Origin of the sequence: Tropicimonas sp. IMCC6043 (assembly GCF_004146235.1) — a bacterium.
In the GTDB taxonomy this organism is placed as follows: domain Bacteria; phylum Pseudomonadota; class Alphaproteobacteria; order Rhodobacterales; family Rhodobacteraceae; genus Tropicimonas.
In genome coordinates this window covers 1-113838 of sequence record NZ_SELO01000007.1, presented here as the reverse complement: position 1 = coordinate 113838, position 113838 = coordinate 1, and the positions used below count along the sequence as shown (strand labels likewise).

Annotated in this window: 105 protein-coding genes, 1 tRNA gene and 1 pseudogene (1 of these 107 only partly in view); 52 read left to right on the top strand and 55 right to left on the bottom strand. The window is 65.8% G+C overall.

From position 1 onward, the window contains the following. A protein-coding gene (locus EU800_RS09720) for a hypothetical protein (RefSeq protein WP_129631121.1) crosses the window boundary here: on the bottom strand, positions 1–438 show its 5' portion. It extends 177 nt beyond the left edge of the window; 438 of the gene's 615 nt are visible here — the first part of the coding sequence; the start codon lies at positions 436–438; the stop codon falls past the left edge of the window. Between the two features lie 344 nt (positions 439–782). Here EU800_RS09720 and gltX point away from each other — a divergent pair, with 344 nt between their 5' ends. Both gltX and gltA read left to right on the top strand, forming a co-directional pair. After that, positions 783–2201, top strand: coding sequence for a glutamate--tRNA ligase (gltX, locus tag EU800_RS09715; protein ID WP_129631116.1), 1419 nt, complete (start codon positions 783–785; stop codon positions 2199–2201). Between the two features lie 78 nt (positions 2202–2279). After that, positions 2280–3572, top strand: coding sequence for a citrate synthase (gltA, locus tag EU800_RS09710; RefSeq protein ID WP_371685610.1), 1293 nt, complete (start codon positions 2280–2282; stop codon positions 3570–3572). A 68-nt stretch (positions 3573–3640) separates the two neighbouring features. Here gltA and EU800_RS26760 read toward each other — a convergent pair whose 3' ends face one another. The 5 genes from EU800_RS26760 to EU800_RS09690 are packed head-to-tail and all read right to left on the bottom strand — an operon-like array spanning position 3641 to position 5667. Beyond that, on the bottom strand, positions 3641–3811 hold the full coding sequence (locus EU800_RS26760) for a hypothetical protein (protein ID WP_165354609.1): 171 nt from the start codon (positions 3809–3811) through the stop codon (positions 3641–3643). Then, the gene (locus tag EU800_RS09705) at positions 3812–4237 is read right to left on the bottom strand and encodes a hypothetical protein (protein WP_129631092.1); all 426 of its coding nucleotides are present in this window, start codon (positions 4235–4237) and stop codon (positions 3812–3814) included. A 14-nt stretch (positions 4238–4251) separates the two neighbouring features. Continuing rightward, entirely contained in the window at positions 4252–4446 is a 195-nt protein-coding gene (locus tag EU800_RS09700; RefSeq protein ID WP_129631089.1) for a hypothetical protein, read from the bottom strand. Next, entirely contained in the window at positions 4433–5065 is a 633-nt protein-coding gene (locus EU800_RS09695; protein ID WP_129631084.1) for a holin family protein, read from the bottom strand. The genes EU800_RS09700 and EU800_RS09695 overlap by 14 nt, the downstream gene beginning before the upstream one ends. Further along, positions 5056–5667 (bottom strand): holin-associated N-acetylmuramidase, encoded by a 612-nt coding sequence (locus tag EU800_RS09690; protein WP_129631081.1) that lies wholly within the window; start codon positions 5665–5667, stop codon positions 5056–5058. Before EU800_RS09690 ends, EU800_RS09695 begins: the two co-directional genes overlap by 10 nt. Before the next feature lie 105 nt (positions 5668–5772). Here EU800_RS09690 and EU800_RS09685 point away from each other — a divergent pair, with 105 nt between their 5' ends. Together EU800_RS09685 and EU800_RS09680 are read left to right on the top strand one after the other, a co-directional pair. Continuing rightward, a complete protein-coding gene (locus EU800_RS09685) occupies positions 5773–6117 on the top strand; it encodes a CidA/LrgA family protein (protein ID WP_129631078.1) in 345 nt (114 codons plus the stop codon). Beyond that, complete coding sequence (locus EU800_RS09680; protein WP_129631075.1) at positions 6114–6830, top strand: LrgB family protein; 717 nt, start codon at positions 6114–6116, stop codon at positions 6828–6830. The genes EU800_RS09685 and EU800_RS09680 overlap by 4 nt, the downstream gene beginning before the upstream one ends. A gap of 52 nt (positions 6831–6882) precedes the next feature. Here the strand turns inward: EU800_RS09680 and ccmE are convergent, their stop codons facing one another. The 4 genes from ccmE to EU800_RS09660 are packed head-to-tail and all read right to left on the bottom strand — an operon-like array spanning position 6883 to position 10177. After that, positions 6883–7335 (bottom strand): cytochrome c maturation protein CcmE, encoded by a 453-nt coding sequence (gene ccmE / locus EU800_RS09675; RefSeq protein WP_129631300.1) that lies wholly within the window; start codon positions 7333–7335, stop codon positions 6883–6885. A gap of 37 nt (positions 7336–7372) precedes the next feature. After that, a complete protein-coding gene (argC, locus tag EU800_RS09670; protein WP_129631072.1) occupies positions 7373–8401 on the bottom strand; it encodes an N-acetyl-gamma-glutamyl-phosphate reductase in 1029 nt (342 codons plus the stop codon). Positions 8402–8459: 58 nt separating this feature from the next. Beyond that, positions 8460–9272: a glutamate racemase gene (gene murI / locus EU800_RS09665; protein ID WP_129631069.1), complete on the bottom strand. Its 813-nt coding sequence runs from the start codon at positions 9270–9272 to the stop codon at positions 8460–8462. Then, positions 9272–10177, bottom strand: a complete 906-nt coding sequence (locus tag EU800_RS09660; protein WP_129631066.1) for a lysophospholipid acyltransferase family protein — start codon at positions 10175–10177, stop codon at positions 9272–9274. Before EU800_RS09660 ends, murI begins: the two co-directional genes overlap by 1 nt. 245 nt (positions 10178–10422) lie before the next feature. Between EU800_RS09660 and EU800_RS09655 the strand changes: the two genes are divergently transcribed. Then, complete coding sequence (locus tag EU800_RS09655) at positions 10423–11325, top strand: LysR family transcriptional regulator (protein ID WP_129631063.1); 903 nt, start codon at positions 10423–10425, stop codon at positions 11323–11325. 264 nt (positions 11326–11589) lie between these two features. After that, positions 11590–12390: a lytic transglycosylase domain-containing protein gene (locus EU800_RS09650; protein ID WP_129631060.1), complete on the top strand. Its 801-nt coding sequence runs from the start codon at positions 11590–11592 to the stop codon at positions 12388–12390. Positions 12391–12409: 19 nt separating this feature from the next. Here EU800_RS09650 and EU800_RS09645 read toward each other — a convergent pair whose 3' ends face one another. Continuing rightward, positions 12410–13234, bottom strand: coding sequence for a cyclopropane-fatty-acyl-phospholipid synthase family protein (locus tag EU800_RS09645; protein WP_129631057.1), 825 nt, complete (start codon positions 13232–13234; stop codon positions 12410–12412). Positions 13235–13474: 240 nt separating this feature from the next. Here EU800_RS09645 and purL point away from each other — a divergent pair, with 240 nt between their 5' ends. The 8 genes from purL (at position 13475) to EU800_RS09605 (ending at position 21296) form a co-directional block, all read left to right on the top strand. Continuing rightward, positions 13475–15634: a phosphoribosylformylglycinamidine synthase subunit PurL gene (gene purL, locus EU800_RS09640; RefSeq protein ID WP_129631052.1), complete on the top strand. Its 2160-nt coding sequence runs from the start codon at positions 13475–13477 to the stop codon at positions 15632–15634. After that, the gene (locus EU800_RS09635; protein WP_129631049.1) at positions 15634–16113 is read left to right on the top strand and encodes a GNAT family N-acetyltransferase; all 480 of its coding nucleotides are present in this window, start codon (positions 15634–15636) and stop codon (positions 16111–16113) included. The genes purL and EU800_RS09635 overlap by 1 nt, the downstream gene beginning before the upstream one ends. 98 nt (positions 16114–16211) lie before the next feature. Then, complete coding sequence (locus tag EU800_RS09630; RefSeq protein WP_129631046.1) at positions 16212–17045, top strand: thymidylate synthase; 834 nt, start codon at positions 16212–16214, stop codon at positions 17043–17045. Then, positions 17045–17521, top strand: a complete 477-nt coding sequence (locus tag EU800_RS09625; RefSeq protein ID WP_129631043.1) for a dihydrofolate reductase — start codon at positions 17045–17047, stop codon at positions 17519–17521. Before EU800_RS09630 ends, EU800_RS09625 begins: the two co-directional genes overlap by 1 nt. Positions 17522–17649: 128 nt before the next feature. Beyond that, a complete protein-coding gene (locus tag EU800_RS09620) occupies positions 17650–18651 on the top strand; it encodes a hypothetical protein (RefSeq protein WP_129631040.1) in 1002 nt (333 codons plus the stop codon). 10 nt (positions 18652–18661) lie between these two features. After that, positions 18662–20059, top strand: coding sequence for a surface lipoprotein assembly modifier (locus tag EU800_RS09615; protein WP_129631037.1), 1398 nt, complete (start codon positions 18662–18664; stop codon positions 20057–20059). Positions 20060–20140: 81 nt separating this feature from the next. Further along, positions 20141–20569 (top strand): VOC family protein, encoded by a 429-nt coding sequence (locus EU800_RS09610; protein ID WP_129631034.1) that lies wholly within the window; start codon positions 20141–20143, stop codon positions 20567–20569. Further along, complete coding sequence (locus EU800_RS09605; protein WP_242500456.1) at positions 20556–21296, top strand: DUF1194 domain-containing protein; 741 nt, start codon at positions 20556–20558, stop codon at positions 21294–21296. The genes EU800_RS09610 and EU800_RS09605 overlap by 14 nt, the downstream gene beginning before the upstream one ends. Before the next feature lie 144 nt (positions 21297–21440). Here the strand turns inward: EU800_RS09605 and EU800_RS09600 are convergent, their stop codons facing one another. The 8 genes from EU800_RS09600 to EU800_RS09565 all read right to left on the bottom strand — a co-directional run bounded on the left by EU800_RS09600 (position 21441) and on the right by EU800_RS09565 (position 31550). Continuing rightward, the gene (locus EU800_RS09600) at positions 21441–21938 is read right to left on the bottom strand and encodes a MarR family winged helix-turn-helix transcriptional regulator (RefSeq protein WP_129631031.1); all 498 of its coding nucleotides are present in this window, start codon (positions 21936–21938) and stop codon (positions 21441–21443) included. A gap of 109 nt (positions 21939–22047) precedes the next feature. Then, positions 22048–23100: an ABC transporter ATP-binding protein gene (locus EU800_RS09595; protein WP_129631028.1), complete on the bottom strand. Its 1053-nt coding sequence runs from the start codon at positions 23098–23100 to the stop codon at positions 22048–22050. Beyond that, the gene (locus tag EU800_RS09590; protein ID WP_207209878.1) at positions 23100–24353 is read right to left on the bottom strand and encodes a hypothetical protein; all 1254 of its coding nucleotides are present in this window, start codon (positions 24351–24353) and stop codon (positions 23100–23102) included. Before EU800_RS09590 ends, EU800_RS09595 begins: the two co-directional genes overlap by 1 nt. Before the next feature lie 4 nt (positions 24354–24357). After that, positions 24358–25572, bottom strand: coding sequence for a carbohydrate ABC transporter permease (locus EU800_RS09585; RefSeq protein WP_129631025.1), 1215 nt, complete (start codon positions 25570–25572; stop codon positions 24358–24360). A 1-nt stretch (position 25573) separates the two neighbouring features. Next, a complete protein-coding gene (locus EU800_RS09580; protein ID WP_129631020.1) occupies positions 25574–26821 on the bottom strand; it encodes a carbohydrate ABC transporter permease in 1248 nt (415 codons plus the stop codon). Between the two features lie 82 nt (positions 26822–26903). Beyond that, positions 26904–28250: an ABC transporter substrate-binding protein gene (locus EU800_RS09575; protein ID WP_129631017.1), complete on the bottom strand. Its 1347-nt coding sequence runs from the start codon at positions 28248–28250 to the stop codon at positions 26904–26906. A gap of 160 nt (positions 28251–28410) precedes the next feature. After that, the gene (locus EU800_RS09570) at positions 28411–29052 is read right to left on the bottom strand and encodes a response regulator transcription factor (protein WP_129631014.1); all 642 of its coding nucleotides are present in this window, start codon (positions 29050–29052) and stop codon (positions 28411–28413) included. Positions 29053–29240: 188 nt separating this feature from the next. Further along, positions 29241–31550 carry a cache domain-containing protein gene (locus EU800_RS09565; RefSeq protein ID WP_129631011.1) on the bottom strand — a complete coding sequence of 770 codons (2310 nt, stop codon included), beginning with the start codon at positions 31548–31550 and terminating at the stop codon, positions 29241–29243. Positions 31551–32017: 467 nt separating this feature from the next. On the opposite strand from EU800_RS09565, the gene EU800_RS09560 reads away from it, so the two are divergent. Beyond that, positions 32018–32755, top strand: coding sequence for a dienelactone hydrolase family protein (locus tag EU800_RS09560; RefSeq protein ID WP_129631008.1), 738 nt, complete (start codon positions 32018–32020; stop codon positions 32753–32755). 139 nt (positions 32756–32894) lie between these two features. On the opposite strand, the gene EU800_RS09555 is transcribed toward EU800_RS09560, so the two are convergent. Next, entirely contained in the window at positions 32895–35393 is a 2499-nt protein-coding gene (locus tag EU800_RS09555; protein WP_129631005.1) for an arylsulfatase, read from the bottom strand. Positions 35394–35561: 168 nt separating this feature from the next. On the opposite strand from EU800_RS09555, the gene EU800_RS09550 reads away from it, so the two are divergent. Next, positions 35562–36602: an AraC family transcriptional regulator gene (locus EU800_RS09550; RefSeq protein ID WP_129631002.1), complete on the top strand. Its 1041-nt coding sequence runs from the start codon at positions 35562–35564 to the stop codon at positions 36600–36602. A gap of 265 nt (positions 36603–36867) precedes the next feature. Here EU800_RS09550 and fliP read toward each other — a convergent pair whose 3' ends face one another. The 4 genes from fliP to fliF are packed head-to-tail and all read right to left on the bottom strand — an operon-like array spanning position 36868 to position 40119. Further along, positions 36868–37608 carry a flagellar type III secretion system pore protein FliP gene (gene fliP / locus EU800_RS09545; protein ID WP_371685609.1) on the bottom strand — a complete coding sequence of 247 codons (741 nt, stop codon included), beginning with the start codon at positions 37606–37608 and terminating at the stop codon, positions 36868–36870. A gap of 6 nt (positions 37609–37614) precedes the next feature. After that, positions 37615–37896: a FliM/FliN family flagellar motor switch protein gene (locus EU800_RS09540; RefSeq protein ID WP_129630999.1), complete on the bottom strand. Its 282-nt coding sequence runs from the start codon at positions 37894–37896 to the stop codon at positions 37615–37617. After that, positions 37889–38491, bottom strand: coding sequence for an ABC transporter ATP-binding protein (locus EU800_RS09535; RefSeq protein WP_129630996.1), 603 nt, complete (start codon positions 38489–38491; stop codon positions 37889–37891). Before EU800_RS09535 ends, EU800_RS09540 begins: the two co-directional genes overlap by 8 nt. Then, positions 38488–40119: a flagellar basal-body MS-ring/collar protein FliF gene (fliF, locus tag EU800_RS09530; protein ID WP_129630993.1), complete on the bottom strand. Its 1632-nt coding sequence runs from the start codon at positions 40117–40119 to the stop codon at positions 38488–38490. The genes EU800_RS09535 and fliF overlap by 4 nt, the downstream gene beginning before the upstream one ends. A 274-nt stretch (positions 40120–40393) precedes the next feature. Here fliF and EU800_RS09525 point away from each other — a divergent pair, with 274 nt between their 5' ends. Next, complete coding sequence (locus EU800_RS09525; RefSeq protein ID WP_129630990.1) at positions 40394–41026, top strand: queuosine precursor transporter; 633 nt, start codon at positions 40394–40396, stop codon at positions 41024–41026. Between the two features lie 400 nt (positions 41027–41426). Then, positions 41427–41849: an alternative ribosome rescue aminoacyl-tRNA hydrolase ArfB gene (gene arfB, locus EU800_RS09520; protein WP_129630987.1), complete on the top strand. Its 423-nt coding sequence runs from the start codon at positions 41427–41429 to the stop codon at positions 41847–41849. A 24-nt stretch (positions 41850–41873) separates the two neighbouring features. On the opposite strand, the gene pncB is transcribed toward arfB, so the two are convergent. Both pncB and pncA read right to left on the bottom strand, forming a co-directional pair. Beyond that, positions 41874–43166 (bottom strand): nicotinate phosphoribosyltransferase, encoded by a 1293-nt coding sequence (pncB, locus tag EU800_RS09515; RefSeq protein WP_129630984.1) that lies wholly within the window; start codon positions 43164–43166, stop codon positions 41874–41876. A 210-nt stretch (positions 43167–43376) separates the two neighbouring features. Continuing rightward, entirely contained in the window at positions 43377–43979 is a 603-nt protein-coding gene (pncA, locus tag EU800_RS09510; RefSeq protein ID WP_129630981.1) for a bifunctional nicotinamidase/pyrazinamidase, read from the bottom strand. A 217-nt stretch (positions 43980–44196) separates the two neighbouring features. On the opposite strand from pncA, the gene EU800_RS09505 reads away from it, so the two are divergent. Next, positions 44197–44727, top strand: coding sequence for a papain-like cysteine protease family protein (locus EU800_RS09505; RefSeq protein ID WP_129630978.1), 531 nt, complete (start codon positions 44197–44199; stop codon positions 44725–44727). A gap of 167 nt (positions 44728–44894) precedes the next feature. Here the strand turns inward: EU800_RS09505 and EU800_RS09500 are convergent, their stop codons facing one another. Further along, positions 44895–45680, bottom strand: a complete 786-nt coding sequence (locus EU800_RS09500; RefSeq protein ID WP_165354607.1) for a class I SAM-dependent methyltransferase — start codon at positions 45678–45680, stop codon at positions 44895–44897. A gap of 305 nt (positions 45681–45985) precedes the next feature. Between EU800_RS09500 and EU800_RS09495 the strand changes: the two genes are divergently transcribed. Continuing rightward, a complete protein-coding gene (locus EU800_RS09495; RefSeq protein ID WP_129630972.1) occupies positions 45986–46891 on the top strand; it encodes a rhodanese-related sulfurtransferase in 906 nt (301 codons plus the stop codon). A 131-nt stretch (positions 46892–47022) separates the two neighbouring features. Here EU800_RS09495 and EU800_RS09490 read toward each other — a convergent pair whose 3' ends face one another. The 6 genes from EU800_RS09490 to EU800_RS09465 form a co-directional block, all read right to left on the bottom strand. After that, a complete protein-coding gene (locus EU800_RS09490) occupies positions 47023–48399 on the bottom strand; it encodes a polysaccharide biosynthesis/export family protein (protein WP_207209877.1) in 1377 nt (458 codons plus the stop codon). A gap of 27 nt (positions 48400–48426) precedes the next feature. Beyond that, positions 48427–49029: a YjbF family lipoprotein gene (locus EU800_RS09485; protein WP_129630969.1), complete on the bottom strand. Its 603-nt coding sequence runs from the start codon at positions 49027–49029 to the stop codon at positions 48427–48429. Continuing rightward, the gene (locus EU800_RS09480) at positions 49026–51239 is read right to left on the bottom strand and encodes a YjbH domain-containing protein (protein ID WP_129630966.1); all 2214 of its coding nucleotides are present in this window, start codon (positions 51237–51239) and stop codon (positions 49026–49028) included. The genes EU800_RS09485 and EU800_RS09480 overlap by 4 nt, the downstream gene beginning before the upstream one ends. A gap of 119 nt (positions 51240–51358) precedes the next feature. Next, the gene (locus EU800_RS09475) at positions 51359–53518 is read right to left on the bottom strand and encodes a Wzz/FepE/Etk N-terminal domain-containing protein (protein ID WP_165354606.1); all 2160 of its coding nucleotides are present in this window, start codon (positions 53516–53518) and stop codon (positions 51359–51361) included. Positions 53519–53766: 248 nt separating this feature from the next. Then, positions 53767–54456 (bottom strand): sugar transferase, encoded by a 690-nt coding sequence (locus tag EU800_RS09470; protein ID WP_165354605.1) that lies wholly within the window; start codon positions 54454–54456, stop codon positions 53767–53769. A 322-nt stretch (positions 54457–54778) separates the two neighbouring features. Further along, positions 54779–55507 carry a metallophosphoesterase gene (locus EU800_RS09465; protein WP_129630957.1) on the bottom strand — a complete coding sequence of 243 codons (729 nt, stop codon included), beginning with the start codon at positions 55505–55507 and terminating at the stop codon, positions 54779–54781. A 122-nt stretch (positions 55508–55629) separates the two neighbouring features. On the opposite strand from EU800_RS09465, the gene EU800_RS09460 reads away from it, so the two are divergent. From EU800_RS09460 to EU800_RS09420, 9 genes are all read left to right on the top strand, one after another. Beyond that, the gene (locus EU800_RS09460) at positions 55630–56733 is read left to right on the top strand and encodes a nucleotidyltransferase family protein (protein ID WP_165354604.1); all 1104 of its coding nucleotides are present in this window, start codon (positions 55630–55632) and stop codon (positions 56731–56733) included. Beyond that, positions 56730–58403 (top strand): ABC transporter ATP-binding protein, encoded by a 1674-nt coding sequence (locus EU800_RS09455; protein ID WP_129630951.1) that lies wholly within the window; start codon positions 56730–56732, stop codon positions 58401–58403. The genes EU800_RS09460 and EU800_RS09455 overlap by 4 nt, the downstream gene beginning before the upstream one ends. A 131-nt stretch (positions 58404–58534) precedes the next feature. Beyond that, complete coding sequence (locus EU800_RS09450) at positions 58535–58792, top strand: hypothetical protein (RefSeq protein WP_129630948.1); 258 nt, start codon at positions 58535–58537, stop codon at positions 58790–58792. A 121-nt stretch (positions 58793–58913) separates the two neighbouring features. After that, positions 58914–59171: a hypothetical protein gene (locus EU800_RS09445; protein WP_129630945.1), complete on the top strand. Its 258-nt coding sequence runs from the start codon at positions 58914–58916 to the stop codon at positions 59169–59171. Between the two features lies 1 nt (position 59172). Beyond that, positions 59173–60810 (top strand): hypothetical protein, encoded by a 1638-nt coding sequence (locus EU800_RS09440; protein WP_129630941.1) that lies wholly within the window; start codon positions 59173–59175, stop codon positions 60808–60810. A gap of 149 nt (positions 60811–60959) precedes the next feature. Then, a complete protein-coding gene (locus EU800_RS09435; protein WP_129630938.1) occupies positions 60960–62249 on the top strand; it encodes a malonyl-CoA decarboxylase domain-containing protein in 1290 nt (429 codons plus the stop codon). 74 nt (positions 62250–62323) lie between these two features. Then, positions 62324–63268, top strand: coding sequence for a PilZ domain-containing protein (locus EU800_RS09430; RefSeq protein ID WP_129630935.1), 945 nt, complete (start codon positions 62324–62326; stop codon positions 63266–63268). 183 nt (positions 63269–63451) lie between these two features. Further along, positions 63452–64054 carry a LysE/ArgO family amino acid transporter gene (locus tag EU800_RS09425; protein WP_129630933.1) on the top strand — a complete coding sequence of 201 codons (603 nt, stop codon included), beginning with the start codon at positions 63452–63454 and terminating at the stop codon, positions 64052–64054. Between the two features lie 46 nt (positions 64055–64100). Next, positions 64101–64991 carry a DMT family transporter gene (locus EU800_RS09420; RefSeq protein ID WP_129630931.1) on the top strand — a complete coding sequence of 297 codons (891 nt, stop codon included), beginning with the start codon at positions 64101–64103 and terminating at the stop codon, positions 64989–64991. A gap of 48 nt (positions 64992–65039) precedes the next feature. Here the strand turns inward: EU800_RS09420 and EU800_RS09415 are convergent, their stop codons facing one another. Then, the gene (locus EU800_RS09415; protein WP_129630929.1) at positions 65040–65903 is read right to left on the bottom strand and encodes an N-formylglutamate amidohydrolase; all 864 of its coding nucleotides are present in this window, start codon (positions 65901–65903) and stop codon (positions 65040–65042) included. Positions 65904–66056: 153 nt separating this feature from the next. Between EU800_RS09415 and EU800_RS09410 the strand changes: the two genes are divergently transcribed. Both EU800_RS09410 and ykgO read left to right on the top strand, forming a co-directional pair. Continuing rightward, positions 66057–66131, top strand: a tRNA-Val gene (locus tag EU800_RS09410). Between the two features lie 79 nt (positions 66132–66210). After that, positions 66211–66336: a type B 50S ribosomal protein L36 gene (gene ykgO, locus EU800_RS09405; protein WP_089233906.1), complete on the top strand. Its 126-nt coding sequence runs from the start codon at positions 66211–66213 to the stop codon at positions 66334–66336. A 106-nt stretch (positions 66337–66442) separates the two neighbouring features. Here the strand turns inward: ykgO and cysK are convergent, their stop codons facing one another. Next, positions 66443–67516 (bottom strand): cysteine synthase A, encoded by a 1074-nt coding sequence (gene cysK, locus EU800_RS09400; protein ID WP_371685608.1) that lies wholly within the window; start codon positions 67514–67516, stop codon positions 66443–66445. A gap of 158 nt (positions 67517–67674) precedes the next feature. Between cysK and dacB the strand changes: the two genes are divergently transcribed. Continuing rightward, a complete protein-coding gene (dacB, locus tag EU800_RS09395) occupies positions 67675–69177 on the top strand; it encodes a D-alanyl-D-alanine carboxypeptidase/D-alanyl-D-alanine-endopeptidase (RefSeq protein ID WP_129630925.1) in 1503 nt (500 codons plus the stop codon). Positions 69178–69302: 125 nt separating this feature from the next. On the opposite strand, the gene EU800_RS09390 is transcribed toward dacB, so the two are convergent. Further along, a complete protein-coding gene (locus tag EU800_RS09390; protein ID WP_129630923.1) occupies positions 69303–69725 on the bottom strand; it encodes a tellurite resistance TerB family protein in 423 nt (140 codons plus the stop codon). A 143-nt stretch (positions 69726–69868) separates the two neighbouring features. Between EU800_RS09390 and EU800_RS09385 the strand changes: the two genes are divergently transcribed. After that, positions 69869–71452, top strand: coding sequence for a lysine--tRNA ligase (locus tag EU800_RS09385; RefSeq protein ID WP_129630921.1), 1584 nt, complete (start codon positions 69869–69871; stop codon positions 71450–71452). Positions 71453–71571: 119 nt separating this feature from the next. Then, positions 71572–71982 (top strand): DUF4864 domain-containing protein, encoded by a 411-nt coding sequence (locus EU800_RS09380; RefSeq protein ID WP_129630919.1) that lies wholly within the window; start codon positions 71572–71574, stop codon positions 71980–71982. A gap of 4 nt (positions 71983–71986) precedes the next feature. Here EU800_RS09380 and EU800_RS09375 read toward each other — a convergent pair whose 3' ends face one another. Then, a complete protein-coding gene (locus EU800_RS09375) occupies positions 71987–72187 on the bottom strand; it encodes a SlyX family protein (RefSeq protein WP_129630917.1) in 201 nt (66 codons plus the stop codon). 104 nt (positions 72188–72291) lie between these two features. Between EU800_RS09375 and hisS the strand changes: the two genes are divergently transcribed. From hisS to hisG, 3 genes are read left to right on the top strand one after another with little or no spacing between them, the layout of a single operon-like run. Beyond that, complete coding sequence (hisS, locus tag EU800_RS09370; protein WP_129630915.1) at positions 72292–73803, top strand: histidine--tRNA ligase; 1512 nt, start codon at positions 72292–72294, stop codon at positions 73801–73803. 5 nt (positions 73804–73808) lie between these two features. Next, positions 73809–74918, top strand: coding sequence for an ATP phosphoribosyltransferase regulatory subunit (locus EU800_RS09365; protein ID WP_129630913.1), 1110 nt, complete (start codon positions 73809–73811; stop codon positions 74916–74918). Beyond that, positions 74918–75616, top strand: a complete 699-nt coding sequence (gene hisG, locus EU800_RS09360) for an ATP phosphoribosyltransferase (protein WP_129630911.1) — start codon at positions 74918–74920, stop codon at positions 75614–75616. Before EU800_RS09365 ends, hisG begins: the two co-directional genes overlap by 1 nt. 114 nt (positions 75617–75730) lie before the next feature. On the opposite strand, the gene EU800_RS09355 is transcribed toward hisG, so the two are convergent. Beyond that, positions 75731–76078: a hypothetical protein gene (locus EU800_RS09355; RefSeq protein WP_129630909.1), complete on the bottom strand. Its 348-nt coding sequence runs from the start codon at positions 76076–76078 to the stop codon at positions 75731–75733. A gap of 62 nt (positions 76079–76140) precedes the next feature. Further along, positions 76141–76584: a DUF1489 family protein gene (locus EU800_RS09350; protein ID WP_129630907.1), complete on the bottom strand. Its 444-nt coding sequence runs from the start codon at positions 76582–76584 to the stop codon at positions 76141–76143. Between the two features lie 102 nt (positions 76585–76686). On the opposite strand from EU800_RS09350, the gene EU800_RS09345 reads away from it, so the two are divergent. Further along, positions 76687–78951: an adenosylcobalamin-dependent ribonucleoside-diphosphate reductase gene (locus EU800_RS09345; RefSeq protein ID WP_129630905.1), complete on the top strand. Its 2265-nt coding sequence runs from the start codon at positions 76687–76689 to the stop codon at positions 78949–78951. Between the two features lie 231 nt (positions 78952–79182). Then, positions 79183–79473, top strand: coding sequence for a cytochrome c (locus EU800_RS09340; RefSeq protein WP_129630903.1), 291 nt, complete (start codon positions 79183–79185; stop codon positions 79471–79473). A 52-nt stretch (positions 79474–79525) separates the two neighbouring features. Here EU800_RS09340 and EU800_RS09335 read toward each other — a convergent pair whose 3' ends face one another. The 4 genes from EU800_RS09335 to EU800_RS09320 all read right to left on the bottom strand — a co-directional run bounded on the left by EU800_RS09335 (position 79526) and on the right by EU800_RS09320 (position 84720). Continuing rightward, positions 79526–81163 (bottom strand): hypothetical protein, encoded by a 1638-nt coding sequence (locus EU800_RS09335; RefSeq protein ID WP_129630901.1) that lies wholly within the window; start codon positions 81161–81163, stop codon positions 79526–79528. A gap of 151 nt (positions 81164–81314) precedes the next feature. Continuing rightward, on the bottom strand, positions 81315–82847 hold the full coding sequence (locus tag EU800_RS09330; RefSeq protein ID WP_129630899.1) for an alkaline phosphatase PhoX: 1533 nt from the start codon (positions 82845–82847) through the stop codon (positions 81315–81317). A 385-nt stretch (positions 82848–83232) separates the two neighbouring features. Continuing rightward, a complete protein-coding gene (locus tag EU800_RS09325; RefSeq protein ID WP_129630897.1) occupies positions 83233–83463 on the bottom strand; it encodes a hypothetical protein in 231 nt (76 codons plus the stop codon). Between the two features lie 24 nt (positions 83464–83487). Continuing rightward, the gene (locus EU800_RS09320) at positions 83488–84720 is read right to left on the bottom strand and encodes a DEAD/DEAH box helicase (protein ID WP_129630895.1); all 1233 of its coding nucleotides are present in this window, start codon (positions 84718–84720) and stop codon (positions 83488–83490) included. Positions 84721–85110: 390 nt separating this feature from the next. Between EU800_RS09320 and EU800_RS09315 the strand changes: the two genes are divergently transcribed. The 5 genes from EU800_RS09315 (at position 85111) to EU800_RS09295 (ending at position 93692) form a co-directional block, all read left to right on the top strand. Beyond that, on the top strand, positions 85111–86403 hold the full coding sequence (locus EU800_RS09315; RefSeq protein WP_129630893.1) for an O-acetylhomoserine aminocarboxypropyltransferase/cysteine synthase family protein: 1293 nt from the start codon (positions 85111–85113) through the stop codon (positions 86401–86403). A gap of 86 nt (positions 86404–86489) precedes the next feature. After that, positions 86490–87146 (top strand): ABC transporter ATP-binding protein, encoded by a 657-nt coding sequence (locus EU800_RS09310; protein WP_129630891.1) that lies wholly within the window; start codon positions 86490–86492, stop codon positions 87144–87146. Further along, on the top strand, positions 87143–89542 hold the full coding sequence (locus EU800_RS09305; protein ID WP_129630889.1) for an FtsX-like permease family protein: 2400 nt from the start codon (positions 87143–87145) through the stop codon (positions 89540–89542). The genes EU800_RS09310 and EU800_RS09305 overlap by 4 nt, the downstream gene beginning before the upstream one ends. Next, positions 89532–90584 (top strand): lipocalin-like domain-containing protein, encoded by a 1053-nt coding sequence (locus EU800_RS09300; RefSeq protein ID WP_129630887.1) that lies wholly within the window; start codon positions 89532–89534, stop codon positions 90582–90584. The genes EU800_RS09305 and EU800_RS09300 overlap by 11 nt, the downstream gene beginning before the upstream one ends. Positions 90585–90734: 150 nt before the next feature. Then, positions 90735–93692: a valine--tRNA ligase gene (locus EU800_RS09295; RefSeq protein ID WP_129630885.1), complete on the top strand. Its 2958-nt coding sequence runs from the start codon at positions 90735–90737 to the stop codon at positions 93690–93692. 99 nt (positions 93693–93791) lie between these two features. Here EU800_RS09295 and EU800_RS09290 read toward each other — a convergent pair whose 3' ends face one another. Next, positions 93792–95120 (bottom strand): caspase family protein, encoded by a 1329-nt coding sequence (locus EU800_RS09290; RefSeq protein WP_129630882.1) that lies wholly within the window; start codon positions 95118–95120, stop codon positions 93792–93794. A 150-nt stretch (positions 95121–95270) separates the two neighbouring features. Between EU800_RS09290 and ndk the strand changes: the two genes are divergently transcribed. Beyond that, a complete protein-coding gene (ndk, locus tag EU800_RS09285) occupies positions 95271–95693 on the top strand; it encodes a nucleoside-diphosphate kinase (protein WP_129630880.1) in 423 nt (140 codons plus the stop codon). 135 nt (positions 95694–95828) lie between these two features. On the opposite strand, the gene EU800_RS09280 is transcribed toward ndk, so the two are convergent. The 3 genes from EU800_RS09280 to gyrA all read right to left on the bottom strand — a co-directional run bounded on the left by EU800_RS09280 (position 95829) and on the right by gyrA (position 100403). After that, a complete protein-coding gene (locus EU800_RS09280) occupies positions 95829–96263 on the bottom strand; it encodes an EamA family transporter (RefSeq protein WP_207209881.1) in 435 nt (144 codons plus the stop codon). A gap of 40 nt (positions 96264–96303) precedes the next feature. Beyond that, complete coding sequence (locus EU800_RS09275) at positions 96304–97566, bottom strand: methyltransferase domain-containing protein (RefSeq protein ID WP_129630878.1); 1263 nt, start codon at positions 97564–97566, stop codon at positions 96304–96306. Between the two features lie 83 nt (positions 97567–97649). Next, positions 97650–100403, bottom strand: a complete 2754-nt coding sequence (gene gyrA / locus EU800_RS09270) for a DNA gyrase subunit A (protein WP_129630876.1) — start codon at positions 100401–100403, stop codon at positions 97650–97652. Positions 100404–100596: 193 nt separating this feature from the next. Here gyrA and EU800_RS09265 point away from each other — a divergent pair, with 193 nt between their 5' ends. After that, positions 100597–100863, top strand: a complete 267-nt coding sequence (locus EU800_RS09265; protein WP_129630874.1) for an usg protein — start codon at positions 100597–100599, stop codon at positions 100861–100863. A 45-nt stretch (positions 100864–100908) separates the two neighbouring features. Here the strand turns inward: EU800_RS09265 and EU800_RS09260 are convergent, their stop codons facing one another. Then, on the bottom strand, positions 100909–101184 hold the full coding sequence (locus tag EU800_RS09260; RefSeq protein ID WP_129630865.1) for a succinate dehydrogenase assembly factor 2: 276 nt from the start codon (positions 101182–101184) through the stop codon (positions 100909–100911). Beyond that, on the bottom strand, positions 101181–101582 hold the full coding sequence (locus tag EU800_RS09255; protein ID WP_129630863.1) for a helix-turn-helix domain-containing protein: 402 nt from the start codon (positions 101580–101582) through the stop codon (positions 101181–101183). The genes EU800_RS09260 and EU800_RS09255 overlap by 4 nt, the downstream gene beginning before the upstream one ends. 100 nt (positions 101583–101682) lie before the next feature. On the opposite strand from EU800_RS09255, the gene EU800_RS09250 reads away from it, so the two are divergent. Continuing rightward, positions 101683–102885 (top strand): pyridoxal phosphate-dependent aminotransferase, encoded by a 1203-nt coding sequence (locus tag EU800_RS09250; protein WP_129630861.1) that lies wholly within the window; start codon positions 101683–101685, stop codon positions 102883–102885. Positions 102886–103110: 225 nt separating this feature from the next. On the opposite strand, the gene EU800_RS09245 is transcribed toward EU800_RS09250, so the two are convergent. Continuing rightward, a complete protein-coding gene (locus tag EU800_RS09245) occupies positions 103111–103446 on the bottom strand; it encodes a hypothetical protein (protein WP_129630859.1) in 336 nt (111 codons plus the stop codon). A gap of 139 nt (positions 103447–103585) precedes the next feature. On the opposite strand from EU800_RS09245, the gene truA reads away from it, so the two are divergent. Then, positions 103586–104353 (top strand): tRNA pseudouridine(38-40) synthase TruA, encoded by a 768-nt coding sequence (gene truA / locus EU800_RS09240; protein WP_129630857.1) that lies wholly within the window; start codon positions 103586–103588, stop codon positions 104351–104353. Here the strand turns inward: truA and EU800_RS09235 are convergent. From EU800_RS09235 to EU800_RS09225, 3 genes are all read right to left on the bottom strand, one after another. Then, positions 104329–105063, bottom strand: coding sequence for a phosphatidylcholine/phosphatidylserine synthase (locus EU800_RS09235; protein WP_129630855.1), 735 nt, complete (start codon positions 105061–105063; stop codon positions 104329–104331). The genes truA and EU800_RS09235 overlap by 25 nt on opposite strands. Before the next feature lie 112 nt (positions 105064–105175). Then, positions 105176–106105, bottom strand: a complete 930-nt coding sequence (locus tag EU800_RS09230; protein WP_129630853.1) for a tyrosine recombinase XerC — start codon at positions 106103–106105, stop codon at positions 105176–105178. Continuing rightward, on the bottom strand, positions 106093–106806 hold the full coding sequence (locus EU800_RS09225; RefSeq protein ID WP_129630851.1) for a DUF484 family protein: 714 nt from the start codon (positions 106804–106806) through the stop codon (positions 106093–106095). The genes EU800_RS09230 and EU800_RS09225 overlap by 13 nt, the downstream gene beginning before the upstream one ends. Positions 106807–107022: 216 nt before the next feature. Here EU800_RS09225 and EU800_RS09220 point away from each other — a divergent pair, with 216 nt between their 5' ends. Continuing rightward, on the top strand, positions 107023–109221 hold the full coding sequence (locus EU800_RS09220) for a primosomal protein N' (RefSeq protein WP_129630849.1): 2199 nt from the start codon (positions 107023–107025) through the stop codon (positions 109219–109221). A gap of 261 nt (positions 109222–109482) precedes the next feature. Beyond that, entirely contained in the window at positions 109483–110373 is an 891-nt protein-coding gene (locus EU800_RS09215) for a DUF2189 domain-containing protein (protein ID WP_129630847.1), read from the top strand. 150 nt (positions 110374–110523) lie between these two features. Here the strand turns inward: EU800_RS09215 and gap are convergent, their stop codons facing one another. Next, positions 110524–111525 (bottom strand): type I glyceraldehyde-3-phosphate dehydrogenase, encoded by a 1002-nt coding sequence (gap, locus tag EU800_RS09210; protein WP_129630845.1) that lies wholly within the window; start codon positions 111523–111525, stop codon positions 110524–110526. A gap of 638 nt (positions 111526–112163) precedes the next feature. Between gap and EU800_RS09205 the strand changes: the two genes are divergently transcribed. Beyond that, entirely contained in the window at positions 112164–112487 is a 324-nt protein-coding gene (locus EU800_RS09205; protein WP_129630843.1) for a hypothetical protein, read from the top strand. Between the two features lie 130 nt (positions 112488–112617). Here EU800_RS09205 and EU800_RS09200 read toward each other — a convergent pair whose 3' ends face one another. Further along, positions 112618–113100, bottom strand: coding sequence for a low molecular weight protein-tyrosine-phosphatase (locus EU800_RS09200; protein ID WP_129630841.1), 483 nt, complete (start codon positions 113098–113100; stop codon positions 112618–112620). A gap of 149 nt (positions 113101–113249) precedes the next feature. Between EU800_RS09200 and EU800_RS09195 the strand changes: the two are divergent. After that, positions 113250–113708 (top strand): annotated as a pseudogene (locus tag EU800_RS09195) (Sir2 family NAD-dependent protein deacetylase); the annotation flags it as partial. Positions 113709–113838: the final 130 nt, after the last annotated feature.

Genomic DNA, 113838 nt, shown 5'->3' with positions numbered 1-113838 from the left:
GATGTCCCCGATATTGTTCTCTCCGCCGAGGTTGAATCTCTGCGCCGCGCGCTTCGACTTCGGGATATAGGCGGCGAGGAACATGTACTGGGCGATATAGGCCGCCATTTCAGACGCTGTCTGGTCCATCAGCTTCATGCCGCGCATGTCGCAGATCGCATGAGTGCATTCATGGACAATGGCAGCCTTGTATTCGATGAACTTGAGCGTCTTGAAACCGAAATAGAGCGTGTCTTCCTGCGGGTTGTATCCCGCGGTCGAGGTCTCATTCCTGTCGAACTCGGCATTCACGTTGCCGCGCAGGATCTCGATCGCGAGCCGGGCGTAGTCGTGCGGTTGGAACCGGTAGACCGACACGCTGAAGTTCAGGAGCTGAATGCGAGGGTCCTTCAGGACCTCGAGGACCATGTTGGTGGTCCGGTTGTAGCCGTCGAGCATATCGGGGGCCTCCTTTGGATGGCTGCGAAGGGAAAGAGTTGGACTGCAACCGGTTCTAGAGCGACGGCGTTTCGGCTCGATGTCAGGTCAGGTGGACATGCGTTTCAATTGTTGCCGGCAGATGCGCCGGTATCGACTTGTCTTTCGGCACCGCGTGGCGTCACTCACCAATCGCACTTCCAATTTTCCGCAACGCGCCTCGTCCCTTCCCCGACGCTTCCCTTCCCGAATCCGCTGTCCTATACCTGCCCGGAAACGAATATGTCCGGGCGACGGGCCAGGCCCGGCGCGGCGTTCCGCGCCCCACCGTCCGCGCCTTGAACAGAATCGAAAGGCTTGCCCGCATGGCCGACAGCACCGACGTCGTCACCCGCATCGCCCCCTCGCCCACTGGCTTCATGCATATCGGCACGGCGCGCACGGCGCTGTTCAACTGGCTCTATGCGCGCGGCCGTGGCGGCAGATTCCTCTTGCGCATCGAGGACACGGACCGCGCGCGCTCGACGCCGGAGGCGACCGAGGCGATCCTGCGCGGCATGCGCTGGCTCGGGCTCGACTGGGACGGCGACGCGGTGAGCCAGTTCGCCCGTGTAGACCGCCATGCCGAGGTGGCGCAGGAGCTTCTGGCGCGGGGCGCGGCCTACAGGTGCTTTTCCACACAGGAGGAGATCGCAGCCTTCCGGGATGCCGCGAAGGCCGAGGGGAAATCCACGCTCTTCCGCTCGCCCTGGCGCGATGCAGACCCCTCGACACACCCCGACGCGCCCTATGTCATCCGGATCAAGGCCCCTCGGGAGGGCGAGACCGTGATCGATGACCAGGTGCAGGGTCCCGTGACCTTCCGCAATACCGAGCTCGACGACATGATCCTGCTGCGCTCGGACGGCACCCCGACCTACATGCATGCCGTCGTGGTGGACGACCACGACATGGGCGTCACCCATGTCATCCGCGGCGACGATCACCTTGCCAACGCCGCCCGGCAGTCGCTCATCTACGCGGCCATGGGATGGGATCTGCCGATCTACGCTCACATCCCGCTCATCCTCGGCCCGGACGGAAAGAAGCTCTCGAAGCGGCATGGCGCGACCGGCGTCGAGGAATACCAGAAGATGGGCTATCCGGCCGCCGGCATGCGCAACTATCTCGCCCGCCTCGGCTGGAGCCATGGCGACGACGAATTCTTCACGGACGCCCAGGCGCTCGACTGGTTCGACTTCGACGGAATCAACAAATCGGCCGCACGGTTCGACTTCAAGAAGCTGGAGAATCTCTGCGGCCAGCACATTGCAGCCGCAGAAAACGACGCTCTTCTGGCCGAAATTCTTTCCTATCTCGACGTTACGGGCGCCGAAAAACTTGCCCCGGAAAAGCAGGATGGATTGCTCCGCGCGATGGACTGCCTCAAGGAGCGCGCGAAGACATTCCCGGAACTTATTGACAAAGCGTATTTTGTTCTGGGTGACCGACCATTCGAGCCGGACGAGAAGGCCGCAAAGGCGCTCGATCCGGTATCCCGCGGTATACTGATTGAATTGACGCCGCACCTGCAAAATGCTAGCTGGTCGCGCGATGGGCTGGAGGCGGCCGTCGCCGAATTTGCCGAGACGACGGGACTCAAGCTCGGCAAGATCGCACAGCCCCTGCGCGCGGCTCTCGCCGGGCGGACGGTTTCTCCGAGCGTCTTCGACATGATGCTCGTGATCGGCCGGGAGGAGAGCCTGGGCCGGATTGAAGATGCCGCGGGGCGGACGGAGACCTGATCCGCCGGCCCGCGAAAGCCGAAGTCGACCCCGGCCGGGCCGCTCCCGGCGAGGGCAATAGTCCAGAAAGGGATGTCCATGACCGACAGAAAAGCGACGCTCACCTTCGACGACAAGACGCTCGAACTGCCAATTTACTCGCCGACCGCGGGCCCGGACGTCATCGACATCCGCAAGCTCTATGCCCAGGGCAATGTCTTTACCCATGACCCGGGCTTCACCTCCACCTCCTCCTGCGAATCGACGATCACCTTCATTGACGGCGACGAGGGCGTCCTGCTGCATCGCGGCTACCCGATCGACCAGCTTGCGGCGCAGTCGCATTACCTGGAGGTCTGCTACCTTCTGCTCTACGGCGAGCTGCCGACCAAGGCGCAGATGGATGATTTCGAGAGCCGGGTGACGCATCACACGATGCTGCACGACCAGATGACCTATTTCTATCGCGGCTTCCGCCGCGACGCGCACCCGATGGCGATCATCGTCGGCGTGATGGGCGCGATGTCGGCCTTCTACCACGACTCCACCGACATCAACGATCCCTGGCAGCGCGAGGTCGCCTCTATCCGCATGATCGCCAAGATGCCGACGATCTGCGCCTGGGCTTTCAACTATTCCTCGGGAAAACCCTTCGTCTATCCGAAGAACGATCTCGACTATGCGTCGAACTTCCTGCGCATGTGCTTCGCGGTGCCCGCCGAGGAATACCAGGTCGACCCGGTCCTCGCCAAGGCGATGGACCGTATCTTCACGCTGCATGCCGACCACGAGCAGAACGCCTCGACCTCGACTGTCCGCCTCGCCTCCTCGTCGGGGGCGAACCCCTTCGCCTGCATCGCGGCCGGCGCGGCCTGCCTCTGGGGCCCGGCACATGGTGGCGCAAACCAGGCCTGCCTCGAGATGCTGCGCGAGATCGGCACGGTCGACCGCATCCCTGAGTTCATCGCTCGGGCCAAGGACAAGGACGACCCGTTCCGCCTGATGGGCTTCGGCCACCGCGTCTACAAGAACATCGACCCGCGGGCGAAGGTGCTCAAGGAATCGGCCGACGAGGTGCTGGACCTGCTCGGTGTCCACGATAACCCGACGCTCCAGGTTGCCAAGGAACTGGAGAAGCAGGCGCTGAACGATCCCTATTTCGCCGAGAAGAAGCTGTTCCCGAATGTCGACTTCTATTCGGGCATCATCCTCGAGGCGATGGGCTTCCCGACCTCGATGTTCACGCCGATCTTCGCGCTTTCGCGCACGGTTGGCTGGATCTCGCAATGGGGCGAACAGCTCTCGGATCCGGCCCACAAGATCGGCCGTCCGCGTCAGCTCTACACAGGCGCGGCGTATCGCGACTATGTGCCTTTGAGCGAGCGCGGCTGAGGAACGACTGGACGACGGAAAAGGCCGGGGACACCCCGGCCTTTTTCGTTCCGCATCGGCCATCGCCGTCAGCGCCCCAACATCTCCTTGATCGCGGAGTCAAGCCGGTCCGCCGCCTCGCGGTTGCGTTCAAGCGAATGAACAAAGCGCCGCCCCAGCAGGATCCGATGCAGATACCGCCCGCCCGCCCTCATCAGGCGCCGGACGCCGAAACCGTCACGCGACTTCGCCACGGCCATTCACCCCGCAAAGGCCAGGAACAGAGCGGACAGCGCCAGCGCCCCGGCGACCGGCACCAGAAAGGCGCCACGGCGATAGCCGAAAGACGTCTCCAGCACCTCGAAATGCAGCACCGCGCCAGTCGTCAGCAATCCGATTATGAGCAGCAGAAGCTCGTTCTCATCCATCCGGATCGGACTCCCCAGCTGCAGCTTGAGCCACCACCATCCCATGACCATGGCCGAGCCGGCCCAGGAGAAGGCCATCCCCAGCGAAAGCGGCGAGAGCCGCATCCCCCAGAGCCAGAAGAAGATCGCCGAGATCATCAGCGCCATGACCGTCAGCGCGCCGTAGAGAAGCTCCGCTGTGCCTGCATATCCCATCAGCATGAAGCACAGATGTGTCGTCGCAAGGATGATGGCATAGATCGAAAGGGCCAGTCTCAAATCTCCCACTCCCCTCATCTCGGATTCTCGCGCGGAAGGCGTTCCCGGATCAGCGTGGTGATCTCCACGATGATTTCGGTGTTTCGATTCAGAATGTTCCGCGTCGCATCGTCCTTCTGATGGTCCCGGAACAGCAGGTAGAAGACGAGGACCACCCAGGGACCGTGTTCGGTGGCCAGGGAGATCCAGAAATCGTCAGGAATGGGCATGTTTCCACTCCGCAAGCGCGGCATTGTCGGCAAACTCACTCCCGGTCGGGCCCGGTCCTGCGAAATCCGCCGGCGCCTCGGCGGCCTCGGAGATCGGAGCCGCTCGACGAACGGACGCATCGGCAATCCGCGAAGCGGTTCCGGCCGATCCTGCATCCAGCGCCCGCAGCGCGGCGATCCCCTCGGTCACCTCACTTGCGCGGGCAAGCGTCGCGGCGACGGAGCGCTGGAACTCCTGCCCTTTCGTCTGATGCCGCGCGCCGAAATAGAAGCCCACGATCGCACCGAGCAGCCACCAGAGCGGCTCCGGCACGAGCGCGATGCTCTGCATCCGCGAAGCGAACCAGATCGGGTCGACCATCGCCGAGACGAAGAGCCCCAGCGTTCCAATCGCCATTGCCGGCCGCGGGATGCGGTTGAGGCCGTCGACAACGCGGTCAAACACCGTTCCTCGTTCCGCCGCGAATTCGGAGGCGAACTGCACAAGCGCCGCCTGCACCTGCTCAGCGTCGCGCGTCGCGCCCTTCTCGGCATTCTCGCGAAAAACTTCCACTGTCTCCGTCACGACGTTTCGACCGCCGCCGAGGATCGTTGCCAGCGTCTGCCCGATCATCCCCATGATTCCACCCGTGCCCTGTGTTGCCCGTCGCTGAGATGAAAGCGCGGCGAGATGAACTCCTCGGCGCGCCGGATCCAGCCGCCCTTGCCGCCATCGCGCCGGGTCGCGTATTTGCGGCTGGCGGGGCGTCGATCGGCCAAGGCGTAATAGTAGTTGCGCCGCGCGATGCCGTAGGCATCGGCCAGGTAGTCCGGGGCCTTGCGTTCGACGCGCCTTGTGGCCCCGAGAGTCTGCGGCCCGATAACCCCGTCGACCGACACCTCCTCGTCGAACTGACAGAGCAGCCGCTGCAGGATCTTGACCGCGTTTGAGCCCGCATTGACATACGTGTCGAAAACTCCGGCATGCAGACAGTCCGGAAGCTCGGCAAAGCGCGGGCGATGGAAGTAATGCTCGAGGAAGATCTTCTCGGCCGTGCGGCGATCCAGCTTGCGCACATCGGCTTCCGTCACCCGCCCGTCCCCGTCCAGATCGAGCCCCAGTCGGCGCAGCGTCCCGATCGTGACGCCGTATTTCGTGGCGCCTCCGGGATCGTCCGGGTCGTTCACATATCCGCCCTCCCGGGCGACGATCTCGCGTGCGATTGCCTCAATGTCTTTCATCGACCCTGATCTCCGGCCAAATTGATGTGTCGGAGCCTCGCCCAAAGGGTTTAAGAAGTGTGGACCACGGCGCGCGCCCGAGGCTCTGCCGGAAAGGAACTCGAAATGCCGGGATATCTCACCCTGATCTTCGTCTGCCAGTTGCTAGGCGAACTCGTCGCCGGCGCGCTCGCTCTACCGGTACCCGGACCGGTCCTCGGCATGGTCGCTCTTTTCGCCTTCCTGGCGGTCCGCGGCGACGTTCCGGCCGGCCTCGACGCCAGCGCCGGCACGCTGCTCCGCTCGATGTCGCTGCTCTTTGTACCGGCAGGCGCCGGCGTCATGCTGCATTTTCAATTGCTTGGCAGTGCAATCCTGCCGCTTGGCCTCGCGCTCCTGGCAAGCACTGTGCTGACCATCCTTGTCACCGGCTTGATGATGCGCGCACTGTCGCGGGACCCCGCCGAATGACGAATCTTCAACAGACCTGGGTCTATCTCAGCGCCAGCCCGCTCTTTCACCTCACGCTCACGCTGGTGGCCTTCCAGGGGGCGAGCTGGCTTTTCGAACGCGGTGGACGCAGCCCGATACTCAACCCTGTGTTGATCGCCGTGATCGTCATCACGGCAATCCTATCGCTGACCGGCACGGACTACGCGACCTATTTCGAAGGCGCGCAATTCGTGCATTTCCTGCTCGGCCCCGCCACCGTCTCGCTTGCCGTGCCGCTCTACCGACAGTGGCACCGCGTCCGTGCCTCGGCCCTCGCGCTGACCGCGAGCCTGTTGACGGGGTCGCTTACCGCTATCCTTACAGCGGTCGCGGTAGCCTGGGCGGCCGGTGGCACGGAACAGATCCTCGCGTCCATCGCGCCCAAATCGGTCACCGCACCCGTCGCGATGGCGATCTCGGAAGAACTCGGCGGCCTGCCGTCGCTGACCGCTGTACTCGTCATCGTCACCGGGATCCTCGGTGCGATGTTCGGACCGATGCTACTTGACCTCGCCGGCGTGAAGTCTTGGTCCGCCCGCGGCCTCGCCATCGGCACCGCGAGTCACGGCATCGGCACGGCGCGGGCGCTTCAGGTCAATGAGACCGCCGGCGCCTTCGCCGGCCTCGCCATGGGGCTCAACGCCCTGGCCACGGCACTTCTCCTGCCGATCCTTTGGGGCCTTCTGTTTTGAAAAACCTATCCGGAGAACCCCTTACGAGGCATTCCTCACGTTCCGCCCCGGGTCAGCTGCCGCTCGCGGCCGGGTCCTGATAGACGCCCTGCTCCTTCAGCGCGTCGACTACCTCCTTGGGCATGTAGGTCTCGTCATGCCGCGCCAGGATATCGGTCGCCACGAAGGTGCCGTCGATCAGCCTGCCGGTGCCGATCATCCCCTGCCCCTCGTCGAAGAGATCCGGCAGCACGCCCGTGTAGGACACCGGCACCGAAGCGCCGCCATCGGTCACGCTGAAGGTGATAGTCTCGCCCTGCCCGCGCGTCAGCGTACCCTCCTCGACCAGCCCGCCGATGCGGAACACCTCGCGCTCTGACGGCGGCTCGGCAACGACGTCCGAGGGCGCGCGGAAATAGTTGATCCCGTCGCGGAACCCGTAGCCGATAAGCGCCGCAGCGCCTGCCAGCGCCGCGAAGGCCACGAGGATGATCTGCACCCTGCGCTTCTTCTTCAGGCCTTTCATGCCAGCCATAATCTCTCCCCTCCCCTCGGGATCGTCGTCACGGATAGACCGGAGACAGCATCAACCCCTCGGTTTCCGCATGCCCCAGCATCAAGTTCGCATTCTGCAACGCCTGTCCCGACGACCCCTTCGTCAGGTTGTCCAGCGCCGCATAGATCGTCGCCCGCCCCGGCTTCCGCTCGGCCACGACGCCGATATGGACGAAATTCGTCGCCCGCACCTGCTTGGCGGCTGGCACTTCGCCAATGGGCAGAACACAGATAAACGGCTCGTCGGCATAGGCCGCTGCCAGCGCCGCGTGGATCGCCTCCGGCTCGCCGCGCACGTAACTCGCCGCGAGAATGCCGCGGCCTGCCGGCACCAGCGTCGGCGTGAACTGCACCTCCACTGGACGGCCAGCGGCGCGGGAGAATTCCTGGTCGAACTCACCCAGATGCCGATGCTTGCCGCCCATGCTGTAGGGAAACCAGTTCTCGCCCAACTCCGCCAACAGCAGATGCTCCTTGAGCGCGCGGCCCGCGCCGCTGACGCCCACCTTCATGTCGATGATGATCTCGTCGAGGTCGATCACCCCCGCCCTGATCGCCGGGATCAGCGAAAACTGACCGGCGGCGGCATTGCACCCGGTCCCGGCCACCAGCCGTGCGTCGCGGATCTCGTCCCGGTAGAACTCGGTAAGACCATAGACCGCCTGTTTCTGAAGCTCCGGGGCCGAATGCGGCTTGCCGTACCATTTTTCATAGGCTTCCAGATCACGCAGACGAAAATCCGCGCTCAAGTCTACGACCCGAACAGCTTCGGGAAGCTGTGAAATCACCGCCTGGCTCGTCGCATGCGGCAATGCGCAGAAACAGATGTCGATGTTCGAAAAGTTCAACTCCTCGATCCGCTGCAGCGCTGGCAGATCGACCTGCCGCAGATGCGGATAGACCTCCGCCATCGCCATCCCGGCCTTTCGGTCGGCCGAAAGGGCCGCGATCTCCAGCCCCGGATGGGTGGCGATCAGGCGGATGAGTTCGGCGCCGGTATAGCCGGACGCCCCGAGGATGGCGGCTTTGTGGGTCATTGCGGGACCTGAAGATTGCAAGCGTTCAAGAGATAGGAAGGATCGGGGCGGGCCGCAATCACGCGGCCTCGAATTCGATCTTCCGTCGAAGGAATTGCGTGGCGCGGTTGGACACCCTGCGCGGATCGCCCGTGGTCAGGAACTTCGAATGCTGGCCGGACCCGATCAGCTTGGGATGGCGATCGAGATAGTCGGCAAGGCTCTCTGCCACGAGGTTGGCCTGCGAGAAGACCTTGACCTCCGGACCGAGCGCGTCGGCGAAGATCTCCTCCATCAATGGATAGTGTGTGCAGCCGAGGATCGCTGCCTCCGGGTGCGGCATCTTGCGCTTCAGCGCATCGACATGGGAGCGCACGAGCGCTTCGGCGAGGATAAGGTCGCCCTCCTCGATCGAATCGACAACGCCACCACAAGCCTGTGCCTCGACATCGACTCCGATCGCCCGGAAGGCGAGTTCGCGCTGGAAAGCCCGGCTGGAGACCGTCGCAGGGGTCGCGAAAAGCGCCACATGCTGCACGGCCACCTCGCGTGGCGGGGAATTGTCGCCCCAGTGCCGCTCGGTCAGCGCCTCGATCAGTGGCACGAAGACTCCCAGCACCCGCTTGTCGGTCGGCACCCAGGTCTCCTGCATCCGCCGCAGCGCCGCAGCCGAGGCCGTGTTGCAGGCGAGGATCACGAGATCGCACCCCTCCTCCCACATCCGCTCGACCGCGGAAGTGGTCAGTTGGTAGACATCCTCGGCATCGCGTACGCCATAGGGCGCATGCGCATTGTCACCGAAATACACGAAGGGCACGTCCGGAAGCCGCCGGCTCACGGCATCCAACACCGTCAGGCCACCTAGCCCGCTATCGAAGACTCCTACCGCCATCAGTATACCCGAAGCCCTTTCTCGCGCTTGTTTGTCCGGTGCTTCTCCTCGAACTCGAAACCGTAGTCCAGCGACTTCAAAGGCTTGGGAGAAAGCGAATAAGTCTCCTTGCGCAGGAAATCCATCATCGCTCGGGAATCATGGGCGTGTTCCTCGAGCCGGGCCTGCGACAGAGGCTCGCCGATCGCGACGCGGACAGGCTCGTCCACCCGCTTGCGAAACTCCTGGATGAGCAGCGCCACGCGCAACGTCGAATGCAGGTGGCTGGCGAACTGGAAGAGCCGGCTGTTGTGGCCCTCGAAATAGATCGGGACCACCGCGGCATTCGATTTCGCCACCATCTTCGCTGTGAAGCTGCGCCAGCCCGGGTCCATGGGACGGGTAAACATCTTCGCCGAGGTCGAGACCGTGCCGCCCGGGAAGACACCGATCGCGCCGCCCGCGTCGAGATAGGCCAGCGCCGCCTTCCGCGTCGCCAGATTCTCCTGCATCGCCGCCTTGGTTTCCGCGAAGGAGATCGGCAGGATGATCCTGTTGAGATCCTCCGCCTTGCGGAAGACCTGATGCGCCAGGATCCGGAAATCGCCCCGCATCATGGACAGGATGTACCCCATCATTAAACCGTCGAGAATGCCGTAGGGATGATTGGCGATCAGGATCAGCGGCCCTTCCTTGGGGATATTGTCCAGGCTCCCTCCGATCACGTCGAGCGTCAGCCCGTAGCGCGCCACCATCACGCCCCAGAAATCCTGCCCCCGGGCCACCTCGTGCTCGTAGCCTTCCGCACGCCGGATCAGGCCGATCCGCCCGGTCGCGTTCTCGAGCATGCGCACCACGGCCTTACCGCTGCGCGAACGCACGGAATTGGCGTAGCTGATGTCGCGGGCGACATGCCTGTGAGGCATGGACTCGATCTCCTTCCTGCAGGGCCGCATATCGCGGAACGCCCCGACCTGTCACCCTATACGACGCGGATGCGACGATTGGGAGGGGCCATGGCGCGCCTGCGGCAGCCCTGCGCCGGGCGTGCCGAATCGCGACACTCCGTTCCGAAATGGTTTTTTATCGCAACGGGGATTTGATCTCCCTGCAAGCCATGTCAAAAGGCCCCGCGAGGCAACTTGCACGAACAACAGGCCGGGTCGTTCATATGGATTGGGACAAGCTGAGAATTTTCCACGCTGTGGCCTCCGCCGGGAGCCTCACGCATGCCGGGGATTCCCTCCATCTCTCGCAATCCGCCGTGTCGCGGCAGATCCGGGCGCTCGAGGAGAGCCTGAACACGACGCTGTTTCACCGCCATGCCCGCGGCCTGATCCTGACCGAGCAGGGCGAGTTGCTGTTCGAGGCAACCTCCGGCATGAGCAAGCGGCTCGAAGCAGCCTCGGCGCGGATTCGCGATTCCGAGGAAGAGGTCTTCGGCGAGCTCAGGGTCACAACGGCCCACGGATTCGGGTCGCTCTGGCTGGCGCCAAGGCTTGAGCATCTCTACGCGAAGTATCCCGACCTCAATATCGACCTGATGCTCGAGGAACGCGTGCTCGACCTGCCGATGCGCGAGGCGGATGTCGCGATCCGCATGAAGGAGCCGTCCCAGGCCGATCTTATCCGCAAGCGGCTGATGACCGTCCGCATGCGCCTCTACGCCTCCCCGGCCTATATCGCGCAGCACGGCACGCCGGCCACACCGGACGACATGCAGCACCACCGGCTCATCTGCCAGGGCGCCAGCTCCACCCAGGTCGCCGCTGGCGCGGCCATGGTGCAATGGCTGCTCGGCCATGGCGTGACCTCGCGGCTCAACGTCAACAACTATTTTGGCGTGCTGCAGTGCGTCATAAACAATCTCGGCATCGGCGTCCTGCCGAATTACATCGTCGAGACCGCGCCGGACCTGATCCGCGTACTCCCGGAAGTCGAGAGCGCGGAAGTGCCTGTTTTCCTTGCCTATCCTGAGGAGCTGCGCCAATCCAAGCGCATCGCCGCCTTCCGCGATTTCGTCGTCGAGGAGATCCAGGCCGCGCGGCGGCGCAGCGATGAAGAGGGCGCCTGAGCCTTCCAAATTCGTTGCTCATGCAACACAGGCATGACCGCTATTCGCAGTTGCGGCGAAAATCGTCTTGATAAGAACGCCTCCAATTTCTACATCCTGACTATCGACGGACGGTTTTGTTCGTCTTTACCTCCCTGTTGGACTTGGGCCGAGACTTGTTCTCGGCCTTTTTTTGTGCGCTCAGGTCTGGATCGGGTGGAAAAGCGGCATTTGGAAAACCTCCGGCTTGGAATATGCTTCCCCTGATTTGACCGGAGGATTCCTATGCTTGTTCGCACTCTCGCTGTATCCGCACTGATCGCTCTCGCCGCTGTCGGCCCGGGCCGCGCCGCCAGTTGCGGTAACAACGCCTCCGGGTTCGAGGCCTGGAAACAGAGTTTCGCCCAGGAAGCCGCGAAGGCCGGCGTCGGCGCGCGCGGTCTGTCGGCACTCGCCCAGACGAGCTATTCTCAGGCCACGATCAACGCCGATCGCGGCCAGAAGAGCTTCAAATACAGCTACGAGAAGTTCTGCCAGGTGCGCGGCTGCAACGTCATCGTTGCCCAGGGGCGCCAACGCAAGGCTCAGAGCGCGGGCTTCTATGCCTCGCTCGAACAGGCCTATGGCGTGCCCGCCGGGGTGATTATCGCAATCCACGGCATGGAAACCGGCTTCGGCCGGTTCATGGGCGATTCCAACGTGCTCAACGCCACGACCACGCTGACCTATGATTGCCGCAGGCCGCAGTTCTTTGCGCCGCACCTGATCGGCGCGCTGAAGATGATCGACCGAGGGATGATGTCGCCCAACGCCATCGGCGCCAAGCACGGCGAACTCGGCCACACCCAGTTCCTGCCCGGCAACGCCTATGTCTATGGCCGCGACGGCAATGGCGATGGCCGGGTCGACCTCAACAACCAGGCCGACGCGCTCGCCTCCACAGCGTTCTACCTGCGCAAGAAGGGCTGGCGTCCGGGCGAGAGCTACCAGCCCGGCACGCATAATTTCAACGTGCTGAAGGAATGGAACGCCGCCTCGGTCTACCAGCAATCCCTCGCCGTGATGGGCGCCCAGATCGACGGGTGATCCGGGCGCCGCTCAGGTCTCAACGGGCGCGCGCAACCAGAGCATAGGGCCGCTCGCCACCCTCCCAGGGCGCGCCGGTCACTGCATCGCGCGCCGGGCCGCTCTCGAAACCGCAGGCTTCCAGTTCGGCCGCCAGACGGGCGGGCGCGAGATATTGCAGCCAGGCGAAGACCTCGCGCTGCCGCTCCGGCTCGACGATGAGGTAGCGATCGAGCGCCGCCAGCGCCTCGGGGTAGAGGAAGGTCGCGCGAAGCCCGACATAATCACCGGCGGCCCAGAAACCGTCGCCGAGCCTGCGACCGATCTCCGCCCCCTCCTCCCGCGCGTCGAAGCCCGCGGGCGGGAAAGCGTCGAGAACGAACCGACCGCCCGGCGGGAGCGTCTCGCGAACCCGCCCGAAGAGGCGATGCCGCGCCGCCTCCGGCATGGCGCAGACATCGCCATAGATCAGCGTCACGACATCAGCCTCCGGAAGCGGATCGTGAAGGTAGTCGCCTTCGACGAAGCGCCCCTCCGGACAGGCCACTTCCCGCGCATGGGCGAGCGAGGGCGCGGAGAGATCGAGCCCGGTCACCCGCGTGCCGGCGGCGTGAAACCGCCGCGCATAGAGGCCGGGGCCGCAGCCGAGATCGGTCAGGCGCGTGCCTGCAAGGCCGATCTCGGCGTCGATCCAGCGGCACATGGCATCGATCTCGGCATGCCGGCGGGAGGCGATGCCGTGCTCCGGCGCCAGGTGCAGTTTCAGCATTTGCTGCGCGACATGCGGATCTGCCCAGAGCGCGGCGGTATCGAAACCGGCAAAGAGCGCCGGGCGGGCGGTGAAATCGTTCAGGATGTCGAACATGGGAATGGTCCTTGTGGCCGGTAAAAGCCGGCCGTCTTACAAATCATGACCGGGCGAAGCGGCGCCTCACCTGCGGAACCGGGATGTCCCGGCATATGTGGCCTCGGTTTTTGTAAGTGCCCTGTGCCTACCATCCCTGCTGCGCTGCGGGGAATGCGACCGGTTGGCCTTGCCGAAGGCTCGGCTCTTCCCCTTTGTCGCCCCAGGGCCTAAAAGCGCAGCCGACATGAGGGGACAGCCATGCAAGAGCCAGCCATCACGCCGGAGATCATCGAAGCCCACGGCCTCAAGCCCGAGGAATATGCCGAGATCCTGCGGATCCTGAACCGCGACCCGAATTTCACCGAACTCGGCATCTTCTCGGCGATGTGGAACGAGCATTGTTCCTACAAATCCTCCAAGAAATGGCTCCGCACGCTGCCGACAACCGGACCGCAGGTCATCTGTGGCCCCGGCGAGAATGCCGGGATCGTCGATATCGGCGACGGTCAGGCGATCGTCTTCAAGATGGAGAGCCACAACCACCCCTCCTATATCGAGCCCTACCAGGGCGCGGCGACCGGCGTTGGCGGGATCCTGCGCGACGTCTTCACAATGGGCGCCCGCCCCATCGCGGCGATGAACTCCCTTTCCTTCGGCGTCCCGGAACACCCCAAGACCAAGTCGGTGGTCTCCGGCGTGGTGGCCGGCGTCGGCGGCTACGGCAACTGCTTCGGCGTGCCGACCATCGGCGGCGAGGTCCGCTTCCACCCGGCCTATAACGGCAACTGCCTCGTCAACGCCTTCGCCGCCGGCCTCGCCCAGACCGATTCCATCTTCTACTCGGCTGCCTCCGGCGTCGGCATGCCGGTGGTCTATCTCGGCGCCAAGACCGGACGCGACGGGGTCGGCGGCGCAACCATGGCCTCGGCCGAATTCGACGAGACCATCGAGGAGAAGCGCCCGACCGTGCAGGTCGGCGACCCCTTCACCGAAAAGCGGCTGATGGAGGCCTGCCTCGAACTGATGGCCACCGGTGCCGTGATCTCGATCCAGGACATGGGAGCGGCGGGCCTCACCTGCTCCGCGGTCGAGATGGGCGACAAGGGGGACCTCGGGATCCGACTCGACCTCGACCGCGTGCCACAGCGCGAAGAGGCCATGACGGCCTATGAAATGATGCTCTCGGAGAGCCAGGAGCGCATGCTCATGGTGCTGCGACCAGAGAAGGAGGCCGAGGCCAAGGCCGTCTTCGAGAAATGGGAGCTCGATTTTGCCATCGTCGGCGAAACGATCCCCGAGGACCGCTTCCTCATCGAACACAAGGGGGCCGTGGTCGCCGACCTGCCACTCGCCACGCTCGCGGGCTCTGCGCCGGAATATGACCGCCCCTGGGTCGAGACCCCGCCCGCGCCGGAGATGGATCCGGTTCCCGAAGTGGACGCGATCGACGCGTTGAAGGCTTTGATCGGCTCGCCGAACTATGCCTGCAAGTCTTGGGTCTACGAACAGTACGACCAGTCGGTCATGGGAGATACGGTGCGCAGGCCGGGCGCCGGGGCCGGTATCGTGCGCGTCCACGGCACCCGCAAGGCCGTGGCCTTCACCTCCGACGTGACCCCGCGCTACGTGCGCGCAAACCCGCATCAGGGCGGCCGGCAGGCTGTGGCCGAGGCCTTCCGCAACCTCTGCGCGGTGGGCGCAACGCCACTGGCGGCGACCGACAACCTCAACTTCGGCAACCCCGAGAAACCCGAAATCATGGGCCAGTTCGTCGGCGCCATTCAGGGCATCGGCGAGGCCTGCGCCGCTCTGGACATGCCGATCGTCTCCGGCAACGTCTCGCTCTACAACGAGACGGACGGCGAGCCGATCCTGCCGACGCCGACGATCGGCGCGATCGGCCTGATCGAGGACCTGGACCACATGATCGGTCGCGACGCCCGCGAAGGTCATGTCCTCCTGCTCCTCGGCGAGACCAAAGGCCATCTTGGCCAGTCCGCCCTGCTCGCCGAGGTCTTCAACCGCGAAGACGGCGACGCGCCAGCTGTCGATCTTGTCGCCGAGCGGCGTCATGGCGAGTTCATCCACGACAACCGGGACTGGATCGACGGCTGCACCGACCTTTCCGATGGCGGCCTCGCCCTCGCGGCCTTCGAAATGGCCGAGAGCGCCGGCGTCGGCGTGATCCTCGATCCGGCCGACACGGCAACGCTCTTTGGCGAGGACCAGGGCCGCTACCTCATCACCTGCTCCTATGACAAGGCCGAGGCACTGATGGTCGCAGCCGGACAGGCCGGAGTGCCTCTTCGCACCGTCGGCCGCTTCGCCGGCGAGATGGTCCGGTTCGGCTCGTCGGAAGCCCCGCTTGCCGAGCTTACGGCGCTCTATCGCGGCGCTTTCGCAGCGTCGGTTGGTTGATGCTCCGCCCGGCAACAGAAGAGGATTTCGGTTTTATCCGCTCCGTTGCAGGGACTCCCGCTAATGCCCGCTTCATTGATGACGTGGATGAGGCCTGCCTTTCCGGCTATCTCGCCGATCCCGACTACGCGCTCGTGATCTGGGAACTGGGCAAGAAAGCTGAAGGGTTCGCGCTTTTCTGCGAACGCGGCAACCCTGCGAACCGGCTGGAACTGCGGCGCCTTGCGCTTGCGCATCCCGGAGACGGCAATGGGCTTCGTTTTGTCGAGGCGCTGCGGGACTACGGGTTTTCCGTGCTGGGTACCGATTGCCTCTGGCTCGATGTCGTCTCCGACAATCCCCGCGCCCGGCATCTTTATGAAAAGGCGGGTTTTTCTCATGAAGGGCGTTTGCGCGCCAGGTGGCGCCGCCCGGCGGGCGACGTCGCAGATCTCGATGTGCTCTCGATGCTGCGCTCCGAGTGGCACCCGCGCGCATGAAGTTTTGAAACCACCCCTATGGCAGGCTATAGCGAAAGAAACCTGGTGCATGGCCGGATTCGGCCTGCCACGCCCAGAGAAATGTAAGCGGAGGCCCCATGCAGCAGTATCACGACGCCCTGCGCACCATCCTCGAACACGGCCACGAGTCCACCGACCGGACGGGCACCGGAACGATCTCGCATTTCGGCATGCAATGCCGCTACCGGCTCTCCGACGGTTTCCCGCTCGTCACCACCAAGAAGCTGCACCTGCGATCGATCATCCATGAACTGCTGTGGTTCCTCGCCGGTGACACCAATATCGGCTACCTCAAGGAGAACGGCGTCTCGATCTGGGACGAATGGGCGGACGAGAACGGCGATCTCGGCCCGGTCTATGGCCACCAATGGCGTCATTTCCCCAAACTCGAGCCCGCCGGCGAGAGCCGCGACGGCCGCCCGCTCTTCTTTGCCGGCGAGGTCGACCAGATCGCCGAGCTGGTGGAGTCGATCCGCCGGACCCCGGATTCCCGCCGCCTCATCGTCTCCGCCTGGAACCCCGCCGACGTGCCCGACATGGCGCTTCCCCCGTGCCACACGCTCTGGCAGGTACGCATCCTTGCGGGCCGGCTCCATCTCCAGCTCTACCAGCGCTCGGCCGACATGTTCCTCGGCGTGCCCTTCAACATCGCCTCCTACTCCCTGCTCCTCGTCATGCTCGCCCATGTCACGGGCTACGCGCCGGGCGATTTCGTCCATACGATCGGCGATGCCCATATCTATTCCAACCACATGGAACAGGTGAAAACCCAGCTCGCGCGCAGCCCGAAACCGCTGCCCCAGCTTCGCCTGACCCGCGACGTGCCCTCGCTCTTCGATTTCCGTTACGAGGATTTCGAGATCACCGGCTACGACCCCGATCCGGCAATCCGCGCGCCGGTGGCCGTCTGATGCTGACATTGATCGTCGCCCGGGCGCGCGACGGCGCCATCGGCAAGGCGGGCACGATTCCCTGGCATGCCCCCGAGGACCTCGCCTTCTTCAAGCGCGAAACCCTCGGCGGGGCGCTTGTCATGGGAAGGCGGACCTGGCAGAGCCTACCGGTGCGGCCCCTGAAACACCGGCTGAACCTCGTGGTCTCGTCCCATCCGAAGATCGCCGAGCATGTCGTCACATCGCCCGAGGCCGCCGTCGCGCGCGCCTTCGCGGAAGGGTACCGGCGGGTCTACGGCATCGGCGGCGAAGCGATCTACCGCCGTCTCCTGCCACAGGCGGACCGGCTGCTGATCACCGAAGTCGCACTCGAGATCGACGGCGCGGACGCCTTTTTCCCCGAATTCGATCCCGCCGGCTGGCGCAGCCTCGCCACCGTGCCCCTCAGACTCGAGGCTCCGCGCTGCATCCTCCACGAACTGATCCGCCGCTGATTTCCCCGCGCGTCCGAGCATATGAGTCACAGCGCCGGGACGAGTTCGCCCGAGCGAACCTTGAATGTTGACAAAGAATCTTGCGTTTGCGCACGATTGGGCAAAACAACTCGAGGCAGAGCAGTTCAATGACCAAGAATCTGGCGCTACTCCTGGCGCTGTTCGGCATGCTTGCGGCATGCGGCGACGGCGATGGCACGAATCCGGTCAACCGACCGGGCGAGGAAGAAACGGACGGAGGGGGATCCGAAGAGGAAGAGACCGTTCTTCCCGGAACAAAGAACCCCACCTCAGACGGCAGCATCACCCGATACGAGGAACAGGACGACACCTCGGGCAACGGTTATGCGCAGAGCGTGTCCTACGACTCCTCCACCGACACGTTCTATGTCGATAACCTCGGTTTCGATGCGGCAAACGTCTACAAGCGCGACGATCAGGTGGCCTCGCTTGGGTCCTACCGGGTCTATGAGGCTTCCGACACCTTCTACGACTCGATGACCGGCAAGCCGATCTCGCAGCTTACGCCCTACAAGGCGATCCACGGCGTCTCCCGCACCGGCCAGACCCAGTTCGCCATCGTCCGCACCGGTGCCTATATCGATTACGGCTTCGGCGGCTTCCTCTATGCCCGGAACGGCTCCGTCACCCTGCCGACAGCGGGTCAGGCGACTTATGCGGGCGATTATGCCGGCTTGCGTGACTTCAAGGCACGCGGCGATCTCGAATACGTAACCGGCGACATGACCGTCGACATCGATTTCGAGGACTTCAACGACGGCGACGCCGTCAAGGGTAGGGTCTTCAACCGCCGGGTCTATGCCATGGACGGGACGGACATCACCGACCAGATCGTCGGGGCAATCGAAGGGGCCACTGCCCTGCCCTCGCTTGTATTCGAGATCGGCCCCGGTGTTACGACCGAGGCGGGCGAAATCTCCGGTGGAGTCACCTCGACCTACTACAATGACAAAGGTGCCTTGGAGCAATACGAGGGCGGAAACTACTATGCCATCGTCTCCGGCAAGAATGCCGAAGAGATTGTCGGTGTCATCGTCGTGGAATCCGAAGATCCGCGCTTCGAAGGCGTCACGGCCCGTGAAACCGGCGGCTTCATCCTTTATCGCTAGGCAGCCGGGAATGGTGCGCCGCCACCTGCTCAAACTCGCTCTGGGCGCCTCCCTGTTTCTGGGAGGCGCCCATTCCACTTGGGCCGAAAGCGTCACGCTCACGCCAGAGGAGATGCGCAACGCCGCGGCGCTCTCGCTCGACACTGCCAACCCGGCGCAGGCGCTCGCGCTGGCCGAGGCACTACTCGCCCGGGACCCCGAGGACATCGAGGCGCTCGTGCTCAAATCCCGCGCTCAGCGGGATCTTGGGGGCTATGACGCCGCGCTCGAAACCGCGAAGAAGGCCAATAGCCTCGCCGAGCGCGACGAGGAAACCTATGCCGCCGCCCTCGCCCGGGCCCAGGCCCTGTCGTCTCTCGGCGCGCGTACCCGTGCGCAATACTGGCTGCGCGTGGCGAGCCAGAACGCACCGAACGACGCCGCTCGCGACCGGGCCATCCGCGATTTCAAATATGTGCGCAGCCGCAACCCCTGGAACACCCAGTTGAGCTTCTCGGTCGCGCCCACGTCGAATGTCAATGACGGCTCGGTGCATGACAAGATCAGCTATGGCGGGCTCCAGGGGATCGTGCTCAGCGGATCCGCGCAGGCGCTCTCCGGCGTCTCCTGGTCCGGCGGCGTGACGACGCGCTACCGGTTCTCTGAAAGCGAAACCCATCAGACCGACATCGGCCTGCACCTTTTCGGTCAGACTTACACCCTTTCCGACGAGGCCAAGGAAATCGCGCCGGACGCAAAGGGCAGCGATTTCGCCTACAGCTCCGTCGCCGTCGGCCTGCGCCACCTCTGGCGGCCCGAAAGCTGGACCACGCCGCTCGAGGTCTCGCTTCTCTACGGTCGCGGATGGTATGGCGGCCAAGACTATTCGCGCTATACGCGCTCCGCGATCGCGCGTCCCTTCGTGCTCGGCGAGGACACGCAGCTCCGCTTCAGCGCCGGCGGCGAGCATTTCTATCGCATTACAGACGGCGCGACCCAACGGTCGCTCCACGCCGGTGCGACCCTGCTGCATGAGTTCGACAATGGCGCCGACCTGAGATTCTCGCTCGGGGTGAAGGACAGCAACTCCGAGACCGGCTCGCTCGACTACACCCGAGTGCTCGGCAATATCGGCTACACCCTGCCGCAGAAGATCGCGATGGCGCGGACAACGCTGGAACTCGGCCTCGAGAAGCAGACTTACGACAACTTCCCGACCCTCGATACCCGCGGCTTCTTTATCGTCTACACCGAAAAGGAGCGGGTCGACCTGAGCGGCTCGGTCGGCGTCCGCTTCGTCTTCGACGACGTGGACTATTACGGCTTCTCGCCCACGATGGCCGTCCTCTATTCCGAAACCCGCTCTACCGACGACCGCTACGACACGGTCGATGCCGGCGTGAACTTCGGTTTCCAGTCAAATTTCTGAGCCGCTGCGTGCGAAACAGGCGTTTCCCACCAGCGCGTTCGACGTTAGCCTGCGGCCAGACAATTGCGGGAGCTTGACCGAATGAAAGTAAAATATCTCCACACTATGGTCCGGGTGAAGGATCTCGACGCTTCGATCGCCTTCTACAAACTGCTCGGGCTCGAGGAAGTGCGCCGCCGCGACAGTGAAGGCGGCCGCTTCACGCTGGTCTTCATGGCGCCACCCGGCCAGCCGGAATGCCCGGTCGAGCTGACCTATAACTGGGACGGCGACGATGGCCTGCCATCGGACAGCCGCCATTTCGGGCACCTCGCCTACGCGGTCGAGGACATCTACGCGATGTGCCAGAAACTGATGGACAACGGCGTCACCATCAACCGGCCGCCGCGCGACGGGAACATGGCCTTCGTGCGCTCGCCGGACAACATTTCGGTCGAGCTTCTGCAGGACGGCGAGGCACTTCCGCCGGCCGAGCCCTGGGCGAGCATGGAGAACATTGGCCACTGGTAGGGTCATAAGGGGGCTGTCGCGGGCCGGCGCCCTCGCCTGGCTCCTCGCCGCAGCGCCGGTGTGGGCCGAGACGCCCTGCCGGCTGTCGCTGCAACTGGCGCTCGACGTCTCGGGCTCGGTCGATACCCGCGAATACCGGTTGCAACTCGACGGGCTCGCCGCGGCCCTCGAGGATCCCGAGGTGCGGACTGCGCTACTGGCGATGCCGGCGGCTCCGGTCGCGCTCAGCGTCTACGAGTGGAGCGGCCGCGATGCGCAACGGCTGCTTGGCGACTGGCAATTCATTCTTTCGGACGCGCACATCGCGGCGCTGGCCGGACGGCTGCGCGGAACCCAGCGGCAGGAGATGCCGGTCAGCACCGGCCTTGGCGCGGCGATGCTCTTCGCCGCGGCCCGCCACGCCACCGCCCCGCCCTGCGCGCGCCGAGTGCTCGACGTCTCGGGCGATGGAAAGAACAACGACGGCCCCCGCCCGCAGGATGTCGGCAGCGAGGCGCTTGGCAGCACGATCGTGAACGCTCTTGTGATCGCGACGCATCGCCCTGCTGCGCCGCAGTCGCAGAAGCGGGAAACTGACGAGCTCACTGGCTATTTCCGCGCCTATGTGCTGCGCGGCCCTGAGGCCTTCCTCGAGGTCGCTGATGGCTACGAGGATTACGCCACCGCGATGAAACGGAAGCTGCTGAAAGAACTGCAGGTCATCGTGCTGAGTGAGAACGCGCTGTAACGACAGTCCCAGTTCGCTGACCGCGCCATTTCCGGTTCAAGGTGCGTCCCAGAGGCTGAGAGGCGGCGCTGAATTTCATCGCTTCGCAGGCACGGTATTTCGACCCGCAGCTACGAATCCCGCGACGCCCCGGCCAATTTGCGCTCAGTAGATGTAGCGGATCTGGTCGGCCCAATAGCGCTCCATCCGGCGGAGCGCCGTGGTGATGTCCTCCAACCCCGCGAGCGTGATGATCTCGCGCTCGACCAACCCCTCGGCATGCCGCTCGAAGAGCTCGGCAACGATCCTGCGGATCTCCCGGCCCCGCTCCGTCAGACGCACCCGAACCGCGCGCCGGTCGATTTCGCAGCGTTGGTGATGCATGTATCCCGTCTCGACCAGCTTCTTGAGATTGTAGGACACGTTCGACCCCTGGTAATAGCCGCGCGATTTCAGCTCGCCCGCGGTCACTTCGTTTTCGCCGATATTGAACAGGAGAAGCGCCTGCACAGCGTTTATATCCAGGATTCCGATGCGCTCGAACTCGTCCTTGATCACGTCCAGAAGAAGTCGGTGAAGCCGCTCCACGAGAGCCAGGGTGTCGAGGTATCCCGCCATGAACCCGTGACCACGTCCGGGCGCGACACTGCTGTGAATGCTCATCCTGGCCTCCGTCTGCCTCCTGGGTCAGCGCAGTAGTAGGCCATAAAGTCCAAACAACCGGTAAAGCCGGCTGTGTTTCTTTTCCCCGGACCTTTCGGGGCGTCGTTCGTTACTGCGTGACCGCCAGACCGTCGGCCGAGAAGAAGAGCTGCCACTTCGGATCGAAGACAAGCCCCACGCGCTCGCCGGGCTGATGCCCGATCTCGGAGGAGACCCGCACTGTCACTTGTCCGAGCGGGCCGGCATCGATGATGAGATAGGTATCCGCGCCGAGATACTCGACCACGTCCACCACCCCGTCGCAGGCCCCCTCGCCCGCTGCACCGATGGCGATGTGCTCGGGCCGGACGCCGATATGCGCCGCCGGCGCGCCGAGCGCATACTCGCCGCCGCGCCCGCCCTCGAGATGGAATCGGCCGTCCGAGGTCGTGCAGGGCAGCACGTTCATTTTCGGCGAGCCGATGAACTGCGCGACAAAGAGGTTGCCGGGCTTCTCGTAGAGCTCCTTGGGCGAACCGATCTGGGCGATCTTCCCGGCCTCCAGCACCACGATCCGGTCGGCAAGCGTCATGGCCTCGACCTGATCGTGGGTCACGTAGATCATCGTCGTCGACAGCGTCTGGTGCAGCTTGGCAATCTCGTAGCGCATCTCGACCCGTAGCGCCGCGTCGAGATTGGAGAGCGGCTCGTCGAAGAGGAAGGCCGTCGGGTCACGCACGATCGAGCGGCCGATGGCCACGCGCTGGCGCTGGCCGCCCGAGAGGTCCTTCGGCCGCCGCTCGAGGAAGGGCCCGAGTTTCAGCACCCTTGCCGCCTCGTTCACCTTGGCTTCGATCTCGGCCTTCGGCGCGCCGGCGGTCTTGAGCGAGAAACCCATGTTCTCGGCCACGGACATATGCGGATAGAGTGCATAGGACTGGAACACCATCGTCAGGCCGCGCTTCGCCGGCGGGTGGTCGGTCACGTCCCCGCCATCGATCAGGATCTTGCCGCGCGACGTCTCCTCCAACCCGCCGATCATCCGCAGCAAGGTGGATTTTCCGCAGCCCGAGGGACCGACGAAGATGACGAATTCGCCGTCGCCGATTTCCAGGTCCACACCCTTGATGACCTGCACATCGCCAAACCATTTCTCGACCGCGTTCAACGTGATCGCACCCATCAGATCCCTCCCTCGGCCTGCGGCGAAGCCCAGGCCCGCCAGATTGCCGCTGTCCAGGTGAAATGCCCGCCGCCGGCCGCTGTGCCGTCGGTCGGGCTGAAATATTCGTGGAAACCGGCGCCCTCGATCAGCGCCCGCGTGTCGCGGCGAACCCGGTCCGCCAGCGCCCCGTGGCCGGCCTCGGCGAGCCCGATGCCGACCAGCGCGTTGACCACCGCCCAGACCGGGCCGCGCCAGTAGCGCAGCGGGTCGAATTCCGGGTGATCGGGGTCGAGCGAAGGCACCGTATACCGGACACGTCCGCAGATCCGCTCGAAATGCGCGCGCATCCTGTCGTTGTCGATCCCAGCATACCAGCACAGGAAGCCCGCATTGCCGAGCGCACCGACAAAGTCACCGCTGCGCAGGTCGCGCGAGTCGTAGTAACCGTCTGGATTCCAGTGGTTTCCCGCACCGGCCTGGAGCTTGGCGATCCAGCCGTCGATCTCCTCGGTCGGGCGGCCGAGCACGTCGGCCAGCGCCCTGAGGTCGCGACAGGCGCGCAGCAGGATGAAGGTCATGCCGACATCGGCGACGCGGAACGGACCGCGCTCGCGGATCGCCGCTTCATCCCAGCCAGACTCGCGGCCGAAATAGACCATGGCGAGGTAGCGGTCGTATTCGGCCTTGGTCGGGCGCTGCTCGGCCGCGACCTGTTCCAAGTCGCGCCGCTTGTATTCGGCGACGCCAGTGGTATCGACCGCCGCCATCGCCGCGTCCCAGTCAACCGCATTGTCGCGCCCGGTCTCCCAGGGGTGGGTGATGGCGACCATCCCGTCCTCGACCCGTTCGGTCATGAACCAGCGGTGCCAGCGCAACAACGGCTCGAAGAGGCGGTCGGCATGGGGATGCCCCTGCCCGGGATCCGCCTGGTAGACCGCCCGCACCATGGTGGCGGCGACGGGGGGCTGGGTGATGCCGGACGTGGGCGGCTCGCGGCCGGTGCCCCAGACGTCGGGACCGGGGAAGTAGCCCAGCGCCGCTTCGTGGAAGATCATATGCGGCACCATGCCGTTCTCCCACTGGGCGGCGAAGAGCGTCTCGAGTTCGACCCAGGCGCGCGGGATGTCAAAGCGCGAAAACCCCCAGGCGGCGAAGGCGCTGTCCCAGTTCCACTGGAACGGATAGAGGATGTCGGTGGGGACGGTGTAGCGGCCCCTGTCGTTGTCGCGCAGGACCTGTTCGGCGGCGCGGTCAAGCTCTTCCAGCGGCATGGCGTTACCCCTTCACCGAGCCGGCTGTCAGGCCGCGCGTCATGAACTTCTCCAGCCCGAGGAACAGCACCATGATCGGCACGGTGGCGATCACCGCGCCGGCCATCAGGTGCTGGCGCGGCACTTCGGAGGAGTTGAGCATCGCCACGCCGCGGGTCAGCGTGAACTTGGACGGATCGTCCAGCAACATGAAGGCCAGCAGGAACTCGTTCCAGGCGATCATGAAGACATAGAGAGACACCGAGGCGAGCGCCGGGAGCGACAGCGGCATGGTGATCTTCCAGATCACCTGCAGGCGCGAGAGCCCGTCCATCAGGCCTGCCTCCTCGACTTCTGCCGGAAGACCGCGGAAATAGCCCTGGAGCATGTAGAGCGCGACCGGGATGGTGGTGACCGGATAGATCAGGACGAGGCCGAAGAGCGTGTTCCGGAGGCCGGTCATCGAATAGACGATGTAGATCGGCAGGACGACGACGATCATCGGCACCATGTAGATCAGCAGGATCGAGCGCGAGAAGGCCGCGCGGCCCCTGAAGCGCAGTCGCGCCACCGCATAGGCTCCGGGGACCGAGAAGAGCAGCGTGATGAACACGGTGAGCACCGAGACGAAGAACGATGTCCAGAGATAGGTGCCGAAGTGGAAATCGCGGAAAAGCTCCGCGTAGCTGCGGAAGAGGCCCCAGCCCTGGGAAAGATCGATGGTGAAATCGAGCGGGTTGCCGAGCAGCGCCTGCTGGGATTTCAGCGAGGTCATCACCATCACGTAGAAGGGAATGATGACAATCGCGGTGAAGAAGACATAACCGAAGCCTGTGAGAAAACCGATCACCACTTCCTCGAATTCGTGCCGAGTCATCTCGCCCGCCGGATGACCGCCGAGCATGGAGGCAAGCGGCAATCCGACGCCGATGCCGAGCAGGAGCGATGCGATCAGGATGGACAGGATCGACACGCCCTCGCCAACCAGGACGGCGCCGGCTCCGATCAGCGTCAGCACGAAGGACGCGACGGCCGCTGCAGCGGCGAGGAGCCAGCGATTCGGCAGGCGCAGGGCGCCGTAGCCGATGCCCGCCCCGATCAGCACCGAGCCCGCGAGACCGGGCCGGAAGGCCGCGCCGGTGGCAAAGGACATCGCGACGGCAACCGTCGTGGCGATGACCAGGAGCCAGAGCAGGCCGATTACCGGCGCGATCACGGCGCCCTTGCGGATGGTATGCATGTCAGAGCCCCTCCTCGCGGCTGATGAAGCGGAAGAAGAAGACGGAGAAGACCAACAGGCAGAGGAACACCACCACCGCCACCGCCGCACCGGCGCCGATATTGGCAACCGCGAAGGCCTGTTCGTAGACATTGACGGTGAGCGTCCGCGTGCCGGCATTGCCACCTGTCAGCAGGAAGATGTCGTCGAACTTGTTGAAGGTCCAGATGAAGCGTAACAGGAACAGGATCGACAGGATCCCCAGCAGCATCGGCAGGCTGAGATACCAGAACTTCTGGAACGGGCTTGCGCCGTCCATGTCGGCCGCCTCGTACATGTCGCCATCGATCGCCTGAAGCCGGGCGAGGATGAAGAGGAAACTGAGCGGGAAATAGCGCCAGATCTCGAAGACGATCACCATGATCAGCGCCAGCGGCCGCTGGCCGAAGAAGTTGATCCCGCCCTCGGTCACGCCCATGCGCTGCAAGAGCTCGTTGATCGAACCCGAGGTCGGATCGAACAGAGTGACCCAGGTAAAGGCCACGGCGATGACCGGGGCGACATAGGGAAAGAGATAGAGCCCGCGCAGGACACCCTGGCCTCGGAAATCCTGGTTCAGCAGCATTGCCGCGAAGAGCCCGACGACCAGGGCGCCTATGGTGCCGAAGATCGTGTAGGTCAGCGTGACGCCAAAGACGAACCAGAACTCGGAGCCGTCGAAGATCCGGGCGAAATTCTCCATCGTGAAGGTGGCGTTGGTGAGCACGTTCGTAGCGGTGCCGGTCACCACCGGTTCGCTCTCCTCCGGGTCGCCTCCCCAATCGAAAAACGCCTGACCAAATTCGACATCGATGCGGAAGCGGTCATTGTATTTCGGGTCGATATCGCCGAAATCGCAGAAGAACTCGGTGCCGGTCAGTGAACAGGCCTCGGGCAGATCGCCGGTGACGGTGACGCCCGGCGGCCAGATATCGCTGAGCGTGACGCCGCGGATCTCCTCCTCCTGGCTGGAATTGCGCAACCGGTATTCGATCGTCGCGGCGTCGCCCGGCGCCTCGGGGGAGCCGCGCAGCTGCTCGCGCACCACCGGTATCGGCGGGCGCAGGTCTGCAAGGCCGATGGGTTTGAACGAGATCCAGAAGATCGCCATCAGCGGCAGGAGGATCACCATCGCGACGCTGAAAAGCGTGGGAGCCAGGAGGGACCAGGCCAGACGCGCCTCGCGCCTGGCGAGAGGACCCGTCCCCTTGGGCGGTACTGCGGTTGCCATTGTCATCTCCGCTGTTCGCCGGCATGCGGCGCCGGCCGGTGCGGCAGGAAAGGGCCCCGGTTGGGCGCCGGGGCCTCGGAGATCACTGGATCTTGGCCAGTTCGTCGTTCATCGCGGCGACGGTGGCAGCGGCATCCGCCCGCCCGTCGATATAGTCCCGCACGAGCCGGTTGATGGCCTGGCTGTTGATCATCTTGGACGCAAGCGCAAGCTGGCCTTCCTTCACGCCCCACCGCTGGGCCGCGTCGAGCCCGGAGACGATCTCGTCGATCATTTCGGGCGCATAGAGATCGGAGAGCGGCGCCTTACGGTCGACGCCGACGTCGAGCTTCGACCACGCATCGGCGAACTTGCTCGGATCGTCAGCGGTGCCCTTGCGCACCGGGAACTTGCCCTCGGGCGCGATGGCCAGCGTGTCCATATATCCCTCGTCCATCGAGAACTTGACGAACTCGACGGCCGAGTCGGTATCCGCATCCGCGGTGATCCCGAAGAGGTTGGTCGACGACCATGCGGCGCCGTCGGGATTGGACGGACCGGCGAAATTGGTGACGATCCCGGTCAGCGAGGCGAGTTCGCCCGAGGTCGGGTCATCGTTGATCGTCGGCGGCGCGTCGTCGCGCAGACCGGCCAGCTCGTCGAGGATGAAGGGCGACCAGATGATCATCGCCGCCTTGCCGTCGAAATAGAGCTCGCGGGACTGCTTCCAGTAGAGCTCGCCGGCCGGCGAGGCCTCGGCGATGGCCTTGTAGAAGTCGAGAACCTCTGTGGTCTTGGCCTCGTCAAGCGGCGCGAATCCGTTCTCGTCCACAGGCGAGACACCATTGGCGAGGAAGACATGCTCCAGCACCTGGCTCATGAAAGCCTCGTCCACCTTGGTGGCGGCGACGAAGCCATACATCTCCGGCGGGTTGTGCAGCGCCTCTACGGCGGCGAGCACGTTGGCATAGGTGTTCGGCGGCTCGAGTCCGGCCTCGTCGAACTTGTCCTTGCGGTAGACGATCATCTGGGTCCAGCCATCAGAAGGCACGCTGGCCCAGCCATCCTCCGTCCTGGCCATGTCGAGCGTGCCCGACGCGAAGGTGCCCGGATCGAGCGCCTCGATCACCTCGGTCGCCGCATAGGGGTCCAGGATCCCCGCCTCGACCCATGGCAGCGCATAGGAGAGCGGATGATAGATCACGTCGGGCAGGTCTCCGGCGGCAAAGGCAGCCGTGGCGCGCGTCCCGAGATCGGACTCGGTGACCGGGATTACCTCAACCTCGATGCCGGTCTCTTCCATGAAGGTCTTGGCCATCGCCTCCTGCCGCGCGAGGCGTTCGGGCTGTTCCTCAGTGGTCCAGAAACGAATCGAATCGGCATTTGCAGCAAGACCCGACAGCAGAAGCGCGAGTGCGGTTCCGGCAAGCAATCCGGGGTGACGAGACATATCTTCCCTCCCAATCGTGTCGTTTTTTGACGTCTACTGGTCGTTAGCAAACGCCTTCAAATCGTTTTGGGCAACAGGAAATCCTCGATCTGCCCGGTATTTCGGCAGTTCCGCGGGGTCAATCGCAATGTCGGAAATCAGCACTGGCGCAGCGTCAGTGTCAGGGGGAGGCCATCCCGCCACTGGCCCTGAGACGGGTCACGAGGTCGACCAGTTCGACCACCGACCGGACCTCGAGCTTCTCCAGGATGCGAGCACGGTGATGGTCGACTGTGCGCGGGCTGATGCCGAGGAAATTGCCGATCTCCTTGCTGGAGACCTCCGCCGGGTTGGCGAGCATCCGCGCGACGATCTCCTCCTCGCGCGCGGTCAGCCGATCGAATCGTGCCTTGATCCCGCGCCGCAACTCTCGCGCGGCACGCCTGGTTTCGGCGAGCTCCAGGGCGGTCTCGATCCGCTCCACGAGAACCGACTGACGGAACGGCTTCTCGAGGAAATCCACGGCACCGCCCCGCATCGCCTGCACCGATTCCGGCACCCCGCCATGGCCGGTGATGAAGACCAGCGCGAGCGGGCTGTCCTGCGCGTTGAGCAGCGCCTGTAAATCCAGGCCGGTCATTTCCGGCATGCCGTGATCGAGGACGAGGCAGGCCGCCTGCTCGCCGTCATAGGCGGCAAGGAAGGCTTCCGCCGAATCGTAGGCGATCACCTCGAAGCCGCGCTGACCAAGCGCCCGGGTCAGCGATGTGCGTATGTCCTGGTCATCGTCGACGACGAAGACCACCGGCATGCTATCAGTCATACAGGCCCACTCGTTCCACCCTCCCGACCGGCGCAACGGTATACTGTCTAAAAGGGCAGCACCATCGCAAGCTGCTGATTTCCCATAATTTCGTTTTGGGGGTGCCACCAATGTCATCGTCAAACCTAAAGATCGCATGAATTTTCGTCAAATTGGCCTATTTTGGCCGGCGCGAGACGTGCCTGGGATCATGCCCCAGAGGCGGTCAGCGTGAAGTGAAAACAGGCGCCGTGCGGCTCGACCGGCTCGTGCCAGAGCCGGCCGCCATTGGCCTCGACGATCGACTGGCAGATGGACAGCCCCAGCCCCATGCCGCCCGGCTTGGTGGTCTCGTATTGCGAGAAAAGTGTGATTCCGGGATCGACCCCCGGTCCTGTATCAATCACCGAGACGAGGACCGTGCCGTCCTCCCGACGCGCCCGGACCATCACCCGCCGCTCGGCGCGTATGGCCTCTCCCACAGATTCGATCGCGTTGCGCAGCAGGTTGACCAGCACCTGGGCGACCTGGATCCGGTTGGCGACAACCATCGGCAGGTCATCAAGTTCGCTGTCGATGCTGGCCCCGACAGCCCGCGCCTCGGCGGTGACCAGCCGTTTGGTCTGTTCGACCAGTTCCGCAAGGTCGAACTCGCTGCGTCCGCCGTCGTCGCGGCGGATGAAACTGCGCAGCGCCTTGATGATCTCGCCGGCCCGCAGCGACTGCGCAGCGATCTCGTCGAGGATCTCCCGCACCTCCGTGCTCTCGCCGGCCATCTGGTCGAGCGCATAGAGCGCGCTGTCGGCATTCTGGGCAATGGCCGTCAGTGGCTGGTTCAGTTCATGCGCGAGCCCCGCGGCCATCTGGCCCATCGTGTTGTCACGCGACAGGTTCGAGAGGTCCTTGCTCAGCTCGGCGATCTGCTCCTCTGTCTTCTTGGCCTGGGTGATGTCGTCGAGGGTCAGCACCACATGCAGCGGTTTGCCCTTCTGGTTGAAGATCATGATCGCGTTGACCGATGTCCAGATCACCTCGCCGCTGCTGCGCCGGCACCGCATCTCGTGGTTGATCTCGCGCGGAATGTCGCCATGCGTGCCGTCGAAAAGCATGGCCGGAGCGGCGTCGGGATGGGCGAGGTCCGAAAAGGTCATGCTTTTCAGCGCTTCTTCCGAATAGCCGGTGATCGAGCAGAACTTGTCGTTTACCCGCAGGAAACGCCCGCTGTCGGCGTCGATCTGCGCCATGCCGCGCGATGAGAGCGCGAAGGTCCGGCCGTACTCCAGTTCAGTGTCGCGCCGCGCCGCGATTTGCTGCATCAGCGTCTCGTTGGCGTTTTCCAGCTCCTGGTAGGTCTTGGGCAGCGGTTCGGACGGGTCAAGCTCGCCCTGCGAGATCAGCGCGGAGCGCACGGCGAAGGCGCGCACGGGCTTGTAGATGTAATTCGCCAGCACCAGGCCGAAGATCCCGGTGACTGCCGCCACCAACGCGGCGATCCAGATGTTCGTGCGCCGGTTCTGCTTGATCACCTGCGTGAAATCGCTCTCCGGAGCATAGGCGGCGATGGTCCAGGGCAGCTTGGCGCTTATCGGCGGCATGACCACCGAGACATAGGTCTCTCCCTCATAGGCGAACTGCCAGAGCGTCTCCTCCTCGACCGGCATCACCTGCATCTCCGAAAACTGCCGGAAGGCCGCCCGGGCGATCGGGTCCGGGAAATTCTGGATGTCGACGAACCGCAGCGTGCCGTCCTGATCCTTTGTCTTCAGAAGCGACTTGTCGGGATGAGCGATGACGTCGCCGTTCTCGTGGATAATGAGCGCCTTGCCGGTGCTGCCAATCCGGAGGCGCGCGAGAAAGTCCGAGATGTCGCTAATCTCGATATCGACGCCGACGATGCCACGCACGCCTCCGGCCCCATCCCTGACCGGTGAGGCAAGTGTGATACCGGGCTGCTGCGAGGAGAAGAAGATGTAGGGATCGGTCCAGATCGTCGTCATCTGGTCGCGGGCGCGGATATACCAGGGGCGGGTCCGTGGGTCGTAGACGTCTTCGGGGTCCATCCGGCGCTCGACCACCGAGAAGTCGTTGTTTCGCCAGATCAGCTCGGTGGTCCGCTGGTCGCCGTCGATCCGGATGATCTTGGTACGGAACGGGCCCGGCCCGTCCGACCGCATAACGTAGACGAAGCCGCCATCCTCGCTGCCGTGGAACACGCCGGCGAATTGCGGCGCGAGCTGGAGCTGCTGGAACAGGAGCTGTTCGAGCAGTTCAGGAACGTCGCTGGCGATGACCCTGTCCTGCGCCAGTCGGGCCGACAGCTCCGCGGCGCCGCGAGCGGGGCCGAGAAAGCCGCGGGAATGCTCGATCGTGTTGGTGCCGACATCGCTCAGCAGGTCACGCGCATGGTCCAGGAGGGCGCGCTCCGAAGTAACGTAAGAGGAGAAAACCACCGCCAGCACGGCAAGGAACTGCAACCCGGCAAGGCCGATCGCAAGCAATGCCCCGAGGGAATTCCGCATGCCGTCTCCTTTCGCCGCCGGGCAATTGCCGCCACGCCAACCCTCCCTGCATTCCATAATCGGCCGATCCGGGCAACTGCTCCGCGCAGGCGCCGGCATAGGCAATACTACGCAGGCAAACACACCAATTTCGCACCCTACACGGCTATGCGATGCTGATCTTGTCCTGGGGGGCGTGGCGAAGTCCCGACGTCGCGTTTCTGGACCATACGTGTTTCGAAAAGGCTTTTTCGTGGCGTGAGTGAGTGGAGCGCTAATACAGTAAATTTTTAAAAGGTATCGGCACCGGAGATCCCCCTCCGGTGCCGTTTTCTATTTGCGCTGCGGAATCGCTGGTAACACCTGCCCTTGCGTCCCCTGCAGAGCACTCTCAGCGCTTGCCGTATGGGAACTTCGGTCTACCATTCCAACGCAAGTTGGCTTGGCCTTGCGCCGACCGACAGGTTGAACAATCAACAGGAGACATCATGCGCCTTGCAACATCTCTTCTCGCCGCCGCAGTCGCCGCATCCACAGCGCATGCGGAAGACGTTCCCTACACGATCGACGGCGAGGCCTTCACCGGATACTGGGCCGAGGCCGCGTCCCCGAAAGGCCTGGTCCTGATCATCCATGACTGGGACGGCATGACCGACTACGAGCGCCAGCGCGCCGACATGCTGGCGGAGATGGGTTACAATGCCTTCGCCCTCGACATGTTCGGCAACGCGACGCCGACCGAAACGATGGACCACCGCATCGCCGCGACCGGCGCCCTTTACAAGGACCGGGACCGCATGCGGGCGTTAATCGCGGCCGGCGTCGAACAGGCACACGCGCTGTCCGACGTCGACGCCATGGTGGTCGCGGGCTATTGCTTCGGCGGTGCGGTGGCGCTGGAGATGGCACGGAGCGACATGGCGGAAACCGCCACGGGATTCGCAACCTTCCACGGCGGCCTGACGACGCCGGAGGGTCAGACATGGACCGGCGACGAGCCGCCGCTCCTCGTCCTGCACGGCGGCGCCGACACGGCCGTCAAGATGGAGGATGTCGCCGCGCTCGTCGGCGAACTGGAGACCGCCGGCAATTCCTATGAACTGGAAATCTATTCCGGTGCCCCGCATGCCTTCACGGTCTTCGGCTCCAACAGCTACCGCGAGGCCGCAGACATTGCGAGCTGGGACGCCTTCTCGACCTTCCTCGGCGCGCGTCTTGACGGATAAACGACAGCCGGCCGGTCCGCGCCTCCGATGGGCGCCTCCTCCGGACAAAAATGCGAGGCACTCACCGAGCGCCTCGCGTCTTGAGGTTTGAACGGCAGGATCGTTCCGCGCCCCCGGAGGGCGCGGAAGACGCTGTGCCTCAGTCGCTGGCTTTCAGCATGGCTTCTTCGAGCTTCTTCTTGTCGGCCTCCGTGAGCTGTGGCCGGTCGACCTTGATGGTCAGCTTGTCGAGCTTCGCCGTCAGCGGGAACGGCGGTTTGTAATCGGCGTCGTTGACGCCGGTCAGCGTGTCGGACCCGATATCGAAGCTCTCGTCCCATTGCAGGATGATCGGGATGGTCTTGTCCATCTTCTTGGTATCGACGACCGTGCCGTCCACCTTCAGCGTGCCCGTGCCCGACCGGCCGAGACCGCTCATGTTGTTGTAGGCGAGCGTGCCGAGACCGAGCCCGTCATAGGCGAAATCGAACTCCAGCGTGTGCTTGCCGGGCGCGAGCGCTTCCTTGCCTTCCCACTTGATCCGCTCCAGGTCGACAAGGTTCCACAGGAACACCGGCTTGCCCTCGAGCAGGTAGAAGCCGTAGCCGGCGAAGCGCCCGCCGGAGGTCAGGATCATGCCCTCTGCGCCGCCCGCCGGGACGTCGATTTCGGCCGTGATCGTGTATGACGTGTCGAGGATGCCCGGCGAGTCGCCCTGTGGCAGACCGACCATCGGCCGGACATACACGAACTCGTCGCGGCCCGCGGTGATGTTCGGCCGCGGCGCGATCACACGTTGGCCGACCGAGGCGTCGAGCGGGAAGACCTGATACTTTGTGGCCTCCATCACGAAGCGCTCGCGCAGCTTCTGAACCATTTCCGGATGATCCGCCGAGACATCCGTGGTCTGGGTCGGGTCGTCCTTCAGGTTGTAGAGCTGGAACACCTGGTTGTTCAGCGGATCGAGGTTTGGCGCGCTGAACGCTTCCCAGGGCGCGCGGTTGACCTTGGTGCTGAGGAACCAGTCATCGTGCCAGAGCGCCCACTGACCCATCATCTCGAAATACTGGGTGTCGCGCGGCGCGGGCTTGTCAGCGTTCTCCTTGTCAAAGAGATAGGCGAAGCTCTTGCCGTCCATCGGCGCCTGGGTGATGCCGTCGACGCTTTGCGGCGCCGGGATGCCGGAGACGTCCAGGATCGTCGGCACGAGGTCGATCACGTGCAGGAACTGGTCGCGCTTGCCACCCTTGTCGGTGATCTTCTTCGGCCAGGTCACGACCATGTTCTGCCGGATGCCGCCGAGCTGCGACGCGTTCTGCTTGAACCACGGGAACGGCGTATCGAAGGCCCAGGACCATCCGGCCGACATATGGTTGTAGGTTTCCTCGGTGCCCCAGACATCGTACCATTTCATCTGATCTTTGACCGGGATCATGTTGATCCCGTTGAAATAGGCTACCTCGTTCGGGGTGCCGAGGAGACCGCCCTCGGCGCTCGTGCCGTTGTCGCCGTTGATATAGATGATCAGGGTGTCGTCATATTCGCCGATATCCTTGAGGAACTGAACGACCCGGCCGACCTCGTGATCGGAATAGGCCGAGTAGGCCGCAAAGACCTCCACCTGCCGGATAAACAGCTTCTTGGGGTCGTCGTCGAGATCGTCCCACGCCTTGATGTAGTCGGTCGGCCAGGGCGTGATCTTGGTGTCCTCGGGGAACAGCCCCAGTTTCTTCTGGTTGGCAAAGATCGTTTCCTGCAGCTTGTTCCAGCCGTCGTCGAACAGATGCATATCGTGGATCTTGTCCACCCACTCCTTCGTCGGATGGTGCGGCGCATGCGTCGCGCCCGGCGCATATTGGATGAAGAAGGGCTTGGACGGATCGATCTGGTGCATCCGGCTGATCCAGTCGATGGCGTCGTCGGCCATCGCCGTCACAAGGTTCCACTCGGGCTTGCCGTCGAAGGGATATATCTGCGTCGTGTTGCGGAACAGGTTCGGCTGCCACTGGTTTGCGTCGCCGCCGACAAACCCGTAGAAATACTCGAAGCCCATGCCGGTGGGCCACTGGTCGAATGGCCCGGCCTGGCTGGCGTCGAAGGCCGGCACGTTATGATCCTTGCCGAACCAGGCGGTGTTGTAGCCGTTGTCGAGCAGGATCCGCCCGACGGTCGCCTTGTCCTCGGAGATGATGCTGTTGTAGCCCGGATAGCCGGTGGATTGCTCCGAGATGACGCCAAAGCCCACATTGTGGTGGTTGCGGCCGGTGATCATCGCCGCCCGCGTGGGCGAGCAGAGCGACGTCGAATGCATCGAGGTGAAGCTGATCCCTTCCTCGGCCAGAGCGTCCATCGTGGGCCAGGGAATGACGCCGCCGAAAGTGCTGGGGATGCCCCAGCCGGAATCGTCGATGAGGATCAAAAGGACGTTCGGAGCATCTTCGGGCGGCACCACGCGCGGCGGCCACCATGTCTGCGAATTGACAGCGTCCGTGGCGATCTCGCCGCCGAACGGAAGGGGCGGTGGCGGCAATTGCTTGCCGTCGAGCGTGATGGTCGCATCGGGCGCGCCAGTCGGCGACTGCGCAAGGCCCGGACCTGTCGCCTGAAGGACGAACAGGCAGCCAGCGCCGATTGCCGCAAACACGGATTTTGGCATCATCGTGACATTTCTCCATGAATTCATAAACTTACCGGCGCAACACAAGAAAATGCAAGGCTGGTCGATCTCTCGACTGCTCGCATCCGGCCCAAGCTTGTCTTGCCACAGCCTCCCTTCCTGACAAAGAAGATCTTCGATCGACGGCCCCACGATTTGACTTGCGGGGCCATGGCATGGGATGCTCGCCACGTATTCACAATGTCCTATGCCCTTCCTCTCATACGTGCGGCCGTAATCGCTCCGATTCGTCGATGGTTGTCGGAAGACGGCCGGGACCCGGGGCCGTTTCTGGCGCAAGCTGACCTTGCCTGGGTGCCGGACAACGACCCGTTCATGCTTATTCCGCTTCGGAATGCTGTTCGCCTTCTGGTCGCGATCGCGCGGTCTGAAGGGCCGGACGTCCCCTTTCGGATCGTCGGTCGTCACAGCGCCAGCGAGCTGGGACTGGTCAGCGCGGCGGCCCTGCGCGGCCCGACCCTGCGCGAAGGGCTCCTGCGGGTTCCGCGGGTGATGCCGCAGCACAGCACGCACGAGCTGTTCCGGGTGACCGAAGACGAGGCCGGGCTCTGGATCAGCGACGGCTGGGCGATCAAGTTCGGCGAGGAGGAGTCCCTTCACCTCACCCAGCAATACGTTACCGCCCTGGTCGGCGCGGTCTGCAGCGCGGCCGGCGGGGCCGGGCCTGCCCTGTCCCATGTCGCCATTCGGCCGCATCCCGAGGCCGGGCTGACGCATCTGAACCACTGGCTCGGCGACCGCGTCAGTGCGAGCGTCGACCGGACTCTGTTGATCCACGTGGACACCGCCTTCGCCGCAAGGGTCTTTCCGGCATCGATCCGCACAGCGGCAGCGGCGCAAGGTACGGTGTCCTGGCCGCAGCTGGACGGGGACAGGTCGCTCACAGACGACATCGCCGTTCTGGTGGCGAGCATCCTGCCGCACCGGCGGCCCACGCTCGACCAAATCGCAGCAGCGGTCGGGACGAGTTCGCGGAGCCTGAAGCGGCAGCTTCAGGCCGAAGGAAGCAGCTTTTCCGGCATCCTTGAGCGCACCCGTGCCGAAATCAGCCTGCAGAAGCTCAGCAGCGCCAATCCACCGACGTTGAAAGACCTCGCAACGGAGCTTGGATATTCGGACCAGGCAACGCTCACCCGGGCCGTTCGGCGCTGGACCGGACAGACGCCGAGCGGTCTAAAGGCTCGGCCCTGAGCTGTCGCAACTGGTACAGGAAATTGTCTGCCGCTTAAGCATCGACCGACGGGGTCTTCTTGCCAATGCGGGAGTCGCGAAGCGGATCCACTTTTTTTTCAGCCCAATTGCCAAGGGCACCGCTATCGGCCGAAACGGAATGGAGACCGTCTAGCAGAAAACGAGAATGGCGAGCCCCACCTCGGGGATTGTCCAGAGCCGGGGCGCGCTCAGGGGCATCGATACATGTGCCCCGGGAAAAGAGGCGCGCCGTGGCATTCCCCAATCAGAAGTAGCCGGCCACGAGAGACTGCGCGATCAGGGTCCAGCCATTGGCGATCGCGAAGAACGCGAGCTTGAACGGCAGCGACACCAGGGCCGGCGGGACCATCATCATTCCCATCGACATCAGGATCGCCGCGACGACGAGGTCGATGATGAGGAAGGGCAGGAAGATCAGGAAACCGACCTGAAAGGCATTCGTCATCTCGCTAAGAAGGAAGGCCGGCACGAGGATGGATTTGGGAGGGGCGGCCAGATCGACTGCTGCACCCGCGGTCGACACCCGCAGATCAGCCATCGCCTCAAGCGTGTCGGGATCCACGCGCGCCATCATGAACACCTGGAAGGGCTCGAAGACCCGGGCAAGGGCCTCGCTGGCCCCGAGGTCTTCGTGCAGGAAAGGCTGCACCCCGTTGGTCCAGGCTTCGAGAAAGACCGGGTCCATCACGTAGTAGGTCAGCACCAGCGCCACCGAAATGATCAGCATGTTCGGCGGTGACTGCTGCAGGCCGATCGCCTGCCGGAGGATCGAGAATACCGTCACGATGAACGGGAAGCAGGTCGCCATGATCAGCAGCCCCGGCGCAAACCCGAGAAGCGCGACGATCACGAACAGCTCGATGCTCAGACCGGTCAGGGACACGTCGTCGCCCAGAGCGACCGAGAGATCCTGTGCCTGGGCAGCCTCGCCGAGCCCGGCAAGCAGAAGCGCCAGCAACACGATCCGCCACAACATCGGCGCCATTGCGGGCTATCTCGTCCCGTCGTCGGCGGGACCGGCGATCTCGGTGAGGCGCACGGCGAGCTGGCCGGCCTGGTCTCCTTCCTGCTCGATCAGGTCGCCACGCGCGATGAGCTTGTCGCCCACATAAAGCTCCACGGGATCCTCGACCTTCCGGTCGAGGATCAGGACCGCGTTGCGCTCCAGCTTGAGCAGATCCGCGATCTTCGGTCGCGCACGCCCGACCGACACGGTGACCTCGACCGGGACCATGGAAAACGGATGTCCACCCTCGTTCCGCGCATCACCCATGGCGTGCCTCCAGATTTTCAGGAGTTTCGAAGAATTCATCTACGGCCTCCGAAAGGCCCTGAAGAACGGCTTCGAGGTCGATTTTCTGTTCGGAGTGGCCGAGCCGCAGGAATGCCTGCCCCTCCCCGAGCGTCGGCTCCGCGACCACCTCGAGCGGCGGCGCGATCATTCCCTCGAGGAGGGTACGGACGCGAGCAGTATTGGCTGGACTGACCACGACTTCGAACGCGATGTCGGCCGCCGTGGCGCTGGCCTCGAGAGCCCTTTCCACGATCATCTGGCCGAGCGAATGCTCCATCGTCCTGGGCAGGATGCTCGAAACCATGCCTTTCAGAATACCTTCCATCTCGCCGAGAACGGCGTTTCGGGCCTCGTGGTAGGTAAAGGACATCTCCTGGAGGTGCCCTGCCAGTTCCACCGATATCCGGTTCTGATCTTCGGCATGTGCCCTTGCCGCATCGTCCCAGCCGTCCTTGTATCCGGCGTCGAAGGCCTGAAGCCGCTCATCCTCTGTCAACGCCTCGACGGGCTGGGCGGCCGGTGATGAAACCGGGTCTGCCGTGTCGAAGCTGTCCAAGTCCCAAAGTCGGCTCATTTCACGCTTTCCTTGTCGTCTTCCATCCAGCTTTTCAGGACCTCGACCGTTTCCTGCTGTCGATCCCGAATCAATTGCCGCAGCCGGTCGACCGGATCGTTGCTTTCCATGGGCTGCATCGGCAGGCCGCCGGCCATGTTCCCGCCGAAGCCGCCGATATCCGGCAGACCATTCTCATCGTCGCCGCTGTCGATCTCACCGGTCAGTGCCGCATCGGGCGCATCCGCAGCCCCCTCGACTGCACTGGCTTTGGAGATCTTGGGCGGTTGCGCAAGCTCGAGCATTTGCGGCGCGCTCCTGTTGGTCATGATCGGCCTGACGACGAACAGACCGAGGATAAGCGCCACGACCGCCAGAACGGCGATCTGCGCCAGCGACAGGAGATCAAGGCCATCCAGCATACCGCCCGCCGGGCCGCTTCCACTCGGCGAAACCGGCTGGAATTCCAGCGAGCGGATCGTGACCCGGTCGCCCCTTGCCTCGTCGAAACCGACCGCCGCCTCGATCAGCGAGCGGAGGTCTGCGAGTTCTTCCTCGGAGCGCGGCGCGACCGTCGCCCCGCCGGCATCGCCGGTTTGCGGGACCGCATTCACAAGGACCGCGACAGTGATCCGCTTGACTGCCCCTGGCACGCGCAGGATCTCACGTTGAGTCTCGGAAACCTCGAAATTGACGCGCTCGAGGGTTTCGCTGTCCTGTTCCGCCTGCTGGCCGCCGCCAGAGCCGGCGTCACCGTCGGGGAGGTTGCTCGCGACGGTGACACCACCGCCACGCGCATCCCTCGACGAGGAACTGCGCTCCTCCGTCTCGGTGCTTATGGCGACGCGCCCCTCGGGATCGAACCGCGTCTCGACGATCGACTCTCGCTCGGTGACCGCTTCCAGGCTCACCTCGACGATCGCGTTGCCGGGGCCAACGCGTGCCTCCAGAAGCCGTTCGACGTTGTGCTTGAGCGCCGCCTCCCGCTTGGCGGACTCGACGGACGGCGTCTCCTCGCCACCGAGGACCACCCCGCTCTCGCCATCGATCACCGAGACATTCTCGGGCCTCAGGCCAGGTACGGCGGAAGCGACGAGGTAGCGCAGAGCGCGCCCGTTGGCCTCCGACAGCGGCACCCCGGCCGGTGTGACCACCACCGAGGCCGTCGCGCCGGCATCGCGGCGAAACCCGCTCGCGGGCGGAGTCGAAATATGCACCCTCGCGGCGCGGACCTGCGGGCTCGATTGGATGGTCCGGGCAAGTTCCCCTTCCTTGGCGCGCCAGTAGGCCGCGTCGAACATCTGGGCGGTTGTTCCGAAGCCGGTCAGCGTATCGAGCAGTTCGTAGCCGGCCGCGCCGTTGGCCGGCAAACCCTGGCTGGCGAGGACCATGCGAAGCGCGTCCCGCCGCGACGCGTCGACATAAATCGACGTGCCCCGAACCTCGTAGGCGACCCCTTCCTGTTCGAGCGCAGCAACGACCTCGCCGGCCGCACGGGTCTCGAGCCCGGCATAGAGCAGGTCCATCCGCGTCGACGTGACGATCTGGGACAGGGCGAGCACCGTGGCGAACATCGCCAGAGTGGCGGCGATCACGATCGCCTTGCGGCGCGTGTTCAGCCCTGCCCAGACACCCAGTACGTTCTGCACGCGAGATCCTCCTTGCGCCGGCCTCTTCTGAGCCACGCCGCATGTTTGAGAGATCCTGTTTAAGATCCGCCTAATGCCGATGCCCGATCCGCTTGAAACATAGTCCAAATCCTTCGCTTGCAGTTCCAGCGGCCCTTCAGGGCTTGCCGCAGGGGCACCGCGGGGATTGTTATTCGCTCCGGACTTCGCTACGCAGTCGGCTTCCCGGAAAGCGGGACATGCAGCCCCCGGCCACCTGACCGGCCGACCTGATACCGATCAAGGACAACAGACCATGTCGCGACCCTATCTCCCCGGCATCCTCGCCATGGCCGTTATCGTGGTGGCCTCCAACATCCTTGTGCAGCATCTGCTCGGCCAATGGCTGACCTGGGGCGCGCTCACCTACCCGTTCGCCTTCCTCGTCACGGACCTGATGAACCGTCTCTACGGTCCGGGTCCGGCCCGTCGCGTGGTTTTGACCGGCTTCCTCGTCGGCATCCTCTGCTCGCTGATCGGCAGCCAGATCCAGGGCGAGTTCGGGCCGCTGGTGACGCTGCGAGTCGCCATCGGGTCGGGCACGGCCTTCCTGGCAGCCCAGTTGATGGATATCGCGGTCTTCGACCGGCTGCGGCAAGGACGTTGGTGGCGGGCGCCGCTCATGTCGACGTTGATCGGCTCGTCGCTCGACACGCTGATCTTCTTCTCCATCGCCTTCTCCGCAACCTTCAACGGATTGGAATCCGGAAATATTCCGGCCTGGGCGCAGGACAGCCTGCCGCTCCTCGGCATTGGTCCGCAAGCCCCGCTCTGGGCCTCCCTGGCGCTGGCTGACTGGATGGTAAAGCTGGGACTGGCGCTCATTGCACTGATCCCCTTCCGCATCATCGTCACGCGGCTTTCCGCCCAGCCCGCGAAAATTCATTGACAGGCAACACTTCTGTGTCACGCTGAGCTCAACCGAAATCAGCGAAAGGAGGTGATCCAGTGTCGAGAGTCATGCTGGAGAGAGGTGTCAGGAGTATCAGGGCGGCTCGCCTCTAGGCAGCCCAAAGGGCTTTGCCACCTGACGGACTTATGGGTCCACGAGACCTCACCTCCACGATAGCTCGGAGGGCCGTTCCCAGGAAGGGGACGGCCCTTTTCGTTTGCAGGACCGCTCCGGGCATCGTCTGGCCCAGAGAGGAGGCCGGCGCAGCACGCATTCGCCGCCGCATCCTTCCGAATCGCGATCGGGGCGGCCGTCGCGGCTTCGATCCCCTCGCGACACGGTCGGGGCTGGTTCCGCCGTCGGGATTTCGGTAGCAAGACCCCGAAGGTGGCCGAAGATGATACGGATCGACGACAATACAAGCATCGAGGAATGGGAGCTCACCGAGCAGTTCACCCGGGCATCGGGCCCCGGCGGGCAGAATGTGAACAAGGTCTCGACCGCCGTCGAGCTGCGGTTCGAGGCGGCGCGCAGCCCGAACCTCCCTGCTCCGGTGAAGGCCCGCCTGAAACGCCTGGCCGGGCGGCGCTGGACCGCTGAGGGCGCGATCCTGTTGCGCGTGGAGGAAACCCGGAGCCAGGCCCGAAACCGGGAGATCGCGCGTGAACGGCTTGCCGAGCTGATCCGAAGGGCCCTCGTTGCGCCACGACGCCGCGTCGCCACCCGACCGACGCTGGCCTCGAAACGCCGGCGGCTGGACGCCAAAACCCATCGCGGCGCGGTCAAATCGCTCCGCGGCCGCGTGACCGACGAGGAGTGACGAGCTCCCGCGCGGACGCGGCCGTTATACCATCACGTCGATCGGCGTCTTCTCTCCGACGGAGAAGACCCGCTTGTAGCGCTCGATCTCCGCGGCCGGCCCCATCGACTTGTTGGGATTGTCCGAGAGCTTGACGGTCGGTCGGCCACCGGCAGACACCGCTTTGCAGACCAGCGAGAAGGGACGCAGCGCATCGTTCGGCACCAGACCGCGGAAGTCGTTGGTCAGAAGCGTTCCCCAACCGAAACTGGCCCGGACACGCCCGTGGAAGCGGTCGTGCAATGCGAGGATGTCATCGACATCGAGCCCATCGGAGAAGATCACCAGTTTCTTGGTCGGATCCTCGCCGCGCGCCTTCCACCAGGCGATCGCCGCCTCGGCGCCGGCGACAGGGTCGCCGCTGTCGATCCGGATCCCGGTCCAGCCGGCAAGCCAGTCGGGCGCGCGGGCAAGGAACTCGTCGGTCCCATAGGTGTCCGGCAGGATGATGCGCAGGTTGCCTTCGTGCTCTTCCTGCCAATCCTCGAGAACGCGGTAGGGCGCGCGGGCGAGTTCCGCGTCATTCTCCGCCAGAGCGGCGTAGACCATCGGCAACTCGTGCGCATTAGTCCCGATCGCCTCGACCTCCCGGCGCATGGCGATCAGGCAGTTCGACGTGCCGATGAAGCTCTCTCCCAGCCCCTCTATGAGGGCCTGATTGCACCAGTCCTGCCAGAGGAAGGAGTGCCGCCGCCGCGTCCCGAAATCGGCGATTCGCAATTCGGGCACCTCGCGCAGCCGTTCGACCTTCTCCCAGAGCTTGGTCGTCGCCCGCGCATAGAGGACCTGAAGCTCGAACTTCTCCATCCGGTTGAGGACGGCGCGGCCGCGCAATTCCATCAGGATGGTGAGCGCGGGGATTTCCCAGAGCATCACCTCCGGCCATTTGCCCTCGAAGGTCAGTTCATACTGCCCGTCGCGCTTCTCCAGGTTGTAGTCGGGCAGGCGCATCTGCTCGAACCACTCCATGAAATCGGGTCGGAACATCTGGCGCTTGCCGTAAAAGGTGTTTCCGCGCAGCCATGTGCTCTCGCCGCGCGTCAGCGACAACGAGCGGACATAGTCGAGATGCTCGCGCAATTCGCCCTCGTCGATCTGTTCGGCGAGGCGGATCTGTTTCGTCCGGTTGATCAGCGAAAAGGTAACGTTGGCGTCCGGCTTGTTGCGGAACACCGATTGGCACATCAGCAGCTTGTAGAAGTCCGTGTCGATCATCGACCGAACGATCGGGTCGATCTTCCACTTGTGATTCCAAACGCGCGTGGCGATGTCCACCATCTGCCGACCCTTCCTTCTGCAGCGGCGCGCAGGCTAGCGGGGCTGGTTCCGGAAGAAAAGGGCAGGCGCTCATCCGGTGTGCAGATCCGTCGTCGGGGCTTCGAACCACATGTGTGCGGTGCCGGTCGGATCATTTCGTGGCTGGTTCGATCTCAACGGGCAGGGTCGCTTTTGGCCCTACGGAATCTCGACGAGCCCCCTGCCCCTCGATCAGACGCCGGTCAGGGTGACACCGGCTTCGCGCATCGCGTCCAGCGCCGCGGCGAGCGAGCCATCGAGGTCGATCGCCCGGCAGGCGGCGAGGTCGACAGTCACCTCGAACCCCAGCCGCCCGGCGTCGACGGCAGAGAAATGGACGCAGAAGTCGGTGGCGAGTCCGACCATGGTGAGTGCCGTGACGCCGCGCGTGCGCAGGTAGCCCTCGAGCCCGGTTGGCGTCGTCCGGTCGTTCTCGAAGAAGGCCGAGTAGCTGTCGATGGCGCGGCGGAACCCCTTGCGGAGAATGAGGTCTGCGGGGTCGGTCTCGAGGCCAGTGTGGAAATTCGCGCCGGGGCTGCCTTGCACGCAGTGGTCGGGCCAGAGGACCTGCGGCCCGTAGGGCATCTCGACCATCCCGAAGGGCGCTTTTCCGGGGTGTTCGGAGGCGAAGGAGGAATGGCCAGCGGGATGCCAGTCCTGAGTGAAGACACGCACCGTGTAATCGGGCAGCAGGGTGTTGATGACGGGCACGACCTCGTCGCCGCCGGGCACGGCGAGCGCCCCGCCGGGGCAGAAATCGTTCTGGACGTCGATGACGATCAGGGCTTTGGACATGGGCCACCTCCTGCGTTATGGCTAGGCAAGCCGGCGGGCGGGGTCAATGGAGCCATCGAAGGCGCGGGATCGGCCGAAAGTCCCTGGAGCGCGCCCCCGGACACTGGACGCAGGAAATCGAATCAACATTTCCATGAAAACCGGCGGCATCTGCGGTAGAATTCCCTAACGTCATCGCACCCCGGGCGAACGTGGTGCGAAGCTGGGGAGACCTGCAATGAGCGACTATTCCCGATGCCCGAACCCGAAATTGCGCGGCGAGCCGCAATCCATCGACAGCATGTGCTGGTTCGCCGGCTACACGATGCTGTTCCGATGGCGCGGCATGGAGGAGAAGAAGATCCGAGAGCATGTCTGGAACACGCTCGACGGTGCCGGGATCGACATGCAGGATGCCCGGAGTACCGGCCTCAAGCTCAAGGACAACAAGAAGGCGGGCATGGCGCTCGGCCTGAAGGTCCGGGGCTACGGACAGCCGGTGACCGTCCACAACCTCCGGGAACTCGTCCGCCACAGCCCGGTCTGGGCGACCGGACGGTGGTTTGAGAACACCAACCACGTCTATGTCATCGTCGGCGTTTCGGATGACTGGGTGGAATACTACGACCCCTGGTACGAGTACAACCCGAACGAGGCCATGGAAATTCGGAAATCCTCCACCGAATGGATCCTGAGCGGCGACAGCAAGACGAGAAACGGGCTGGCGCACACCTTCCAGTGGTTTCCGCTGCAATATTTCGGCCGCTAGGGCGTGAACCCAGAGGAGGCCCTGCTGGCTCTTGACCATCGGAGAAACATGATCGCGGAAGATCGGTTCGATCTTGCCGTCATGAACGTCCAGCCAGGAGTGCCTGAGCGTCATCATGCACTGCCGTCACGGTGCTGATCCAGGCCCGTGGCCTTCGATTCCAGCGGTCAGGCGCGCGCGACCACCACGTTCGCGACATGCGGAAATTCGATCCCCACGCCGTCGAAGCATTCGCCCAGCCCCGCGAGAAAATCGTCGAAACAGGCGTCCACCGCTTCCCGCGGCATCCCGGCAATCTTGTCTCCGGTATGCATTCCGCCCATTGCGCCGGCCGCGTATACCCGGCCATCGGGATGGCTGAGCGTTAGAGATACCCTGTCGACCTCGACATCTTCGAAGCCGGCGTCTTCGAACAGCGCGCGGATCTCCTCCGTGTCGGACAGGCTACAGATGGCCCGCACCGCGGCCCCGGCCGCCTCGTCCACGTGCCGTTCCAGCGCATCGGCCTGGGACCGGAGCAAGGGGTTCTCTTCCAACCCGGTCGTGACACAGAACGCCACGGATGCGCCACCGACGAGTACGCGCCGCAACTCTTTCAAAGCCTGCGCGCGATCCGGAAAGAATTGCAGCGCCTGCTGACAATAGGCCGTGTCGAACTGATCATCCGGAAACGGAAGTTTCGCGGCATCCGCCTCGATCCAATTCACCTCGACACTCGCGGCGCGGGTCTTCGCGCGCGCCACGTCGAGCATGCCGGCGGCCATGTCGACACCCGTCATGGCTGTGGGAGAGACGCCGGTCGCCAGGACCTCCCGCGTGGCAGCACCCGTCCCGCAGGCGAGGTCGAGAAACCGCATCCCGTCCCGCGGCGGCACTCTGCGGATGAGTTCCCTGGCCCAGGGTTGGAAGATTACCGGAACGAGGACGGAATCGTAGGTCTCTGCGAAATCCATGTTGGAGTTCCTTCTGTTCGGGCGTTCCACGACGTTGAAGATACCACAGGTCACGCGCCGACAGGACGTGCTCGTGATTTCGCGGTACATGCCGACGGGTTTCCCGCGGTATCGCGAAGGGCAGGAACGCGGGAAGGTCCGGTTCCTGCACCTTGCATGCTCCGGTGAGGCAGGGCCGGAGCAGTTGACGCGCGCCCCGGTGAAGCTGATCCACCATGCGGGAAAGACCAAGCGGCCCTGACCATGACGATTGAGGATTGTCGAACGCTTGCCCTGCCCCGTCCGGGCGGCGTAGGAAACGCGTCATGCTGACCGTCGCCGCGCTCTATCATTTCACCCGCTTCGAGGACCCCGACGCCTTGCGCCCACCATTGCGCGCGCTCTGCGACGCCGAGGGCGTGAAAGGCTCGCTGCTCCTCGCGCGCGAGGGGATCAACGGCACGATTGCAGGACCGGTGGCGGGGATCGCCCGGGTCATCGGCCATCTCCGGGCGCTTCCGGGATGCGCCGGGTTGCAATGGAAGGAGAGCACGGCCGAGAAAATGCCCTTCGGGCGGATGAAGGTGCGGCTCAAGCGCGAGATCGTCACGATGGGCCGGCCCGAGGTGGACCCGACCGCCGCCGTGGGGCGCTATGTCGAACCGGCCGAGTGGAACGCGCTAATCTCCGCGCCGGATGTAGCGGTCATCGACACGCGCAACGATTACGAGGTCGCCATCGGCACTTTCGAGGGCGCAGTCGATCCCGGCATCGGCAGTTTCCGCGACTTCCCGGCCTGGTGGGAGGCCAATCGCGACCGGTTCCACAACAAGCGCGTCGCTATGTTCTGCACTGGCGGCATCCGCTGCGAGAAATCCACGAACTACCTGCTGGGGCTTGGAGAGGCCGAGGTCTTCCATCTCAAGGGCGGAATCCTGAAATACCTCGAAGAGATGCCGGAGGCGGAGTCGCTCTGGCGTGGCGAATGCTTTGTTTTCGACCAGCGCGTGGCGCTCACACACGGCCTTGAACAGGGCAGCCACACGCTGTGCCACGCCTGCCGTCGGCCGGTTTCACCGGATGACAGGGCTGCGGCCGAATACGAGGAGGGCGTGTCCTGCCCGCACTGTATCGGAGAATTCTCGGAGGACGACCGTGCGCGGTTCCGCGAGCGTCAGAAGCAAGTGGAGCTCGCCACGACACGCGGCCTGCGCCATCTCGGCGCGAACTGAGTCGGTCCGCCGAAGCACGTTGCATCGGGACGCCTGACCCGGCCGCGGTTCGAACGCAACCTGCCCTTTGACGGAGGTTGTGGCCCGTTCATCGAGCATAGCCGGCAGTGCGGCGTCCCGGCGGTCGTGCCCTACCGCGCCAGCGCGTTGATCGTCGAGTTCAGCAGGCCCGGCGTGATCTGCGAGATCGTCCGGTTCCAGCGCGTGACCGGCTGTTCGGAGACAAAGATCACGTCATCGGGGCGCAGTTCGAACCGCGCCGCAAGGAGTAAGGACGCCGCGTTGAGGGCGTCGAGCTTCCAGGCGGTGATCGAGGCGAAGTCCCGCGGATCGGTCGCGCCGCGCAGCACGTAGATCTCGCGGATATTGCCGGTGATAGTCGGAATGCCGCCCTCGGCATAGACCGCGTCTGCCAGCGTCGCGCGCTGATCGAAGGGCAGCGGGAAGCGCCGTTGCTTGGTGACCTCGCCTGCCAGGTAGACATAGTCGCGGTCGACCGCGTCGAGGTCGATCCGGTCGAGGAAGTTGTCCCGCTGCTCCTCGAGCTCGGCCCGCCGCAGTACGATCTCCGTCTCGAGCTCGGCGACCGCGTCGCGGCGCACGGCGCGGCGGGTCTCCGTGAGCTGAATCTGCTCGCGGAAATAGGCCTGCGCGCGCTCGAGGTCATAATCGGTATCGACAAAGACGCTGTCGCCGTCGTTCAGGCGGATGCGTTGCAGGCTACGCCTCGAATAGAGTTCGCTGAGCGGGATCTGGTAGAGTTCCCCGTCGCGGTAGATACGCACCGTCGTGTAGGGGTAGTCCTGCTCGGCAACCGTCGGACCACCGACCTGCGACAGTGCCTCGTCGAGATAGATCGGGCGCAGGTCCACCGGCAGGACGGCCGGGGTGCGAACGGCGCCGCCGATCGAGACGCGCTGCGAGTTGAACCCCGAGACCTCGAGACTGAAGGCCGGCTCGATCTGGTTCTCGACCAGCGCCTGAAAGACCATCTCGTTGGCCTCGTCCACCGTCTCGCCGGCAAGCATGATACGGCCGACATCGGGGATCGAGATCGCGCCGTCGTCCTGAACCACGTATTCCTGGCGCCGGTTCTGGGCTGCCAGCAGGCCGGACAACTCCTCGACGGAACTGCCGCCGGCAGGCGTCGCCAGCACCAGCACGTCGCCGATGCCGATGCGATAGGGCCGGACGGGTTGCTCGGGCGGCACGCGCATGGTCAGCGCGGCCGGCCGCTCCTGGCGGTCGACAGCCGGGTCGGGCAAGGCGCCTGCGCTGCGCAATCCGCCGCCGCTGCCGGCGCTCTGCGAGAACACTGCCGGAAGCGTGTCCGGCCGGTAGGGCGAGCGGTTTGCGGCAATCACCGTCTCGGCGGTGATCGGCACCACGCGGACCTTTGCGCCGCTGGCAATGCCCTCGGTCACCTGCGGGCTGTTGTAGATCACATCGCATGCCGAAAGGCTCAGCAACAGGCCCAGGGCGAGCGAAAGCAGGTTGCGTGTTTTCATCGACGGACCCCTCCCGGATCGGCTGCCCTAGGGCAGAAAGTGGTTCAGGCGCAGATATCCGATCTTCGGACCAATCCATTGCCGGGATTGCACCATTCTGCCCGATCCGTCCAGCCAATAGGAATTGGTGAAGGATTGAGTGGCATTGCCGCAGGACTCGTCGGTCCGCGCAGTGGCAAGGCTCCGGTCGCCCATTTGAATCTTGTCGCGCGCGGCTGCGGAGATCTCGCAGCGGTAGCCGCGGATGATGACGTCCTCGTTTCCGTCGACATAGCGATGCACGCGCTCGGAGAGCGCCGGCCGGCGGAGCGACCGCCAGTCCGTCGGCACTGCCGCCTCCACCGAAAAGAGATCGGGAGAAAGCGCCTGCGTGCCGTTGAGGACGCCCTCTCGCAGCGTGATCGTGGTGCCGCCGGCGTTTCGCCAGATCTCGTAGGCCCCGCGACGTGAGACCAGCGCGAGCGGTTCGCGCGCGCCCCTTGTCTCGAACGTCGCGATCATCCGAGGCTCCTCCACGGCCGCGATCCCGCCGGTCGCCGCGGGCTCGGGACCGGCGATCGGAACCAGATCGCCGCAGCCGGCGAGGGCCGGCAGCAGCGCGAGGCACAGAAGGCGAAAGGTCGCTCTCATCGCCAATACCCCGCCCAACGCTGTCGCAGTTCGGGATCCTGGAAATCCTTGACGATCTCGTAGAGCCGGTTGCGGACGTCGAGCCGCGCGCCGCCGTCGCCCTGCACCGGGCGGAAGGCCGCGGCATAGCCGTCGCGGGAGGGGATGCCGGCGACCCAGGCGAAGGGAATCTCGAAGAAGATCCCCTTGTCGTAGGAGCCCTCGCCGAAATCCTCGTAGCTGACATCGGTCCGCGTGGCGAAGGCGCCGAACCGAACGCCATTGGCGAACTCTCGGCTGAGATAGAGGCTGGCGCCATAGTCGCCGGCGAGATAGCGGCCGACATCGACCTGGGCGGCATAGCCCTCGCCGAAATCGTAATAGGCGCCAACGTGGCCGGTGACGACGTCGTAGTCGCGGAAGCCGAAGCCGCCGTCGAAATCCCGCTGGCGGGCGTAGTTGAGCTCGGCGCCAAAGGCCAGCGGGCCCTCGGTCGGTTTCCACAGGAGCTCGGTCGAGACGCCGCCATACATCCGCTCGAGATATCCGACGGTCGCCCGGCCATAGAGGTTCGGCCCGGGGCGGAAGAAGTATTCCGCAGTCAGGTAGCTGAGATAGGAGCGGCCGTCCTTCTCGTAACGCGTGATGTCGGAGCGGACATGCGGCAGGTCGGACCCGGAGTCATGGTCCCAGTCATCCTGGCTGCCGGCGAGCGTCTGCCGGTAGACGCCGGAGAAGACGAGACCCGGGGCCGGCGTGTAGCTCGCGCCGAAATCGAGGCCGACATTGACCTGAAGCGGCGCGTCGGAGACGAAATAGGGCGGCGCGATGAAGGGCCGGACCGACCATTCGTGCTGCGGGTAGGCGCCGGCGGTGAACTCGGCAAAGGCAAGGTCGCCGGCATCGGCGATGTCGGCGCGGACATAAGACTGCCAGATCCGGTCCGGAGCGAATTCGAGCTCTTCGAGATCGGAACGCGCAATGGTGATCGTGGAGGTCGGCATGCCATACACCAGCGGTTGCAGTTCGAAGGTCTCGACCTCGGGCGGGAGCGTCGCGGCCATTACTCGGGCAGCGCGCCCGAGCGCCTGGGTCTGGGCGTCGAAGCGGGTGTTGGTATAGGCGACGCGGGCCACGCTCCCGCGGATCTCGAGCCCGTCGAACCGCATCCCCTGCCCCTCCAGGCCGCGCGCGACAGCATCTCGGATCGACGCCGGCGCGCTGGCCGGGATCTGCCGGTCCGGTAGGTTCCAGGCCGAGAGGTCGACCGCGCTTCCGGCGCGCGGTGCCACCGGCGGCGGTGCCGGCTCGCGTGCGCCCTTGAACGGCAGGTCCGTGGGGTTCGCGGTGAAGGTTGCGGAGATGCCGAAGCTTGAGCCGTAGAGCGAATAGAGGCCGATATCGATGCCGGGCCGCGGGCGGTAGGTGAGGCCGAAGTTGAAGGGCGACTCGCGCTCGAAGCCGGTGCGCGCGACTTCCTCCTCGTAGGCATCGGACGAATATTCGAGGATTGCCGACACGCTTTCGCTGACCTTCCATTCCAGCCCGCCGAACGGCGCGGCCGGGCCGCGGAACCACTGGTCGGAGGCGGGTTGCCTGCGCTGCTCGACATCGAGACCGGACCGGGTTTCGTAGCTGTCTCCCAGGAAGGAAAGCGGATTGTCGAAGCCGCCAAAGCTGCCCATCCGGCCCCAGCCGATACCGCCGGTGAGCTTGAGCCTTTCGCCGATCGCCTTAGTCGCCACGACATATTCCGAGCCAAGAACGCTGGTGCCGGCGATATCAGTGATGCCGACGGTGACCGACGGTCGCCAACGCGTCTCGGGCAAGAGCCGGAGTGCAAAACCGAACGCACGGTCATGAAGATCGCTCTCGCCGCCGCTGGAATCGCCCCAAAACCCCTCGGAATAGGAATACTGATGCGAGAGGTAGAGCCAGGGCGTGAACTGGAACCCGAGCGTCGCGCGCCAGCGCCCGTCCTGCATCGAGAGAGCCAGCGCCGCGTCGCCGTCCGGAAGCATCTCGCCACTTGGCATGTCGATCATTCCCGGCATGCCGTAGAAGGACAGATGCGGCCGCGCGACCCATTCCGCGGCGAGGTCCTCGGCCGAAAGCGGCGGCGCCCCGGCAAGGATCAGAGCGCCCACCATGGCGGCCGTCAGGCGATAGAACCGCCGGGCCTTTCGCGGGCCACCCCTGACCGTCGCGGTGGCAGAACCGCTCTCCAGCACTCTTCGTCCCGTCTTTCCAGGCCGGATTCGCGGCCCCCCAAGGCAAAATCCGTCCCTACATACCGCCTGGGACCCCGTTCCGCAATTTGCTTACGCCCCGGAACGGGCGCGCACGCGGCTCAGCGCTTGCCGTAGTATTTGGCGCTATAGCCATATCCGCCGTAATAGCGCCCGTAGCCGTATTGGCGCATCTTTCTCTGGCTTACATGGGTGAGCACGAGGCCCGTGACCTTCAGGTCGACAGTCTCAAACGCGGCGAGGCCTTGTTCGACCTGTCGCGCGGTGGTGGCGTTCCATTTCACGCAGAAGACGAGCGCATCGGCATGCCGGGCGATCGAGCGCGCGTCGGGAACCACGAGCACGGGTGGCGAATCGATGACGATATGGTCGTAATGCGCGCGCAGGTCCTTCATGACCGCCGCGAAATGCTTCGAGGCAAAGAGATCCGCGGCGCTGACCCGCGAGGATTCGCCGCCGAGAATGTCGAAATCCAGCCGGTCGTCGCGTATCACGGCATCCTCGAAGGCCACCTCGCCGGAGATCACCGAAACCAGCCCCTTCCGGCCCTTCGTCGCGACGTATTGCTCGAAGACATTGCGGCGGATATCGCCTTCCAACAGGAGAACCTTGCGATTCAGTGCCGAGAAATGGTGCGCCAGCATGATCGCCGTGGTGGTCTTGCCCTCCCCGGGCACCGCGGAGCAGGACACGATGACAGCCGGCGGGTTGTCCACATTCGAAAGCTCGATCGACGTGCGAAGGTTGCGCGCCGATTCCGCCGCCTGCGAGGTCGGCTGTTCGAGAAGGTAGCTGATCAGCTTGCCGCGGCGGCGTATCGGAATCAGCGGGATCTGTCCGAGAACGGTATGGCCGGTGGCACGCTCAAGGTCGGGCGAAGTGCGGAAGCCGCGGTTGCGAAGCTCCATCAGCACCACGAAGACCGATCCCAGCATGACCCCCATGAAGCCCGCCATCAGGATGATGCGCGACTTGCGCGGCGCGGAGGGGAGCAGCGGCGTGACGGCGTGTGAGATCACCCGCGCGTCCGCGGTCTGGATCCCCTGCTGGATCGAGGTCTCGCGCAGTCGCACCAGGAAACTCTCGTAGATCAGCCGGTCCGCCTCCGCCTCGCGCTGCAATTGCTCGAGCGTGACGAGGTCGCGCGACTGCTTCTCGACCTGCGCTGAGATCTCCGCGACGCTGCGTTCGAGCGAGGCGACTTGCGTCTCGAGACGCTCCACACTCAGTCGTTGGCCCTGGCGGAGCTGATCCAGCCGGCCCGCAAAACTGTCCTCGACCGCGCGCCCGGTCTCGATATCGCTGGCGATGCGGCTCAGCCGGGGATCGTCCGCGACGGCAAGGATGTCCGACCGCACGCCGCTGTCGATTGCCGCCTCGAGCCGCTCCTGGTCGCTTCGCGCACCGGCCAGCGTGGTTTGGGCGGTCTGCAACCGCTCGCGCATGTCCTTGAGTTGGCGGTTGAGCGCGTCAAGCGTCTCGGCATTGATCAGGTCGATCGAGGCGTTGAACTCCTTGGCCGCGGATTCGGAGGCCTCGAGATCCTTGCGCAACTCGGCGACGCGCTGCGAGAGCCATTCGGTGGCCTGCGCCGTTGCGTCGAATTTCACCTGCAACTGGTCCTCGATATAGAGATCGGCCAGCGTGTTGGCGAGCAGCACCGACTTCTCCGGCGAATAGGTCGTCGCGTAGACGTTGAAGACGTAGCTCCAGGAATCGTTGCTGACCTCGAACCGATTTAGCGTACGGGTCACCACCCGGTCGAACCGCTCCGCCTCGCTGAGTTCGACCTTCTCCTCCTCCTCGATCCGCAGCACCGCCATCATGGCCGACCGCAGAAACTTCCTCAGGTTAAAAGCGGGTTCGTCGGACGTGTCCACGGCCGGGTTGAACTCTGGATCGTTCATCAGGTCGAGCCGCTCGACGAGGCGCTCGCCGAGGGTGCGCGAGGTCATCACCTCGATCTCGGTATTGACCGTCTCGGTACTGGCCGAGAGGCCGGAGACGACGCTCTCGACGCTGGTGACGTTACGCTCCGCCCGGTTGTCGAGCGCGATCACCGCATGGGCGGTGTAAACCGGGGAGGTCATTCGGAAGGAATAGAAGCCGCCGGCCAGCACCATAACCGCAGCGAAGACCGCGATGATCCACTTGCCGCGCCAGAGCGTCTGGAACAGCCCGACAAGGTCCAACTCGTCATCACCGGCCCGATCCGTGGCGCGAAGTTGCGGCTCGGTCGGAATTCGCTGAACAGAGCTCACGATGCTCCCCCCGTCTTCAGACGCCGCCGAGGGCGGCCTCACTGCGCCCTCCGGGTCCGGCGAAGGCCGCGATCCTGCAGCACAGTCAGACGGCAAGGCGTTCCGACGGTGGTAGTCAGTTCGTCAGGACGCGGCAAGGTCGGAATACCTGGCCGGGCGGACCCCGTCGAACCGACCAACCGGCCTGCGGTACCTCCCGCGAACGCGGCCTGCGGCAGGAAACTCCACCGGATTTCCGGCAGGACGGATCAGCGGCTGCCGACTCCGGTTAGCATTACCTGAATCGTCCGCATCACAACGAAAAAGTCCAGCCGGGCGCTGCGCCGGCGTACGTAATAGCGGTCGTAACGTGCCTTTTTCCGGGTCGAATTCGCACAGGCAGCGTAGCCTTGGACGACCTGCGCGAGCCCGGTGATGCCGGGCTTGACCTCGAAGCGATCACGATAGCCATCGACGGTCCGGACATAGATCTGGGCCTGTTCGGTCGCGTCCGGCCGCGGGCCGATCACATTCATATCGCCGAGCAAGACATTGATAAAATTCGGCAATTCGTCGATGCGGAACTTGCGAAGCACCCTGCCGAGCCGAGTGATCCGGGTTTCGCTGGCCAGGATACTGGTGCTCGATCCCGCGGGCGCCACTGCCATGGTGCGGAACTTGTAGATGCGAAACACCCGCCCTCCCCGGCCGACGCGCTGCTGGACAAAGAACAGAGGCCCTGGATTGTAGCGCGGATTGAGGATCAGCAGCACGATCGTCGCCGCCAACAGGGTCGGCAGCGACAGCAAGGTGAAGACCCCGTTCACCGCCCCCACCCAGAGACAACGGGCCAGCCCCGATCCGCTCGGCACCGGTGAAACATCTGACAGGCCGAACGCCGCCGCGGCTGCGCCCGATACTGGCCTCGACGGGCTCAGTCTGTCTGCGATGTCGCTCATTCCAAACGTTCCACCGTCGAAATCTCTCCCGGATTCCTCACGACGCAGCATGGAAATGATTGCGGGATTCTTTCGCCCTAAACGACAGATCCGTTGCTGCCCGATACCGCCTCTCGCTCTGGCGCATTTTCGTGTCAAATTTTTGGATAAGTCAACCAAACGCCCGGTGGAACAATCGCGGAAGATCTGCCCTGCGGTCGAATTGCATCGGCGAGGTGGGCGGTCCGGTGGATCCGCCCTGCGGAGGCTATTTGGCACCCGCATTTTTGATAAATTTTACAATGATTTACGAAGGCGTCCGAAAGATCCGGAAAGACCACGCTCACTCCGTAAAGGACACCTCGCCCTCCGGTGACACCCGCGCGAGCGTCAACCGGCCCGTGGCGTAGGCCCCGGTGTCGATCGAGATGACGCCGTCGCGGGCGCGCGGTGCGTTGACGATTGTGTGGCCGTGCACGATCCACCGGCCGTCGGGGCGTGGCAGCGTGCCGAAATCCGGATGTCCCCAGACCATGGCGCGCCGGTCCTGCGCCTCCAGCGGCAGCAGCGGGTCGAGGCCGGCGTGAACGGCGGTGAGGGTTCCGCTGCTCCACAGCACCGGCAGGGTCTCCACCCAGGCGAAAAGGTCGAAGGAAAGCTTCGCCGGGACCGCCTCGGCGGCCTCGCGAAGCACTGCCTCGCTCGATGTCTCGGTGATGCCGCCGATGCCGAAGCTCGCCAGCGTCTGCAACCCGCCGAATCCGAGCCAGCTTCGGTTGGTGACCGGATCGCGCAGGAAATTGACGAACATCTCCTCGTGGTTGCCGCAAAGGCAGACCCAGTCGCCGGCGGCGCTGCGCGCATGGACCCGTTCGAGCACCTCGCGGCTCTGCGGGCCGCGATCCACGTAGTCCCCGAGAAGGACGCGCACCGCGCCGTCGGCAACCGGCGGTAGAGAATCGAGCAGGTCAGCACGGCCGTGGATGTCGCCCACCGCCTCTACCGGCAGGTCGGGCCGCGGTGCCTCGAACCCGGCCTGCGGTTGTCGCTTGCGAAAAAGTCGTGACAGCATCCGGTTGCTCCCGCTCTGGAGACGGCTTGTTGTAGCGTCCAGCCGCGCCCGGCACCAGTGCGGGCATGGACTCGCAAGGCGGCCTATGCTCTGAACGTCCGTCGAGGAGACAGGACAGGGCCGTGACTGCCGGGCAGAGCAAAATTGACGCTCAGATCGACGCCTTCCTGGCGTCCTTTCTCGCGGGCGCGCCGGTTCCGGCCGGGGCTCTTCGCTCCGAGGCGATCGTGGCGCGGGCCCGGTATCACGGCTTGCAGGGTCTTCTCGCCGAGAACCCGCATTTCGTCGAGGCTGCCCCCGTCGCGACTCGCGCCTTGTTCCGGGACGCGGCAGCGGATGCGATTTCAGATGTGCTCCGGCATGAGCTTCTCGGGGAAATCTGCTCTGCCTTTGCGGCAGCCGGGGTCGACATGGTGCTTCTCAAGGGCGCGGCACTGGCCTATCTCGTCTATGAGAAACCCGCTCTGCGGCCGCGTCTCGATACTGATATCATTGTCGCCCCGGAGCAAAAGGGCGCGGCGCGCGATGTGCTCGCGCAACTGGGATTCGCCGCGTCCCCGGTCCACGTCCCGCACTATCAGACGACATTCACACTCGAACGCAGCGGTATCCCATTTCCTGTAGATCTGCACTGGCGGGCGGCGAATTCGGACTTCCTCGCCCAGCTCTACACTTTCGAAACCCTGCGTGCCGGCGCACAACCCGTAACGCGGCTGCATCCACGGGCGGTCGCCCCCAGCGACGAGATGCTGCTTTCCTTCGCGATCACGCATCTGCTCTTCGATCGCGACTACCGCGCCGGAATGCGGTTCATCTGGCTCGTGGATCTGCGCGCCATCGCGGCGCGGATGGATCGCGCCGCCTGGGAGCGTTTCATCCTTTTGCAGGCCACTATCGGCGGCAGCGGCGCGGCGGCGTTGGCGCTTCGCGAGGCCGAGGCGAGGCTCGGGCGCTTCGTGCCGGAAACCGCGATTGAGCGCCTTGGCGCCGCGTCCGAGGGGCGGCTTTCGCGCTATCTCGCGGCCTCGGAGTTCGGCCGGATGCGGCGCGACCTGCTTTGCCGCAACCGGCGGCAGGCGCTGACCTATCTCGGCGGGGTGCTTTTCCCGCCGCGCGCGCGGCTGATGGAAATCTACGGGCCGGTGCCACGCTGGCAAGCGCCGCTGCTCTACCTGCACCGCGCGGCGACGGGAATCGTCAAGGCGAAGCGGCGGTCCGGCCGATGAGGCAGCTGCTCCTTGCCGCGCTCCGACCGAGGCTCTGGAAGATCCTGTTCGCGAGCCTTCTGGTGATCGCAGGCAGCCTGGTGACGCTGATCATCCCCTGGGCGCTCGGACAGATCGCCGGAGCGCTGGTTGACCGCGCCAGTGGAGTGCCGGTCGGCCTCCTGCTCGGATTGCTCCTGACCATCGCCGTGCAGAGCCTGCTTGCCCTAGCGAGTTCGGTGATCTCGCAGCGCGTCACCGCAGACGTGCTGGTCGACCTGAGGCGGGCGACTTTCAGCCATGTGCTCCGCCTGCCCTTGGCGTTCCACGAGAGCCATCCGCGCGGGAGCACGGTCGCGCTTCTGGGGCAGGACGTGGATTTCCTCGGCGAGTTCAGCGCCGGTTTCGTCACCCTGACCGCGCCGCGGCTGGTGACCCTGATCGGCGCGGCCGTGCTGATGATCCGGATCGATCCGCTTCTTGCTGCGCCAGTGCTGCTGACGCTGCCGGTGGCGATCGCGACCTTCCGGCTGCTGACCCGGCGGCTCCGGCCCTTAGGGCGCGACTACCGGGACCAGGAGGCACGGGTGATTTCGATCATCGACGAGAGCCTCGCCATGGTGCCGACGATGAAGCGCTTTGCCCGCGAACCGCAGGCAATCGAACGGTTCGAAAACGAGGTCGAGCGCGCGCGCGTGCTCTCGACCCGGCTTCACCTCGCCGCCGAGATCCTTCAGCCGGCGGTGCAGGTCCTGACAGGCATGGCGCTGCTTCTGGTCGTGGTGGTCCTGCAGAGCCGCCTCGACGCGCTCGCGCTGAGCACTGCGGAATGGACCAGCCTGCTGCTCTATGCCGGCATGATCGTGCGGCCGCTGGCGGGTCTGTCGCGCGCCTGGGGACAGCTCAACATCGCCCGTGGCGCGTTCCAGCGGTTGGCCGAAGCGATGCAGCTGGAGGCGGAGCCAGCGCCCGAACACAGCGCGTCGCGACGTGCGGAGACGCGCCGGGCGGGAGCTCTTCCAGTCGCGTTCGACGATGTCTGGTTCCGCTACGGGCCGGATCGCTGGGCGCTTGCGAGCATCGACCTGGTGATCGAGCCCGGCGAGCATGTCGGCCTGATCGGACCGAACGGCTCCGGCAAGAGCTCGGTGGTTCGGCTGCTCTCCGGGCTGCATATGCCGGAACGCGGCGAGGTGCGGGTCGGCGGGCGCGCCACATCGGCGCAGGATCTCGCAGCGCTGCGGCAGTCAGTTGCGGTTGTGCCGCAGGATGTTCAGCTCCTCGACGCAACGATCCGCGAAAACATTGCCTATGGCGCGCCGGGAGCGACCCAAGCGCAAGTCCGGCGGGCGGCGGAGGCAGCGCTGGCGGCCGGGTTCATCGACGCGCTGGACCGGGGCTATGACACGCTGGTGGGCGAGAACGGTATCTGGCTTTCGGGCGGGCAACGGCAACGCATCGCGCTGGCGCGGGCGCTGATCTGCAATCCCGGCTTGCTGATCCTGGACGAGGCGACGGCGATGTTCGACATCGACGGCGAGGCCGAATTCTTCGAACGCGCGCGTGAGGTCTTCACCGGCCGAACCGTGATCGTCGTCGCCCATACGCCGCAGGCGTTGGCCGCGGTGGACCGGATCGTCACGCTCGAGGGTGGGCGCGTCGTTTCCGACAGGCGGGCCCGACACGCCTGAAACAAGCCGCTGCCCGGCCTTCCAAATCCTTCATCCTGAGTGCGCAGGTCCGTCGCTCACCGCAACGCGCGTCGGTCTTCACGTAGTATCCGCCGCGGTTGAGTCCCACCAGGCAGACAAGGACATCCAATATGAGCTGGACCGCTTCCGTGAAGATCTTCCCCGAAAACGAACAGGATTTCCCCCACTACGCCAGCCCGGCGACGTTGCAGGTTGCGGCCGGCACAGGCGGCGTCGAGTTGCAGCACCGCGATCCGGCGGGCAACTGGGCAACCTTCGAAACGATCTCCGTCGCCGGCGTGCACAAGCTCGACGTGGCCAACATGCCGGCCATTCGCCTCGTCGCGACCGGCGACGCGCAATACCAGGTGACCTGGCAGATCGCCTGAGTCGCCCGGCCGCGCGAGCCAGGTGCCCGGTCGCCGCCGGAGACCGATCCGGTTTCGCGTTCCGGCCCGTCGGCACGCATCGACCAGACCAGACCGCCACCAAGAAAGAGGCAACCGCTTCATGAGCATCTTGCGTCCGATCCTGACCTCGTCGGTCCGCCCGGCGGCGCTGGCGTTTCCGGTCTCGGCCCCGACAGGGGAAGAGACGATTCTTTACCTGCTCGGCGCGGATGGCCAGCTAACATCGATCGACGCTGCGGCCCAGGCCGGAACGGTGCTGACGATCAGCGACCTCGGCGCAGCGCTCGCCCTCGAGACGACAGACGCTGCGGTTCTCGGCGAGACCACTTTCGCCGTCACACTCGAATTCGGAGACTGACATGACCCGCCAATTCACCCTGGTGAAGGACGAAGCCTTCACCGCGCTGAGCACCCGGCTTCCCGACGACTTGCCGACGCTCCTCGCTTCGACCGAGAGCTTCGCCACCGGCGACCGGATCCGCACGCTGGCCGAAGGCTTCGGCTACGAGGTCGTCGACAACGGCGAGGACCTGACGACGGCCGGCGGCGCCCGGCTGACGGTGCTTCCCGACAGCACGGGCACCTTTCCGGTCGACGCCTTCGGCACCGGTACAGCGGCACTGACCCATGCAATGGCCAGACCGAGCGTCACGCTGAGCGGCGCGGTCCCGGTCGTCGCCCCTGTCGTCGCGACGGACATCTTGGCGAAACTGACCGGCGCGGGCTGGCACCGCTACTCGGATGAACAGGCGAAAGCACCCGCCGGCGCATTGGTCGAAGCGACCGACGGCAGCGTCGTCGATCTGCTGACGATCCGCTCGACCGACCCCGGGTCGGGCGTAGCGACGGCCTTCCAGGGCCTCGCGCTCTCTGATTTCGGCCTGATCCACAGAGGAGCCGGCACGGGCCTCACAATCGACAACGCGACGCGAACGGAGATCCGCAATGTTCTGGTCGACTGCATGGACAGCGGCGCGACCGGCATCCGCCTCGCCAACGGATCCTTTTTCGCGCGGATCGAGGGTGTGGTGGTTCTGGCCTTCCAGGACACCGGACTTCTGATCGAAGGCATCGGCTCGCAGCATGTATTGCGGGATTGCCACGTTGCCTCGGGCGACTCGGCGGCGAACGCAACCGTGGGCGTCGAGCTCCGCGGCATCTTCGACTTCCATATCGACGGCGGGCAATACAACGTCCACCGCGGCGACGGGACCGGAATCGGTATCCTCGTCAACAACACCACGGCCGCCGGTATCGAAGGCGGGCTGATCGAAAACTGCCTCACCGAGGATGACACGGCGGTCAAGATCACCGGCGACACCTATCCGATGGCCGGCATCACGATCCGGAATCACCGGGTGATCCTGAGCCGCAGCGCGACGGCCTTTATCTTCGACCGGGCGTCGCAATGCCGCCTGATCGAACCCAGGGTAGACCATCCGACGGCCGGCGGGGTCCTGGCTCAGTTCACAGCCAATGCGGCCTATTGCACGATCGAGGGCAATCTGAGCGCCATGCAGGCGCCGCTCGACATCGATCCGGCGGCGGTCGGCATCGTGAAACGCTGCACGCAGCCGCTCAGCTACATCCAGCGCGACCTGATCACCACGGACCCGAATCTCACGGTGATCTGCGACCATGTCGAGTTCGTTGGCCGCTGCGTCCATAACGGGACCGCCTGGAACACGAGCTGGGTCTATCTCCTGGATGACACAGCCGCCACGTTCGACCTGCCGAATGCAGGCGGGATCGTCGAGATCATCCCGCGCAGCGAGGCCCGATACCGCCACGGCGCACTGTCCTATTCGACAAGCGGGAGCGCACCGCGAGCCGATGTCGGAAGCCAGTTTGAACGCCGGGACGCAGTGCTGACAGGCATCACCGGCACGGATGGCAAGATCTCGGCGGGGATCTCGGGCGGCAAGCTCCACGTCGAGAACCGCTCGGGCACGGCTGACAGCTTCATCATCCGGTTCCACGGCCGCGACGTGTTCTGACGCCGACGGCGCGCCGCCGTGCCAGTCGCGAGTGGCGCCGGACGCATGGCGGATCTGCGGAAAAGTTGACCGGCCGGGGTTTCGCCCGGCCGGTCGAAGCGTAGACTCCCACGCGAGGCCGGCCCGATGCCGGCACAGGGGAGTCGCATATGGCACGCACACGTATTCTGGGAGATCTGCTCTCATCGCTCTACGGTCGCTGGCCGCTTGGCGGTGGCGACAGGCGCTCGATGGCGGACCTTTGCACGGCACTGCTGTCGAGCGGCGGCGAGGTCTCGGGTCTGCGCCTCTCGGCCGCCATTCTCGGCCGATACCAGGGGATGGACGACGAACAGAAGCTCGCCTTCTTCACCTTTCTCAATGACAGCCTCGATATCGACGCGGCCCGGGTCGCGGGCCTCGCTCAGGCCTATTCCGAGACGCCCTCGACAGAAAACTTCGCCGCTCTCGTCGAGGCCGCCGAGCCGCGCCGCCAGGAACTTTTCCGGCGCCTGCACGAAGCCCCCCGCGCTACCGAGGCGCTGGTTGCGGCCCGGGTGGACCTGCTTGGCATGCTCCGGGAACACCCGGAACTGAAACGCACCGACATGGACCTCGTCCACCTGCTGCGCAGCTGGTTCAATCGCGGATTCCTGAGGATCGAGCAGATCGACTGGCACACGTCGGCAACGCTGCTGGAGAAGGTCGTGGCCTATGAGGCGGTGCACGAGATCCACGACTGGGACGATCTGCGCCGCCGCCTCCACCCGCGCGACCGCCGCTGCTTCGCCTTTTTCCACCCGGCCATGCCGGGCGAGCCGCTGATCTTCGTCGAGGTGGCGCTCACCAAGGGCGTACCGCGATCGATCCAGGGGCTGCTCGCCGAGGACCGCGAGGAACTCCCCGCAGAGGAAGCCAACACGGCGGTCTTCTATTCGATCTCCAACTGCCAGAAGGGCCTCAGGGGCATTTCCTTCGGCAACTTCCTGATCAAGCAGGTCGTCACCGGTCTGAGCCAGGAGCTGCCAGGCCTAAGCACCTTCGTCACACTTTCGCCGATCCCGGGGCTTAACGACTGGCTGAAGACCCTGGACGGCGACGCGAGGGCGGCACGGATGCTTGCGGGCGAGGCGACGCCGGCGGAAGCCGAGTCGCTCGCCGCGCGCTACCTGCTCGAGGCACGTCGCCCGGACGGGTTCCCGCGCGATCCGGTGGCCCGCTTCCATCTCGGCAACGGAGCCATCGTTCAGGACGTCCATGCCGGCGCCGACACCAGTGCCAACGGCATGGCTCAGTCGAGCGGGATGATGGTCAATTACCTCTATGACCTCGCGCAGACCGAACGGAACCACGAGGCCTTCACCGGCGAGAAGAAGATCTCCGCGAGCCGGACAGTGCGCGGCAAGATGCGGTCGGAGCGCGGCAACCCGACCTCCGCTCAGGAGCCGCAGGAGGTCTGACCCGCACGCCGCAGCGGCGAAGATTGCCGGCGCTGGTTATCAGATTTTTAGATCTTCGGTCGCAAGTATCGGCCATGCTCACGCGACGCGCTCCTTCAGGCTGGGCGGGCCAGCTTGCGGCCATGTTGGCGGGTCTCTGGCTCGCGTTCGGCCCGGCGCCGGGTCAGGCAGCCGCGGATTCGCTGCTCTGCGGCTTCCTGACCGGGCTCGGAGGAACCGAGCGGAGCCTTGGCGCTCTTGTGACATCGCCGAACGAAACCCAGGCCAGGGAACTCGCGCGCTCGGAGAGCATGAAACTGACGTTCAGCTTCGCGCGATTCACGAAGTGGTACCCGGAGATCGCCGGCAGGGTCAAACCCTATTACCGAAGCCGGCAGCGCCTCTATCGGATCCTTGCCGAAGAGGGCCGCACGGCCATGCTGCGTGCCTATGCGGCGCCGGCGAGCCGGCAACTGCTTGACGATATGGAGAAAAGGTTTGCCGAGAACGACTGCAAGAGCTGGATCGACAGAGAATCTCTGATGCACCAGGCAGACATTGCCTTGCGGGACGGGACGCGCGGCCGGCACATCGCATCTCCGACGTCTCGGCGCGCAGTCGACCTGTTGCTGGTCGCCGCGTTTTTCAGCATGTTCGGAATCGGCTACGCGATCTGGCGTGAGGCGCGCGCTCGCCACCTGGCGCGTCGTCATATCGTCCGGCTGCCGATCGAGATCGAGCACCTCGGCATGCGTCTTCCCGGCCGGGCAAACGATATTGGCCGGCGCGGCGCGCGGCTCTTCTTCGTCGACGGCCACATGCTCGAGCCGAAGCAATCCATCCGGGTTGTCTGGAAGGACATCTGGATCGACAGCCGGGTGCGATGGACCGGGCCGAATGTCGCCGGGGTGGAGTTTCGGTCGGCGCTGACACAGGAGCAGTTGATGCGGATGCTGGCGGCGAGTGAGCGAGAGACTCGCGTTCGCAGGCGCGCGCGAACGGCGGAAGAGCGGCGCCGTTTGGTTCCTTCGACGCCCTGACGCGCTGCGAGATCGTCGCACTTGTTTGCCGGGCGCGACGGCGGCGCGCGCGGAACCCACTTCAGCCATGACCTCGGTTGGGCAGTCTCCGGATTGGCGGATGCCGTTGCTTGACGGGGAAAACAGGTTTGTCTTCCGCGCCGCCTCCGGCTACGGGCTTTCCCTCGGTTTCGGAGGGAGCAGATGGGCGAGGCATTCATCCAGGGATTCGGGCTCGGCTTCAGCCTGATCCTCGCCATCGGTGCGCAGAACGCCTTCGTGCTGCGGCAGGGTCTCCGCGAGGAACATGTGCTCCCCGTGGTGCTGGCCTGCGCGCTCTCCGACGCGCTGCTGATCACGGCCGGCGTTTTTGCCTTTTCGACGCTTTCGGACCGGCTCCCCGCCCTCGTGCCACTGATGCGGTGGGGCGGCGCGGCCTTCCTCTTGGCTTATGGCGCGCTGAGCCTGCGCAACGCGTGGCGCGGCGGCGAGGCGCTCGAAGCGGGCGGCGGCGGCGCGCAGAGCCTGCGCGCGGTGCTCGCCACCACGCTCGCGCTGACCTGGCTCAACCCGCATGTCTATCTCGACACGCTGGCCCTGATCGGCTCGGTCTCGGCCGGCTTTCCGGGCCACGAATCCGCCTTTGCGACCGGCGCCGTCTCGGCCTCTTTCGTCTTTTTCTTCGCGCTCGGTTACGGCGCGCGCCTTTTGCAGCCCATATTTGCCCGCCCGCTTTCCTGGCGCCTGCTCGATCTCGCCATCGGCCTCGTCATGTGGTCCATCGCTGCCGGGCTGATGCAGGGCTGAGCGCTTTCGCTTGCCGCGACGCGGCGAATCCTGTCAGGTCGCCGGCATGAGCGCCGCCGCCGAACATCGCCCCCTGAGGGCCGTCCTCTGGATGCTGGTGACCGGAGTTTGCTTCGTCGGCGTGCAGGCGACCGTAAAGCATCTCGGCCCCGGCATCCCGCCCGCCGAATCCGCTTTCCTGCGCTATGTCCTCGGGCTGGTCCTGCTGCTGCCTGTCTGGCCCGAACTTCGCAGGACGCGGCTCTCCAGGCGCGCCTGGACGCTCTTCACCTTGCGCGGCGCAGCGCAGGCGATGGCCGTGATGGCCTGGTTCTACGCCATGACCCGGATCTCGCTCGCCGAGGTCACGGCGATGAACTACATGAACCCGATCTACGTCACCCTCGGCGCCGTGCTGTTTCTCGGCGAGCCGCTTGCGGCCCGTCGTCTCGCCGCGATCGGCTTCGCCTTTGTCGGCGCGCTGATCATCCTGCGGCCGGGGCTGCGGCCGCTCGAAACCGGACATGTGGCGATGATCTTTGCCGCCTTCGGTTTCTCCGCCGCCTATCTCATCGCCAAGCGGATGACCTTCGAGGCATCGCCCGGCGTCGTCGTCACCATGATGTCGATCATGGTGACGCTCTTCCTCTCCCCCTTCGCGCTTGCCGACTGGGTGCCGCCAGCTCCTGTCCAACTCGGCTGGCTCTTCCTTGTCGCCTGTTTCGCCACCGCTGGGCATTTCGCGATGACGCTTGCCTTCCGCGAGGCGCCGATGGCGGTGAGCCAGCCGGCGACCTTCCTCCAGCTCGTCTGGGCCAGCCTGCTCGGCGCGCTGGCCTTCGGCGAGCCGATAGACGGCTGGGTGGTTCTCGGCGGAGCGATCGTCATGGCCGCCGTGAGCTTCATTGCGTGGCGGGAGATGCGCCTGAAATCGCACCCCCCGGTGGTTCATACCTGAAACGGCCGACCGTCACCTGCGCAACCGGATGCTTGGTCGGCGACCGCCCTACTCCGCCGCCAGCGGCTGCGCGGCGGTTCGGCCGATCTCGATGATGTCTGCGATCACGCCGCGCAGGGTGGCGCGAAAATCCGAGAAACGCTGGCTCGGGCGGATGCGCGCCTCGTCCATGTAAAGCGCACGGTCGATCTCGACCTGCACGACATGCTGGCCATGCGCCGGCCGGCCGTATTGCTGTGCCACGAAGGCCCCGGCGAAGGGCGTGTTGCGCGTCACCCTCAGGCCGACGCCGGCAAAGGCCGCCTCGACGCGGTCCATGATCTCCGGCGCACAAGCGGCGCCGAACCTGTCGCCCAGAACCACCTCCGGCCGGGTGGAGGACCTCGGCGCGATGGAGCGCACCGCCTCATGCGGCATCGAATGACAGTCGATCAGGATCGCCTCGCCGAAGCTTGCCCGCGACTCGCCCACGAGACCGCGCAAGGCGTCGTGATAGGGATGCCAATAGCGGTCGAGCCGGGCCTGCGCCTCGGCCAGGTCGATCTTACCGCGATAGATTGCCCGCCCGCCGGCGACGACTCGCGGGATCACGCCCAGGCCGGAGGAGATTCGCGGATTGTGCGCACCCGGGCGCAGGCCACGGATCACGCTCGGGTCGAGCTCGTCGCAGGACCGGTTGAGATCGACGAAGGCGCGCGGCGCGAGCGCCGAGATCAGTGGCGCGCCGAGCCCGGGTGCGGCGTCGAAGAGCCGGTCCACGAAGGCATCCTCGGAGGAGCGGATGGCGTGTTCGTCCAGCATCGAACGGCGCAGGAAATCCAGCCCGTAATCGCGCCCGCTATGCGGCGAGGCGAAGATCACCGAACTGGTGCGGTCGCGCGGGAGATCGAGGCGATAGGGCGGGTTCAGCATGGGCATTCCTCCACCCCCCATATAGCGGCATTATTTCTCCGGCCAAAAGCCCTTGAACCCTCCTGACGGAGGCTTTATACGCGCTCCACCGACGCGGACTCGACCGCGTCCTTTTCCTTTGGAGAGGGGCGCATGGGAGGATCGGCGCCGGACGGGCGGTTAGCTCAGCGGTAGAGCACTACGTTGACATCGTAGGGGTCACTGGTTCGATCCCAGTACCGCCCACCATCGAATTCGGGCCGGCGACGGCCCGCTGGCGAAACCAACGGCGCCGGATCACGCGCCTGCGAAGAGGAAAGGGAAGACCATGAAGGTCCGCAACTCGCTCCGCTCGCTGAAATCGCGGCACCGGGATTGCCGTATCGTGCGCCGCAAGGGCCGCGTGTACGTCATCAACAAGACCCAGCGCCGCTTCAAGGCCCGTCAGGGCTGAGTCAGCAAGCTTCAAGACATTCGGAAATGGCCGCGCATCGCGCGGCCTTTTTCGTTGCGGGTCACCGCCCGGTCGCCGGGGCGGCAACGCGCCCCGGCCCCGCCGCTCAGGGGGTTTCGGAAACGGACGCCGCGAGCTCCCGCTCCTCGTCGGTCATCTCTTCGGCGATTCCCTCGAAGAGGAGCGTCGAGAGGTAGCGCTCTCCGGTGTCGGGCAGCATGCAGAGCAGGACCGATCCCGGCGGCGCGGACTCGGCGGTGCGGATTGCCGCGGCAAAGGTCGCCCCGCAGGAGATGCCGCAGAAGATCCCCTCCTCCGCGGCCAGCCGCCGCGCCCATCCGATGGCCTCCTCGCCGCCCACCGTCATCAGGGAATCGTAGAAACCCGAGTCCACCGCCTCCTGCAATACCAGCGGGATGAAATCCGGCGTCCACCCCTGGATAGGGTGCGGGGTAAAGGACGGGTGGCTCGACGCCGGCGCGCCGTGCTCGCCGCGCTCCTGAGCCGTGCCGCTGGTCAGGAGCGGCGCGTTGGTCGGTTCGGCGAGCACGATCTTCACGTCCGGCCGCTCCTTGCGCAGCACCCGGCCGACGCCGGTCACCGTCCCACCGGTGCCATAACCGGTCACGAAATAGTCCAGCCGCTCGCCCTCGAAATCCGCCATGATTTCGCACGCCGTGGTCGTCTCGTGAATGTCGGCATTGGCCGGTGTCTCGAACTGGCGGGCGAGGAACCAGCCATTGGCATGAGCCAGCGACTCGGCCAGCCGCACCATGCCGACCCCGCCCTTCGCCTTGGGTGTCAGAAGCACCTTGGCGCCCAGCATCCGCATCAGTCGCCGCCGCTCGACGGAGAAACCGTCATGCATGGTGATGACCAGCGGATAGCCCTTCTGCGCGCAGACCAGGGCGAGGCCAATCCCGGTATTGCCGGAGGTCGCCTCGACCACCGTCTGGCCGGGCCGAAGCGTGCCCGCGCGCTCGGCCGCCTCGATCATGTTCACCGCGAGCCGGTCCTTCACCGAGCCGCCCGGGTTGAACGCCTCGACCTTGACGTAGAGGGTCACGTGGTCGGGGGCGAGCCGGTTAATGCGGATGACCGGCGTGTCGCCGATCGTGTCGCAGACATTGTCGTAGCGTTTCCCGCGCCCGCCGGTCTGCCGGGTCCCTTGGTCGGCCATCATTCTCTCCTGTTCGCTCGGGTTTCCTCCCTTGATACCACGCCGCGCCCCTCGCAGCGAGCGCGACCGGTCACATCCGCGGGACATCGCGCCCGAAGCCGGCGGAATCGACGCCGCGCCTCTTGCCCGCCCCTTCCGGCTTTGCTTCACTCCGCGCCATGTCAGATCACGTCTTCCTGCCCTCCCGTCGCTGGCTCCTCGCGGGCCTGGCCGCCAGTGCCGCGGCCCCCGCGCTCGCAGCGCCGCCGACTCAATCGTTGCGGCCGGCGCCGCGCCCGGGCGGGCCGAAAGGCCGGCTCGCCCCGTCGGCCGAGACGCTGGTCGCGCGGGCAAGGCTCGGCAGCGCGAAGGTCGGCTTCGTCGTCGCCGATGCCGAGACCGGCGACGTGCTCGAGGTAATGAACCCCCTGCTGCCGCAACCGCCCGCCTCGGTTGCCAAGGCACTGACTGCGCTCTACGCGCTCGAGCTGCTCGGTCCGAACCACCGCTTCGCCACCCGCCTCGTCGCCACCGGCCCGGTCGAGGCCGGCGTGCTCAAGGGCGATCTCGTGCTGGTGGGCTCGGGCGACCCGACGCTTGACACCGACCGGCTCGCGGATCTCGCAAATGGTCTGAAGGCGGCGGGCGTCGGCCGCGTCGAGGGCGCGTTCCTCATCTGGGACGGCGCACTGCCGAGTCTCACCGAGATCAGCACGGAGCAGCCCGCCCCGGTCGGCTACAATCCCGGGATCTCCGGGTTGAACCTGAATTTCAACCGGGTGCATTTCGAATGGCGCCGTGCCGGGTCGGGCTGGGATGTCGCGATGGACGCACGTTCCGCCACGCGGCGTCCGGACGTGCGCGTTGCCCGGATGCAGGTGGTGCGGCGGAACTATCCGATCTACACCTACGAGGATGGCGGCGACAGCGATATGTGGACCGTCGCAAGTGGCGCGCTCGGGCAGGACGGCTCGCGCTGGCTGCCGGTGCGAAAGCCGACGGTCTACACCGCCGAGGTCTTCCAGGTTCTGGCGGGCGCGCTCGGCATCTCGCTGAGGGAAGCGGTCCCGGCTGACGCTCCGCTCGTGGGAACCGAGATCGCCCGGGTCGAGAGCGAAGACCTTCGCAGCATCATCCACGACATGCTGAAATACTCCACCAACGTGACGGCCGAAGCCCTCGGCCTCGCCGCGACGGGACGCGCCGGCGCCGTGCCAGAGACGCTTGCCGCCTCGGCGGGGCGGATGTCAGGCTGGATCGGCGAGGAGATCGGCAGCCCGCGCCCGGCGCTCGTCGATCACTCCGGCCTCGGCGGCGCGAGCCGTGTGTCCGCCCGTGACATGGTACGTTCCCTGGTTACGCTTGGCCCGCGGCACGACATCGAACCGCTGATGAAGCCGATCACAATGAAGGATGCCAAGGGACGGCCGGTCGAGGACCACCCCGTGCAGATCCGGGCGAAGACCGGAACGCTCAACTTCGTGTCGACGCTCGCCGGCTACGCGACGCTTCCCGGCGGCCGGCGGCTGGCCTTCGCGACCTTCGTCACGGACGTTCCGCGGCGCGACGCGATTCCGCTCGAACAGCGCGAGCGGCCGGAAGGTGTGAGGAGCTGGACGGCCCGGGCGCGAACCCTGCAGCTGCAACTGATCGACCGCTGGGGCGACGTCTACACGGTATGAGCCCGCAGGCGGTCGAGCGAGAGAAACCATCAAATTCGTGCCGATGGCGGCAGCTGGAGCACACGCCGGCGCGGCGGCGAATCCGCGGACGCGTCATGACCCAGTTTTCTGTCTGGCCGACCGTCCTAGACGGTCAGATGCCGCGCCCGCGCCCCGCGCTCGATGGCTGCCGCATGGAGCCGCGAGATGTTGAGCTGGTAGCGCATCTCCTGCAGCATCCGGAGTTCCTCCTCCGAGAGGCGCCCGTCCGCCGCCGCAACGTCGCAGCAAATCGCATAGGCGGTTTCGTGCAGATGCTCTGGCAGCGACTCGTCGACGAGGCCGAACAGCGCATCCAGCCCGTCCTCTTCCTCGAACAAGTCGAAGACAAGGTTGGCCATGGCACGGATATGATCGGTGTCATACTCGGCAAAGACTGGCAGATGGTCCACGATCCGCTCGATCGTGACCAGTTCGGAGGTGCGGATATTCTCGTCCGACACCGAGGTGGCGATCATCAGCGCGACGAGCGCGTCCTGCGGCGAAAGCGGCTGGTCATCCTGGGCCATAGATCTCTCCTGTCGGACATGTGGTTGTGGCAGATTTATTGACGCCGGACCCGCCCCGCAATAGGGAGAGCCCCGGTCCGCCGCAGGTGGCGGGCCGGGAGTGCGCGGCATGGGGCCGCGGCCCGAAAGCGAAGAGCGTTTCAATGTCCGAACTCCGAGAGCTTGCGATGTCATCCAAGGCCTGGCCCTTCGAGGAGGCCCGCCGGGTGCTGAAACGCTACGAGAAGGCGCCGCCCGAAAAGGGATACGTGCTCTTCGAGACCGGCTATGGCCCCTCCGGACTGCCGCATATCGGCACCTTCGGCGAGGTGCTGCGCACGACGATGATCCGCCACGCCTTCGAGCAGATCTCGGACATCCCGACCCGGCTCATCTGCTTCTCCGACGACATGGACGGGATGCGCAAGGTGCCGGGCAACGTGCCCAACCAGGAGATGCTGCGCGAGCATTTGCAGAAGCCGCTGACCGCCGTGCCGGACCCGTTCGGCGAGTTCCCGAGCTTCGGCGATCACAACAACGCCATGCTGCGGCGTTTCCTCGACACATTCGGCTTCGACTACGAGTTCTACTCGGCGACCGAGTTCTACGCCTCGGGCCAGTTTGACGAGATCCTGCTGCGCGCCGCCGAGCGCTACGACGCGATCATGAAGGTGATGCTGAAATCGCTCCGCGAAGAGCGCCAGCAGACCTATTCGATCTTCCTGCCGCTCCACCCGGAGACCGGCCGGGTGCTCTACGTGCCGATGAAGCACGTAGATGCCAAGGACGGCACGATCACCTTCGACGACGAGGATGGGCGCGAATGGACCCTTCCGGTCACGGGCGGCCAGGTGAAGCTGCAATGGAAGCCCGATTTCGGCGCCCGATGGGCGGCGCTCGGCGTCGATTTCGAAATGTATGGCAAGGACCATTCGACCAACACGCCGATCTACGATTCGATCTGCGAGATCCTTGGCGTGAAGGCGCCGGAGCATTTCACCTACGAGCTGTTCCTGGACGACAAGGGGCAGAAAATCTCGAAATCCTCCGGCAACGGCATCTCGATCGACGAGTGGCTGACCTATGCCGCGACCGAGTCGCTCAGCTACTTCATGTATCAGAAGCCGAAAACGGCGAAGCGGCTCTATTTCGACGTTATTCCCAAGGCGGTGGACGAATACCACCAGCAACTCCGCGCCTATCCCGACCAGGATCTGAAGTCGCAGCTCGCCAATCCGGTCTACCACATCCATGGCGGCGACGTTCCCGCCTCGGACATGGTGGTCAGCTTCGCGATGCTGCTCAACCTCGCCTCCGTCGCCGGCGCCGAGGACAAGGCGGCGCTCTGGGGCTTCATCCGCCGCTACGCGCCCGAGGCGGCGCCGGAGACGCATCCGCAGCTCGACGCCGCGGCCGGCCACGCGGTGCGCTACTACAACGACTTCGTGAAACCGGCGAAGGTCTTCCGCCTGCCCGACGACAAGGAACGTGCCGCGCTGGAGGATCTCGCCCAGCGGCTCCGGGACTGGGATGGCGGGCTGGAAGCCGAAGAGCTGCAATCTGTCGTCTTTGCCGTTGGCAAGGCGCATGAATTCGAGCCGCTGCGCGACTGGTTCAAGGCGATCTACGAAGTGCTGATGGGCGCCAGCCAGGGGCCGCGCTTCGGCGGCTTCATCGCGCTCTACGGTGTCGACGAGACGGTGGCGCTGATCGAGAAGGGACTGGCGGGAGAGCTGGCCGGGGGCTGAACGCCGCGGAACGCTGCAACTGCGGACAGGCGGAGCGACGGGTGCGTGGATTGCGGAGCGTCGGGCGGAGGCGTTGATCTTCGCCCGCCCGGCGCTACTCTTTCCCGAAGGAGGTCGCCATGTTCATCCGCAGAAGCCTTTTTGCCGCCGCCCTTGTCCTCGCCGCCTCAGCCAGCGCCGCGCAGCAGGCCGCATCCGACGCGATCCGCCTCGTCATCCGCGACCAGATCGCGCATTTCCAGAACGATGACTGGACGCAGGCGTTCGACTACGCCTCCCCCGCCATCCGTGACCTGTTCCGTACACCGGAGAATTTCGGCCGCATGGTCCGCGAGGGCTACCCGATGGTCTGGCGGCCCACTGACATGCGCTTCGGCACGCTCAACCCGCGTCCCGGCCGCAGCCTTCAGCGCGTCGTGCTATTCGATTCCGCCGGCGTGCCTCACGCGCTCGAATACGAGATGATCGAGACCGACTCCGGCTGGAAGATCAACGGCGTGCGTTTCCTTCAGGCGGAGGCCGGCGCCTGAACCCTCAGTAATGCGGGGGGCGTTCATCGGCAAAGACCGTCCCGCCCGTTTCCGCCGCCTCCTGTTCCGCGGCCCGCGCCATCAGCAGACGCAGGTGCCGCGCGAGCCGGTCGATCTCGTCGGCCTGGCGCGCCACGACATCCGACAGCTCCTCGGTCACCCGGCGCAGATGCGCCAGTTCCTCTTCGATCTTCTGGTCCGACATCGCCGGTTCCTTTCCTGCATACCGCATACGGCCCCCGCCCCGCTTGCGACCCGGCCGCCCTTGGGCTAGACGCGGGCGCGACGAGAGGACCGAGGATCACCGACATGGCGAAGGACAAGAAGCCCCGCCGGCCCCGGGCGGAGACGCCGAAGGGCTTTCGCGACTATTTTGGCGCGGAAGTGGCCGAACGCAACCTGATGCTGCGCCAGATCGCCGAGGTCTACCATCTCTACGGGTTTGATCCGCTGGAGACCGCCGCGGTCGAGACGGTCGAGGCGCTCGGCAAATACCTTCCCGACGTCGATCGTCCCAATGCCGGCGTCTTCGCCTGGGAGGAGGACGGCGACTGGCTAGCGCTCCGTTACGACCTGACCGCGCCGCTCGCCCGCGTCGCCGCGCAGTTCCGCAACGACCTGCCCGCGCCCTACCGGCGCTACGCGATGGGACCGGTCTGGCGCAACGAGAAACCGGGGCCTGGGCGGTTCCGGCAGTTTTATCAATGCGATGCGGATACAGTCGGGACGGCGAGCGTCGCCGCAGACGCCGAGATCTGCGCCATGCTCGCCGACACGCTGGAGCACGTCGGCATTCCGCGTGGCGACTACCTCGTGCGGATCAACAACCGCAAGGTGCTGAACGGGGTGCTGGATGTCGTTTTCGGGTTCACCGGGAGCGGTGACGACGCGGACCCTAGTGCGGTTTATGATCGTGAAACTCGAAAGGACGACATCCTTAGAACTGTCGACAAGTTTGACAAGGTTGGTCGGCAAGGCGTCCTTGATCTCCTGATGGGCGGCCGAATGGACCCGTCCGGCGATTTTACAAAGGGATGTGGGCTCAACGAGGATCAAGCCGGTGTTGTGTTGAGTTTTCTGGAAGCTCGACAGCAAGACAATGCGGCAACACTAAAGGTGCTCAGAGACCTCGTGGGCCATACGAAACGTGGAAGCGAGGGCGTGGACGAGTTGGAACAGATCTCAGAATTGCTTGTCGCTCAAGGATACTTCTCAGATCGCATCGTCATCGACCCCTCCGTCGTCCGTGGCCTCGGCTATTACACCGGCCCCGTCTTCGAGGCCGAGCTCACTTTCGAGATCACCGATGACAAGGGCCGCAAGCAGCAATTCGGCTCGGTGGCCGGCGGCGGGCGTTATGACGACCTCGTCAAGCGTTTCACCGGTCAGGCCGTGCCGGCCACAGGCGTTTCCATCGGCGTCGACCGCCTGCTGGCCGCGCTGCGCGCGAAGGGGCGGATGGACGGGGCGAGTGTCGGGCCGGTGGTGGTCACGGTGATGGACCGGACCCGGATGGCGGAGTATCAGGCGATGGTCGGCGAACTGCGGGCCGCAGGCATCCGCGCCGAGGTCTATCTCGGCAACCCGAAGAATTTCGGCAACCAGCTCAAATATGCCGACAAGCGGAACTCCCCGGTCGCGGTGATCCAGGGCGAGGACGAGGCGGCGCGCGGCGTCGTGCAGATCAAGGACCTCGTGCTGGGAGCCAAGATCGCCGAGAATGCGAGCCTCGAGGAATGGAAGTCGCAGCCGGCGCAGCGCGAGGTCGCGCGCGACGATCTGGTGGCCGAGATCCGCAGGATGCTGGAACAGGGAGCCTGAGTGCGATGCCCAGCAAGCAAGAGGTCCGCGCCGAGGCCGCCCGCCTCCAGGCGTTCTTTCGCGGCGCCGGCGTTCGCGAGATCGAGCCCGACGTGCTTCAGCCCGCCGAAACGCTTCTGGACCTCTATGGCGAGGATATCCGCGCCCGCGCCTATGTGACCGCCGACCCGCTCAAGGGCGAACAGATGATGCGGCCGGATTTCACCGTTCCGGTGGTGCTCTGGCATGTCGAGAGCGGTGCCGGCGAGGCGCGCTATTCCTATGCCGGAGAGGTCTTCCGGCGGCAGGAGCGGCCCGAGCCGGGACGGTCGAACGAGTATTTCCAGGTCGGGCTCGAGATCTTCGACGCCGCCGACCCGGCCGAGGCCGAGGCCGAGATCTTCGCCCGCTTCGCCGCGGCGCTGGTGCCGCTCGGGCTGCGGGCGGCGATGGGCGATATCGGACTGCTGACGGCGGCGGTGCAGGGCCTGGTGACCAGCGCACCGCGCCGCGCCGCGCTCATGCGGCATATCTGGCGGCCGCGCCGCTTCCGGGCGCTGCTCGACCGCTACGCGGGGCGTGCGAAGGTGCCGCACGCGCGCAAGCTGCTGCTGGCGGCGTTGGAACGGCAGGCGCCGGAAGAGATCATCTCCGATGCGGGCCTGATTGTCGGGCTGCGCGAGCCGGCTGAGATCGTCGCGCGGATGCGGCGGCTTCAGGAGGAGGCCGCGGAACCGCCGATCCCGGCCCACGCGGTCGAGATGATCGACGACCTGCTGGAAATCCGAGAGACGCCGTCGAACGCGCTCGACCGGCTGCGCGACATCGCGGTGGACCTGCCCGCGCTCGAACCGGCGGTAGAGCGGCTGGAGCGGCGGCTCGACGCGATGCGCGGCCACGGGGTGGATCTCGACTCGGTCGAGTTCGAGGCGAATTACGGGCGCACGACGATGGAGTATTACGACGGCTTCGTCTTCGGCTTCTATGCCGGCGGGCGGCCGCACCTGCCCCCCGTCGCCTCCGGCGGGCGCTACGACGCGCTGACGCGCGTTCTCGCCCGCGGCCGCGAGATCCCGGCCGTGGGCGGGATGATCCGGCCCGGTCTGGTGCTGGAACTGAGCCGGGAGGGCCTCTGATGGCGCTGAAGCTGGGCGTGCCGTCCAAGGGCCGGCTGATGGAGAAGACCTTCGACTGGTTCGGGGCACGCGGCCTCGAGATCCGCCGAACCGGGTCGGAACGCGAGTATTCCGGCTCGGTTGGGGGCGTCGAGGGCATCGACCTCGTGCTGCTCTCGGCGGGCGAGATCCCGCGCGAGCTGGCTGCGGGGCGGATCCATCTCGGCGTGACCGGCACCGATCTCGTGCGCGAGCGCATCCCCGACTGGGAGACGCGGGTCGAGGAGCTGGCGGCAATGGGCTTCGGCCAGGCCGACCTGATCATCGCCGTGCCGAAATGCTGGGTCGATGTCGACATCGTCGACGACCTCGATGCCGCGGCCGCGGCCTTCCGGATCGCGCATGGCCACCGGCTCAGGATCGCGACCAAGTATCACCGGCTGGTGCGAGAGTTCCTGCGCGAGGCGGGCGTCGCCGACTATCAGCTCGTCGACAGCCAGGGGGCGACGGAAGGCACGGTGAAGAACCTGACGGCGGAAGCGGTGGCTGACATCACTTCGACCGGCGAAACGCTTCGGGCCAACCACCTGAAGATCCTCTCCGACGGGTTGATCCATCGCAGCCAGGCGACGCTCTTCAAGTCGCGCCGCGCGCCCTGGGACGCGGCAGAGCGGCGAGCCTATGGCGAGCTGACCGGGCGGCTGGCGGAGTTCCGGTAGCGGAGGCCGCAGCGATCCGTTCGGGTCATGCCGCCGGCAGATGCTGTTCCAGAGAAGAGGGTGTCGGACGCGCCAGGTGTCAGTTGCGAGTGACGCCTCTGCCAAGACACTGAATCACTCGCCAAGCTTGGCCGCCATATGGTTCACATAGGCTTCGTGCAGGGGCGCCATGGCGGCGAGCTGATCCTCGGTGAATTCGCAGCGGCCCGCGAACCAGGAATCACTCACCGGCGTAGTGCGGAGAATGCCCATCACGGTCTTGACCATGTTCGGCTGCATCTGGGCGGCGCTCTCGGTGCCGAGACGCGTGTTCAGGTCAGCTTCGATCTCGGCAACCGGCCGGGACGCCCAGGCGACCTTGTCGCTGCAGGTTCCGTCGATCATCAGCTCCGGCGCAAGGTTCTGCGCTGCGGCCGGGGAATGAAGGAGGACGACGAGCGCGATCGCCGCGACATGACGCATGATGAAACTCCCGTTCAGCGAGCCCCCTTAGTCGACACCTCCGCGCGCTTGCGCAAGGCACGTCATCGCACGCCGATCTCGGCCAGGGCGGCGGTCAGAGCGGGCGGCAGCGCATCCTCGCTTGCGCGCGCCGCAGGCAGGTCGCGCGGGGCGTCCTCCGGCGCGAGGTAGCGCCAGCCCTGGAACGGGCGCTTCGGCACGCTCTCGGTGCGGTGGATCTCCGGATCGAGCACCAGCGCACAGCGGCTGATGCCGTCCGCACCAAGCGTCTCGTCGAGCCGCAACACCCGCTGGCGGGCAAGGATCAGCCCCTTGAACACCCAGTAAAGCGACCCGCCATTCAGCAGCTCCGCCTCTCGGCGCGGCCACATCCGGGTGACATGGCGCGGCAGCCCGTCGGGCATCGCGGCGCGCCGGCTTTCCTGCCAGGTCTCGAGGTCCTCGACCCGCTCAGCGCCGACGCAGAGCTTCAGGAGGTTGATATGTCCAAGGCTGGAATCGCTCATAAGCCAGACATAGCGGAGGCGAGCACGGAAGCAAATCTAGTGGCCATCACGAGAGCTTCACCCTAATATTGTTTCCTGCCCTCCGACCCCAAGGAAACACCCATGACCCGCTTTGCCGCCCCCATCGCCGAGTCCATCTGGGACATGAAATACCGCTTCAAACAGGCGGATGGAACAGCACTGGACCTCACTGTGGAGGACAGCTGGCGGCGCATCGCCCGGTCGCTGGCGGAAAACGAGGCGGAGCCGGCGCTCTGGGAGGAGCGGTTCTACGGGGCGCTGGAGGATTTCCGTTTCCTGCCGGCGGGTCGAATCACCGCCGGGGCGGGCACCGGCCGGTCGGTGACGCTGTTCAACTGTTTCGTCATGGGCACGATCCCCGACGACATGGGCGGCATCTTCGACATGCTGAAGGAGGCCGCGCTGACCATGCAGCAGGGCGGCGGCATCGGCTATGACTTCTCGACCATCCGGCCGCGCGGCGCGGATGTGAAGGGCGTGGCGGCCGACGCCTCCGGCCCCCTTTCCTTCATGGATGTCTGGGACGCGATGTGCCGGACGATCATGTCGGCCGGCTCGCGGCGCGGCGCGATGATGGCGGTGATGCGCTGCGACCACCCCGACATCGAGGATTTCATTTCCGCCAAGTCGGACCCGGCCCGCCTGCGGATGTTCAACATGTCCGTTCTGGTGACCGACGCTTTCATGGAGGCCGTTCGGGAGGACGGGCCCTGGGAGCTGCAATTCGGCGACAAGGTCTATCACACGGTCGAGGCGCGGGACCTGTGGAACCGGATCATGCGCGCGACTTACGACTACGCCGAGCCGGGAGTGATCTTCATCGACCGGATCAACGCGATGAACAACCTCCGGTATTGCGAGGAGATCGCCGCCACCAATCCCTGCGGCGAGCAGCCGCTGCCGCCCTACGGCGCCTGCCTCCTCGGCTCGATCAACCTCGCGCGGCTGGTCGCGGCGCCGTTCGAGGACAACGCGGCGCTCGACGAGACAGCGCTTGACCAGCTCGTCACCACAGCCGTGCGGATGATGGACAACGTGGTCGATCTCAGCCGCTTCCCGCTGCCCGAGCAGCGGGCGGAAGCGCAGGCCAAACGGCGGATCGGGCTCGGCGTCACGGGCCTTGCCGACGCGCTCCTGATGGTTGGCCTGCGCTACGGCTCGGAGGAGGCGGCGCGCCAGACCGAACGCTGGCTGCACCGGATCGCCCGCGCCGCCTACCTGGCGTCGGTGGAACTGGCAAAGGAGAAGGGTGCCTTCCCGCTCTTCGACGCGGAGAAATACCTCGCCAGCGGCACGCTGGCGCATATGGACGAGGATGTCCGCGCCGCGATTGCCGAACACGGCATCCGCAACGCCCTGCTGACCTCGATCGCGCCCACCGGCACGATCAGCCTCTATGCCGGCAACGTCTCCAGCGGCATCGAGCCGGTCTTTGCCTATGCCTATACCCGAAAAGTGCTGCAAAAGGACGGCTCGCGCACCGAGGAGGAGGTGGTCGACTACGCCGTGCAGCTCTGGCGCGAGAAGATGGGCGATGCCCCCCTGCCCGATCATTTCGTCAACGCACAGACGCTTTCGCCGGCCGACCACGTCCGCATGCAGGCCGCGGCGCAGAAATGGGTCGATTCCTCGATCTCGAAGACGATCAACTGCCCGGAGGACATCGCCTTCGACGATTTCAAGGACGTCTACATGCAGGCGTGGGATTCGGGCTGCAAGGGCTGCACGACCTACCGGCCGAATGATGTGACAGGGTCGGTTCTCTCGGTAAGCGAGAGCGGCGAGGAAAGCCCCGAGATCGACCATGGCGCGGACGTGATCTACCTCTCCGAGCCGCTCGACCGGCCGCAGGCACTCGAAGGCCATACCTACAAGGTCAAGTGGCCCGACAGCGAGCACGCAATCTACATCACCATCAACGACATCGTGCTGAACGGCGCGCGGCGCCCGTTCGAGGTGTTCATCAACTCCAAGAACATGGAGCATTTCGCCTGGACCGTGGCGCTCACGCGGATGATCTCGGCGGTGTTCCGGCGCGGCGGTGACGTCTCCTTCGTGGTCGAGGAGCTGAAGGCCGTGTTCGACCCGCGCGGCGGCGCCTGGATGAACGGCAAATATGTCCCCTCGATCCTCGCTGCGATCGGCGGGGTGATCGAGCGGCACATGGTCTCGATCGGCTTCCTCGAGGGCGAAGGGCTGGGGCTCAAAGCCGATCCCGAGGCGGAGCGGATGCAGGTGGGCGAGCGGCCGCGCGGGCCGGCCTGCCCGTCCTGCGGGCAATACGAGATGCGGATGGTCGAAGGCTGCCTGACCTGCATGAATTGCGGCCATTCGAAGTGCCAATAGGCGGGCGGCCCGAGAGAGCAACCCGGACAACGGGGCGCGGGGCGCGATAGCATTGCCGCCGGTGCCGTCCGCGAAGCGCGCGGCCCCGCGACCATTCCCCGATAGCACCCCTTCGCCCGGATCGTCGGCGGCCCGGGAAATCCGGACATTCCCTTGCGGAAACATGTGGTTGTGTCACGGGCCTGTCGCAAAGAGGCGGCAGAACGGGACCAGGTCAGTTTGGGTAGAAGAATGCGGTATTCTCTCGCCTTGTTTCTTTTCACCGCAATGACGAGCACGCCCGCCATTGCCGCCGACACCCAGGACGGCGACGCAGAATACGGCCAGAAGCTGTTTTCCGCGCTCTGCGTAACCTGCCACAAGGAGGATGCCAGGGGCGACGATCGGGCGCCGGACATCCGCGGCGCACCGGTCGCGGCGATCCGGCGAGGCACCTCCGGAATGGACTCGATGCAGGATTTCTACCTCGAGGAGGAGGATATCCTGGCCGTCCGCGCATATCTGGCCACTCTCGTCGAATAGTCATCGGCCGGCGCGGAGGTCCGCCCGAGGCGGCTCCGCGCCGGCCGCCCGATCAGTCCCAGTCGAGCCGGATGTCGTGGCTGTAGCGATACTCCTCGGGCAGCGTCGGAGCGGTGGCCTCGTCGATAGCGGCGTGGACGGTGGTGAGCGGGGTGACCGTCGCATCGCGGCCGAACAGGAAGCTCTGCTCGGCGACGATCACCCGGTAGGCCTTGTTGAGCATCAAGGCTCGTTCGACCGACGGCGTCAGCAACTCGTAGACCGTCTTGCCGGCGAGCCGGTCGGCGGCAACCGTCCCGTCGGGATTGAACCAGCGCGCGATCATCTCCGCGTTGGCGCGGAACTCGTCGCCGCCGCCGACTCGCGCGAGATAGGTCTCGATCTCGCCCTTCTCCTCGCCGAGATTGGAGACGTCGGTCATCGCGTTCAGGTCGATGTAGCGCCACCCGTCCGCGCCCGGCATCTTGCGCGGGAAGGCCCAGGTCTGGTCGATATTCGCGCCCACCGTCGCGTGGCAGCCGCGACAGAAGAACAGCTCCTCGTTGGTCTGGCGGCGCAGGCGGCCCTCTTCATCCTCGATCCAGGCCAGCATGGTCCAGCCAAAGCCGGTATCCATCCCCTTCGGCCCGAGATCGATATAGCGCGGCAGGTTCTCGTCGATCTTTTCCTGCCGCTCGTTGCCGTAGCGGCTGGCAATCTCCGGAATGGTCAGCTGGCGCGTCTTGATCATGTAGCGCAGTTCCTTCATCCGCCGCGCCGGCACGATCTCTTCGCCGTCGATGCCGACATAGCGCACGGAATGCAGGAACTCAGTGCCCTCCGGGTAGGACATGCGCTGCACCGCCTCGGGCGACGCCGCGCCGAGATAGCTGGCGCGCCGGAGGATATGACGGGTCCGGCCGATGCTGCCGTCGCCGTCGATATCGACGCCGATCGCTGCCTCGTCCACCTCCGGCAGGGATACGTCGTCGATATCCTGGAAGGCCATTTCCAGAAGCGCCAGATTGGCGAAATAGACATCGCGGGACGTTGCCCCGTCGGCAGTCGTGTAGAAACGCGCGGGAAGGCGAATCTGGACGTCATCGGTCGAACCGTTCGTCGGCCAGAAGGTCGACGGCTGCGGCTTGTAAGTAAAGGCGACCCACCAGGAGCCGTCCCTCGCGAGACCGTCCGCGTCGAAGGCATGCGCCGCGTCGGCATAGCCATCGAGGTCGGGGATCCACCCGGGGAAGCCCGCCGCAGACAGCCGGTCCTCGAGGTCGGAGTAATTGTCGCCGTCGATCCAGTCGAGAATCGCTTCGTCTGAGATCGCCGCGACCTCTGCCGACCGGTCAACGAAGAGATTCGTCCAGTGATTGGTCATCCCGGCATCCGAAAAGGCATAGGATTTTTGCAGGCTGCCATCCTGCATGAAATTCGGGCGCGACCCGTCGTTATTGTCCTGGTGGCAGACGTAGCAGGGGTTAAAGCGGCCCTCGATCCGCGTGTAGCACATGGCCGTCACCGGCGCTTCGGGGTTGTAGCGGCGGCCGGCGTCCGACAGAGCGACCGACCCGGGGCGCAGGCGCATGATTTCGGCCGTGTCGGCAGTGGCAAGATCCTGCGCAGAGAGTGGCGCGGCGCCTGCGGACAGCAGGGCAGGAAGGGCGAGGACGGCGAAGGCAGAAGGGCGCGGGGAGCGATCGGTCATCTGGTCTTTCCCTATGAGAGGCGGCGTGGCGAACCGGATCGGCGCCCGGATGCATCAGAGCGCGCCGGAAGCACGACCGGTGCGGCGGAATGTTGAAGGGGGGCGGCCCGGAAGCCGCCCCCCTCGCACAGGATGGGCCGGAGCCGCGCGATTACATCGCGGCCGGTTTCCAGAGCCAGATCATGTTGTTCTCGTGGTTGCCGGTATCCTCGCCGATCACGACGTCGCCGTTGTCGAGCACGGCAATGTTGTCCGGGTTCGAGATGTTGTCGAGCGCGCAGGAATTGGCCTCGGCGTTCTTGTCGTGGGGGCCGCCCACCACCGCCGGGTTCATCGCGGTGATGTTGTAGTTGGCGTCCATCGGCATCTGGTAGACGATGCCGCACTTGTTCTCCTCGACCTGGACGTCGCCCTCGCCGTCCGACATGCCCTTGGCAACCTCGGACATCGCCATGTAGGCATACATCTCGCCGGCGGCGAGCGCGTTGAAGTTGACGTTCACGCCTTCCATCTTACGGAACTCGGCGGAGGCGCCCTTCGCGGCAGCGGCCTTGCGGCTTTCGAGGAAGGCAACCCGGTCGTCGGCGGCGTCGCCGGCGGCCCAGGCGGCCACCTCTTCGTCGGAGATATAGGAGGTCTCGCCCGCCTTGTAGTCGTCCATGGTGATGCCGTCATACTCGGCGATCCAGCCAGCGATGTCGGCTTCCGTGCCATGCGCCAGCTCGATCCACTCGACGTCGAAACCCTGGTCGTCCCGCTGGGACACCTTGGCGGCAGAGAGCGTGCCGGCCGAGAGATCGCCAGCAGTGTCGGCGACGAACTTGAAGAACACGACATTGGTGCCGTCGTCGGAGAGATAGACGGTCTTCTGGTCGGGCATCACCACCGAGTTCTCATGCGAGAAGCGGCCCATGGCGAAATGCTTCACCGGGGTGGCCGCGCCGGCCGGATCGGTGATCTCGACAATATAACCGTAGCGGTAGGGGTTCGGGTACTCGCCCAGGTAGTCGACCAGGCCCTCGACATCCGAGATGTATTCATACTCGGCATTGTTCCAATCGGCGGTCTCGTCGAAATACAGCTCTTCCGAGCTCAGCGGGTTGCCCCAGGGGCTCAGAGTGCCGAAGCAGTTCACCCAGGTGCCGGCCACCGGCGAGAAGTCGAGCATCATCGCATCGGATTCGTCGACGCTGTAGGTGCCGTCGGCAGCTTGGATGAGATTCACGCGGGACATGCCGCCGGGGCGGTTTTCCCAGTTGGTGAAGAGATAGCCTTCATCGTCGCCGGTCGGCACGAAGGCGTTGAAATCCGGGTCGTTGGAGACGAACAGCTCGCCCTCGGCGTTGGCGATCGAGCCGATCGTTCCGAAATCGCCTTCCTGCACGAGGATCTGGTAATCGCCGAGCGATGTGGTCACCATCTTCATCGCGTCGCCTTCCGGAAGCGGAAGCACGTCGGCGGCGAAATTGGCGTTGGGAACCACACCGATCGTGGCCTTGGCCCATTCATTGCCGATGTCGTCGGACGGGTGCTGGACGTTGAAGAAAAGGTCGTCGCCCTTGACGAAGAGGCCGGTGACCTCGCCGCCGATGGTGACGGCGCCGATGCGGGTGAGGTCCTCGGCGAAGGCCGGAGCGGTGAGCGCCGTGGTCGCGAGAAGCGCGGTGAGCAGTCTGGTTTTCATGGGTCGGATCCCTGTTGGTTCTGAACTAGGCCGAGCCCGCAGTAGCTCGCCGTTGAAACGGCGGTGTTATGTTTGCATGACAGATACGTGACAAGGCGGCGCGGTTGGGCAAGCGCGAAACCTGCGTCGTCCGTCCGCTACCCTCGATGTCATGGATTCGGCCTTGCGGGCGGTATCCGCCTGGAATTCCTGGACTTGCCCGTCGATTCCCCTGTCGTCGGGACTGATAGAAACCGGAGTTGCCCTGGTTCAAAGGAGAGAGGGCCTGAGGGCGGCTCAGGACGCGGCAGGCCAGCCCGAGCACGGCAAGGTCGCGGCGAAATGAAGAGGCCGGCGCGCGGGGCACCGCGCGCCGGCCTCAACCATCAGGGGGCAGTCGATACGGTCAGAGGCCGAGATCGACTTCGTGCACCTCGGTCAGCTTCTCGAATTCGGCGATTGCCGCCTCCGTGGTCACGAAGGTTCCGAGCGGGCGGTCGCTTGCATCTCGCAGTTCGGCCCTATCCTGGCCGAGCGTGACCACGGAGCCGACGACGCGCCCGTCGACCACCAGTTTCAGTGTGTCTGCCATCTGCGCGGTCTTCACGACGCTGATCATCTTGGATGGCTGCGGCATGTCGGGTCTCCCGGAAATCAGGGGTTAAGCGGCCTTTCGGGCGCCGGAGCGGCGGCGCTGGCGCTTCTTTCCGCTCGGCCGCGCCGAATTCGGCTTGCCCTGGCGGGCAGGCTCGGCGGAGCGGGGCGCCGCCCAGACGGTGCCGCCATGGACCGGAATGTCGCGCCCCATGGTCTTCTGAATCGCCCTCAGCTCGGACATCTCGGCCGGTGCGCAATAGGCAACGGCGCGGCCGTCGCGTCCCGCCCGCGCGGTGCGGCCGATCCGGTGGACATAGTTGTCCGGTACGTTGGGAAGATCGAAATTGTAGACATGGCGCACCCCGGGGATGTCGAGCCCCCGCGCGGCGACATCGGTCGCAACCAGCACCTTGAGCGTGCCGGCCCGGAACGCCTTGATCGCCCGCTCCCGCTGCCCCTGGGACTTGTTGCCGTGGATCGCACCGACCGCGAACCCCTCGCGCTCGAGCGCCTTCATCAGCCGGTCGGCGCCATGCTTGGTGCGGGTGAAGACCAGCGCGAGATCCTCGCGATGCGCATCCAGATGCTCGACCAGCAGCCGGGTCTTGCCGGCCTGCTCGACGAAATGCAGCGCCTGGGTGACCTTGTCGGCAGGTTTGCCCGGAGGCGAGACTTCGATGCGGATCGGGTCGGTGAGATAGGTCTTCGAGAGGTCCGCCATGAGCTTCGGCATGGTGGCCGAAAAGAGCATGGTCTGCCGGGTCTTCGGCAGCAGCGGCGCGATGCGGCGCAGGGCATGGATGAAACCCATGTCCAACATCTGGTCGGCCTCGTCGAGCACCAGGTAGCGGGCGAGATCGAGCCGGACCGCCTTGCGGTCGAGAAGGTCGATCAGCCGTCCCGGCGTGGCCACCAGCAGGTCGGTGCCGCGGTGCAGCCGGTTGATCTGGGCATTGATCGAGGCGCCGCCGACGACGAGCCCGATCTTCAGGTGCGTTCCCTGGGTATAGGCAGTCAGCGTGTCGCAGATCTGCTTGGCCAGTTCGCGGGTCGGCGCGAGTATGAGGCCGTTCACCGACTTCGGCTCGGGCGCGATGCCCAGCTTGAGCAGGTTATGGGCCATCGGCAGGCCGAAGGCGGCCGTCTTGCCGGTGCCGGTCTGGGCGATGCCCATCACGTCGCGCCCGGCCAGCGCCTGCGGGATCGCCTGCAGCTGGATCGGGGTCGGCTCGGTGATACCCTGTTCGGCGAGTTTGCGGACAAGGCGGGGCGACAGCCCCAGTGTTTCGAAAGTCATCTTTTCGCATCCAGTCTTGGCCGCGGCCCGAAGCCGCAGCCGAATTGAAGTGCCGCCGTCCCGGATGGACGGGCGGGCGCAGTCGGGTGGCACGATGCCCGGACCGGCAGGCCGCATTGCCCGTTCGGTCGTCACCGCGTCGGACCCCCGCGTGAATTGGGAACCTGGGAAATCGTCGACGTCCTGCGTCATCCGCTTCGGGAGACTGCCGTCTGCTCACGCGGCAGAGAACGTCTGCCACGGCCCATGACGGGTCACGGGCGACAAGTCAACAGCCCAGATCAATTCGGCGCAGGCCGGATCCGCACCGCACGGCCGCTTCTGACCATTGTGGCTCGCCCGGCCTTCGCCTAGGCTCGCCGCGGAAAAACGCGCGACAGGGAGGTATCCATGACAGATCCCCGCCAACTCGGCTTCGACACCCTGCAAATCCATGCAGGCGCCAGCCCCGACCCCGCCACCGGCGCCCGCCAGGTGCCGATCTACCAGACCACCGCCTATGTGTTCCGCGACGCCGACCACGCGGCGGCGCTCTTCAACCTCCAGGAGGTTGGCTACATCTATTCGCGGCTCACGAACCCGACGGTCGCGGCGCTGGCCGACCGGATCTGCGCGCTCGAGGGCGGCGCGGGGGCGGTCTGCTGCTCCTCGGGGCACGCGGCGCAGATCATGGCGCTCTTCCCGCTGATGGGGCCGGGCTGCAACATCGTCTCCTCGACCCGGCTCTACGGCGGCACGGTCACCCAGTTCTCCCAGACCATCAAGCGCTTCGGCTGGTCGGCGACATTCGTCGACACCGACGATCTCGACGCGGTGAAGGCCGCCATCGACGAGAACACCCGCGCGATCTTCTGCGAGAGCATCGCCAACCCGGGCGGCTACGTCACCGACATCCCCGCCATCGCCGCAATCGCCGAGGAAGCGGGCCTGCCGCTCATCGTCGACAACACCTCGGCCACGCCCTATCTCTGCAACCCGATCGCGCACGGGGCGACGCTGGTCGTCCACTCGACGACCAAATACCTCACCGGCAACGGCACGGTGACCGGCGGAGCAATCGTCGATTCGGGCAAGTTCGACTGGTCGGCCTCGGGCAAGTTCCCGTCGCTCAGCGAACCGGAACCGGCCTATCACGGGCTGGTCTTCCACGAGGCCCTCGGCCCGATGGCCTTCACCTTCCACTCCATCGCCGTCGGCCTCAGGGATCTCGGCATGACGATGAACCCGCAGGGCGCGCATTATACGCTGCTCGGGATCGAGACGCTCTCGCTCCGGATGCAGAAACATGTCGCGAACGCCGTCAAGGTCGCGGAATGGCTGGAGAACGATCCGCGCGTCGAGTCGGTGACCTATGCCGGCCTTCCCTCCTCGCCCTATTTCGACCGCGCGTCGAGGCTCTACCCCAAGGGCGCCGGTGCGCTCTTCACCTTCGCGGTCAAGGGCGGCTTCGATGCCTGTGTGAAGCTGGTGGACTCGCTGAAGCTGTTCAGCCATGTCGCCAACCTCGGCGACACCCGCTCGCTGATCATCCACTCCGCCTCGACCACCCACCGCCAGCTCTCGCCGGAGCAGCAGGAGGCGGCGGGCGCGGCGCCGAACATGGTTCGGGTGTCGATCGGCATCGAGGATCCCGACGACATCATCGCCGATCTCGACCAGGCGCTGGCGACGGCGACCGCATGACCGTACGGGCCCGGCGCTGCGCCGGGCCTCTTTCCCTTCCGGGGAGCAGGAGCTAGGTCTTGCGCCGACCGCCACCGGGAGGGCGCATGCTGATCGACGCACAGGACCTGACCAAGAGCTTTGCGACCGGCGACGGAATGCTGCCGGTTCTCTCAGGCGTCTCCCTCACTCTCGCGGCCGGCGAGACCCTCGCGCTGACCGGCGAATCCGGCTCGGGCAAATCCACCCTCCTGCACCTCCTCGCCGCTCTCGATGCGCCCGATTCCGGATCCATCCGCCTCGCGGAGACCGAGATCACCGGCCTCGGCGACCGCGACCGCGCCGCCATCCGCCGCGAGAAGATCGGGCTCGTCTTCCAGCAGTTCAACCTGATCCCGTCGCTAAACACGGCCGCCAATATCGCCTTCCAGGCCCGCCTCGCCGGCCGCCATGATCCCGACTGGTGCGCCACGCTGGCGCGGCGTCTTGGCCTCGCCGACATGCTCGACCGCTACCCCGAGCAGCTTTCCGGCGGCCAGCAGCAACGCGTCGCCATCGGCCGCGCGCTGGCGCCCCGTCCCGCCGTGCTGCTCGCCGACGAGCCCACCGGCAATCTCGACGAGGCCACCGCGGACGACGTGCTGGCCCTCGTGCTCGATCTCGTCGCCGAGACCGGCGCCGGCCTGCTGATGGTCACCCATTCCACCCGCCTCGCCACCCGCCTCTCGCGGCAGCTCCGGCTCTCCAAGGGCCGGGTGGCATGAGGCGCACCGCGCTCGCCGCGCTGGTCTCGCACTGGCGACGCCAGAAGCTGCAGCTCTTCGCGCTGCTGGCCGGACTGGCGCTCGCCACCGCGCTCTGGTCGGCAGTTCAGGCGATCAATGCCGAGGCGCGCCGCTCCTACGCCGCGGCGGCCGGCACGCTCGGCCTCGGCAGCTACGAGACGCTTGTCGACCCCGCCGGTCCGATCCCTGTCGAGAGCTTCGCCGCGTTGCGCCGCGCCGGCTGGCCGGTGACGCCGCTGGTCGAAGGGCGCGCGGAGATCGCCGGTCGTCGTATCCAGGTCATCGGCCTCGAGTTCCTCTCTGCGCCGCGCCGCAACCTGCCGGACACGCTGGCCGCCGACACGCTCTCGCCTGCCGAGATCTTCCTGCCCCCCGGCATCGGGTTCGCCGCCCCGGCCACGCTCCGCGCCCTCGCAGGCCAACCCGGCCTTCCGCGCCTTTTCGCCGACCCGGCGCTGCCGCCCGACCGCCTCTTCACCGACATCGCCGTCGCCGACCGTCTGCTCGAAGCAGGAAGCGGCATCGACCGTCTGCTGCTGTTGCCGGGCGCGCCCGACGGCCTGCCCGACGCCGTTGTCCCCGGCCTCCGCCGCCAGCCGGCGGAGAGCCAGGGCGACCTCACCCGTCTCACCGCCTCCTTCCACCTCAACCTCACCGCGTTCGGCTTTCTCAGCTTCGCCGTCGGCCTCTTCATCGTCCACGGCACGATCGGGCTCGCCTTCGAACAGCGCCGCGGCATGTTCCGGTCGCTGCGGGCGCTCGGCCTGCCGCTCCGAACACTTCTGGCACTGCTTCTCGCCGAGATCCTGGCGCTGGCGACAATTGCCGGCGGGCTCGGCATTGCGCTTGGCTATCTGATTGCCGGCGCCCTGTTGCCGGATGTCGCGGCGACCCTGCGCGGCCTCTACGGCGCGTCGCTGCCCGGAACGCTCGCCTTCGACCCGGCCTGGGCCGCCTCCGGCCTCGGCATCGCGCTCGCGGGCAGTCTCGTCGCCGCCGCCCACGGGCTCGACACGGTCCGCCGGATGCCGCTCCTGGCCTCCGCAAGGCCGCGCGCCTGGGCGATCGTCTCGGGCCGGCAGCTCCGCCGGCAGGCCGCCGCCGGCGGCGCGCTACTGGCCGCCGGCGCGCTCGCGCCGATCCTCGCGGACGGCCTGCTTGCCGGTTTCGCCCTTCTCGGCGGCCTGCTCCTCGGCGCGGCGCTACTGCTGCCGCTCCTGCTCTCCGCGGTTCTCGCCCTCGGTGCGGCCCATGCCCGGCGTCCGCTCGCGCAATGGTTCTGGGCCGACACCCGCCAGCAGCTTCCCGGCCTCAGCCTCGCGCTGATGGCGCTGCTCCTCGCGCTGGCGACCAATATCGGCGTCTCGACGATGGTCTCCTCCTTCCGGCAGACCTTCGTGGGCTGGCTCGACCAGCGCCTGGTCTCCGAGCTTTACGTGACCGCCCCGTCCGAAGCCGAGGCCGAGCGGCTGCGCGCCTGGCTCGCGCCGCGCGCCGAGGCGGTGTTGCCGATCTGGAAGGTCGACCTGCCGCTGATGGGAGCGCCGGGCGAGCTCTACGGCATCGTAGACAACCCGGTCTACCGGGAGCACTGGCCGCTCCTCGCCGCCACCGACGCGCCCTGGGAGGCGCTCTATGCAGGCCGCGCCGCGCTGGTCAACGAACAGCTCGCCCGCCGCAACGGCCTGCATCCCGGCGATCCCGTCAGCCTCGGCGCCGGCTGGCAGCTCCCGGTCGCCGCGATCTATTCCGACTACGGCAATCCCGCCGGTCAGGCCATCGTGGCGCTGCCCACGCTGCTCGAGCACCATCCGGAGGTGCCGAAGCTGCGCCACGGCATCCTGACCGACGATCCGCAGGCGCTGTCCCGCGCCCTCACCGAGGAATTCGGCCTGCCACCGGCCAATGTTACCGAGAATGGCCGCCTCAAGGCGGTCTCGCTCGAGGTGTTCGACCGCACCTTCACCGTGACGGCCGCGCTCAACATCCTCACCCTCTCGGTCGCCGGCTTCGCAATTCTCACGGCGTTGCTGACCCTCTCCTCCATGCGACTGCCACAGCTTGCGCCGCTCTGGGCGCTCGGGCTCACCCGCCGCCGCCTCGCCCGGCTGGAGATCCTGCGCGCGCTCGCACTGGCCGCACTCACTTTTGCCGCCGCACTGCCGGTCGGCCTCGCGCTCGCCTGGTGCCTGCTTGCGGTGGTCAATGTCGAGGCGTTCGGCTGGCGCCTGCCGATGACGCTCTTTCCCGACCAGTGGCTGCGCCTTCTCCTCCTCGCGCTGCTCGCTGCCCTCGTCGCCGCGGCGCTGCCGGTCCGGCGACTCGCCCGCACCGAGCCGTCGCAGTTCCTCAAGGTCTTCGCGGATGAACGGTAACCTCGCCGCCGCCTGCCTTCTGTGCCTGCCCACCATCGCCGACGCCCAGGGCTTCGCCGGGCTCGGCAGCGATGCGGTGGGATTTGCCCTGCCCGACCCGGCCCATCGCCTTACCTTCCCGGAGGATCACGGCGCCCACCCCGCCTTCCGCATCGAATGGTGGTATCTCACCGCCAACCTCACCGGCCCGGACGGCACCGACTACGGTATCCAGTGGACGCTCTTTCGCTCCGCCCTCGCGCCTTTCGAGGAAGCGGGCTGGGCCTCGCCGCAGATCTGGCTCGGCAATGCCGGACTGACCACGCCCACCACGCATTTCGCCGCCGAGAAACTGGCCCGCGGCGGCACCGGACAGGCCGGCGTCGAAACCGTCCCCTTCGCCGCCTGGATCGATGATTGGCGCATGGCGGGCACGGAGACGCTCGACCGTCTTACGCTGAGCGCTTCCGCCGAGGATTTCGGCTACGAGCTCACGCTCAACGCCACCGGCCCGCTGGTCCCGCAGGGTGAGGACGGCTATTCCGTCAAGTCCGCCGGCGGCCAGGCCAGCCACTACTATTCCCAACCCTTCTACGAGATCGCCGGCACGATCTCGCTGCCCGAGGGCGACATCCCCGTCACCGGGCAGGGCTGGCTCGATCGCGAATGGTCCTCGCAGCCGCTTGCGGACACTCAGGACGGATGGGACTGGATCTCGCTTCATTTCGACAGCGGCGCGAAGCTCATGGGCTTTCGCCTGCGCGACAGAAGCGGCCCGCCCTTCACCTCAGCCACCTGGATCTCCACCGACGGCACGCCCACGCCCTATTCGGACGGCGAACTGACGATGCGACCGCTCGCGACGACCGATATCGCCGGCGCCAAGATCCCCACGCGCTGGCAGATCGACCTGCCCGCGCAGGCGCTTTCGGTCGAAATCGACGCGATCAACCCAAACGCCTGGATGGACCTCTCCTTCCCATACTGGGAAGGGCCCGTCCGCATCACCGGCAACCAGCCGGGCCGCGGCTATCTCGAGATGACCGGCTACGCTGCCGAGTGAGGGATGCGCTTCGGCGAATCCGAACCCTCGCCCGCCCGAAGGGCAAGAGAGCACCGCGCGGCAGGCGCACGACTTCAAAGCCTCCCCGCCCTTCCCCTCCCGCCGGACAACGGCTAAACGGTCCCCCGACCCCTTCGAGGACCGATACCCATGCCGATGGAAAAGACATTCGACGCCGCAGAGGCCGAAACCCGCATCTCCGCCGCCTGGCAGGAAGCCGGCGCCTTCCGCGCCGGCGCCAATGCCAGCCGCTCCGAGACCTTCTGCATCATGATCCCGCCGCCCAACGTGACGGGCGTCCTCCATATGGGCCATGCGTTCAACAACACGCTGCAGGACATCCTGATCCGCTGGCACCGGATGCGCGGCTTCGACACGCTCTGGCAGCCCGGGCAGGACCATGCCGGCATCGCCACCCAGATGGTCGTCGAGCGCCAGCTCGCCGCCGACCAGCAGCCGTCGCGCCGCGAACTTGGCCGCGAAGCCTTCCTCGAAAAGGTCTGGGAGTGGAAGGGCCAGTCGGGCGGCACCATCATCGATCAGCTCAAGCGCCTGGGGTGCTCCTGCGACTGGGAGCGCAACGCCTTCACCATGGCCGGCGCCCCGAACGATCCGCGGGTGGGCCACGAGAACTCGCCCGATTTCCACGAGGCGGTCATCAAGGTCTTCGTCGACATGTACGAAAAGGGCCTGATCTATCGCGGCAAGCGCCTCGTCAACTGGGACCCGCATTTCGAGACCGCGATCTCCGACCTCGAGGTCGAGCAGATCGAGGTCAACGGCAACATGTGGCGCCTGCGTTACCCGCTGGAGAACGGCGAGAGCTACGAGCATGTCGAGAAGGACGCGGACGGCAACGAGATCTTCCGCGAGACGCGCAACTACCTCGTCGTCGCCACGACGCGCCCCGAGACCATGCTCGGCGACACGGGCGTCGCCGTTCACCCCCAAGACGAACGCTACAAGGGTCTCGTGGCGCGCGGCGCGACTGTCAAGCTGCCGCTCTGCGGTCGCTCCATACCGGTCGTCGCCGACGAATATGCCGACCCGACCAAGGGCACCGGCGCGGTCAAGATCACGCCCGCGCATGATTTCAACGACTGGGATGTCGGCCAGCGCTGCGGCCTGCCGGCGGTCAACATCCTGACCACGCGCGCGGCGATGTTCCTCAAGGGCAACGCCGAGTTCGAGGCCGGCTGCGATCCGGAGATGCTCGCCAAGACCATCGAGCGGCTCGACGGGCAAGACCGCTACGAGGCCCGCGACGCGATTGTCACCGAGGCGCAGGACAATGGCTGGCTCGACGGTATCGACACGGACCGCCACATGGTCCCGCATGGCGACCGCTCCAAGGTCGTCATCGAGCCCTACCTGACTGATCAGTGGTTCGTCGACACCGCCAAGATCGTCGGCCCGGCGCTCGACGCCGTCCGCGATGGCCGGGTCCGGATCATGCCGGAATCGGGCGAGAAGACCTATTACCACTGGCTGGAGAATATCGAGCCCTGGTGCATCTCGCGCCAGCTCTGGTGGGGGCATCAGGTGCCGGTCTGGTATGGGCCTGCGCTGATGGATCACGGCGACGATACGGAGGCGGTCTGGCGTCCGTTCTGCGCCGCGAGCCAAGATGAAGCGCTTAAGAAGATGTCGGAATATTACGGACACAGCGACTTCAAGATCGTCACCGAACGGAGCGAGGCCGAACAGTTGCTGACGGCGGCAGTCGGCCGGACCCGTACCGAAGGCCGCATCCGCTCGCCGCAGGAGCCCTCCGCCCTGCCCGTCTATCGCGACCCCGACGTCCTCGACACCTGGTTCTCCTCCGGCCTCTGGCCCATCGGCACGCTCGGCTGGCCGGAGCAGACTCCGGAGCTGGAGAAATACTTCCCAACCTCCGTCCTCGTCACCGGGCAGGACATCCTTTTCTTCTGGGTCGCCCGGATGATGATGATGCAGCTCGCCGTGGTCGACGAGGTCCCGTTCCACACCGTCTATCTCCATGGCCTCGTCCGCGACGCCAAGGGCAAGAAGATGTCGAAATCGACCGGCAACGTGGTCGACCCGCTGGAGATCGTCGACGAATACGGCGCGGACGCGCTGCGCTTCACCAATGCGGCGATGGCGAGCCTTGGCGGGGTGCTGAAGCTCGACATGGCAAGGATCGCCGGCTACCGGAATTTCGGCACCAAGATCTGGAATGCCGCCCGCTTCGCCGAGATGAATGGCGTGTTCGACGCCTCCGTCACGCCGATCGACCCGGAGTGCAAACCGTCCGCCACCGTCAACCGCTGGATCATCGGCGAGACGGCGATGGTACGCGAGGCGGTCGATGCCGCGCTGGCGGGCTATCTCTTCAACGATGCCGCCAACGCGCTCTACGCCTTTGTCTGGGGCAAGGTCTGCGACTGGTATGTCGAGTTCGCCAAGCCGCTCCTGCAAGGCGAGGACGAAGCACTCGCGGCCGAGACGCGTGCCACCATGCGGTGGGTTCTGGAGCAGAGCTTCACCCTCCTGCACCCGATCATGCCCTTCATCACCGAGGAGCTCTGGGGCTCGCTCGGCTGCGGCACCAAGATGCTGGTCCACACCGACTGGCCCACCTATCACGCCGCTGACCTGGTGGACCCGGCCGCGCATGCCGAAATGAGCTGGGTGATCGACCTCATCGACGGCGTCCGCTCCGCGCGCGCTCAGGTTCGCGTGCCGGCCGGCCTTCAGGTTCCGATGGTTCACACCGGGCTCTCGCCCGAGGCGCAGGCCGCGTGGGAGACCAACGAGGCGCTGATCACCCGCATCGCCCGCATCGCGTCCCTGCAAGGCTTCGACACGATGCCGAAGGGCTGCATCACCGTGCCCGTCGCCGGCGCCACCTTCGGCCTGCCGGTGGCCGACATCATCGACGTGGGCGAGGAGAAGGCGCGGCTGGAGAAGTCCATTGCCAAGCTCGACAAGGAGATCGGCGGGCTGGCCAAGCGTCTCGACAACCCGAAATTCGTCGAGAGCGCACCCGAGGACGTGGTCGAGGAAGTGCGGGACAACCTCGCGGCGCGAAGCTCGGAGCAGGACCGGCTGAAGGAGGCCCTGGACCGGCTGGCCGAGATCGGCTGAGTTCCGGCGTCGGGACGCGGAAGGGCCCGTGCGATCCGGCGGCGACACACACCCGCGCGCGGGTCTGGACTCGACGGGCCGCCGGACATCTCCGGCGGTTCAGCCGCCGAAAGCCGCGATCCGCTCCTGATAGGCCTGCATCACGCATTGCACATCGGCACCGCACCGGTCGCGATCGGCCAGCCAGGTTCGCTGATTTTCCTTGAGCTGTGCCCGCGCGGTGGAATCGAGCGCGTAGAGCCGTTCGAGGTAGACAGCCGTCAGGCGCATGTCGAGCGTGGCGAGCCGCGCGTCGCGGCAGATCACCACCTCGGTCGGTGTCTGTGCCTCCGGGCACCAGTTCGGGCGCAGTCCGGTCGGCGCGACGGGCGCGTAGACCTGCTGATTCTGCTGCGGCAGCGGCTGGACCGGCGCGGCGGCGGCCGCCGCCTCCTCCTCGAGCCGCGCGATCCGCTCCATCGCCAGCGCCGCGTAGGCCGTGCCCTGGTGGCGCTCGATGAAGAGCCGGAGCGCCGCCACCGAGGTCGTGTCCTTGAAATCCTTCCATTCCTCGGCGGCATTGGGCCGGGCGACCCGCGGCGTCGCGGTCTCCGGGGTCGGCTTGACCGGCGCGGTCACCGGCAGCGGCTCGACCGTCGCCCCGTTGCAGGTCCCCGCGATGCAGGCGGTGCCGATCACCTCGTCGTAATAGGCCGGGCGCTGCTGGTGGCCGACGCTGCGGGCGAGTTCATTGACCGAGGCTTGGGTCGCCTTGAAGGCGGTCTGCAACTCGTTGCTGCGCGCAAGTTCCTTCAGGAAAACGCGGGTAAAGACCGAATGCGCCTCGCCGTCGCTGTCCGAGAGCCGGTCGAGCGCCGTCTGCCCCTCGCCCGCCGAATAGGCAATGAAAGTGCCGGTGGGCGGCCGGATGCGCACGAGACCGCGGGCAAGGCCGCTCGAACGTGTCCCGGAATCGAAGGCGAAGGGGTTGTTGCGGCAGGCGTCGATCACCGCGACGGTGAGCGCGGGGCCGCGCGCTGCGATCTCGTCGATGATCCCGTTGACGCCATTCTTGAGCGGGAAGCTCTCGCGCTGGATCAGAGTCTCCGACCCGCTGTCGCGGATGTCGACGGGGACAAGGAAATTCTCCCGCCCGTTGCTCCAGCCATGACCGGAAAAGACGAAGAGCACCGTGTCCCCCGGCGCGATGGCGTCGAGGAAACGCGCGACGGCTTCGGTCATCCCGCGCCCGTCGAGATCGAGATGTAGAAAGACGTCATAGCCGCGTGCGGTGAAGAAATCGGCATAGCCCTGCGCGTCGCCGCGGGCCTTCTGGAGCTTCGAGACGTTCTGGTAGCTGTCATTGCCGACGATCAACGCCAGGTTGCGCGCCGCGGCCGGAAGCGCCGCGAGAAGGAAACAAACGGCAATGGCCAGGCGGGACAGCATGAGACCTTTCCTCTCGAGTCGTGGGGGTCCGACGCGGGCCAGCCTAGCCGCTTTCGTGCGGGCCGAGAAGGTCGGCGCCCGGGGCTTTTCAACCCCGCACCCCCATGCTACGGGCGGCGCCAAGCGAAACGCCGTCCAAGGAGATTTCCAATGGCCATCGAACGCACCCTCTCGATCATCAAGCCCGACGCCACTAGCCGCAACCTGACCGGCAAGATCAACGCCAAGTTCGAGGACGCCGGCCTGCGCATCATCGCGCAGAAGCGTATCCACCTGACCAAGGCGCAGGCCGGCGTCTTCTACGCCGTCCACAAGGAGCGCCCGTTCTACGACGAACTGACGAGCTTCATGTCCTCTGAGCCGGTCGTGGTGCAGGTGCTCGAGGGCGAGGACGCGATCACGCGCAACCGCGAGGTGATGGGCGCGACCAACCCGGCCGAGGCCGCCGAAGGCACGATCCGCCGCGAATTCGCGCTGTCGCTCGGCGAGAACTCTGTGCACGGCTCCGACGCGCCGGAAACCGCTGCCGTCGAGATCGCCTATTTCTTCTCGGGCCTCGAACTGGTCGGCTGACCTGCTTGTACGCTTGGCGCAGCCGCCGGCCCGTCCGGCCGCTGCAGCCTTGCGGCGAGCGCACATCCCCCTGACATCTGACGGTTTCTCGCGGGATCGCCCGCGCCGCGCAGCCCAGGCGCCCTGCGCGTGCTCTCACGGCGCCAGTGCCAGAAGCGCCGCGCCGGCGGCGATCAGCCCGATTCCCGCCCAGCCGACTGCAGACAGGCGCTCGCCCAGAAAGATCGCAGCGATCACCGCCACGAAGACGACGCTGAGCTTGTCGATCGGGGCCACGCGGGATGCGTCGCCGAGCTGCATCGCGCGGAAATAGCAGAGCCAGGACGCCCCGGTCGCCAGGCCGGAGAGCAGCAGGAAAAGCCAGGTTTGCGGCCGCAGCCGGCTCAACCCTTCTATTTTCCCCATCGCCCAGACCAGGCCGCCGAGCGCCACGAGCACGACGCAGGTGCGCACCAATGTGGCGGGGTCGGGGTCCACATCCTCGACCCCCAGCTTTGCAAAGATCGCCGTCAGGGCCGCGAACATGGCCGCAAGCAAGGCCCAGACCTGCCAGCTCGACGCGAAGCTCATCATCTCCATGAACCTCCGCTCTGCCGCGCCGCCGCGTCGATCACCCTGCCGGGCCGAAAATCGCCAGCCGCTGCGCCGCGATGACCCGGCCAAGGATCGGCTCCCGGAACTCGTAGCGCAAGGTGTCGGCGAACTCCGCCTTCGGTCGGGTGAATCCGGAGGCGGCCAGAGCGTCGGCCGCGTAGCTAAGCGAATGGGCATGCCGTCCGGAAGACAGGATCAGATGGCCTGCGGGCGGTGCGGCCTCGGTCGCATCCTCGATCGTGAAGATAAGCCAGCCGCCCGGCCTGAGCACCGAGGCCAGGTTGCCGAAAACTTCCGTGAGGTCCCCGAAATAGGTCAGGACATCGCCGCAAACGGCGAGGTCGAACGGGCCCGGGGGATAGGTCGCGCGGGTCAGCAGGTCGGTGCGGGTCAGCAAGTCGTAAAGTTGCTTTTCCTTGCACAGATCCAGCATCTTGGTCGAGACATCGCAGCCGTGGATACTTGCCGCGAAGGGCCTGAGATAGGGAGCGCAGAGCCCGGTGCCACAGCCCGCGTCGAGGATCCGCAGGTCAGCGCCCGGTGCGAAATCGAGCTGCGCCAGCATTTGCCCGATCATCTGCGGGCCGGCATTGCCGATCGCCTTGAGGTTCTCGTCATATCTTCGGGCGGCCTGGTCGAAGAGTCCCGTCGCGAGTTCCCGCTGGGACCATTCACCCGTCTCTCCGCGGAGATTGGCCAGAGAGGTCTCGAAGACGTCCCTGTCCTTTGCAAAGAGCGCCTCTCCGGCGAGAAGCACCTTCTCGCCATGCTCCCGATAGCCGAAATGCCCCAGGGCCTTGGCCAGCAGGAGGAGGTGCTCGGCCTGGTCCTTGGTTTGGTTTAGGAAGGGCTCCCAGATCTCCAGCAGCTTGTCCGGCTCGCCCCGCTTGAGCAGGACGTGCAGCAGGAGCACCTGCGGGCGCCCGTCGGTCGGGTCGATCTCGTTGGCGCGCAGAAGCATGTCCTCGGCCCGGTCGAACCGGCCAAGCTCCATCATCAGATGGCCGCAGAGGCCGAGCACGTTCGCGTCATCGGATTGGTCCGCTGCGGCCTTCTCGAGCCGCGCGATGGTCTTCGCTTCCAGTTCGTCGGCATCCGCCGTCTCGCCGAGCCCGCGCAGCAACTGGACAAGCCGCGTCGAATCCTCGAGATCGGGCCCGGCGGCAGCGGCCTTCCGGGCGAGCCTGATGGAACGCGTCGTCTTCCGTTCCTCAAAGGCCTCGATCGATTGCTCGGTAAGGCTGTGCGCCCTGGACGTCTTGGCACCTGAATCCGTCATCCTGAACGCCCTTTCGCTGACAATGCCAGCACAGGACTATCCGGCGTGGCTCTCCCGATCAAGGATCGCCACCCGTCCGGGCCTCAGCCCGCGTCGGACGCCGAGTCGTCTTCCGCCTCCGCCTGCTCCGCGATCCGGGCGACCGAGACCACCTCTTCGCCCTCGGCCGTGGAGAAGACCCGCACTCCGCCAGCGCCGCGCGAGCGGAAGGAGATGCCGTCCACCGGGCAGCGTATCGACTGGCCGGTCGAGGTCGCCAGCATGATCTGGTCATCCGGCTCGACCGGGAAGCAGGCGACAAGCGGACCGCCGCGCATCGCCCGGTCCATCGCCGCCACGCCCTGACCCCCGCGGCCCCGCACCGGGTAATCGTGGCTCGACGACGTCTTGCCCGCACCGCCCGCGGTGATGGTGAGGATCAGGTCCTCGGCCGCCGACATCTCGGCATAGCGCTCCTGCGAGAGCTGGCCCTCCTCGACGTCGAGTTCGTCCTCGTCGGGCTCGGCGTCGTCGGGCGCACCGGCCACCAGGCGACGCTGCTTGAGATAGGCGGCGCGCTCGTCGGGGCTGGCTTCGAAATGGCGGATGACGGACATCGAGACGACCTCGTCGCCCTCTGCCAGCCGAATGCCGCGCACCCCGAGCGAGGCGCGCGAGTTGAAGACGCGTACATCGGTGGTCGGGAAGCGGATCGCGCGACCCAGCCGGGTCACCAGCATCACGTCGTCGTCCTCCGAGCAGATGCGGGCGTTGATCAGCCGCGTGCCGACATCCTCGTCCTCGAATTTCATCGCGATCTTGCCGTTGCGCATGACATTAGTGAAATCCGACAGCCGGTTGCGGCGGACGGTGCCGGCCGAAGTCGCGAAGACGATCTGCAGGTCGCCCCAATCCTTTTCGTCGCGGTCGACCGGCATGATTGCGGCGATCGAGACGCCGGTCGGGATCGGCAGGATGTTGACGATGGCCTTGCCGCGCGCAGTGCGCCCGCCGAGCGGCAAGCGCCAGGTCTTGAGCTTGTAGGCCATTCCGTCGGTGGTGAAGAAGAGAAGCTGGGTATGGGTGTTGGCTACGAAGAGCGTCGTCACCACGTCGTCATCCTTCAGGTCGCCGCCCGAGAGACCCTTGCCGCCGCGCCGCTGAGCCCGGAAATCGCTGAGCGGCGTGCGCCGGATATAGCCGGACTGGGTGACCGTCACGACCATGTCCTCGCGCTCGATCAGGTCCTCGTCTTCCATGTCGCCGGACCAGTCGACGATCTCGGTGCGCCGCGGCACGGCGAACTGGTCGCGCACCTCGATCAGCTCGTCGGCGATGATCTTCATGATGCGATCGCGCGAGCGCAGGATGTCGAGGTAGTCGACGATGCTCTTGGCAAGCTCTTCAAGCTCGTCGGTGACCTCCCGGACACCCATCGCGGTCAGCCGCTGGAGCCGCAGATCGAGGATCGCGCGGGCCTGGGTCTCGGACAGGTTATAGGTCCCGTCCTCGTTCATCCGGTGGGTCGGATCGTCGATGAGGCGGATGTAGGCGGCGATGTCCTCGGCCGGCCAACGGCGGGTCATCAGCCTGTCACGGGCATCGGCGGGGTCGGCGGAGGCGCGGATCGTGGCCACCACCTCGTCGACATTGGAGACCGCGACGGCGAGGCCGCAGAGGATGTGGCTGCGTTCCCGCGCCTTGCGCAGCAGGAAGGCGGTGCGGCGGGCGACCACCTCCTCGCGGAAGTCGATGAAGGCGGTGAGGAACTGGCGCAGCGTCAGCTGCTCAGGCCGTCCGCCGTTGAGCGCCAGCATGTTGCAGCCAAAATGCGTCTGCATCGGCGTGAAGCGCCAGAGCTGGTTCAGCACCACATCCGGCGTCGCGTCCCGCTTCAGCTCGATGACCACGCGCACGCCGACCCGGTCGGATTCGTCGGCGACATGGGCCACGCCCTCGATCTTCTTGTCGCGCACCATCTCGGCGATCTTCTCGATCATCGAGGCCTTGTTGACCTGGTACGGAATCTCGTCGAGTACGATGGCGTAGCGATCCTTGCGAAGCTCCTCGATCCGCGTCTTCGCCCGCAGGATCACCGAGCCGCGCCCTTCCAGATAGGCCTTCCGCGCACCGGACCGACCGAGCATGATTCCGCCGGTCGGAAAATCCGGGCCGGGGATGTATTCGATCAGGTCCTCGGACGACAGGTCCGGGCTTTCGATCAGTGCCAGCGTGGCGTCGATCACTTCGCCGAGATTGTGCGGCGGGATATTGGTCGCCATGCCAACGGCGATGCCGCCCGCGCCATTGACCAGCATGTTGGGGAAACGCGCCGGAAGGACGGTCGGCTCGCGGTCCTTGCCGTCGTAGTTGTCCTGGAAGTCGACGGTGTCCTTCTCGATATCGGCCAGAAGGCTTGCCGCGGGCTTGTCCATGCGCACTTCGGTATATCGCATGGCGGCAGCGTTATCGCCATCCATGGAGCCGAAATTCCCCTGCCCGTCCAACAGCTTGAGCGACATCGAAAAGGGTTGCGCCATGCGCACCAGCGCATCGTAGATCGCGCTGTCGCCATGGGGATGGTATTTGCCCATCGTGTCGCCCACAGGTCGCGCCGACTTGCGGTATGGCTTGTCATGCGTATTCCCGGTCTCGTGCATCGCGTAGAGGATGCGCCGATGCACGGGCTTAAGCCCGTCGCGCAAGTCCGGAATCGCCCGGCTCACGATCACGCTCATCGCGTAATCGAGATAGGAGCCCTTCATTTCTGCCGCGATGTCGATCGTCGGGCCATCGTAGCCGGAACGTTCGGGGCGGTCTTCTTCTTGGTTTTCAGGGGGTTCCGGCGTATCGTTCATTCTCTGCCTGCATTCTGGGCGGACCGCTATATCTTGTTGGCGTATCTTACTCCATCCGCGAGATCAGGTGCAATGGCAGGCGCGGAAAACCTCTGTCAGCCACGGCAGAAGACTGCCAACAAACTGTTTTTCTTGAAAAATAACAAATGTGCAGGAAAATCGATCTGCGAGCCAATGACAAGGAGATGCGCGAATGAGCCGCGAAACGGAACTGATGCTGAAGGGCTACGGGCTGACCACCGCAGAGATGTTCTACCGGATGCCGGATTACCAAAACGTTCTCAACAGCTTCATCTGGCAGGATTACGACATCGCGCCGGATCACCCGCGGCTCTTCCGCTTCATCGAGTTCTGGCAGGAGAAGATCGAGGGCCCGCTGCACTCGGTCCGGTTCACCCACCGCAAGGAGATCTCGCCCGGCGAGTGGCGGCAGGTGAAGGGAGAGTTCTACCTGAACTGACCCCACCCGGCCCACCGCCGGAACCCGGCGCGCGGATGCGGTGCCTCAGTTCGCCGTGCCCTGCGCCTTGGCGTGATCGGAGATCCGCGCGAAGAGCAGCCTGTAGCGCTCCGGCACGGGGTCGAGCCCGGTGATCCAGCGCAGCAGGTCCTGGTCCATCTCGCCCAGCAGGTCTTCGTAGAGGTCGAGCTCGGCCGCATCCATCGTCGCCAGCATGTCGTCGGACCAGCGTCCGAGCACCAGGTCCATCTCCTTGATGCCGCGTCGCCAGGAGCGCATGTGAAGGCGCTTAAGCCGCATTTCGCGGGTCTCGTCGGTCATGTATCGGTCGCCTCCAGCAGGGCCGTTCTCAGGCGTTTTTCCACGCGCGCGAGTCGGTCGGCCGCATCGTCCATTTCGGCACGGATCTGGCGCAGTTCCAGGAGCAGCGACCGGATCTCGGGGACCGGCACCGACTCCTCCTCGGCCGGCCCGGTCAGCCCGTCCCCCTCGCCGTTCAGGAGCCACATGAGCGAGACGCCGAGCACGCCGGAGAGCATCTGCAACTTGTTGGCGCGTGGCTCGCTGAGGTCGTTCTCCCAGCCGCGCACTGTCTTCACCTTGACGCCGAGGCGCCGGGCGAGGTCGGTCTGGTCGAGCCCGAGGGCTTCGCGGGCGCCGGCGACGCGGTCGCCGAATGTCGCGGTGTCGGCGCCATACCAATCGGTCTTCTCATCCATCGGGCTCTCCATGGGCGTCGGTTAATCCTTGATCGGCCCCAAGCGCAAGCCTAAGAAGCGCGCGGACCTTTCCACAAAACAACATGACCGGAGGCCCCTCATGTCTTTTCTGTCCGCGACCCTCGACCGGGTAAAACCGTCGCCGACCATCGCCGTGTCGACCAAGGCGCGCGAACTGAAGGCCGCCGGGAAGGACGTTATCGGCCTCGGTGCCGGCGAGCCCGATTTCGACACGCCCGACAACATCAAGGCCGCGGCGAAAGCCGCGATCGACGCCGGCGACACGAAATACACCGCCCCCGACGGCACGCCGGCGCTGAAGCAGGCGATCTGCGCAAAGTTCAAGCGTGACAACGGGTTGGACTACACCCCCGCGCAGATTTCAGTCGGCACGGGCGGCAAGCAGATCCTCTACAACGCGCTGATGGCGACGCTGAACCCCGGCGACGAGGTGATCATCCCGGCGCCCTACTGGGTGTCCTATCCCGACATGGTCCTGCTTGCCGGCGGCGAGCCGGTGGTCGTCGAGGCCCGGGCCGAGACCGCCTACAAGCTGACGCCCGCGGCGCTGGAGGCGGCCATCACCGACAGGACCAAGTGGTTCATCTTCAACTCGCCCTCCAACCCGACGGGTGCGGCATATACCCGCGACGAGCTAAAGGCGCTGACTGACGTGCTGGTTAAATACCCGCATGTCTGGGTGATGACCGACGACATGTATGAACATCTCGTCTACGACGACTTCGAGTTCACCACCCCTGCCCAGGTCGAGCCCACGCTCTATGAGCGCACGCTGACCTGCAACGGCGTGTCGAAAGCCTATGCGATGACCGGCTGGCGGATCGGCTATGCGGGTGGTCCCGAGAAGCTCATCGCCGCAATGCGCAAGATCCAGTCGCAATCGACCTCGAACCCCTGCTCCATCAGCCAGGCCGCGGCAGTCGAGGCGCTGAACGGCACGCAGGACTTCATCCCGAAGAACAACGAGGTCTTCAAGCGACGCCGCGACATGGTGGTGGAGATGCTGAACGAGTGCGAGGGCATCTCCTGTCCGAAGCCGGAGGGAGCCTTCTACGTCTATCCCTCGATCGAGGGCTGCATCGGCAAGACCACGCCGGCCGGAACCAAGATCGAGAATGACGAGGTCTTTGCCACGGCGCTGCTGGAGGAAAAGGGCGTTGCGGTGGTGTTCGGCGCGGCGTTCGGGCTCGAGCCCTGCTTCCGCGTCTCCTACGCAACCTCGGACGAGAACCTCAGGGAAGCCTGCACCCGCATCAAAGCGTTCTGCGCCTCGCTGAGCTAGGATACGGCGAGCAAACACATTGCTGACGCGTCGGGGGGCCGTGCCCCCCGCGCCCGTTCCGAGCGCCCCTTGGGATGCTTTCAAGCAGAAGTACTCCCGGGCGCCCAAACCACCTTTGTCTGCTCCCGAGTATCCCCGCCGGAGGAACGATCCGCAGGACCGTTCGCTGTCTCGTCTGTCTTTACCCGTGCCATCGCAGAAACCGGAAGGCAGGCGGCAAGCGGATCAGGCGACGTCGAGTCGGTTCCAGTGGAGCATCTGCGATTCCACCACCCTGCGCGCGAAGGGGGCCATGCCGGCGGGTCCGGAGGCGCGGTCCTTGAGGTGGATCGAGAGGTCCGGACGGCGGGCAGCGATCACGCCGACGAGCTCGCCACGGATGCTGTCGTCGAGCCCTGCGCCCATGACCACGCAGCGGATGTTGGGCTCTGCCTCGAGCTGCGCGATCACCTCGGCGCGGTCATGCGCGCCGAGCCAGTGAATTGGAAGGTCCTCGAGTTCCCGGATCACGTTTTCCATGACGTCCGGAAGGCGGCCGATCAGAAGGACAACGGGTTTCATCTCTTCCTCCCTGCAGGTGCAATTGGGAAGATCGCCGCCTGGCGCGGCGGTCCAAGTCCAGCATAGCACAGGCGCAGCGGAAATTCTTCCCGCGCAACGACGGATGGACACGGGATCAGGCAGCAGCTAAGCGCGCGCCATGCCACGCTTTGCCTTGAAGATCGAATATGACGGCGCACCCTTTGCCGGCTGGCAGCGCCAGAAGAGCCTCCCCTCGGTTCAGCAGGCAGTCGAGACGGCGCTCGGCCGCCTGCAACAGCCCGCACCGACCATCGCAGCCGCGGGGCGGACCGATTCCGGCGTCCATGCGCTGGCGCAGGTTGCGCATGCCGACCTGACCCGCGACTGGGAGCCGTTCCGGCTCTCGGAGGCACTGAACTATCACCTCAAGCCTTACCCGATTGCCATTCTCGGCGTCGCGGTCGTTCCGGACGACTGGCATGCCCGTTTCTCGGCCCGGGAGCGGCGCTACCTGTTCCGGCTGCTCAACCGCCGCGCCCCCGCAGCCCTGGCCGCGGGCAAGGTCTGGCAGGTGGCCCATCCGCTCGACGTCGCGAGGATGCAGGTAGGCGCGGAGTTCCTCCTCGGGCGGCACGATTTCACCACCTTCCGCGCGTCCGAATGCCAGGCCGACAGCCCGGTCCGCACGCTCGACCAGCTTGACATCCAGACGATCGACACCCCGCTCGGCCCGGAGATCCATTTCCATGTCCGCGCCCGGTCCTTCCTGCACAATCAGGTGCGGAGCTTCGTCGGAACGCTCGAACGGGTGGGCGCCGGCGCCTGGGAACCGGAGGATGTCCGCACGGCACTGGAAGCGCGCGATCGCGCGGCCTGCGGGCCGGTCTGCCCGCCGCAGGGGCTCTATCTCGCGGGCGTGGGCTACCCTGAGGATCCCTTCGGCTGAGCGCCGGGCTTGGCACGTTTCGGGCGACGGGTCAGGACCTGTTGGGCGATCCCTGCGAAGAGCAGGTAGGCGGATGTCGCCACGAGACCGAATCGCGCCAGGCTCTCGGGATGGAACGACACCCAGGCCGCCCAAGCCGCGCAAACCGTCCAGAGCATTGCCACCGGCAGCGACAGCCAGCGCCAGCGGCGTGTCCGGACCGGGTGGATGAAACGCAGCGAGGTGAACATCGCCGCCGCCAGGGCCACGATCACGATCATGCACAGCCAGACCGGCGGCTTGAGCGCGAAGATCACCAGGACCACCATGTTCCAGCAGCCGGGGAACCCGGCGAAGGACTTGTCCTCGGTCTTCATCCGCGTGTCCGCGAAATAGAGCGCCGAAGTGAAGGTGATCCCGATCAACGCCGCCCAGCCGGTCCAGCCGGGCAGCAGACCGGAGGCAAAGAGCGCGAAGGCGGGGATGAAGACATAGGTCAGATAGTCGATGATCAGGTCGAGCAGCGCGCCGTCGACCTGCGGGGCATGCGCGATCACATCGTATTTGCGCGCCAGCGGACCGTCGATGCCGTCGACCATGAAGGCCGCGACCAGCCAGACGAACATCATCGGCCAGTCGTAGGAGACCGCCGAGATCAGCGCCAGCATGGCGAGGACCGCGCCGGTGGCGGTCAGCAGGTGAACGGAATAGGCGCGGTGCTGTGGCTTCATGCGGGGGCGGATTCTTCCCTCAGGCGATAGGAGGGGACCATAGTGCGGGGAGCCCCCCCTCCGCAACCGCCCGGCAGGCAGTTCCCGGGCACTCGGGAGAGATCGGACCACGTCACGCCAGCGGGTGCGCCTTGTCGTAGACCTCCATCAGACGTGCGGCATCGACCGCCGTATAGGCCTGGGTCGTCGAGAGCGAGGCGTGGCCCAGCAGTTCCTGGATCGACCGCAGGTCGCCGCCGGCGGCAAGCAGGTGGGTGGCGAAGCTGTGGCGCAACGCGTGCGGCGTGGCGGTCGCCGGCAAGCCAAGCTGCAGGCGTGTGCGCTCCATCGCCAGTGCGACGAGGCGCGGATTGAGCTGGCCGCCACGCTTTCCGCGGAAAAGCGGGCTGCCCGGCGCGAGATCGAAGGGGCAGAGCCGAACATATCCGGCGACCGCGGCGCGCGCGGCCGGCAGCACCGGGACCAGCCGCTCCTTGCCGCCCTTGCCGCGAATCCGCAGCACCTCGCCCATCGGCAGGACATCCGCCGCGAGCCCGAGCGCCTCGGAAATCCTGAGGCCGCACCCATAGAGAAGCGTCACCACCGCGACGTCGCGTGCCGCGATCCACGGTTCCTCGGATTGCAGTTCGATCGTGTCGATCACAGCCCGCGCGGCCTCCTCGGCGAGCGGCCGCGGCAGCTTGCGGCGATATTTCGGGGCGCGGGCGGCGAGGATGGCGGTGGCGTCGAACTCCTCGCGCTCGGCCATCCAGCCGGCGAAATTCTTCACCGCCGAGAGGGCGCGCGCCAGCGAGCGGGCAGACAGACCGCGGGCACGCTCATTTGCCATCCAGGCCCGCATGTCGGATGTCGTCAGCCGGGAGAGCGGCGCCGGCCCGAGGCTCTCGCCGAAATGCCCGGTCAGGAAGCCGAGGAAACCTGCAAGGTCGCGTTGGTAGGCGGCAAGCGTGTTGCCGGCCACGCCGTCGACCGCGCGGAGGTGGTCGAGCCAGCGGGACATCGCGTCGGTGAGCGCGTCGGAGATGCCTGTCAGCTCAGCCATCGGCGCATCTGGCGCTCGAACACGCCGCCGAAGAAGGCCAGCAGGTCGGTCGCCTGGTTGGGACGGAACTGGTGCGGGTCCTCGGAGCCGAGCGCCAGCATGCCGGGCAGCGTTCCGGGGCCGAAATCGAGCGTCAGGAGCGCCTCGGAATTGATCCAGTCGGCATCCGCGCCATAGAGCGCCTCGCTCTCGGGACGCAGCTGGCGCAGGGTGACGGCGCGAATCGGTGCACCCGCCCGACCCTGGGTGATGTAATCGGCGATGAATCCCGGGTGGACGACGCTCAAGACGTCGCCGAGCCGGCGCACCGCAATCTCGCCCTCGGCATTGGCCGAACTCTCCAGCACGAGGCGGATGGAATCGACCCTCAGAATCGCCGCGACCTCACCGCCGAGCCCCCGCAGGAAGGTCTCGAATCCGGTCGGATCGAGCATCGCGAGCACCGCGCGATGAATCTGGTTGGTGCCGGCGAGGTTGTCATAGGCCGCCGCGATCACCGAGCGATGCGTGTCCTCGAGCCGGTCGAGCCGGCTCTCCAGCCGCTCCATGGCGATGCCGCGCAGGTCTATGATATTGCCGCCGAGCGATTTTTCGTTCGCAGCGATCAGCGCCCGCATGATGTCACGGTCGTCGAGGATGACGTCGGGTTGCGAGATGATCTTGTCTCTCAGCTCTTCCAGGTCCACGGCCGTATCGCTCATGCTCGTCCCGTTACTTCAACTTCGCCCGGCAAGTGTATACCGGGAGGCAGAATTTCCCGAGAAGTTTTTGCACATGACGCGGCTCGGCCGTCCAGACCCTTGTCGTGGCGTCGGCGATTTGCGAAGGAAATGATCGCCACGGGTGGCGCGGCGGCCACAGGCAACCGGCCCCGAAGCGCCGGCGCAAGGCGCCGGTCGGGCGCTGCGGGAGACGGCATGACGGAGAGGGATTGGTTTGCGGAGGGCGAAACGGTTGCGGTTCAGACCACGCAGCCGCTCGACCGCTGCCTTGACTACGCCGCGCCCGAAGGCGGATGCGCGCGCGGCGCCTTCGTCGAGGTGCCGCTGGGGCCGCGGCTGGTGCTGGGTGTTGTCTGGGGTAAGGGCGCGGGCGGGTTCGACCGCGCCAAGCTGCGCGCGGTAAACAAGGTGCTCGACGTGCCGCCGATGCGGGACGAGATGCGCGCATTCCTGGCCCGTTGCAGCGACTACACGCTCACCCCGATGCAGGCGATGCTCCGCATGGCGACCCGCGTGCCGGGGCTGACCAATCCGCTCTCGATGCGGCAGGTCTACCGGCGCGGCACCAGGCATCCGGCGCGGATGACCGACGCGCGGCGGCGTGTTCTCGAGGTTCTGGAGGAGTATGGCGGGCTCGCCTTCACCCTGTCGGAGCTGGCCGGAACAGCGGGGGTTTCGACCGGCGTGGTCAAGGGGCTGGTGGCGCAGGGGGCGGTGCTCGAGGAGGCGAGCCCGCGCGACCTGCCCTGGCCGAAGCTCGACACAGCCCGGGCCGGGGTGCCGCTGAGCGAGGCTCAGGCGGCGGCGGCGGCGGCGCTCAGAGACGCCGTGCAGGCCGGGCGCTACGGCACCACGCTGCTGAAAGGCGTGACCGGATCCGGCAAGACTGAGGTTTACCTCGAGGCGGTGGCGGAGTGCCTTCGGGCCGGGCGGCAGGCGCTGGTGCTGCTGCCGGAGATTGCGCTGACCGGCGAGTTCCTCGCCCGCGTCGAGGCACGGTTCGGCGCGCGTCCGGCGGAATGGCATTCGGGCGTCACCATGACCGAGCGGCGGCGCTGCTGGAGAATGGTGGCCGAGGGCGGCGCGGAGCTGGTGGTAGGCGCGCGCTCGGCGCTCTTCCTGCCCTTCCGCGACCTCGGCCTCATCGTCGTCGACGAGGAGCATGACAGCTCCTACAAGCAGGAGGACATGGTCTTCTACAACGCCCGCGACATGGCCGTGCTGCGCGCATCGCTCTCGGACGCGCAGGTGGTGCTGGCTTCGGCGACGCCGTCGCTCGAAAGCTGGGCCAATGCGGAGGCGGGGAAATACGCCCGCCTCCAGCTCGGCACGCGCTTCGGGGCGGCGGAGATGCCGACCATGGAAGCCATCGACATGCGCAGCGAGGCGCTGCCGGCGACACGCTGGATCTCGGGCACGCTCGAGCGCGCGGTGGCCGCGCGGATCGAAGCGGGCGAGCAGGCGCTCCTCTTCCTCAACCGCCGCGGCTACGCGCCGGTCACGATCTGCCGGGCCTGCGGCCACCAGATCGGTTGCGACCATTGCGACGCGCGGATGGTCGAACACCGGTTCCAGAAGCGGCTGGTTTGCCACCAGTGCGGCGAGACAAAGCCGATGCCGGTTGCCTGCCCGAGTTGTGGCGTCGAGGGGCGGCTTGCGCCGGTTGGGCCCGGCGTGGAGCGGCTGGCCGAGGAGGTCGTCGGGCTCTTTCCGGACGCACGCGTAGCGGTTCTCTCATCGGACCTCTTCGGCTCGGCGCGGGCGCTGAAGGCCAAGATCGCCGAAATCGCCGCCGGTGGGTCGGATATCATCATCGGCACGCAACTCGTCGCCAAGGGTCACAACTTCCCGCTGCTGACGCTCGTCGGCGTCATCGACGCCGATCTGGGGCTACAGGGAACGGACCTGCGCGCGGCCGAGCGGACCTTCCAGCTTGTCCGCCAGGTCGCCGGCCGGGCCGGGCGGACAGCCGAACGGCAGGGCGTGGCGATGCTTCAAACCCACCAGCCGGAGCACCCGGTGATCCGGGCGATCCTCTCCGGCGACGAGGACGGGTTCTGGGCCGCCGAGGCCGCCGAGCGGCAGGCGGCGGGCATGCCGCCCTACGGACGGCTGGCGGGTATCATCCTCTCTTCACCCGATGTCGCGGAAGTGTTCGACTTCGCCGCCGCGCTGGCGCGGGCCGACGCGCCGCTCCGTGCGGTGGGTGCAGAGGTCTTCGGGCCGGCGCCGGCGCCGATCGCGCGGGTGCGCGGACGGCACCGGGTGCGCCTGCTGGTCAAGGCGGCCAAGGGCGTGCCGCTGCAGGGCGCGATCGCACGCTGGCTCGAACCGCACCGGCAGCCGGCGAACCTGCGGCTCAGCGTCGACATCGACCCGCAGAGCTTCTGGTGAGCACCGGACGAAAGGCGGCGCGACGACGATGCCGCGCCACGGGAATGCCCGCCAAGCGGACTGCGCAGCCGGCTCCAGGGACCCTATTCGTCACCGGCTGAAGGCGGTCGCGCTAACGACTTCGTGTGCGCTTTTGATCCTTCCGGACGCCGGGCGTGCTACGCTTCGTGCTATGGTTGCATCGAAGGCCGCCACTCATCGGCGCCCGCTTGGGCGGTCGACCAATGCTCTGCGGGCGCATGTGTCGGAGGCACCGAACAGATGACCAAGACAATCGGAAATCCTCTTTCCTGGTCCGCGCACGGGATCGGCGTCGCCGGGTCGGCCGTCGTCGACGGCGTGTCCCAGATCAGCGGCACCGAAGACGCGACGCCGGAGATCCGCGATATCGGCCTCGCCGATATCCGCGCCGCACTTCGCAAGGGCCGCTCCGACATGGTGGCGTTCCGCAGCGACGTCTTTTTCGCCATCGTGTTCTACCCTCTGGTTGCGATCCTGCTTGTGAGTATCGAGACCGACATGACCCTCTTACCGTTGCTCTTCCCGCTGCTCGCTGGCTGCGTCCTGCTCGGGCCACTGACGGCCGTCGGTCTCTACGAAATGAGTCGCCGCCGGGAGAGCGGGGAGCCGGTGAACTGGGGCGACGCGTTCGGAGTGCTGCGCTCGCCGTCACTTGTGCCGCTGGCGCTGCTGGGCGTCGCGCTTTTGGTTCTCTTCTTCTTTTGGGTCGGCGCGGCGGCGATCCTCTATGACGTAACGCTCGGGCCGGAGCCGCCGGCAAGCCTGGGCACATTTGCGACGGACGTGTTCGGAACCGCTGCGGGCTGGGCGATGCTGCTGCTGGGCTGCGGCATCGGCTTCGTCTTCGCCTGCGTGGTACTGGCGACCAGCGTTGTTTCCTTTCCACTACTGCTGGAGCGGAATGTCGGCTTGGTCCGCGCCGTGACGATCTCCGTTCAGGTCACCCGCCGGAACCCGCATACGATACTGGTCTGGGGATTCATCGTCGCGATTGCCCTGCTGGTCGGTGCATTGCCGCTCCTGCTCGGGCTGATCTTCGTCATGCCAATTCTTGGCCACTCGACCTGGTATCTCTACCGCGCCGCGGTGCGACTCGATCCGGCGCAGGGAGACGGCAGCGCGGAGACCTGATCGCAGTTCCCGCGTCAAGCTCCTGAAAGCCAGTAGCATGCCGGCGCGTGCCCGCCGCCACAAGTTCGACCCGGAATGAAAAGCCCCGGCGCGAAACGCCGGGGCTTGCGGTTATTCTCGCTCCGGGCGCCCTGCCCGGCCGCGCAATTATCAGATCAGCGAGCCCATCTTCACGGCCGTGTCGGCCATGCGGTTCGAGAAGCCCCACTCGTTGTCATACCAGGACAGCACCGAGCAAAGCGTGCCGTCCATGACCTTGGTCTGGTCGAGATGGAAGATCGACGAATGCGGGTCGTGGTTGAAGTCGATGGAGACGTTCTTGAACGCGGTGTAGCCGAGAACGCCCTTCATCGGACCGTCAGCCGCCGCCTTGACCGCTTCGTTGATCTCTTCGACCGAGGTCTCGCGCTTGGCGATGAACTTCAGGTCGACGACCGAGACGTTCGGGGTCGGCACTCGGATTGCGAACCCGTCGAGCTTGCCGGCGAGATCCGGCAGCACGAGGCCGACGGCCTTGGCGGCACCGGTCGAGGTCGGGATCATCGACATCGCCGCGGCGCGGCCGCGGTAGAGGTCCTTGTGCAGCGTGTCCAGCGTCGGCTGGTCGCCCGTGTAGGAGTGGATCGTCGTCATCATGCCCTTCTCGATGCCGATGGCGTCGTTGATCGCCTTGGCAAACGGGGAGAGGCAGTTGGTTGTGCAGGAGGCGTTGGAGACGACGAGATCGTCCTTGGTCAGCACGTCATCGTTGACGCCGAACACGATGGTCTTGTCGGCGCCTGCGCCGGGGGCGGAGATCAGCACGCGCTTGGAGCCGTTCTCCAGGTGCATCGCCGCTTTCTCGCGCGCGGTGAAGATGCCGGTGCATTCCATCGCGATGTCGACATCGCCCCAGGGCAGTTCCTTGGGATCGCGGATCGCGGTCACCTTGATCGGGCCGCGGCCGATGTCGATCGTGTCCTCGGTGGTAATCACTTCGCCCGGAAAACGGCCATGCACGGAATCGAAGCGGATGAGATGGGCATTGGTCTCGACCGGACCCAGATCGTTGATCGCAACGACTTCGATATCGTCACGGCCATTCTCCACGATGGCGCGGAGCACGTTCCGTCCGATGCGGCCGAAACCGTTAATGGCAACTTTCACTGTCATGGTCATTTCCTCATGTCTGAGCGGGATCATCTCGGCTGAATCGCGGGGCCGTCCCGCGGCGCCGGAATGGAACTACCAGAGCGTCGCGCCGGAGCGCGGCCCTTGGCCGTTTTCATACTCGGATCACCGGTCATGTCACCATTCAAATCCCGGAAGCCGGTGCACGCGGAACGCATGGCGGCCCGGCGATGCCTGCTTGGACGGGGGGCGACGACGGCCGGCCGGGGCGCCGCGGAGGACCGGCCGCAAGGCGGTCCGGACGCTACCCGCCACGCCCAGCAATTTGCACATGCAGAAAGATCGCACGTTGTTTTTCTTGGCGGATTTCTCCTCTACCCTTTGCTGACCACCGCCCCACGCTGCGCCGCAGAAAGACGTGGCGAGACGCCTGTATGGTGTCGTCGGAATCCAAATCGAGCCCGGAATCGTGGCCGCACGGGCGAAAACCGCCTGCGGTAGCGGTATCACTGGCGGCAATCTGCCACGCCCCCGCCCGGCGGCTCTCGCAACTTGCATCGACGCGACGCCACGCACTCTGCGGCGGATTGTTGAAAAACCACCGCGATTCTGGCACAAGAGGCAGGTCAGCGTCCGAACCGCAGAAAGATGGCGAGACGCACAGAAACGAGGCAGTGAAGATGAAGATCCTGACAACCACCGTCCTGGTGTTTGCCCTGGCTGCGCCGATGGGCATCGCCACCGCCCCCGCCGCTGAAGCCGGCTCGACCATCGAGCGGGCCTGCATGAAATCCAACCGTCGGACCGCTGCACCGTCGCTTTGCGGCTGCATCCAGCGTGTCGCCGATCAGATGCTGACGCGGCGCGACCAGAAAATGGCGGCGAAGTTCTTCAAGGATCCGCATCGCGCGCAGGAGGTCCGCCAATCCGACCGCGCATCCCATGAGGAATTCTGGAAGCGCTACAAGGCCTTCGGCCAGAGCGCCGGCAAGATCTGCGGCTGAAAAAAGGGCGGCAACGGCGGGCCCTGTCTACCTCTGGGCGGGGCTACATATCCATGACTAACGGCACCGCTGTCCTGCGTGCCGCGATCGGCGTTTCCGCTCGCTCTTTCTGAAACAAGTTGGCCGCGCGTCACCGCGCGCCGATCTCTCCCGACGCGATCTTCTCGAGCAAGCCTTCGGCTGCGTCCTCGATCATCGCGAGCACTGCCTCGAACCCGCCCTCGTAATAAGGATCGGGCACAGACCGCCGCCCGCTGCTTCCGTAGGAGAGGAACATCTCGACCGGCGTGGTATTGCCGCGCGGCCGCATCCGCTCCATCGCGCGCAGATTGTCCTCGTCCATTGCCAGGATCAGGTCGAACTCCGTGAAATCCCGCGGCTCCGCACGGCGTGCCCGCAGCCCCGAGATGTCGTAGCCCGCCGCACGCGCCTCCGCCTGCATCCGCCGATCTGGCGGCTCGCCGATATGCCAGGCACCGGTACCCGCGCCGTCGAATTCCGCCGCGATTCCGGCGCGCGCCGCGAGCGCCCGCGCCACTCCCTCCGCCGTGGGAGACCGGCAGATATTGCCGAGGCAGACGAAGAGAATGCGGGGCGCGTCGGATCCGGTCATGCCGCCTGACTGCCCGCCGCCGGCGGTGAGGTCAAGCCTGCGCGGCGCGACACATCCAAGGCTTGACCTCACCGCCGGAGCCGTTTTGGTGGTTCAGCGGGACGGGCGCGCGCCGCCCGGGACGGAACGAGGCGCGAAGAGGAACCGGCATGAAGAAGATCGTCATTCTCACCGGCGCGGGCATCTCTGCCGAGAGCGGGCTAGGAACCTTCCGGGACGCGGGCGGGATCTGGTCGCAATACGATCTCGAGAATGTCGCCACCCCCGCGGGTTTCGCGCGCAACCCATCGCTTGTGCACGGGTTTTACAACGCCCGTCGGGCGAATGCGCTGGCCGCGCGCCCCAACGCCGCCCACAGGGCACTCGCCCGGCTCGAACGCGACTGGCCGGGCGAGGTGATTCTCGTAACGCAGAATATCGACGACCTGCACGAGCGCGCCGGCCACGCCCGGGTGATCCACATGCATGGCGAGCTGATGGGGGCGACCTGCGCGGCCTGCGGCGCGCATTGGGAGGCCCCGCGCGAGATGCGCGCGGCCGATCCCTGTCCCGAATGCGGCGAGCCAAAGACGCGCCCCGACGTCGTCTGGTTCGGCGAGATGCCCTATGACCCCCAATTTCCCAAGTGATCCGACGATTTTGCTGCGCTGATGGCCGCATTTCTGTTATTCTTCAGAGAGTTGGGCGGCGTGAAGGTGGTGTTGGATGGCTCACCCATCGGGTGCAGGGTCGCGGGAC

Coding starts and splice junctions, on each gene's coding strand:
- EU800_RS09385 (WP_129630921.1), top strand. CDS start 69,869: ATGTCCGAACTCCGAGAGCTTGCGATGTCATCCAAGGCCTGGCCCTTC.
- EU800_RS09620 (WP_129631040.1), top strand. CDS start 17,650: ATGACCAAGAATCTGGCGCTACTCCTGGCGCTGTTCGGCATGCTTGCG.
- EU800_RS09245 (WP_129630859.1), bottom strand. CDS start 103,446: ATGAAACCCGTTGTCCTTCTGATCGGCCGCCTTCCGGACGTCATGGAA.
- EU800_RS09525 (WP_129630990.1), top strand. CDS start 40,394: ATGTCGCGACCCTATCTCCCCGGCATCCTCGCCATGGCCGTTATCGTG.
- EU800_RS09625 (WP_129631043.1), top strand. CDS start 17,045: ATGCTGACATTGATCGTCGCCCGGGCGCGCGACGGCGCCATCGGCAAG.
- pncB (WP_129630984.1), bottom strand. CDS start 43,166: ATGGTGGACATCGCCACGCGCGTTTGGAATCACAAGTGGAAGATCGAC.
- EU800_RS09380 (WP_129630919.1), top strand. CDS start 71,572: ATGTTCATCCGCAGAAGCCTTTTTGCCGCCGCCCTTGTCCTCGCCGCC.
- fliP (WP_371685609.1), bottom strand. CDS start 37,608: ATGGCGCCGATGTTGTGGCGGATCGTGTTGCTGGCGCTTCTGCTTGCC.
- EU800_RS09225 (WP_129630851.1), bottom strand. CDS start 106,806: ATGAGCGATACGGCCGTGGACCTGGAAGAGCTGAGAGACAAGATCATC.
- EU800_RS09650 (WP_129631060.1), top strand. CDS start 11,590: ATGCTTGTTCGCACTCTCGCTGTATCCGCACTGATCGCTCTCGCCGCT.
- EU800_RS09490 (WP_207209877.1), bottom strand. CDS start 48,399: ATGAAAACACGCAACCTGCTTTCGCTCGCCCTGGGCCTGTTGCTGAGC.
- EU800_RS09390 (WP_129630923.1), bottom strand. CDS start 69,725: ATGGCCCAGGATGACCAGCCGCTTTCGCCGCAGGACGCGCTCGTCGCG.
- ccmE (WP_129631300.1), bottom strand. CDS start 7,335: ATGAAAGGCCTGAAGAAGAAGCGCAGGGTGCAGATCATCCTCGTGGCC.
- EU800_RS09355 (WP_129630909.1), bottom strand. CDS start 76,078: ATGCGTCATGTCGCGGCGATCGCGCTCGTCGTCCTCCTTCATTCCCCG.
- dacB (WP_129630925.1), top strand. CDS start 67,675: ATGTCAGATCACGTCTTCCTGCCCTCCCGTCGCTGGCTCCTCGCGGGC.
- EU800_RS26760 (WP_165354609.1), bottom strand. CDS start 3,811: ATGGCCGTGGCGAAGTCGCGTGACGGTTTCGGCGTCCGGCGCCTGATG.
- EU800_RS09550 (WP_129631002.1), top strand. CDS start 35,562: ATGGCATGGGATGCTCGCCACGTATTCACAATGTCCTATGCCCTTCCT.
- ykgO (WP_089233906.1), top strand. CDS start 66,211: ATGAAGGTCCGCAACTCGCTCCGCTCGCTGAAATCGCGGCACCGGGAT.
- EU800_RS09425 (WP_129630933.1), top strand. CDS start 63,452: ATGGGCGAGGCATTCATCCAGGGATTCGGGCTCGGCTTCAGCCTGATC.
- EU800_RS09535 (WP_129630996.1), bottom strand. CDS start 38,491: ATGAGCCGACTTTGGGACTTGGACAGCTTCGACACGGCAGACCCGGTT.
- EU800_RS09365 (WP_129630913.1), top strand. CDS start 73,809: ATGCCCAGCAAGCAAGAGGTCCGCGCCGAGGCCGCCCGCCTCCAGGCG.
- purL (WP_129631052.1), top strand. CDS start 13,475: ATGCAAGAGCCAGCCATCACGCCGGAGATCATCGAAGCCCACGGCCTC.
- EU800_RS09615 (WP_129631037.1), top strand. CDS start 18,662: ATGGTGCGCCGCCACCTGCTCAAACTCGCTCTGGGCGCCTCCCTGTTT.
- EU800_RS09580 (WP_129631020.1), bottom strand. CDS start 26,821: ATGGCAACCGCAGTACCGCCCAAGGGGACGGGTCCTCTCGCCAGGCGC.
- EU800_RS09250 (WP_129630861.1), top strand. CDS start 101,683: ATGTCTTTTCTGTCCGCGACCCTCGACCGGGTAAAACCGTCGCCGACC.
- EU800_RS09630 (WP_129631046.1), top strand. CDS start 16,212: ATGCAGCAGTATCACGACGCCCTGCGCACCATCCTCGAACACGGCCAC.
- EU800_RS09600 (WP_129631031.1), bottom strand. CDS start 21,938: ATGAGCATTCACAGCAGTGTCGCGCCCGGACGTGGTCACGGGTTCATG.
- EU800_RS09275 (WP_129630878.1), bottom strand. CDS start 97,566: ATGACGGATTCAGGTGCCAAGACGTCCAGGGCGCACAGCCTTACCGAG.
- EU800_RS09340 (WP_129630903.1), top strand. CDS start 79,183: ATGCGGTATTCTCTCGCCTTGTTTCTTTTCACCGCAATGACGAGCACG.
- EU800_RS09695 (WP_129631084.1), bottom strand. CDS start 5,065: ATGGGGATGATCGGGCAGACGCTGGCAACGATCCTCGGCGGCGGTCGA.
- EU800_RS09235 (WP_129630855.1), bottom strand. CDS start 105,063: ATGAAGCCACAGCACCGCGCCTATTCCGTTCACCTGCTGACCGCCACC.
- EU800_RS09350 (WP_129630907.1), bottom strand. CDS start 76,584: ATGAGCGATTCCAGCCTTGGACATATCAACCTCCTGAAGCTCTGCGTC.
- EU800_RS09200 (WP_129630841.1), bottom strand. CDS start 113,100: ATGACCGGATCCGACGCGCCCCGCATTCTCTTCGTCTGCCTCGGCAAT.
- EU800_RS09230 (WP_129630853.1), bottom strand. CDS start 106,105: ATGGCTGAGCTGACAGGCATCTCCGACGCGCTCACCGACGCGATGTCC.
- EU800_RS09280 (WP_207209881.1), bottom strand. CDS start 96,263: ATGAGCTTCGCGTCGAGCTGGCAGGTCTGGGCCTTGCTTGCGGCCATG.
- EU800_RS09700 (WP_129631089.1), bottom strand. CDS start 4,446: ATGCCCATTCCTGACGATTTCTGGATCTCCCTGGCCACCGAACACGGT.
- EU800_RS09315 (WP_129630893.1), top strand. CDS start 85,111: ATGACAGATCCCCGCCAACTCGGCTTCGACACCCTGCAAATCCATGCA.
- pncA (WP_129630981.1), bottom strand. CDS start 43,979: ATGTCCAAAGCCCTGATCGTCATCGACGTCCAGAACGATTTCTGCCCC.
- EU800_RS09590 (WP_207209878.1), bottom strand. CDS start 24,353: ATGCCGCTGGAAGAGCTTGACCGCGCCGCCGAACAGGTCCTGCGCGAC.
- gltA (WP_371685610.1), top strand. CDS start 2,280: ATGACCGACAGAAAAGCGACGCTCACCTTCGACGACAAGACGCTCGAA.
- truA (WP_129630857.1), top strand. CDS start 103,586: ATGCCACGCTTTGCCTTGAAGATCGAATATGACGGCGCACCCTTTGCC.
- EU800_RS09450 (WP_129630948.1), top strand. CDS start 58,535: ATGAGCTGGACCGCTTCCGTGAAGATCTTCCCCGAAAACGAACAGGAT.
- EU800_RS09455 (WP_129630951.1), top strand. CDS start 56,730: ATGAGGCAGCTGCTCCTTGCCGCGCTCCGACCGAGGCTCTGGAAGATC.
- EU800_RS09595 (WP_129631028.1), bottom strand. CDS start 23,100: ATGGGTGCGATCACGTTGAACGCGGTCGAGAAATGGTTTGGCGATGTG.
- EU800_RS09570 (WP_129631014.1), bottom strand. CDS start 29,052: ATGACTGATAGCATGCCGGTGGTCTTCGTCGTCGACGATGACCAGGAC.
- EU800_RS09495 (WP_129630972.1), top strand. CDS start 45,986: ATGCTGACCGTCGCCGCGCTCTATCATTTCACCCGCTTCGAGGACCCC.
- EU800_RS09325 (WP_129630897.1), bottom strand. CDS start 83,463: ATGCCGCAGCCATCCAAGATGATCAGCGTCGTGAAGACCGCGCAGATG.
- EU800_RS09685 (WP_129631078.1), top strand. CDS start 5,773: ATGCCGGGATATCTCACCCTGATCTTCGTCTGCCAGTTGCTAGGCGAA.
- hisS (WP_129630915.1), top strand. CDS start 72,292: ATGGCGAAGGACAAGAAGCCCCGCCGGCCCCGGGCGGAGACGCCGAAG.
- EU800_RS09255 (WP_129630863.1), bottom strand. CDS start 101,582: ATGGATGAGAAGACCGATTGGTATGGCGCCGACACCGCGACATTCGGC.
- EU800_RS09215 (WP_129630847.1), top strand. CDS start 109,483: ATGACCAAGACAATCGGAAATCCTCTTTCCTGGTCCGCGCACGGGATC.
- argC (WP_129631072.1), bottom strand. CDS start 8,401: ATGACCCACAAAGCCGCCATCCTCGGGGCGTCCGGCTATACCGGCGCC.
- gyrA (WP_129630876.1), bottom strand. CDS start 100,403: ATGAACGATACGCCGGAACCCCCTGAAAACCAAGAAGAAGACCGCCCC.
- EU800_RS09555 (WP_129631005.1), bottom strand. CDS start 35,393: ATGATGCCAAAATCCGTGTTTGCGGCAATCGGCGCTGGCTGCCTGTTC.
- EU800_RS09205 (WP_129630843.1), top strand. CDS start 112,164: ATGAAGATCCTGACAACCACCGTCCTGGTGTTTGCCCTGGCTGCGCCG.
- EU800_RS09505 (WP_129630978.1), top strand. CDS start 44,197: ATGAGCGACTATTCCCGATGCCCGAACCCGAAATTGCGCGGCGAGCCG.
- EU800_RS09485 (WP_129630969.1), bottom strand. CDS start 49,029: ATGAGAGCGACCTTTCGCCTTCTGTGCCTCGCGCTGCTGCCGGCCCTC.
- EU800_RS09290 (WP_129630882.1), bottom strand. CDS start 95,120: ATGCTGTCCCGCCTGGCCATTGCCGTTTGTTTCCTTCTCGCGGCGCTT.
- EU800_RS09265 (WP_129630874.1), top strand. CDS start 100,597: ATGAGCCGCGAAACGGAACTGATGCTGAAGGGCTACGGGCTGACCACC.
- ndk (WP_129630880.1), top strand. CDS start 95,271: ATGGCCATCGAACGCACCCTCTCGATCATCAAGCCCGACGCCACTAGC.
- arfB (WP_129630987.1), top strand. CDS start 41,427: ATGATACGGATCGACGACAATACAAGCATCGAGGAATGGGAGCTCACC.
- EU800_RS09635 (WP_129631049.1), top strand. CDS start 15,634: ATGCTCCGCCCGGCAACAGAAGAGGATTTCGGTTTTATCCGCTCCGTT.
- EU800_RS09465 (WP_129630957.1), bottom strand. CDS start 55,507: ATGCTGTCACGACTTTTTCGCAAGCGACAACCGCAGGCCGGGTTCGAG.
- cysK (WP_371685608.1), bottom strand. CDS start 67,516: ATGGCCGACCAAGGGACCCGGCAGACCGGCGGGCGCGGGAAACGCTAC.
- EU800_RS09610 (WP_129631034.1), top strand. CDS start 20,141: ATGAAAGTAAAATATCTCCACACTATGGTCCGGGTGAAGGATCTCGAC.
- EU800_RS09310 (WP_129630891.1), top strand. CDS start 86,490: ATGCTGATCGACGCACAGGACCTGACCAAGAGCTTTGCGACCGGCGAC.
- EU800_RS09540 (WP_129630999.1), bottom strand. CDS start 37,896: ATGGGTGATGCGCGGAACGAGGGTGGACATCCGTTTTCCATGGTCCCG.
- EU800_RS09295 (WP_129630885.1), top strand. CDS start 90,735: ATGCCGATGGAAAAGACATTCGACGCCGCAGAGGCCGAAACCCGCATC.
- EU800_RS09435 (WP_129630938.1), top strand. CDS start 60,960: ATGGCACGCACACGTATTCTGGGAGATCTGCTCTCATCGCTCTACGGT.
- EU800_RS09645 (WP_129631057.1), bottom strand. CDS start 13,234: ATGTTCGACATCCTGAACGATTTCACCGCCCGCCCGGCGCTCTTTGCC.
- EU800_RS09375 (WP_129630917.1), bottom strand. CDS start 72,187: ATGTCGGACCAGAAGATCGAAGAGGAACTGGCGCATCTGCGCCGGGTG.
- EU800_RS09430 (WP_129630935.1), top strand. CDS start 62,324: ATGCTCACGCGACGCGCTCCTTCAGGCTGGGCGGGCCAGCTTGCGGCC.
- EU800_RS09575 (WP_129631017.1), bottom strand. CDS start 28,250: ATGTCTCGTCACCCCGGATTGCTTGCCGGAACCGCACTCGCGCTTCTG.
- EU800_RS09445 (WP_129630945.1), top strand. CDS start 58,914: ATGAGCATCTTGCGTCCGATCCTGACCTCGTCGGTCCGCCCGGCGGCG.
- EU800_RS09345 (WP_129630905.1), top strand. CDS start 76,687: ATGACCCGCTTTGCCGCCCCCATCGCCGAGTCCATCTGGGACATGAAA.
- EU800_RS09500 (WP_165354607.1), bottom strand. CDS start 45,680: ATGGATTTCGCAGAGACCTACGATTCCGTCCTCGTTCCGGTAATCTTC.
- EU800_RS09415 (WP_129630929.1), bottom strand. CDS start 65,903: ATGCTGAACCCGCCCTATCGCCTCGATCTCCCGCGCGACCGCACCAGT.
- EU800_RS09565 (WP_129631011.1), bottom strand. CDS start 31,550: ATGCGGAATTCCCTCGGGGCATTGCTTGCGATCGGCCTTGCCGGGTTG.
- gltX (WP_129631116.1), top strand. CDS start 783: ATGGCCGACAGCACCGACGTCGTCACCCGCATCGCCCCCTCGCCCACT.
- EU800_RS09300 (WP_129630887.1), top strand. CDS start 89,532: ATGAACGGTAACCTCGCCGCCGCCTGCCTTCTGTGCCTGCCCACCATC.
- EU800_RS09655 (WP_129631063.1), top strand. CDS start 10,423: ATGGATTGGGACAAGCTGAGAATTTTCCACGCTGTGGCCTCCGCCGGG.
- EU800_RS09680 (WP_129631075.1), top strand. CDS start 6,114: ATGACGAATCTTCAACAGACCTGGGTCTATCTCAGCGCCAGCCCGCTC.
- EU800_RS09260 (WP_129630865.1), bottom strand. CDS start 101,184: ATGACCGACGAGACCCGCGAAATGCGGCTTAAGCGCCTTCACATGCGC.
- EU800_RS09470 (WP_165354605.1), bottom strand. CDS start 54,456: ATGAGCGACATCGCAGACAGACTGAGCCCGTCGAGGCCAGTATCGGGC.
- EU800_RS09690 (WP_129631081.1), bottom strand. CDS start 5,667: ATGAAAGACATTGAGGCAATCGCACGCGAGATCGTCGCCCGGGAGGGC.
- EU800_RS09440 (WP_129630941.1), top strand. CDS start 59,173: ATGACCCGCCAATTCACCCTGGTGAAGGACGAAGCCTTCACCGCGCTG.
- gap (WP_129630845.1), bottom strand. CDS start 111,525: ATGACAGTGAAAGTTGCCATTAACGGTTTCGGCCGCATCGGACGGAAC.
- EU800_RS09660 (WP_129631066.1), bottom strand. CDS start 10,177: ATGCCTCACAGGCATGTCGCCCGCGACATCAGCTACGCCAATTCCGTG.
- EU800_RS09585 (WP_129631025.1), bottom strand. CDS start 25,572: ATGCATACCATCCGCAAGGGCGCCGTGATCGCGCCGGTAATCGGCCTG.
- hisG (WP_129630911.1), top strand. CDS start 74,918: ATGGCGCTGAAGCTGGGCGTGCCGTCCAAGGGCCGGCTGATGGAGAAG.
- EU800_RS09335 (WP_129630901.1), bottom strand. CDS start 81,163: ATGACCGATCGCTCCCCGCGCCCTTCTGCCTTCGCCGTCCTCGCCCTT.
- murI (WP_129631069.1), bottom strand. CDS start 9,272: ATGGCGGTAGGAGTCTTCGATAGCGGGCTAGGTGGCCTGACGGTGTTG.
- EU800_RS09560 (WP_129631008.1), top strand. CDS start 32,018: ATGCGCCTTGCAACATCTCTTCTCGCCGCCGCAGTCGCCGCATCCACA.
- EU800_RS09305 (WP_129630889.1), top strand. CDS start 87,143: ATGAGGCGCACCGCGCTCGCCGCGCTGGTCTCGCACTGGCGACGCCAG.
- EU800_RS09320 (WP_129630895.1), bottom strand. CDS start 84,720: ATGACTTTCGAAACACTGGGGCTGTCGCCCCGCCTTGTCCGCAAACTC.
- EU800_RS09220 (WP_129630849.1), top strand. CDS start 107,023: ATGACGGAGAGGGATTGGTTTGCGGAGGGCGAAACGGTTGCGGTTCAG.
- EU800_RS09420 (WP_129630931.1), top strand. CDS start 64,101: ATGAGCGCCGCCGCCGAACATCGCCCCCTGAGGGCCGTCCTCTGGATG.
- EU800_RS09330 (WP_129630899.1), bottom strand. CDS start 82,847: ATGAAAACCAGACTGCTCACCGCGCTTCTCGCGACCACGGCGCTCACC.